The organism is Thermomicrobiales bacterium (assembly GCA_041390825.1).
Taxonomy (GTDB): Bacteria; Chloroflexota; Chloroflexia; order Thermomicrobiales; family UBA6265; genus JAMLHN01.
In genome coordinates this window covers 1-115,343 of sequence record JAWKPF010000015.1, presented here as the reverse complement: position 1 = coordinate 115,343, position 115,343 = coordinate 1, and the positions used below count along the sequence as shown (strand labels likewise).

The 115,343-nt window shown below is 62.2% G+C and carries 106 protein-coding genes and 1 pseudogene (1 of these 107 running past the window's edge); 73 read left to right on the top strand and 34 right to left on the bottom strand.

All coding sequences use genetic code 11. From position 1 onward, the window contains the following. Both R2855_09885 and R2855_09880 read left to right on the top strand, forming a co-directional pair. A protein-coding gene (locus tag R2855_09885; protein ID MEZ4531329.1) for a hypothetical protein crosses the window boundary here: on the top strand, positions 1–297 show its 3' portion. 216 nt of this gene lie to the left of the window's left edge; only the last 297 of its 513 coding nucleotides appear in the window; its start codon lies off the left edge, out of view; it ends in the stop codon at positions 295–297. After that, on the top strand, positions 195–941 hold the full coding sequence (locus tag R2855_09880; GenBank protein ID MEZ4531328.1) for an ATP-binding cassette domain-containing protein: 747 nt from the start codon (positions 195–197) through the stop codon (positions 939–941). Before R2855_09885 ends, R2855_09880 begins: the two co-directional genes overlap by 103 nt. 23 nt (positions 942–964) lie before the next feature. On the opposite strand, the gene R2855_09875 is transcribed toward R2855_09880, so the two are convergent. Both R2855_09875 and R2855_09870 read right to left on the bottom strand, forming a co-directional pair. Then, a complete protein-coding gene (locus tag R2855_09875) occupies positions 965–1,321 on the bottom strand; it encodes a hypothetical protein (GenBank protein ID MEZ4531327.1) in 357 nt (118 codons plus the stop codon). Next, positions 1,318–1,446: a hypothetical protein gene (locus R2855_09870; protein MEZ4531326.1), complete on the bottom strand. Its 129-nt coding sequence runs from the start codon at positions 1,444–1,446 to the stop codon at positions 1,318–1,320. The genes R2855_09875 and R2855_09870 overlap by 4 nt, the downstream gene beginning before the upstream one ends. A 1,063-nt stretch (positions 1,447–2,509) precedes the next feature. Here R2855_09870 and R2855_09865 point away from each other — a divergent pair. From R2855_09865 to R2855_09805, 13 genes and pseudogenes are all read left to right on the top strand, one after another. Further along, on the top strand, positions 2,510–2,755 hold the full coding sequence (locus R2855_09865) for a hypothetical protein (protein ID MEZ4531325.1): 246 nt from the start codon (positions 2,510–2,512) through the stop codon (positions 2,753–2,755). A gap of 1,995 nt (positions 2,756–4,750) precedes the next feature. Then, the gene (locus R2855_09860; protein ID MEZ4531324.1) at positions 4,751–6,031 is read left to right on the top strand and encodes a hypothetical protein; all 1,281 of its coding nucleotides are present in this window, start codon (positions 4,751–4,753) and stop codon (positions 6,029–6,031) included. Between the two features lie 296 nt (positions 6,032–6,327). Then, positions 6,328–6,453, top strand: coding sequence for a hypothetical protein (locus R2855_09855; protein ID MEZ4531323.1), 126 nt, complete (start codon positions 6,328–6,330; stop codon positions 6,451–6,453). A 198-nt stretch (positions 6,454–6,651) separates the two neighbouring features. Beyond that, positions 6,652–6,852 carry a hypothetical protein gene (locus R2855_09850; protein ID MEZ4531322.1) on the top strand — a complete coding sequence of 67 codons (201 nt, stop codon included), beginning with the start codon at positions 6,652–6,654 and terminating at the stop codon, positions 6,850–6,852. Between the two features lie 225 nt (positions 6,853–7,077). After that, positions 7,078–7,380 carry a hypothetical protein gene (locus R2855_09845; protein MEZ4531321.1) on the top strand — a complete coding sequence of 101 codons (303 nt, stop codon included), beginning with the start codon at positions 7,078–7,080 and terminating at the stop codon, positions 7,378–7,380. A 165-nt stretch (positions 7,381–7,545) separates the two neighbouring features. Continuing rightward, the gene (locus R2855_09840) at positions 7,546–7,680 is read left to right on the top strand and encodes a hypothetical protein (protein ID MEZ4531320.1); all 135 of its coding nucleotides are present in this window, start codon (positions 7,546–7,548) and stop codon (positions 7,678–7,680) included. 1,559 nt (positions 7,681–9,239) lie between these two features. Then, positions 9,240–9,566, top strand: a complete 327-nt coding sequence (locus R2855_09835; protein MEZ4531319.1) for an endo alpha-1,4 polygalactosaminidase — start codon at positions 9,240–9,242, stop codon at positions 9,564–9,566. A 452-nt stretch (positions 9,567–10,018) separates the two neighbouring features. Continuing rightward, a pseudogene (locus tag R2855_09830) lies at positions 10,019–11,140 on the top strand (aminotransferase class III-fold pyridoxal phosphate-dependent enzyme). A gap of 567 nt (positions 11,141–11,707) precedes the next feature. After that, positions 11,708–12,133, top strand: a complete 426-nt coding sequence (locus tag R2855_09825; GenBank protein MEZ4531318.1) for a hypothetical protein — start codon at positions 11,708–11,710, stop codon at positions 12,131–12,133. Between the two features lie 345 nt (positions 12,134–12,478). Next, positions 12,479–12,976: a hypothetical protein gene (locus R2855_09820; protein MEZ4531317.1), complete on the top strand. Its 498-nt coding sequence runs from the start codon at positions 12,479–12,481 to the stop codon at positions 12,974–12,976. 10 nt (positions 12,977–12,986) lie between these two features. Beyond that, the gene (locus R2855_09815) at positions 12,987–13,382 is read left to right on the top strand and encodes a hypothetical protein (GenBank protein MEZ4531316.1); all 396 of its coding nucleotides are present in this window, start codon (positions 12,987–12,989) and stop codon (positions 13,380–13,382) included. 606 nt (positions 13,383–13,988) lie between these two features. Continuing rightward, positions 13,989–14,495, top strand: coding sequence for an LLM class flavin-dependent oxidoreductase (locus R2855_09810; protein ID MEZ4531315.1), 507 nt, complete (start codon positions 13,989–13,991; stop codon positions 14,493–14,495). A gap of 5 nt (positions 14,496–14,500) precedes the next feature. Next, the gene (locus tag R2855_09805) at positions 14,501–14,716 is read left to right on the top strand and encodes a hypothetical protein (GenBank protein MEZ4531314.1); all 216 of its coding nucleotides are present in this window, start codon (positions 14,501–14,503) and stop codon (positions 14,714–14,716) included. Between the two features lie 786 nt (positions 14,717–15,502). On the opposite strand, the gene R2855_09800 is transcribed toward R2855_09805, so the two are convergent. Together R2855_09800 and R2855_09795 are read right to left on the bottom strand one after the other, a co-directional pair. After that, a complete protein-coding gene (locus tag R2855_09800) occupies positions 15,503–15,976 on the bottom strand; it encodes a hypothetical protein (GenBank protein ID MEZ4531313.1) in 474 nt (157 codons plus the stop codon). 579 nt (positions 15,977–16,555) lie between these two features. Next, positions 16,556–17,500: an META domain-containing protein gene (locus tag R2855_09795; protein ID MEZ4531312.1), complete on the bottom strand. Its 945-nt coding sequence runs from the start codon at positions 17,498–17,500 to the stop codon at positions 16,556–16,558. Positions 17,501–18,155: 655 nt separating this feature from the next. Here R2855_09795 and R2855_09790 point away from each other — a divergent pair. The 3 genes from R2855_09790 (at position 18,156) to R2855_09780 (ending at position 20,260) form a co-directional block, all read left to right on the top strand. Continuing rightward, positions 18,156–18,530, top strand: coding sequence for a glutamate--tRNA ligase family protein (locus tag R2855_09790; protein ID MEZ4531311.1), 375 nt, complete (start codon positions 18,156–18,158; stop codon positions 18,528–18,530). Between the two features lie 237 nt (positions 18,531–18,767). Continuing rightward, a complete protein-coding gene (locus R2855_09785) occupies positions 18,768–19,181 on the top strand; it encodes a glutamate--tRNA ligase family protein (GenBank protein ID MEZ4531310.1) in 414 nt (137 codons plus the stop codon). An 842-nt stretch (positions 19,182–20,023) separates the two neighbouring features. Further along, entirely contained in the window at positions 20,024–20,260 is a 237-nt protein-coding gene (locus tag R2855_09780) for a hypothetical protein (GenBank protein MEZ4531309.1), read from the top strand. Between the two features lie 349 nt (positions 20,261–20,609). Here R2855_09780 and R2855_09775 read toward each other — a convergent pair whose 3' ends face one another. Both R2855_09775 and R2855_09770 read right to left on the bottom strand, forming a co-directional pair. Next, entirely contained in the window at positions 20,610–20,936 is a 327-nt protein-coding gene (locus R2855_09775) for a hypothetical protein (GenBank protein ID MEZ4531308.1), read from the bottom strand. A 932-nt stretch (positions 20,937–21,868) separates the two neighbouring features. Beyond that, positions 21,869–22,309, bottom strand: coding sequence for an amino acid permease (locus R2855_09770; GenBank protein ID MEZ4531307.1), 441 nt, complete (start codon positions 22,307–22,309; stop codon positions 21,869–21,871). 840 nt (positions 22,310–23,149) lie between these two features. On the opposite strand from R2855_09770, the gene R2855_09765 reads away from it, so the two are divergent. The 4 genes from R2855_09765 (at position 23,150) to R2855_09750 (ending at position 28,618) form a co-directional block, all read left to right on the top strand. Beyond that, positions 23,150–23,383 carry a hypothetical protein gene (locus R2855_09765; protein ID MEZ4531306.1) on the top strand — a complete coding sequence of 78 codons (234 nt, stop codon included), beginning with the start codon at positions 23,150–23,152 and terminating at the stop codon, positions 23,381–23,383. Between the two features lie 673 nt (positions 23,384–24,056). Further along, positions 24,057–24,683: a hypothetical protein gene (locus R2855_09760; GenBank protein MEZ4531305.1), complete on the top strand. Its 627-nt coding sequence runs from the start codon at positions 24,057–24,059 to the stop codon at positions 24,681–24,683. Between the two features lie 2,666 nt (positions 24,684–27,349). Beyond that, positions 27,350–27,562 (top strand): hypothetical protein, encoded by a 213-nt coding sequence (locus R2855_09755; GenBank protein MEZ4531304.1) that lies wholly within the window; start codon positions 27,350–27,352, stop codon positions 27,560–27,562. An 855-nt stretch (positions 27,563–28,417) separates the two neighbouring features. Further along, positions 28,418–28,618 carry a hypothetical protein gene (locus tag R2855_09750; protein MEZ4531303.1) on the top strand — a complete coding sequence of 67 codons (201 nt, stop codon included), beginning with the start codon at positions 28,418–28,420 and terminating at the stop codon, positions 28,616–28,618. A 471-nt stretch (positions 28,619–29,089) separates the two neighbouring features. On the opposite strand, the gene R2855_09745 is transcribed toward R2855_09750, so the two are convergent. Continuing rightward, complete coding sequence (locus tag R2855_09745; protein ID MEZ4531302.1) at positions 29,090–29,353, bottom strand: hypothetical protein; 264 nt, start codon at positions 29,351–29,353, stop codon at positions 29,090–29,092. Between R2855_09745 and R2855_09740 the strand changes: the two genes are divergently transcribed. The 3 genes from R2855_09740 (at position 29,352) to R2855_09730 (ending at position 30,822) form a co-directional block, all read left to right on the top strand. Beyond that, positions 29,352–29,666 carry a hypothetical protein gene (locus tag R2855_09740; protein MEZ4531301.1) on the top strand — a complete coding sequence of 105 codons (315 nt, stop codon included), beginning with the start codon at positions 29,352–29,354 and terminating at the stop codon, positions 29,664–29,666. The genes R2855_09745 and R2855_09740 overlap by 2 nt on opposite strands. Positions 29,667–30,115: 449 nt before the next feature. Next, a complete protein-coding gene (locus tag R2855_09735) occupies positions 30,116–30,352 on the top strand; it encodes a hypothetical protein (protein MEZ4531300.1) in 237 nt (78 codons plus the stop codon). 188 nt (positions 30,353–30,540) lie between these two features. Next, entirely contained in the window at positions 30,541–30,822 is a 282-nt protein-coding gene (locus tag R2855_09730) for a hypothetical protein (GenBank protein ID MEZ4531299.1), read from the top strand. A gap of 46 nt (positions 30,823–30,868) precedes the next feature. Here the strand turns inward: R2855_09730 and R2855_09725 are convergent, their stop codons facing one another. Then, positions 30,869–31,186, bottom strand: coding sequence for a hypothetical protein (locus tag R2855_09725; GenBank protein MEZ4531298.1), 318 nt, complete (start codon positions 31,184–31,186; stop codon positions 30,869–30,871). A gap of 39 nt (positions 31,187–31,225) precedes the next feature. Here R2855_09725 and smc point away from each other — a divergent pair, with 39 nt between their 5' ends. Further along, positions 31,226–34,111, top strand: a complete 2,886-nt coding sequence (gene smc / locus R2855_09720; protein MEZ4531297.1) for a chromosome segregation protein SMC — start codon at positions 31,226–31,228, stop codon at positions 34,109–34,111. Between the two features lie 129 nt (positions 34,112–34,240). Here smc and R2855_09715 read toward each other — a convergent pair whose 3' ends face one another. Further along, entirely contained in the window at positions 34,241–34,417 is a 177-nt protein-coding gene (locus R2855_09715) for a YtxH domain-containing protein (GenBank protein MEZ4531296.1), read from the bottom strand. After that, positions 34,414–34,650 carry a YtxH domain-containing protein gene (locus tag R2855_09710; protein MEZ4531295.1) on the bottom strand — a complete coding sequence of 79 codons (237 nt, stop codon included), beginning with the start codon at positions 34,648–34,650 and terminating at the stop codon, positions 34,414–34,416. The genes R2855_09715 and R2855_09710 overlap by 4 nt, the downstream gene beginning before the upstream one ends. Before the next feature lie 173 nt (positions 34,651–34,823). Here R2855_09710 and R2855_09705 point away from each other — a divergent pair, with 173 nt between their 5' ends. Next, on the top strand, positions 34,824–35,948 hold the full coding sequence (locus R2855_09705) for a LuxR C-terminal-related transcriptional regulator (protein ID MEZ4531294.1): 1,125 nt from the start codon (positions 34,824–34,826) through the stop codon (positions 35,946–35,948). A 58-nt stretch (positions 35,949–36,006) separates the two neighbouring features. Here the strand turns inward: R2855_09705 and R2855_09700 are convergent, their stop codons facing one another. Next, positions 36,007–36,915 (bottom strand): hypothetical protein, encoded by a 909-nt coding sequence (locus R2855_09700; protein MEZ4531293.1) that lies wholly within the window; start codon positions 36,913–36,915, stop codon positions 36,007–36,009. A gap of 190 nt (positions 36,916–37,105) precedes the next feature. Here R2855_09700 and R2855_09695 point away from each other — a divergent pair, with 190 nt between their 5' ends. Then, complete coding sequence (locus R2855_09695; protein ID MEZ4531292.1) at positions 37,106–38,230, top strand: mandelate racemase/muconate lactonizing enzyme family protein; 1,125 nt, start codon at positions 37,106–37,108, stop codon at positions 38,228–38,230. Between the two features lie 11 nt (positions 38,231–38,241). Here the strand turns inward: R2855_09695 and R2855_09690 are convergent, their stop codons facing one another. After that, positions 38,242–39,084, bottom strand: coding sequence for a maleylpyruvate isomerase family mycothiol-dependent enzyme (locus tag R2855_09690; GenBank protein ID MEZ4531291.1), 843 nt, complete (start codon positions 39,082–39,084; stop codon positions 38,242–38,244). Between the two features lie 6 nt (positions 39,085–39,090). Then, positions 39,091–40,284, bottom strand: coding sequence for a CoA transferase (locus R2855_09685; protein MEZ4531290.1), 1,194 nt, complete (start codon positions 40,282–40,284; stop codon positions 39,091–39,093). Positions 40,285–40,506: 222 nt separating this feature from the next. Here R2855_09685 and R2855_09680 point away from each other — a divergent pair, with 222 nt between their 5' ends. Next, the gene (locus tag R2855_09680; protein MEZ4531289.1) at positions 40,507–41,079 is read left to right on the top strand and encodes a MerR family transcriptional regulator; all 573 of its coding nucleotides are present in this window, start codon (positions 40,507–40,509) and stop codon (positions 41,077–41,079) included. 158 nt (positions 41,080–41,237) lie between these two features. Beyond that, positions 41,238–42,521 (top strand): VWA domain-containing protein, encoded by a 1,284-nt coding sequence (locus R2855_09675; protein ID MEZ4531288.1) that lies wholly within the window; start codon positions 41,238–41,240, stop codon positions 42,519–42,521. Positions 42,522–42,602: 81 nt separating this feature from the next. Here R2855_09675 and R2855_09670 read toward each other — a convergent pair whose 3' ends face one another. From R2855_09670 to R2855_09660, 3 genes are all read right to left on the bottom strand, one after another. Next, positions 42,603–44,996: a hypothetical protein gene (locus tag R2855_09670; protein ID MEZ4531287.1), complete on the bottom strand. Its 2,394-nt coding sequence runs from the start codon at positions 44,994–44,996 to the stop codon at positions 42,603–42,605. A 66-nt stretch (positions 44,997–45,062) separates the two neighbouring features. Beyond that, positions 45,063–45,497: a hypothetical protein gene (locus R2855_09665; GenBank protein ID MEZ4531286.1), complete on the bottom strand. Its 435-nt coding sequence runs from the start codon at positions 45,495–45,497 to the stop codon at positions 45,063–45,065. Between the two features lie 36 nt (positions 45,498–45,533). After that, positions 45,534–46,676: an SAM-dependent methyltransferase gene (locus tag R2855_09660; GenBank protein MEZ4531285.1), complete on the bottom strand. Its 1,143-nt coding sequence runs from the start codon at positions 46,674–46,676 to the stop codon at positions 45,534–45,536. Between the two features lie 223 nt (positions 46,677–46,899). Between R2855_09660 and R2855_09655 the strand changes: the two genes are divergently transcribed. Then, positions 46,900–48,912, top strand: coding sequence for a PT domain-containing protein (locus R2855_09655; protein MEZ4531284.1), 2,013 nt, complete (start codon positions 46,900–46,902; stop codon positions 48,910–48,912). Positions 48,913–48,933: 21 nt separating this feature from the next. Further along, complete coding sequence (locus R2855_09650) at positions 48,934–50,097, top strand: mandelate racemase/muconate lactonizing enzyme family protein (protein MEZ4531283.1); 1,164 nt, start codon at positions 48,934–48,936, stop codon at positions 50,095–50,097. 55 nt (positions 50,098–50,152) lie between these two features. Here the strand turns inward: R2855_09650 and R2855_09645 are convergent, their stop codons facing one another. Further along, positions 50,153–51,313, bottom strand: coding sequence for an FAD-dependent oxidoreductase (locus tag R2855_09645; GenBank protein MEZ4531282.1), 1,161 nt, complete (start codon positions 51,311–51,313; stop codon positions 50,153–50,155). 17 nt (positions 51,314–51,330) lie between these two features. Next, positions 51,331–52,140 carry a methyltransferase domain-containing protein gene (locus R2855_09640; GenBank protein ID MEZ4531281.1) on the bottom strand — a complete coding sequence of 270 codons (810 nt, stop codon included), beginning with the start codon at positions 52,138–52,140 and terminating at the stop codon, positions 51,331–51,333. Between the two features lie 132 nt (positions 52,141–52,272). On the opposite strand from R2855_09640, the gene R2855_09635 reads away from it, so the two are divergent. Then, on the top strand, positions 52,273–52,641 hold the full coding sequence (locus R2855_09635; protein MEZ4531280.1) for a VOC family protein: 369 nt from the start codon (positions 52,273–52,275) through the stop codon (positions 52,639–52,641). On the opposite strand, the gene R2855_09630 is transcribed toward R2855_09635, so the two are convergent. Then, a complete protein-coding gene (locus R2855_09630) occupies positions 52,638–54,275 on the bottom strand; it encodes a hypothetical protein (GenBank protein MEZ4531279.1) in 1,638 nt (545 codons plus the stop codon). The genes R2855_09635 and R2855_09630 overlap by 4 nt on opposite strands. A gap of 44 nt (positions 54,276–54,319) precedes the next feature. Between R2855_09630 and R2855_09625 the strand changes: the two genes are divergently transcribed. Next, positions 54,320–54,589 carry a hypothetical protein gene (locus R2855_09625; protein MEZ4531278.1) on the top strand — a complete coding sequence of 90 codons (270 nt, stop codon included), beginning with the start codon at positions 54,320–54,322 and terminating at the stop codon, positions 54,587–54,589. Here R2855_09625 and R2855_09620 read toward each other — a convergent pair. From R2855_09620 to R2855_09610, 3 genes are all read right to left on the bottom strand, one after another. Further along, positions 54,555–56,999 (bottom strand): LuxR C-terminal-related transcriptional regulator, encoded by a 2,445-nt coding sequence (locus tag R2855_09620; GenBank protein MEZ4531277.1) that lies wholly within the window; start codon positions 56,997–56,999, stop codon positions 54,555–54,557. The genes R2855_09625 and R2855_09620 overlap by 35 nt on opposite strands. A 99-nt stretch (positions 57,000–57,098) precedes the next feature. Further along, on the bottom strand, positions 57,099–59,528 hold the full coding sequence (locus R2855_09615; protein MEZ4531276.1) for a LuxR C-terminal-related transcriptional regulator: 2,430 nt from the start codon (positions 59,526–59,528) through the stop codon (positions 57,099–57,101). A 78-nt stretch (positions 59,529–59,606) separates the two neighbouring features. Next, positions 59,607–60,122: a response regulator transcription factor gene (locus tag R2855_09610; GenBank protein MEZ4531275.1), complete on the bottom strand. Its 516-nt coding sequence runs from the start codon at positions 60,120–60,122 to the stop codon at positions 59,607–59,609. A 402-nt stretch (positions 60,123–60,524) separates the two neighbouring features. On the opposite strand from R2855_09610, the gene R2855_09605 reads away from it, so the two are divergent. After that, positions 60,525–61,253 carry an NAD(P)H-hydrate epimerase gene (locus R2855_09605; GenBank protein MEZ4531274.1) on the top strand — a complete coding sequence of 243 codons (729 nt, stop codon included), beginning with the start codon at positions 60,525–60,527 and terminating at the stop codon, positions 61,251–61,253. On the opposite strand, the gene R2855_09600 is transcribed toward R2855_09605, so the two are convergent. The 3 genes from R2855_09600 to R2855_09590 all read right to left on the bottom strand — a co-directional run bounded on the left by R2855_09600 (position 61,250) and on the right by R2855_09590 (position 64,838). Next, on the bottom strand, positions 61,250–62,104 hold the full coding sequence (locus R2855_09600; GenBank protein ID MEZ4531273.1) for a hypothetical protein: 855 nt from the start codon (positions 62,102–62,104) through the stop codon (positions 61,250–61,252). The two genes, R2855_09605 and R2855_09600, sit on opposite strands and share 4 nt — an antisense overlap. Before the next feature lie 172 nt (positions 62,105–62,276). Next, the gene (argS, locus tag R2855_09595; GenBank protein ID MEZ4531272.1) at positions 62,277–64,493 is read right to left on the bottom strand and encodes an arginine--tRNA ligase; all 2,217 of its coding nucleotides are present in this window, start codon (positions 64,491–64,493) and stop codon (positions 62,277–62,279) included. Positions 64,494–64,607: 114 nt separating this feature from the next. Continuing rightward, positions 64,608–64,838, bottom strand: coding sequence for a hypothetical protein (locus R2855_09590; protein ID MEZ4531271.1), 231 nt, complete (start codon positions 64,836–64,838; stop codon positions 64,608–64,610). 453 nt (positions 64,839–65,291) lie between these two features. Here R2855_09590 and coxB point away from each other — a divergent pair, with 453 nt between their 5' ends. The 9 genes from coxB to R2855_09545 all read left to right on the top strand — a co-directional run bounded on the left by coxB (position 65,292) and on the right by R2855_09545 (position 74,450). After that, the gene (gene coxB, locus R2855_09585) at positions 65,292–66,449 is read left to right on the top strand and encodes a cytochrome c oxidase subunit II (GenBank protein MEZ4531270.1); all 1,158 of its coding nucleotides are present in this window, start codon (positions 65,292–65,294) and stop codon (positions 66,447–66,449) included. A 75-nt stretch (positions 66,450–66,524) separates the two neighbouring features. Further along, positions 66,525–68,423, top strand: a complete 1,899-nt coding sequence (gene ctaD / locus R2855_09580; GenBank protein MEZ4531269.1) for a cytochrome c oxidase subunit I — start codon at positions 66,525–66,527, stop codon at positions 68,421–68,423. 71 nt (positions 68,424–68,494) lie between these two features. Further along, positions 68,495–69,220 (top strand): heme-copper oxidase subunit III, encoded by a 726-nt coding sequence (locus R2855_09575; GenBank protein ID MEZ4531268.1) that lies wholly within the window; start codon positions 68,495–68,497, stop codon positions 69,218–69,220. 12 nt (positions 69,221–69,232) lie between these two features. After that, positions 69,233–69,595 (top strand): cytochrome C oxidase subunit IV family protein, encoded by a 363-nt coding sequence (locus tag R2855_09570; GenBank protein ID MEZ4531267.1) that lies wholly within the window; start codon positions 69,233–69,235, stop codon positions 69,593–69,595. A gap of 133 nt (positions 69,596–69,728) precedes the next feature. Continuing rightward, the gene (locus R2855_09565) at positions 69,729–70,541 is read left to right on the top strand and encodes a cytochrome c oxidase assembly protein (protein MEZ4531266.1); all 813 of its coding nucleotides are present in this window, start codon (positions 69,729–69,731) and stop codon (positions 70,539–70,541) included. A gap of 7 nt (positions 70,542–70,548) precedes the next feature. Then, on the top strand, positions 70,549–70,926 hold the full coding sequence (locus tag R2855_09560; GenBank protein MEZ4531265.1) for a hypothetical protein: 378 nt from the start codon (positions 70,549–70,551) through the stop codon (positions 70,924–70,926). Positions 70,927–70,942: 16 nt separating this feature from the next. Beyond that, on the top strand, positions 70,943–71,575 hold the full coding sequence (locus R2855_09555; protein MEZ4531264.1) for a hypothetical protein: 633 nt from the start codon (positions 70,943–70,945) through the stop codon (positions 71,573–71,575). 89 nt (positions 71,576–71,664) lie between these two features. Further along, positions 71,665–73,371: a GMC family oxidoreductase N-terminal domain-containing protein gene (locus tag R2855_09550; protein MEZ4531263.1), complete on the top strand. Its 1,707-nt coding sequence runs from the start codon at positions 71,665–71,667 to the stop codon at positions 73,369–73,371. 14 nt (positions 73,372–73,385) lie between these two features. Next, entirely contained in the window at positions 73,386–74,450 is a 1,065-nt protein-coding gene (locus R2855_09545; protein MEZ4531262.1) for a proline racemase family protein, read from the top strand. Positions 74,451–74,486: 36 nt separating this feature from the next. On the opposite strand, the gene R2855_09540 is transcribed toward R2855_09545, so the two are convergent. Beyond that, positions 74,487–75,692 (bottom strand): MFS transporter, encoded by a 1,206-nt coding sequence (locus tag R2855_09540; protein ID MEZ4531261.1) that lies wholly within the window; start codon positions 75,690–75,692, stop codon positions 74,487–74,489. A 141-nt stretch (positions 75,693–75,833) separates the two neighbouring features. Here R2855_09540 and R2855_09535 point away from each other — a divergent pair, with 141 nt between their 5' ends. From R2855_09535 to odhB, 7 genes are all read left to right on the top strand, one after another. Then, positions 75,834–77,483, top strand: a complete 1,650-nt coding sequence (locus R2855_09535) for a M28 family metallopeptidase (GenBank protein ID MEZ4531260.1) — start codon at positions 75,834–75,836, stop codon at positions 77,481–77,483. A gap of 2 nt (positions 77,484–77,485) precedes the next feature. After that, complete coding sequence (locus R2855_09530; protein ID MEZ4531259.1) at positions 77,486–78,115, top strand: 3'-5' exonuclease; 630 nt, start codon at positions 77,486–77,488, stop codon at positions 78,113–78,115. 114 nt (positions 78,116–78,229) lie between these two features. Beyond that, a complete protein-coding gene (locus tag R2855_09525) occupies positions 78,230–79,330 on the top strand; it encodes an imelysin family protein (protein ID MEZ4531258.1) in 1,101 nt (366 codons plus the stop codon). A gap of 97 nt (positions 79,331–79,427) precedes the next feature. Further along, the gene (locus R2855_09520) at positions 79,428–81,809 is read left to right on the top strand and encodes an FTR1 family protein (GenBank protein MEZ4531257.1); all 2,382 of its coding nucleotides are present in this window, start codon (positions 79,428–79,430) and stop codon (positions 81,807–81,809) included. A 225-nt stretch (positions 81,810–82,034) separates the two neighbouring features. After that, positions 82,035–82,565 carry a hypothetical protein gene (locus R2855_09515; protein ID MEZ4531256.1) on the top strand — a complete coding sequence of 177 codons (531 nt, stop codon included), beginning with the start codon at positions 82,035–82,037 and terminating at the stop codon, positions 82,563–82,565. Between the two features lie 361 nt (positions 82,566–82,926). Then, positions 82,927–85,821, top strand: a complete 2,895-nt coding sequence (locus R2855_09510; protein MEZ4531255.1) for a 2-oxoglutarate dehydrogenase E1 component — start codon at positions 82,927–82,929, stop codon at positions 85,819–85,821. Between the two features lie 3 nt (positions 85,822–85,824). After that, on the top strand, positions 85,825–87,138 hold the full coding sequence (gene odhB / locus R2855_09505; GenBank protein MEZ4531254.1) for a 2-oxoglutarate dehydrogenase complex dihydrolipoyllysine-residue succinyltransferase: 1,314 nt from the start codon (positions 85,825–85,827) through the stop codon (positions 87,136–87,138). A 148-nt stretch (positions 87,139–87,286) separates the two neighbouring features. Here odhB and R2855_09500 read toward each other — a convergent pair whose 3' ends face one another. The 3 genes from R2855_09500 to R2855_09490 are packed head-to-tail and all read right to left on the bottom strand — an operon-like array spanning position 87,287 to position 89,869. Continuing rightward, complete coding sequence (locus tag R2855_09500) at positions 87,287–88,708, bottom strand: MATE family efflux transporter (GenBank protein ID MEZ4531253.1); 1,422 nt, start codon at positions 88,706–88,708, stop codon at positions 87,287–87,289. Beyond that, positions 88,705–89,103: a DUF3037 domain-containing protein gene (locus R2855_09495; protein ID MEZ4531252.1), complete on the bottom strand. Its 399-nt coding sequence runs from the start codon at positions 89,101–89,103 to the stop codon at positions 88,705–88,707. The genes R2855_09500 and R2855_09495 overlap by 4 nt, the downstream gene beginning before the upstream one ends. Beyond that, positions 89,081–89,869: a HipA family kinase gene (locus R2855_09490; GenBank protein MEZ4531251.1), complete on the bottom strand. Its 789-nt coding sequence runs from the start codon at positions 89,867–89,869 to the stop codon at positions 89,081–89,083. Before R2855_09490 ends, R2855_09495 begins: the two co-directional genes overlap by 23 nt. A gap of 126 nt (positions 89,870–89,995) precedes the next feature. Between R2855_09490 and R2855_09485 the strand changes: the two genes are divergently transcribed. Further along, the gene (locus tag R2855_09485) at positions 89,996–90,997 is read left to right on the top strand and encodes a heme A synthase (GenBank protein MEZ4531250.1); all 1,002 of its coding nucleotides are present in this window, start codon (positions 89,996–89,998) and stop codon (positions 90,995–90,997) included. A gap of 199 nt (positions 90,998–91,196) precedes the next feature. On the opposite strand, the gene R2855_09480 is transcribed toward R2855_09485, so the two are convergent. Continuing rightward, entirely contained in the window at positions 91,197–92,003 is an 807-nt protein-coding gene (locus R2855_09480; protein MEZ4531249.1) for a cupredoxin family copper-binding protein, read from the bottom strand. A gap of 189 nt (positions 92,004–92,192) precedes the next feature. Here R2855_09480 and R2855_09475 point away from each other — a divergent pair, with 189 nt between their 5' ends. The 8 genes from R2855_09475 to R2855_09440 all read left to right on the top strand — a co-directional run bounded on the left by R2855_09475 (position 92,193) and on the right by R2855_09440 (position 99,704). Further along, entirely contained in the window at positions 92,193–93,842 is a 1,650-nt protein-coding gene (locus tag R2855_09475; protein MEZ4531248.1) for an ABC transporter substrate-binding protein, read from the top strand. A 72-nt stretch (positions 93,843–93,914) separates the two neighbouring features. Continuing rightward, complete coding sequence (locus R2855_09470; protein ID MEZ4531247.1) at positions 93,915–94,880, top strand: ABC transporter permease; 966 nt, start codon at positions 93,915–93,917, stop codon at positions 94,878–94,880. Next, positions 94,877–95,797, top strand: coding sequence for an ABC transporter permease (locus R2855_09465; protein MEZ4531246.1), 921 nt, complete (start codon positions 94,877–94,879; stop codon positions 95,795–95,797). The genes R2855_09470 and R2855_09465 overlap by 4 nt, the downstream gene beginning before the upstream one ends. A 136-nt stretch (positions 95,798–95,933) precedes the next feature. Next, positions 95,934–96,179: a DUF542 domain-containing protein gene (locus R2855_09460; GenBank protein ID MEZ4531245.1), complete on the top strand. Its 246-nt coding sequence runs from the start codon at positions 95,934–95,936 to the stop codon at positions 96,177–96,179. 24 nt (positions 96,180–96,203) lie between these two features. Continuing rightward, a complete protein-coding gene (locus tag R2855_09455) occupies positions 96,204–96,632 on the top strand; it encodes a hypothetical protein (GenBank protein MEZ4531244.1) in 429 nt (142 codons plus the stop codon). A gap of 12 nt (positions 96,633–96,644) precedes the next feature. Continuing rightward, a complete protein-coding gene (locus R2855_09450) occupies positions 96,645–97,883 on the top strand; it encodes a hypothetical protein (protein MEZ4531243.1) in 1,239 nt (412 codons plus the stop codon). Between the two features lie 70 nt (positions 97,884–97,953). After that, positions 97,954–99,219 carry a Xaa-Pro peptidase family protein gene (locus R2855_09445; protein MEZ4531242.1) on the top strand — a complete coding sequence of 422 codons (1,266 nt, stop codon included), beginning with the start codon at positions 97,954–97,956 and terminating at the stop codon, positions 99,217–99,219. Positions 99,220–99,236: 17 nt separating this feature from the next. Beyond that, positions 99,237–99,704 (top strand): HPF/RaiA family ribosome-associated protein, encoded by a 468-nt coding sequence (locus R2855_09440; GenBank protein ID MEZ4531241.1) that lies wholly within the window; start codon positions 99,237–99,239, stop codon positions 99,702–99,704. 57 nt (positions 99,705–99,761) lie between these two features. Here R2855_09440 and R2855_09435 read toward each other — a convergent pair whose 3' ends face one another. After that, the gene (locus R2855_09435; GenBank protein ID MEZ4531240.1) at positions 99,762–100,016 is read right to left on the bottom strand and encodes a helix-turn-helix transcriptional regulator; all 255 of its coding nucleotides are present in this window, start codon (positions 100,014–100,016) and stop codon (positions 99,762–99,764) included. A 117-nt stretch (positions 100,017–100,133) separates the two neighbouring features. Between R2855_09435 and R2855_09430 the strand changes: the two genes are divergently transcribed. Continuing rightward, positions 100,134–101,003, top strand: a complete 870-nt coding sequence (locus R2855_09430) for an aromatic ring-opening dioxygenase subunit LigB (protein ID MEZ4531239.1) — start codon at positions 100,134–100,136, stop codon at positions 101,001–101,003. Here the strand turns inward: R2855_09430 and R2855_09425 are convergent. After that, positions 100,989–101,933 (bottom strand): universal stress protein, encoded by a 945-nt coding sequence (locus R2855_09425; protein ID MEZ4531238.1) that lies wholly within the window; start codon positions 101,931–101,933, stop codon positions 100,989–100,991. The two genes, R2855_09430 and R2855_09425, sit on opposite strands and share 15 nt — an antisense overlap. A 396-nt stretch (positions 101,934–102,329) precedes the next feature. Between R2855_09425 and R2855_09420 the strand changes: the two genes are divergently transcribed. The 5 genes from R2855_09420 (at position 102,330) to R2855_09400 (ending at position 106,743) form a co-directional block, all read left to right on the top strand. Beyond that, on the top strand, positions 102,330–103,610 hold the full coding sequence (locus R2855_09420; protein MEZ4531237.1) for an extracellular solute-binding protein: 1,281 nt from the start codon (positions 102,330–102,332) through the stop codon (positions 103,608–103,610). 152 nt (positions 103,611–103,762) lie between these two features. Next, positions 103,763–104,086, top strand: a complete 324-nt coding sequence (locus R2855_09415) for a hypothetical protein (protein ID MEZ4531236.1) — start codon at positions 103,763–103,765, stop codon at positions 104,084–104,086. Next, on the top strand, positions 104,083–104,733 hold the full coding sequence (locus R2855_09410; GenBank protein MEZ4531235.1) for a sugar ABC transporter permease: 651 nt from the start codon (positions 104,083–104,085) through the stop codon (positions 104,731–104,733). The genes R2855_09415 and R2855_09410 overlap by 4 nt, the downstream gene beginning before the upstream one ends. An 11-nt stretch (positions 104,734–104,744) precedes the next feature. Continuing rightward, positions 104,745–105,668: a carbohydrate ABC transporter permease gene (locus R2855_09405; protein ID MEZ4531234.1), complete on the top strand. Its 924-nt coding sequence runs from the start codon at positions 104,745–104,747 to the stop codon at positions 105,666–105,668. 163 nt (positions 105,669–105,831) lie between these two features. Continuing rightward, positions 105,832–106,743: a carbohydrate ABC transporter permease gene (locus tag R2855_09400; protein MEZ4531233.1), complete on the top strand. Its 912-nt coding sequence runs from the start codon at positions 105,832–105,834 to the stop codon at positions 106,741–106,743. Between the two features lie 44 nt (positions 106,744–106,787). Here the strand turns inward: R2855_09400 and R2855_09395 are convergent, their stop codons facing one another. Next, positions 106,788–107,537, bottom strand: coding sequence for a twin-arginine translocation signal domain-containing protein (locus R2855_09395; GenBank protein ID MEZ4531232.1), 750 nt, complete (start codon positions 107,535–107,537; stop codon positions 106,788–106,790). A gap of 269 nt (positions 107,538–107,806) precedes the next feature. Here R2855_09395 and R2855_09390 point away from each other — a divergent pair, with 269 nt between their 5' ends. After that, positions 107,807–108,607: a glucose 1-dehydrogenase gene (locus tag R2855_09390; GenBank protein MEZ4531231.1), complete on the top strand. Its 801-nt coding sequence runs from the start codon at positions 107,807–107,809 to the stop codon at positions 108,605–108,607. A gap of 499 nt (positions 108,608–109,106) precedes the next feature. Continuing rightward, the gene (locus tag R2855_09385) at positions 109,107–110,387 is read left to right on the top strand and encodes an FAD-binding oxidoreductase (protein MEZ4531230.1); all 1,281 of its coding nucleotides are present in this window, start codon (positions 109,107–109,109) and stop codon (positions 110,385–110,387) included. A 77-nt stretch (positions 110,388–110,464) separates the two neighbouring features. Here the strand turns inward: R2855_09385 and R2855_09380 are convergent, their stop codons facing one another. Next, the gene (locus tag R2855_09380; GenBank protein MEZ4531229.1) at positions 110,465–110,716 is read right to left on the bottom strand and encodes a hypothetical protein; all 252 of its coding nucleotides are present in this window, start codon (positions 110,714–110,716) and stop codon (positions 110,465–110,467) included. Between the two features lie 230 nt (positions 110,717–110,946). Between R2855_09380 and R2855_09375 the strand changes: the two genes are divergently transcribed. The 5 genes from R2855_09375 to R2855_09355 form a co-directional block, all read left to right on the top strand. Continuing rightward, the gene (locus R2855_09375; protein ID MEZ4531228.1) at positions 110,947–111,822 is read left to right on the top strand and encodes an ATP-binding cassette domain-containing protein; all 876 of its coding nucleotides are present in this window, start codon (positions 110,947–110,949) and stop codon (positions 111,820–111,822) included. Between the two features lie 5 nt (positions 111,823–111,827). Next, the gene (locus R2855_09370) at positions 111,828–112,682 is read left to right on the top strand and encodes an ABC transporter permease (protein ID MEZ4531227.1); all 855 of its coding nucleotides are present in this window, start codon (positions 111,828–111,830) and stop codon (positions 112,680–112,682) included. Between the two features lie 117 nt (positions 112,683–112,799). Then, entirely contained in the window at positions 112,800–114,005 is a 1,206-nt protein-coding gene (locus R2855_09365; protein ID MEZ4531226.1) for an ABC transporter substrate-binding protein, read from the top strand. Positions 114,006–114,129: 124 nt separating this feature from the next. Further along, on the top strand, positions 114,130–114,516 hold the full coding sequence (locus R2855_09360) for a hypothetical protein (protein MEZ4531225.1): 387 nt from the start codon (positions 114,130–114,132) through the stop codon (positions 114,514–114,516). A 30-nt stretch (positions 114,517–114,546) separates the two neighbouring features. After that, the coding region (locus tag R2855_09355) for a sugar phosphate isomerase/epimerase family protein (protein ID MEZ4531224.1) at positions 114,547–115,343 on the top strand (797 nt) is incomplete at its 3' end.

Genomic DNA, 115,343 nt, shown 5'->3' with positions numbered 1-115,343 from the left:
AACCGCATCTTCGAGCTTGCCCACGGCAAGATCACCGTCTATCACGGGAACTACAGCTACTACCGGGACGAGCGGCAATCTCGTCATGAGCGGGCCACCGAGCTGCGCGAGCTCAGGAACGCGAGTTCAAGAAACTCAAAGCCAGCGCCGAGCAGCTCACCCAATGGGCACGCCAGAACCCGAGTTCGCCCCGCGTGCGAAAACATGCGGCGCAAGCTCGAAGAGGAACGCGAAAAGCTGGTGACCCGAATACCCAATCCTCGATCGTCGCCCGGCCAACTTTTCGTTCTCGACTGAGCGCGGCGCGACCGTCGTCTGGATGCCCACGCGCCTCGTTCGCCTACCCGCATCGCGACATCGTCAAGCCGTTCGATCTGGAGATCCGCATTGGCGAGCGCATTGGTTTGGTGGGTCCGAATGGAGCGGGAAAAGCGTCCCTCTTGCGTGTTCTGGCAGGTCAGGTTGCGCCGACGAGTGGTACCGTGCGGCTGGGGCCGGCGGTCGTGCTCGGTTGTATGCCCAGGAACAGGGAGAATCTGCCCGCCAAACTCACCGCGATCAGTACATCCGACGATTGCAGCCGTACAACGAGCAACAGGCAATCAGTTTCCTTGGTTCGTTGCATTCGATCGGGGGAAGTCGGCATGACGCAGATCGGACGGCTTTCCGGCGGTGAGAAAGCACGCCTGCAGATTGCTGGTCTCATCCTGGGCGGCGCGAACTTCCTCGTGCTGGACGAACCGACGAACAATCTCGACCTCCAGGCGATCGAGGCGCTGGAAACCGCGCTCAGCGACTTTCCAGGAACCATCCTGTCGGTCTCGCGACCATACTTTCTCGAACGCATCTGCACACGAACGCTCGAGTTGCGGGATGGCATCACAGACTACCCGAGCAACGCTTCGCCTGGTATGACGAGCACCGGAACGGTGTGGTTTTGACGACCGCAGCCGCGGTTCGATAGCTATTCAGAAGCGACCGCTCGCTGGCGGTACGCCTCCCGCGATCGGCGAATTTGATCCAGGTGGTCGTGCGCGTGGTCGGCGTAATACTCCAGCCAGCCGATCACGGTGAACGGTCCAGGGAACTCCGAGTGGGTCCCGAATCGCTCCCAGTCGCTCTCCTGAAACTCGGCAAGAGTCGGCAGTCGACATGCGGGCGCCCGCGAGCGCCAGAAGCAGACGATCCGGCGCCCGTAGTAAAGCCTGCGGGCGAATTCCTCCTGATCGTACCCAACGATCAGCGGCTCCTTTTCGGCAATCAGCCGGCGGATGCGGATAGCCGACGTCATCTCGCTGTCGCAGGTGATGCACGACTTCACGCGGGGTCCATTCCCCGTCGGCGATGCGGAAATCCGAGCTCGTCCTCGGTGATTCCGGCAAGCGCGCGGTCGACCTCGGCAGGGCCCTCCCGGTAGCGGTCGATCAATTGATTACGTAGCACCAATCCATGTGCTCCTGTCTTGCGTGTGTTCCCGCTTCGAATTTTCATAGTTGAGTAGTTTCCATGCGAACCCCATGATGGAGACAAAGGATGTCGTTCGCATCACTTGTCCAGTGCTTCGTGGCTCGACGTGGGAGAGCATACGTGACGTGTCGCCTGACGGCACGGTTGCGTGAGCCGTGTCAGCACGTACGGGGTACGTGGAAAGGAGGGATGTCAATCTCGTACGGCCGAAAACGGAGCGTATTCGATACCCGTGTAGGCCGATTCAGTGGACCTTGGAGGTGTCCGCTCGTAGTGGCATCGGGGACGGTCGATCCGGTGTGTGGTCTTCCCAGTCTTCCCGAATTCGGGCCAGCGGACGTGAACAACCGTACCGAACGGGCGTTGCGGAAACATGTGCAAACGTGTGGAAATCCAGCGTAGGTGGTTGATTTCTCACGAAAGAGGAATAAAGATGATTGGAGCTACCTAACAAACTGGACGTTCTCCCCAGACCCAATTGCGTGCTTATTTCGGAGGATGGACATCATGTCATCGGCACATCGACTTCTTGCGCGGTCTGTCGTGCTCATACTTTTCTTTGGCATGCTCCCCGCGCTTCAATCGACGCAGGTGGTTGCGCAGGACACCGGTTCCTATACCGCTGTCAAGTATGACTGCCCTCGGAGTTACGACCCGGGCAGCGGAGATGCCAACGCGGCATTCAGCAACTGTACGACTCCGAGGTGGAGTCTCCTTTCCTACAGTCTGGTGACGGCTCGTACGGGGGAGGAACGCAGCAGACCAATGGCAGTGGTTCCGTTTCCTGGAACGGCATCCCCCTGGGTGTTGGCTATGCTGTCTCGGAAACGGTTCCCCAGGGCTATGGAACCCCCCTGGGTTTATTGCGAAGTCTCCGGTGATCCCAACAACCCCGGTGACGTGCAACGCAGCTACTTTGCCGCCAACGGCGGCAACATAGATGTTGGCTATACCGCCCCTCAGCTAACCTCCTACACCCAAACCACATGCTACTGGTTCAATTCTCCTCCGGCCCAAGACGGCCAAACCCAGCAGTATCAGGGTGGCGGCACGGCCAATCATCAAGATCCAGAAGTTCCTCTGCGATGACACGAGCTACGACTACGATTCGTTCACGGTCTTCAGAAGCTATTTCGACAACTGCCCAGATTTCCACAACGGTGTGAAGTTCTCCGTCAACGGAGGAACGCAGACTGCCACTGGCAATGGCAATGGGACGGTCAAGATTCGGATCATTGGCCGCTGGACCAGGTCGATATCCTTACATGAGGTGAGCGGTTATCAATGAGCGGTGTACTGCGTCGAAGGTTCCCCAATGGCAGTACCGAGGCAAACATCGACGAATCGAACAAGCAGCAGCTCGCCGACGAAGGCAACGGCACGCATCATCGCCTTTCGCCACCATGGTGGATGGCTGGCACACCTGCTAAATGCTACTGGTTCGACTACGTCGAAGCACACCCAACGTCCACATCTACAAGTACTACCCGATCAAGTTTCGACTGGCAGAGCGGCGGGTACGACTATCTCCTTTCCGGCTGCACCACTCCGCAGTCCGAGAGTCTGCGCGAGGTTCACAGCAATGACCATTTCCCAGGGCAGTCACCGATAGCAGTGGGCATGCGTGGTGGTCCGATGTGCCATCAGGCAACCTGGGGATGGTCGAACAACCCCAAGCGAGTCATCAGGTTGGCGCAGCATCTTCTGCGGCGTCGCGGCGCAAACGACGCCACCCTGCCTGGCTCATGGCAGGGTACAGCTATTCCGATGGCTGGTACGTCGACCTGCCGGACAGGCAGTATCTGCATGCTACATCTTCGACGTTCCGTCTGACTACAGAGACAGATGCCGCACCTCTACAAGTTCTACCCGTCCAAGTTACGACTGGCAGAGCGGCGGGTACGACTACCTGCTCTCCGGGTGCACGACTCCGCATGAGGGCGTCTATTTCAGAGTCACAATGCAGACTACTCCGAAGGGCAGACCACGGATAGCGGAGGGACGGCCGCCTGGTCCAACGTGCCAGGAGGCACGCTCGACATCGTCGAGCAAACGCCTTCGGGCTACACCGTGGGACGAGTCTTCTGCGGTTATTCGTCCGATGGAAGCACGCTGCCCAGCTCGTGGGACGAATACAGCTACAACCAGGGGATCCAGGTCGATCTGCAGAGCGGCCAGTATCTCTCTGCGTCTACTTCAACATCCCCTCAGTACGGCACCGTCTACACCTGTGCAAGTACTACTGCGATCCGAGTTCGACTGTAGAGCGGTGGGTACGACTATCTCGCTCTCACTCCGGGTGCGCGAATCCGCAACCTGGCGTCCCGTTCCAGGTAGCATCGGGTAGCTATTCTGGGACCAATCAACCGATAGCTCCGGAGCCGCCTGGACCGGGGTTCCATCCGGAGATCTCGGGTTCTTCGAAGAGCCGCCAGACGGGTACACGGTCCGGCCCGCTTCTTCTGCGGCTACTCCGACACGCAGGGAACGCCACCATCCTCGTGGGACGAGTACAGCTACTCGGGCGGCTGGAGCGTTCCGTACGATTCCGGCCAATACCTGTACTGCTACGTCTTCGGCGTTGCCGTACTACAGGGCACCGTTTATCTCTACAAGTACTATTGCGAACCCGGTTTCGACTGGCAGAGCAATGGCTACGACTACCTGCTCTCGGAATGCGCGACCCCGCAGCAGGATGTCGCTATCGAGCTCTACAGCGGAAGCTATGTCGACTGGCGCCCTACAGACACGTCCGGGGCCATCACCTGGACCGATGTTCCGTGGGAGCGTCTGTCGTTCTGGGAAGACGTTCCGGATGGCTATCAGGTCGGCCGTATCTTCTGCGGCTACTCCGACACAGTTGGTGTGCCGCCGACATCGTGGGACGAGTACGGCTACTCGGATGGCTGGAACGTGCCGACCCCGCCGGGCAAGTACCTGTACTGCTACGTCTTCGACGTGCCGTACAACTACGGAACCGTCTACTTCTACAAGTACTACTGCGATCCAGACTTCGACGCTGGCAGAGCAACGGGTACGACTATCTGCTCTCGAGCTGCACGACCCCGCATGAGGGCGTCTACTTCGAGACGTACAGCGGCAGCTACACCCAGGGACAGACGACCGATAGCAGCGGCATGAGCCACCTGGACCGATGTTCCGTGGGGCGATCTGTCGTTCTGGAAAGACGTTCCGGATGGCTATCAGGTCGGCCGTATCTTCTGCGGCTATTCCGACACGGACGGGACACTACCCACGTCATGGGACGAGTACAGCTACTCGGATGGCTGGAACGTGCCGACCCCGCCGGGCAGAGGTACCTGTACTGCGCTACATCTTCGACGTGCCGTACGACTATGGCACGGTGTACATCTACAAGTACTACTGCGAGCCTGGCTACGAATGGTCGAGCAGCAGCTACGACGATTTGTACGCCGAATGCACCTCATGGCAGCCGGATGTCTACTTCGAGATCCACAACGGCGGCTATTCGCAGGGACAAACCACTGACAGCTCAGGAGCCGCCACCTGGGAGGATGTTCCTGGCGGAAGTCTCGAAATCGTCGAGACGGCGCCTGATGGCTACAAGGTTGGCAAGGTTTTCTGCGGCGTCACCGCCCAGAACAGTGGCACGCTGCCATCGAGCTGGACCGAATGCCCTATTCGGACAGCTGGCATGTCGACATGCCCGAAGGCGAGTACGTCCACTGCTTTGTCTTCGACGTGCCGTACGACTACGGGAAGATCTACTTCTACAAGTACTATTGCGCTCCCAATTCGATTGGGAAAGCAATGGGTACGACACTATCTGCTCTCGAACTGCACCACCCCGCACGAGAACGTCTATTTCGAGACGTACAGCGGCAGCTACACCAGGGGCAGACAACCGATAGCAGCGGCATGGCAACCTGGACCGATGTCCCGTGGGGTCACTCTCGTTCTACGAGGAGGTACCAGACGGGTATCCAGGTCGGCCGCATCTTCTGCGGCTACTCCGACACCGACGGGGACACTACCCACGTCATGGGACGAGTACAGCTACTCCGGATGGCTGGGACGTGCCCACGCCACCAGGGAAGTACCTCTACTGCTACGCATCTTCGACGTGCCGTATGAGTACGGAACGGTCTATTTCTACAAGTACTACTGCGCTCCCGAGTTCGATTGGGAGAATGGCGGGTACGACTATCTGCTCTCCGGCTGCACGACTCCGCACGAGAACGTCTACTTCGAGACGTACAGCGGCAGCTACGCAGGGCAGACGACCGACACTTCCGGCGCGGCAACGTGGACCAGTGTTCCGTGGGGCGACCTGTCGTTCTGGGAGGATGTCCCGGATGTGGCTATCAGTCCGGCCGCATCTTCTGCGGCTATTCCGACACGGATGGTGTGCCGCCGACGTCATGGGATGAGAATGCAGCTACGCCGACGGTTGGGATGTGCCAAGCCGCCAGGCAAGTACCTGTACTGCTACATCTTCGATGTGCCGACCGCGACTATGGCACGATCTACATCTACAAGTACTACTGCGAAGCCGGACTTCGACTGGCAGGGTGGCGGGTAGCGACTACCTGTATGCCGAGTGCACCTCGCCGCACGAGAACATCACACCGAAGTCACAACAGCGACATATTGCAGGATGTAAGACCACCGACTGACTCAGGCGTGACTGGCGGATGGTGCCGCTGAGCGATCTGCGATAAGTGGGATATTTCTGACGGCTATCTTTGATCCAGTCAGGGCCTGCGGCACTCGAATCAGGCGCATGTTCTCCCACCTCATGGGGATGAGTACGACTACTTCAACGGGTACAACGTCTCGATCGAGGAGGGCGAGTACCTCTACTGCTACATCTTCGATGTGCCGTACGACTACGGGACGGTGTACATCTACAAGTACTACTGCGAACCAGGTTTCGACTGGTATGACGGTAGCTACGACTACCCGTACTCCGAATGCACGTCGTGGCAGCCGGACGTCTACTGAGATCCAATCGGGCGGCTATTCCAGCGGGAAGACGACCGGACAGCTCTGGAGCCGCGTCCTGGGAGGATGTCCCGGCAGGATCGCTCACGATGAGCAGCCGCCTGACGGATATCAGGTCGGCAAGATCTTCTGCGGCGTGGTTCAGAACGCGGAACGCTCCCGAGCTCTGGGACGAGTACGACTACACCGATGGCTGGCATGTCGATCTGCCGGAAGGCCAGCATCTCCATTGCTTCGTCTTCGATGTGCCGACCGGAGTATGGTTGGGTAACGATCTGGAAGTACACTGCCCGCAGGACTTTCGACTACGGATCGTCCGATCTGTCGTACTACGAGTCGAGCTGCACTGAGCGCCCGGAGGGCGTGGAATTCGACCTCTACAACCAGCCGTATGGTTGAGGAATCGCAGTCGACCGATGCAAGCGGAGAAGCGAGCTGGAGCGACGTGCCTTCCGGAGGTGGATCTCTACTTCTGGGAGGTTCCCAACGGGTATTACCCCGATTGCCGTCTACTGTGGTTTCTCGTCCGATGGCTCCGAACCCAGCACCTGGGACGAGTACTTCCTGGATAGCGACGGCGAAGAGCGGACCTGGCTCGAACCTGAACCAGTATCTCTACTGCAAGTGGTTCAACAAGCCGCACGACTACCCGCAGGTCTGATCTACAAGTACAACTGCGATCAGACCGCGCACTGGAACTGGTCTTACCACCAGCTTCTGGCGCAATGCACCACGCCGGGTCCAGGCGTCGAATACGGCTGGGGTCCGCAAGGCGAATCGCCGTCGTCGTCCACCATGGACGATCAGGGCAAGGGTTTCTATGAGGATCTCCAACCGGCGTCTGGTATTGGACGGAAACCTACCCGAGTTGTACAGGGTTCCGGCGCAGTGGTCTACTGCCAATGGGTTGGCCCCTATCTTTGGTGATCACCAGAAGGCTTGACCGACGGCTCCACCCTCTGGCTGGAGGTCGACTGGGGCCAGGTCATTACCTGCTACTGGTTCGACTTCTGACTGGTTAGTGAACCGCTGAGCTCGGGTGGATCGAGCGATCCGGCGGCTCGGGTTCGTCTGGCGGTTCAGGTACGTCCGGTGGAACGTCTGGCGGCGGGACTGCTGGCAGGCGTGAAACGTCTGGTGGCGGAACTGCGGGCGTGGAACGGTCTGAAGGCGGTGGAGCCGGTGGTGGAGCTGCTGGTGGCGGGACCGGTGGTCCTCCGCCGCTGAGAGATCCATTGCTCCGCAACTGGTATCCGGGCCGGCGAACAAGCTGATGGCGGAACGACTTCGCAGCAGGGAAGCCCGAACGCTCCAGTCATGGCTGGATCATCACACACCTGCCCTGAAGATTCTGACTTCAGCTACAGGGATGCCGATATGAGCAGGATTGCAACGATTTGACCGGTGAGATCGATGTTTCTGACCGACCTCTCCACCGCGGATGCGGATCCGTCGATCAGACCACCCGGCGACGATGGCAAGGCGACCTGACCAACCTGAAGGCAGGACCGTACCTGATCGTCGAATCGTCGGATGACACGTACTTGGCGCCCATTCCGGACGCAAGAGCGACAAGCGGCAGTTCCAGCTTCAGTACCCGTTCACACCGTTCTCCTCTATGCAGGACCGAACGGCGAGATCGGCATCACGTTGATTGCGGGCGAGAAGCTGAATGCGCCTTGGTATGACGTTCGGCGCCGGTCGAGGTAACGGCTCTGGAAGCTGAATGCCCGTCCTCACCGGTCATCGTCGCGCAGTACTTGGCCGGAGCTGGTGTGAATTTCAATCTGACGCCGGCCAGGTGCTGGCGCGATCATCCAAATGACGACTGATGCCAACGGTTCAGCAACTGGCTCGGGAGTGGGGCCTACACCTGGCCGAGCAAGGGGGAACCCCTGCCTGATCGATTCAGAATCGCTCGACCAGCAAGGGCACGTCGTACTCGAGCCGGGAGATCCGACGGAAATCAGGGTCTACAACTGTGTGGAGGTGGCGGAAGCTGATTCATGTGGAAACGCCACGCCCGGCAACGGAGCGGCGTTTTCCATGCAATTCACGTTTTGACCGCCGTGGCCGAGCGTTGGCTGAGAATCGGCGCATCCCTCTTATAAGAGTTCCAGTTCGACCCGCACCATCCTGTCGGTGATGTGAATGTCCACCTGTTTCAGGGGCACATCTCCCTGGCTGACGAACTTGTGCGGCGTATTCGCTGGCACGACGGCCATTGATGTCGCCAGCCCGCACCACCTGCTGCTCGTCCCCATGCGTCATCAATGCCTCACCTTCGAAGCGTGATAAAGACTGGGATGGGTGTGCAAACCTGGTCCGGTGCCTGGTTGCAGGTAGTGGATGATGAAGAACGATGCATCCAACCTCCGTGCTGATATCCCTCGAAGCGGAAACGAGCGTGGATCTCCCTCGAGCAAGATGTCGAAAATCGATCGTGTCAGGTATTGGCATGCTCCAGTCGAATGGTGGCGAATCGTCACGACAGTGAAACGCGTTCGGCGCGGAGATGATAGACAGTTTCGATGCTGCTCGGCGAGCCGCAAGGGAAGGATGAACGATGCTGCCTCGGTGGATGAACGGAATGGCCATCGTTGCCATTGTTCGCGGGCTGGCACCGGCGAGGACAGAGGCGCGGATGCTGTTTGGGAACCGAGTGCCGGGGCGATACGGCAGATCCAGCTCAGCGAACCGTTGCAGGGCGATCCGCTCGCGGTGCAGGTCTACGATCTGGACGGTTTCGAGACGAGCGCGGGCGGCCTTGCACGCGAGGAATTCGCGTGTTGTGCTACATGAGCATGGGGACGTGGGAAGATTGGCGCCCTGACGCCGGCGCCTATCCCGCGGGAAGTGCTCGGCAATGCCTGGGACGAATGGCCGCGAACGTTTCGTGGAGTTCGCCGCATCGATCTGGCTGGCTCCGATTCTCTCATTGCGGCTCGATCTCTGCGCGGAGAAAGGATTCGATGCGGTCGAGCCGACAACATCGATACCATGGCAACGACGCCGAGGTCACCGGGTTTCCCTTGACCGAGCAGGACCAGCTTGCATTCAATCGCTGGTTGGCCGATGCGGCCCATGCGCGTGGTCTTGGCAAGATCGGCTGAAGAAGTCCTGAATCACTGACCGGTTGGTCGGAAGCTATGACTTTGCCGTGACCGAGGATTGTCTGGCCGACGACGGCGCGATGAGGTCATTCCCCTACTGGAGGCAGGCAAGCCGGTTCTTGCCATCGAGTACACCGATCGCCTGGCGGCCGACGAATTCTGGCGGCCTGCATGCGATCACGCAACCCTACTCTGTTCATCCTCAGCATCGCGAACCTCGATGCCTGGCGCCTCGACTGCGGGTAGCGGTACGACGTCAGGTTGTTCGCTATCTGTTTCGGGTCGTGCAGACAACGGCGGTTCCGGTGATCGTGGCACAATCCAATCAGCAACTTGGCAATAAATGGCAAAGGAGCAGAGCTGGGCAATGACTGCAACACAAACCTGGAACACCACCGAGCTGGTTGCGATTGGGGCGCGTACCTGCTGCACCCGTTTCCAACCTCAAGGACATGCGAGAGCATGGGCCGCTGATTCTCGCCCAGGGTGAGGGTGTCTATCTCTGGGACACGGATGGCAAGCAATACATCGACGCCTTCGCCGGCCTGTGGAATGTCAACGTCGGGCACGGGCGCAAGGTGCTGGCCGATGTTGCCGCGGAACAGATCATGACGGCCGATTTCGTGCCCAATTTCTTTGGTTCGGCTTCGCCGCCGTCGATCGAGCTGGCCGCGAAGCTGGCCGAGATCTTCCTGGCATCTGAATCACTTCCAGTTCACCTCTGGCGGCGCGGAATCGAACGAACGTTTCCGCTCAAGATCGCCCGCTACTACTGGTGGTCACGGGGCGCTTCGAGAAGACCAAGATCATCGCTCGCCGGTACTATCACGGATCGCCATGGGCGCGCGCTTGCGGCCACCGGTATCCCGACGTATCACGAAGGCTTTGGGCCCGATGGTGCCCGGTTACGTGCATGTCAGCCCGCCCTACGCGTATCGGCTGGCGAAGGACTCTCGGAGGAGTTCGTCGCCAAGCTGGTCAAGGAGCTGAAGACATGATCGCCGCCGAAGGGGCGGACACGATCGCGGCCATGATTGCCGAGCCTGTGCAAGGCGCCGGCGGTGACGGTTCCGCCAGACGGCTATTGGCCGGCGGTTCGAAAGACCCTCGACAAGCACGGCATTCTGCTCATCGCCGATGAGGTCATCAACGGGTTCGGCCGGACGGCGATGTTTGGCCAGGAGACGTTCGGGCTCGTAGGCTATTGCCTCGTTCGCCAAGGGCATCACCTCGGGCTACATCCTGAGGGTCGGCGGTTTCGACGAGATCTTCGACACCATGTCCAGCGGATCGCATGTTCATGCATGGATTCACGTACTTCCGGACACCCGCTGCGTGCAGTCGCGCTGCGCAACATCCAGATCCTCGAAGAGGCGAAGATCTCGCCACTAGCCGCCAAGGTCGGTAGCGACGCGTTGCGCGCCGAACTGCATCGGTTGCTCGACGACCACGCGCATGTTGGCGATATTCGTGGTATTGGCCAGATGACGCTGGTCGAAATGGTCGTCGAGAACAAGGAGACCAAAGCCAAGTACGACCTGGCGCTGAAGATGGGCGACAAGCTGACGCTTTGAAACGCGCAAGAACGGGATCGTGCGTTGCACCAATGACGGTCGCCGCGCCGCCGCTGACCCTGTCGACGAGGCAGGCGAAGACCGTCGCAGAGGCGGTTGCTGCGTCGATCGAGACGATCCTGGTCTAGCGGGAACGTCACCCGAAGTCGGAGGAAGGACGCTGGTGTACGCCGCCAGCGTCCATTTTTCTCAGGTTTCGTTGTCACTCTGGCAAATCTGATCGGGTCGCTTTGAGTCGTCGATGGCTGCGACGCTAACGCAACGATTTCGATGCGAATGTTCGCAATAATTGGGTCGATCGGCAGGTTTTGCGCCGGAGTTTCGCGAACCGTCTGGATTGACTGAAAGTCCGCCTCGCTTTGGACGGCGAAAGGGATTCTCAGGCGTACGGTTGCGTACGCCGCCAACGAACGGTAGTCTGTTGCCAGACATACCAGCCCGCTCGCGCGACTCGCACCGCGCGGTATGCTGTTCCGCTCATTGCAGTGACGGAAACGGCTAAATCGAAGAGGGGAAGCCCGATGCTCCGCTCCCTGCTCTGGGCCAGTCGTTGGCTCACGACCACTGGTGCTCTGCCTGGTTTCCAGCGCCATCAACAAACTGCACGCGAGAGCGGCCACTGACCTGGAGTTGGGCGCAGATGCCGAAGTGGCCGAAGTGCGGCACGTCAACCTGCGGGATTCTCCGTCCTTTACCCCAATGTGCCGACCAGCGCCAGAGGGCTGGCTCGTGAACGTGCTCGACGGGCCGTTCACCGACGACCTGGATGGCACCGTCTGGTATCAGGTCGTGGCGCGGGGGCAGACCGGATACATGCTGTCCGACTATCTGCGCACCCTGATGTTGTCGCCCCGCTGCGGCGGCGACTACGACCGCCGCCAATGTCAATCTGCGTTCTGGGCTGGGGCACGAGCTATGGCGTATTGCTTGTCATTCCCAATGGCGCCACTGTCAATACCACCGGTTCGGTTCAGAATGCTTTGGCGCAGCTGACCTACAACGGCGTCACCGGCTGTAATGGCGAGCCAATACATCTCCACTGGCAGCGGCAGCACAACCGCCACAGTGATCGACGGCGCTCAACCTCCGCTCCGGCCCTGGAACGAACTATTCGTCGACCGTCACATGGGCGGGGCTACGGCACCATTACCGGTTCGCTGACCAACGGCTCCTATCCGGTTCGCTATGGCACGTATACCGGCTACGCGTACGCGGCTTCCATAGATCGGCTCCAATCCGACCCCGGTTCCGACGACACCCCTCGGGTCAGACGGCAACGGTGATCGACGGAGCCCTCAATCTCCGATCAGGTCCAGGGACTGGTTACCGGTCATCCTGGTGATGCCCGGCGGATCGACGGTCACGATCACCGGCGCGCTGCAGAACGGCTTCTACCCGGTTCGCTACGGGTCGACCGCAATGGCTGTGCCTGCGACGAGTTTTCCGCAACCGGTGGCACGCCGCCGTCGCCATCGCCCGGCGATCGACACGCCACCGGGATCGATGGGTCGCTCGACCTGCGCTCAGGCCCACGGCACGAACTACTCCATCCTGACGGTCGCGCCGGACGGCGCCACGGTGAGCATCACCGGCAGCCTGGTGAACGGTTTCTACCCGGTTCGCTACAACGGCATCAATGGTTACGCCTCGGCGACCACCTGGGCGCCTGCCCGCAACCGACCGACCCCGGTCCTGAACACACCGACCCAACAGCCGACCGAGCCTGCTCGACGACTCACAATGTCAACTTGCGTTCCGTCCTGGTATGAACTACAAAGCGTCATCCAGTCAAAGGAGGGTTTCGCTTGTCACCGTCACCGGCAGTGCAATCAATAACTACTATCCGGTGACCTATTCCGGCGTGGCTGGGTACATCTCGGCAGACTACCTGACCTTCGATGAGCCCACGACGCCGGGTACCCCCGGTGGACTGCTGATCTGGCCGGTTTCCGGCGTAGCTGATCGATCATCCAGGGATACAACGGGGCACGCACAACGGTCAGACCTACATGTACTCTTCGACCCGCAGCGCACCCTGATGGAGAGGCAGGCAACGATCGGTCAGCCGGCCTGGCGCCCCGGCCTCCGGCACCGTGCTCTGGACCAGCGGTTAGGTCTCCTGATCGGTATGGGGAATGGCTACGGCATCGCCCTCTTCCATATCACCCTGAGTACGATCACGTCGGGGACGGTCGTCACGTGCAGGGGGCAGCAGGTCGGCACCGACTGGTCCGGGCGGTAACCGGCCACCAGGTCACGCCGCATGTCGATATGACCCTCTGGGAACTTCCGAACGGCGGTGGCACCGCGCATCTCCACCCCATACACCGGTCAGTTCGCAACTTCCGGGCGAGAGTTCCCACCGGGCGCGCTCGAATTAACACCTGCACGGCTTAACCGTAACGAGCCGATGTCAGTCGTCAGTTTCCAGTCGTGAGAACGAGGCGGTCCAGCTGCCGCTCCTCGCGGTTTCCTTCGTTTCCGGCCCAATGTCCCGTTTCTGACGACCATCGACTGACGTCTGAATGCTGAACCCCCGGCTGGACATCGAACGACGTCTCGGTCATTCTGCCGAGAGTGATGTAGCGAGGATCGAGAAGGAAAGAGGTTGCAATGGCTCGACATCCATGGCTGCCAAAGCTGCAAAGACGACGGGGTCCATGGTATGCAAGTGGTGGTGCCTGCACGGAGGGATGCGTTGCTGCATGATGGACGTTGCCCGGCAAAATGGAAGCGTTGTCTGATTTCCGTTTTTCATCATGATCACCCCGCGCTGCATGCCGGATCCGTACATTGCGCCTTGCGGCGCGGCCGCGGTAACTGAACGGCTCTATCCGGGCAGCTCGTGATGGCCGCCACCCATCGCCATCCCGCGTTCGTTGCCCGCATGCAGGCCGACCTGGATTGGGCCATGGGCGCTTTGATCCTCGGCGTGGGGTCTGGCTGGTTCCAGGCCGAGTACGCCATGATGAACCTCGACTTTCCCGGAATCGGTCGTCGCCAGAAAGACCTGGATGAGCTGATCGAGGTCGTCGATGGGCTGTGGCTGGGCGCTCCGTACACGCATCATGGCGAGACGTTCGATATCGACGGCATGCAGATCACCCGCGCGACGGCCGCCTGTGCTGGTTGGCGGCAGCGGAAAGAAAGGCACGTTGCGTCAGGTTGCTACCTGGGGCGATGCCTGCAATGTCAACGAGGCGGCGAAGGACGCCGGCGCAACGATGCCGAGCGGTTCGCCCAGGCAGGAAACGCCGCAGCGCTCGACGGGCATCTCGACGATCTGGGACGCCCGCGCAACGAGGTGCTGAAATCGCACTTCACGTCCATGCTGTGCTTGCGCCCACACAGGTGAAGCCGATGCGCGCCGATGCCATCGATACGTCGAAATCGACCTCTGCCGGCGCACGCAGCAATGGGCGCTCATTTCTGGCGTCGGCTTCGGTCGACCGCGCCGTTGCCTACTATCAGGGGCTGCGGAACGCCGGCGCGCAGTACTTCGTCGTCCAGGTCGAGCAAGACGACACCGAAACCATGTTCCTCCTCGCCAACGCGGTCATGCCAAACGTAAGTTAGGAACCACCCAACAGTCAGCAAGAACGAATCGACCACTGTTGCTCGGCTGGCTCGGAACCGTACAATTTGCCAGTTGCCAGTTGCCAGTTGCCAGTTGCCAGTTGCCAGCCGCTGGTTGCCAGTTACCCGTTGCAAAAATCGAGCGGCCGCAATTGCAACCGCTCGTCATGCATTCGATACCCTGGCCATGTCGACTACTCGTACGACACGTCTGGCCAGCTTTCTTCGACCGATCTTGCCCGGTCCAGCAGGGGCGTGATCCCCAAAAGAATTGCAATCAGCATCAACACCAGTATCAGTTCCATTATCTCCGTCCTCTCACGCTACCGGCGGTTTAGCCGCGGGCCTCGGTCATGCGTCGCTGTGCGAACCCTGCGCGAACCGCATCGGACAGGAAACGCCGTTGCCTTGATGCCACCGAACCAGCCCAGTTCGCTGATCTGGCCGGTTGCTCCCGAGCCATCATGCGGTGATGATGGCATCATCTTGCGCTCCCCGCTCGAGACCGATCTCCCGCGCCACCATCGACGCCCGCAACATCGTGACCACCATTTTCTGTTTCTTCCTATCTCCTTTGCGCCGGTTTCAAATACCGGCGCTCACCTTAGGTTTGGAGTTGGGACCCGGCGTCTCGCGTCACCTAGTGGATTCAGCTCCGGCCTGCCTTATCTGCCGCCCTGTTTCCGTGCGAGCCCCGTGTCCTGCTCACACCACCATCATCCGCCATTTCCAGCGTGATGACATCGGCAGAATTGCGGATTCCTTGCGTAGATCCGTATGTACGACCTACGTAGATTGGCGTGAGAGCCCACGCAGAATGGTGTAGGTACTGCTTCTGGCGCTATCGCTCCCGATACCAGAACGACCCCGCAGAATCGGGACGAACCCCAATCGTTCGTAGACGGAGCGGCCTTCGTCGCTGGAGAACAGCACCGCGGGCCATCCCAGCTCTGGCCGCGCCGCTGGGTGACGGTCAGCCCGAGCCTCCTTGCGCCGTGCCTGGGGCAGCGCGTCGCTGATCACATCGACCAACCCCTCATTGGCCATACGCTCCCGGCCTCCCGGCCACTGCCTGCCGTCGAGGTAGCCAAGCCAGGCCCGGAAAACGGGAGTCATCGATGATCTCTGGGGAAAGAGCGAACGGTCCGGCATCCTGCGCATGTCGTCCATGTCGAAACCTTCGATCATGACGCGCTCGAACTGGATCAATTGCTCGATCGACGAAACCTGGTTCCATCGAAGATGCCCGGTGTCGATCAATAAAGGGGCTCCGCAGCTGTGGGCGGGGATGGCTAGGAAAGCGTCCAACCGGACTCAGGTCAGCCGTCGGCAGCGGGGAATAGACCACGGCATAGCCAGTCGCCCCGGCGTGCCAAAGACCGCTGCTTCCAGCTCATCCATGGTCTTGGCAAGCTCCGGTGCCGAAGAGCGGTTTCCGCAACAGCGCAAGATTCACGAACGGCTGGCCGGCCGGTATCGACTGCCAGAAAGGATCGGTAGCAACGATTTGGCGCCGTGTGCACCGCCGAGGAGCTGCTGAAACGCGCTTTGGAACGCAAGAACTGTCGGAGAATGGTGTCGTGCGGAAGGGGCGTCGGCTTTCCCATCCGGTGAGCGGACCCAGGAAGCACTGGTGGATTCGGACATCGAGGCGGCTCCTGTCGATGCTGCTGACGTGACGAGTTGCGCTTGCCAACATCCTAGCGTGTTCTGCTGTAATTGAGAGCGGGCGTACGGTCGAAGCGGGCCGCGCCGGAGGAATCTATGCGCATTCGTTGTTGGTTGATGACGTTGACTGTGCTTGCCGCGCTGTTGGCTGTCCCATGGGCAGGAGCACACCTACCGTTGCCGTTCTCGACCCTGCAACACCCTAAACCCGCTCACGCCTGCGGACTTGCAGCGCATCGAGGACGCCGAGCTTCGACCGTTTCCAACGATACAATCACGGGAAACATCACGTTGCCTGATGGCGAGGAGCTCTTTCTTCCTGGAACGGAAGTCGAGAAGGATCCTCGGGCGATTGCCTGCGTCAACACCGGTGAGCCGCCGAAGGCGCTGGCCGCCTACCGATACCTGGATTGCAGCGTTCTTGCTCCAATGGACTCGACGATGAGTTGATCGCCGGGTTGCAGGTCGATCGATCGCTGCAACCCGAGAACTATCTCCAGATCCAGTTCTTCGGCGCGATGCAGTTGCCCGGCGATGGCCGGGTACATCGTGGTCGTGGGCGAAGATCTGACCGGACGGCGCCAAGCCCGAGGCCACGCGCTCTTCATCACGCGTTCCGAAGTGCCGGGACGATTCCTGATCGACGAAGTGGTTCCAATCGAAGTCCAGGGGAACGCGGGCGGCCAGAACGCCGCCCACGCTCAAGGTCGATACGATTTGGCGCCGTCGGCTAGTCGAGAACCGGGCTCGTAGATACCGATACCAGCGTCCATCGGCATCGCCAGCGCCAGCTTGCCATCGCGGATCACAAAGCTGGTGACCTGGGGCGAGATTCAGGGCATACGCCGTGTCCTGGGAATCGTCGCCACAGTGCATGCGCGTGGTTGCCAGCATCATGGTGATCTGGCTGCCATCGGTGGTGTAGCTGCCGAACGCGCGTGGTTGCAATGATCTGCCCAACAACGGAGCCGTCCGGTGAAAAGCGAGGTAGTAGTCCTCCGGATTGTTCGGCGTGACGACCGTGTCATCGCTCATCTGGGTTTCAGACCACTGCCACACGACACCGGTGACCGCGGCATCGAAGGTCAGATTCGTTCCATCAGCCGTGGTCAGCACCAGCATATCGCTCGCGCCGCTCTGGCTTCCCAACTGGTGGCCTGATGTCAGCGCGCGTCGATGAATCCCGCCGCCCCGGCCACCGTCCGGGCAGGAGCATGAGCGGTGGTCCCGAGCGGGCCGAGCGCGTCACGCTGGAGCCATCCATTTCATAGCTGCCGAAGCCACCATTGCAATCCGCGCGGAAACTGAAGCCGCCGTCCGGAAGGAACTGCACCCAATATTCGCTTCCCAGCGTGATCGCATCTGCCCGGGTGTGCCGGAACTGACCGTGGGCAGGAAGTCGTTCGACTCCCACACGATCGGCGGACTCCACCGGCTGCCGCGGGCGATGCGACCGGCGATGCATCTTGCGCCATCGCGCCACCGAATGTGCTCACCGCGGCCATCAGGGCCAACCCGAGCGTTGCAACCAATCGTTTCATGCAATGAACCCCTTGTGTCACCTATCCAGTTTCGAGAGCGCGGGCATCTGCCGTGTCTCCGCGCTCATCTGATAGAACGCCAGAACGGATCGACGGTTCTCTCCAGTATGACGGGTTCGCATCCGCGCGGCAGCTTGGCTCAGAACGTTCCGCTCGTGCGGTCGCTACAATTCGCGATTGTGTTTGTTCGGACCGGACGATCTGTTCGGCTGCCCTGTTCTCGAGGCCCCATGACCAATCCGACCATTGCCATCGACCGCCTCGTTCGCGTGCGCTACGCCTCCCACCCGACCGGCTTGTCGGCGGCGTGCCTGCACCACACTCTTCAATTGCCTTCGCCAAGGTTACGCAGAGCGGCCTTTGCCTATGGAACCATGATCCTCCGTATCGAGGATACCGATCGCAACCGGCTGGTCGAGGGCGCCACCGAAGGCATTCTGGAAATCCTGCACTGGTTCGGCGCGTCGATTGGGACGAAGGCCTCGATGTCGGCGGCCCACACGGACCCTATGTACAGAGCGAGCGGTTGGCGCTCACCAGCAGGGCTACGCAGAAGATCGATTCGGGAAACGCGGTATCGGTGCTTTCCAGCACGGAGCGACTGAACAGCTGCGCGACGTGAGCAACGCGAGAGCGCTTCCGCCTGGGCACACGATCGCCATTGCCGCCACCTTTCCCAGGCGGAGATCGACGAGAACCGCCGCGGGCGCGATCTTGCTGTCCGCTTTGCCGCGCGAGCACCACCCAGGTCTACGACCTGATCCGGCGAATCGGGATCTTTCAGACCGTCAACTGGAAGACCTGGGGTGCTGCTCAAGTCCGACGGCTAATCGACCTATCACCTGGCCAACGTCATCGACGATCATGACATGGAGATCACCCACATCATGCGCGGCGAGGAGTGGATTCCGACCGCGCCCGTGCACATTCGCCTCTATGCCGCCTTTGGGTGGGACCCGCCGGCGATCGCGCACATGCCGCTGATCCTGGCGCCTGGCGGCGGCAAGCTGTCGAAACGGCATGGCTCGACCGCCATGGAGGAGTTCCGCTCCCAGGGATATCTGCCCGAAGCGCTGATGAACTACCTGGCGCTGCTCGGTTGGAGTCTCGACGGCACGACCGAGATTTTCTCGCGGGACGAACTGCTCGAGAAATGGTCGCTGGAGCGAGTCAGCCCGTCACCTGCGACGCGTTCGACTATGACAAGCTCCAAGGCTGGTTCAACCAGCAGTACATCAACCATGTTCTCGATCTGACGATCTGACCGCGCGGGTCGTTCCATTCCCTCATCGAGGCCGGGTGACCGACACCGCGCTCGATCCGGCCAGCGGCGAGTATGCCCGGTGCGCGAGGTGACCGGTTGCGCTGGCGACCGTGCTGTTGAGCGACGCGGCCAGAACTCATGTCGTTCTTCGTCAGGGATGAAACCTGACCCCTACGGACCCTGCGCTGCTGATTCCCAAGAAGACCGATGCCGCGCAGGCGCTGGCCGCGTTGCGGGATCGCTGGCGGTGTTCGACGCTGGCACGGTAACGGACGAAGCTGCCATCGAATCGTCGCTCCGCAAGGCGCGTTGGCCGACCAGCTTGGGCTCAAGGCCGGGCAGCTCTTCATGCCGATCCGCGTTGCGAAGGTCACCGGCACCGAATCGCCAGGACTGTTCGAGACATTGCGTCATCGGCGATGATCGTTGCTCGCAGGCGCGCTATCGCTGCCCTCGAAGCAAGCCAGGCCCTGGAAATGGAGGCGTTGGTGAATCGACGTGCATTCTTGCTGGCGCACTGACCGTTGGATTTGCTTCGCGCATGACTGTGGCGGTGGCGTGCTTACCGCCAGTCGCCACTCCAAGCGGATGGCGCGCATGCGGGAATGGCTGGCGGATCCCGCCTGGCTTGCCGCCCATCTCGGTGAGTCGCTGGCGAGTCATTGCGTTGCTCCACCGGACGAGTTCGAGCAGGGCACATTCCGGGCGCGGTGCAGGTCGATTGGCCTGACCTCGCATTGACCGAATCCTGCGCGAATCGACGATTGGCGCGACCAGATGGAAATGCTCGTGACGAAACTCGATCGAGCGTTCCGGACACGGTGGTCATCTACGATGGCGGAACGATCTACGCCTCGACTTTGGTGGATTCTGTATCAGTTGGGCCATGCGGACATCCGCATCCTGAACGGCGGTCTGCCTGCCTGGACGGCGTTTGGTGGAGGAAACTGGGAGACTGGCGCCACGACGCCAACTGCCGCGCCAGGCCTTACGTCGGGCAGCCAAATGACGCGGCGATTGCCACGGTCGATCAAGTGGTTGCCGCCCTCGACGACCCTGACACTGTGCTAATCGATGCTCGGAACGGACAAGTACGCCGCGGAACTGACCGGCGCGGTCCTCTTTCCCTTTACCGATGTTGTCGTGGACAAGCAACCACCTCTATGGAAACCGGCCGAGGAGTTGCGCGCCGCGTTTGCGGCGCTCGACGTTACGCCGGACAAGCGCGTAATTCCGTATTGCTCGACCGGTGTTCGCTCCGCCGCGCTGTATTTCACGCTGCGCCTCATCGGATACGAGGAGGTCGCTCTTCTTCGGGTCCTACGCCGAGTGGACCGCCGACCCGACACGTCCTGTGGAGCAAGGCGCGGGAAGCTAGCTCTCGGGACGAGGGAGCGGGAACGTCCACTGACCCAACGGGTCACTCTACCACCGCAACATCGCTATCGAGATGGTATGGCACGCTGGTGACGACCGTGCCAGGGCGGAAGAGGAGCGCGGCTTTCAAGCGCAGCGCCGTCTGATTGTCCAGGATGTGCTCCCAGAGGTGATGAGCCACAAACTCCGGCAAGACCGTGATGGTGTCTCCCGGGCGTTGCCGTTCGACTTCGTCCAGATAGCTCATGAGTGGACCGATCAGCGCACGATAGGGCGATTCGATCAAGGATGAGCGGAATATCGGTGCGATCTGTTCCCACTTCTTCTTCTGGAACTCGTCCAGTTCCTCGCTGTTGTCGCTGACATGCACCGCCGTCACGTTGTCCGAGATCGAACGGGCGTAGGCAGAGTGTTTGCCGCGCCACGCGGTTGAGCTGTGAAACTGGCACGATAACGGTGTGGTGGATGTCCAGCCGGATCAACGGAGTGGAAACGGCGAGCTCGGCCGCAGCCCGGTTGTAGTGCTTGTGGATCCCCCGCATCAGCAGAATGAGCATGGGGATGATGATGCAGATAATCGAAACCCGTGGGTGAACTTCGTGAAGACAACGATCACGGCCACGATACCGGTGACGGTTGCTCCGACCATGTTCACAGCCAGACCCATTTGCCAGCCTGGCTCCTTCTTGCGCACCCAGCGGACGCACATACCTGTTTGTGAAATCGTGAAGGAGTGAGGAAGACGCCGAGCGCATAGAGCGGAATCAACCGCTCGGTTTCGCCGCCGAAGATCGAGAGCACCAGACTCGCCATCAGGCCATACCGATGCCGGTGGTGTACGCCAGGCGGTCGCCACGATATATGTGTACTGGCGCGGATGTACGAATCGCGCGCCAGGAAGTACGCCAACCGGGAAAGTCGGAATAGGCCGTGTTTGCCAGCACCAGAACTGCCATCGGTGAACTGAAGATAGTGGTACGCGGCGTTCGTGCCTTGGCACCGAAGACCTGCCGGAGCAATCTGGGAAACGACCGTTTGCAGTTCGGTTCGGCTTTGGATCTGGGAGCTGGCACCGCGCCATATTGATGGGCCAGAAACGTGATGTGCGGCAGCTGCGATCGCCAAATGGCGATCATGACGGTCAGGGTCTTTGCGTGCGTTGACATATTCGGGTTTGCGGAAGGCGGGCGACCCTGGTCCGAGATGGCTCTACGCCAGTCAGCGCGGCGCTCCCGGAGGCGAATGCGCGCAACAGTACCAATGCGCCCACAGCGCCTTGAAGCCCAGCGCCTTCGGCTTCCGTCAGGACGGGGTCGTGTACGGGAACCCCGCCGCGGCGTTCCGCACGAACCCGATGCCGAGCATGGCAAAGATGCCCAAGAGGAAGAGATACGTAGGAATCGAGAAGATGGTGCCCGATTCGCTCAGGCCGCGCAGATTCACCGTCGTGACGAACAGGATCAGCAGGACACCAATCAGCACCTGATGCTCGTTGAGTTCGGGCAGCGCGGAGGACATGGCTGCGACTGTGGCCGCGATGCTCACGGCAACGGTGAGGACGTAGTCCGTGAGCAGTGCCGCTCCCGCCGTGAGCGATGGAAGCTCGCCCAGGTTGTCCTTCGCGACGATGCATGCGCCGCCGCCTTGTGGATATGCCTTGATCGTCTGTCGGCACGAGATGCCCACGACGATCAGCAACGCGACGATGGCCGCGCCGATGGGAAGACTCTTCGAGAGCGCCATAGCAAGCCACCGGCGACGAAAAGCACGCGCAGGATTTCTCGGTGGCGTAGGCGACGGACGAGAGCGCGTCCGACGAGGACGGCCAGTGCTGGCATTGACAGCCGCTGCGCCTCTACCGAGGCGGTCGTCATCGGCGCGCTGATCAGGACGCGCTTGATGCGACGCCAGCCGCGCACCCACCGGGCCGCGCGCTTCGGGACGCACCCTCGGTGGCGACCAGGTGCCCTGGACCTGCTCGGATCGAAATCTTCCCGTCTTCGCCGGACGACGCGCACATAACGGTCGCCGATGTGGGAGCCGAGCACCTGTTGTTTGCCGCGAAATCGCCCTGGAGGCGCGATTCTGGCTTGCGGAACGCCGGTTCTGGCCGGTACGATCCGCAGGAAGGTTCAACCCGGCTGGTTCTCGTCCGGGATTCCCTGAGGGCGACTGTCGCTTTGGTTTGTAGACGGTTAAGGGTCTCTGGGTGGCTGCTTGCCGTCCGTGGCGTCGGAACCCGCCGGTGATGAGTTGGGGAAAGTCGGATCGGCGCCCGACGGCATAGTTCGTTCCTTCGGCGCGCGGATAATGAAGCGTTCAGCTTCGGCGCCGGTGCGGAATGATAGGGGATAGCCCGGCTGGACGTGGTATGCTCGGGATGCCCTGCGCGATTTACTCCCGTTCGCGGCCCGCCACGCCCGGCCTCTGGCACTCCCGGACTGCGTTGCGAAACGATCCGCGCGCTGCGGCGTTCATACAAAGAGAGGTCGGTTTCCCGGTTGCAGCCGGGTTACTGAATGGACGGCACGCGAGCTGGCGCTAGCTCGACTTCCCCTCGACCAAACCCCCGGGAGGTTCCATATGAGGCTGGTTGCGTTCGGACAAGCGCGCATGCTTCGATTGCTCATTGTGCTGGTGGCCGTGCCGGCGACGCTGCCATCAAGCACGAACGCCCCTCCCGCGTCTGCGCAAGGCACCGCCACCATCGAAATCACCAATACCGACGCCGGTGACCGACTTCCTGCGCCCTTCACCTGTTTCCAGGTCACGGCAAGTGACAGCGGCGTGATCTACGGCCCTTTGAAACCGACCTGAACGGCTATGTCGCCTTTTCCGTTGACGTCGACCCGCAAGGCAGCAGCTTCACGGTGATCGAAGAAACTCCGCCTGCCTGCGCCACCGTCCCTGAACCGCAAACTACCGATCCACTTGGCTGGCGAGACGGTCTCGCTCTCCTTCAGCACGCAGGACAATCCAGATCAGGGCTCGGGGCCATTGCGCTCTACGCCATGTCCTGCCCCGACGGATTCACTGGCCCGGCTGATGACTACGGTCCCTGGCGGACGGCTGTAATCTCTGGCGTCGATGACGGCACTGGTTTCACGATCACCTCGATCGCTACTGGCCAATCGTGGAATCCTGTCGCCAGCATATGGCATCCTTGACGCGCCCCGGTGGTCGGGTTGCGCTACTGGGGATCACACCATTCAACAAGACGACAACGCCGCATCGTCGGTGTTCTGCCCGTGTACGACACCGCCAACTACCCGACCAGCCCGGAACCGTCGTCGGTCGTTCCAATAACACTGTCGAATGGCGTCGGGACGATTTCGCTCAACGGAAACCGCGTTTCAGGTGATTTCTTCACCGCGCCGGGCGGCCCTGTCCAAGCGGAGCCGACTATGGAAGCGGTGGAACCCGTACACTTCGACCCTGGATATCCATTGCCGAGTGTCCCGCCGGGTATGTGCCGGCTTCGAGACGATCTATGACGATTGCCATGGCAATGGCGTGGTGGGCATCCGGTCCAGCTCAGCTCGACCAACGGATTCAGCGGCACGATTGCAACGTCGCTGCCGGTCTTGCCAGACCAGGCGTCGCCAGCTTCACCAGCTTGGCGAACGGGGCCTACACTGTCGGCGCTAGTCTTGCCGATCGCCCATCGATCAGCGCCTATTGCTCCGACGATGCTTTCGTCGAGGTTCCTTCCGCGTTCGATGACGCGACCGGCACGCTGGCGCTCGATCTGACTGGCGGCTGTGTGGTGACGTGCGATTGGTACGTCACGCCGATTCCCGTAGAGCCGGCGTACTCGACGACGCTTCCATCGAAGTCCACACGCTCTTCTGCCTGCCCGGTTCCAATCTCGACGCGCTTCCATGACACCTGCCACGGTGACGGGATCGGAGGATCGCGGTGCAGATCCGGTCCGAAGGCGGTCTTGCCGGCGAAGGGCAACAGTGGTGCCCCAGGTTCCTGGCCCCGGGGTGATCGATTTTTCAGACCTGGCCGCGGGGAAGCTGGCCTGATCGTGGAGGCGTTCTATTCGCCGGTGGCCGATCTGTCGAGCGCTGCGGTGGTGGCTCCGGTTGCTCGATGGCCGGATTCTGGATGAACCCGCCCGGTGAGTTTGCAAGACAACGTCATTGCCTACGTCGAGCTTGCCGCGGGATGGGCATCGTCTGCGATTGGTACGTCGTTCCACAACCGATGCGTCCACCACGTTGCAGGTCACCAGCTACCAGTGCGCGTTCAACATGGTCGCGGACGAAACGGACTCCGAGAAACGCGTTCCTGAACGCCTGCGTGCCCAGCACCGGACGACACAATTATCGCCTGACGCTTACCGGCGTGGAGAGCGTGACCCCACGACAGGATCTACCGGGGTTGGGACTGTGCTCTTCGAGTCGTTGCCGAGCAATACCTACGGTCTCGTCTCCAGCATTCCGGACACTTCAACGATGCCTACGTCTTTTGCGGTGTCGAAGGTGGCGAGCTGTTCTACGCCGGTCACAACAGCGTGCAGCTTGCCATCGATGCGAATCAGCTCCTCGTACCTCTGTCAGTGGTTCAACGTTCTCTACAATGCCAGTGGGTATTCGACACCTCACGGTGACGAACTACCTTTGCCCCCGGAACGACAACCAACTACACCGCTCGTTGCGGCAACGCTCCCTTGGCGGGGCGACCGTGCTGGTCGATCGCAACGGTTGGGACGAACTGGATGCGTTGACCGATGCGCAGGGATTCGCGTTCGAAGGGCTGATTCCGGGAACCTACACGATCACCACCCTTCCTCCTCCGGGACCAATGTGGCTGTCTACGTCGTTTCCTTCGCGTAGCCGGGGGACAAGCCTTCGCTTTCGCCTATCAGGACCAGCAGAGTATGAGCGTCGCTCGAGTTGCCGGTGGCGTCGATGTCGATTGCGCTCTGTACAACATTCCCCAGGGTCCCCGACGGTAACGCCCGACCAGAACTCCGGCTCGATCACGGTGCACAAGTTCTCTGCCAGGGCAAATCGATCTCCCAATACAACTGGGAAACAGACTGCGTGGCGGAATCCGCGCCGGTCGGGCTCGCTGGCGACGTGCAGCGTCCGGAGCGCCGATCGTGTGGGATCGACCAACGCCAGCGGCGTACCGACCTTTACCCATTCGCCAATGGCGCGTACAACCTGGACGAAACGACCGGTGACTGGTGTCATGCCGAAGCGGACCGTCGATTCGGCTGGCAATGTACTGGTCCAGAGCGGTGGCGAGAACCACGTCTACATTTACAACTGTTCGTTGCAGAGCGTCGACAATTTGCCCAGCACCGGGACAGGGCAGACAGGCGTTGCTTCGCGCGTGCCGTTCGACGACAAGGCGTGGCAACTGCTCTTTGCCGCGATTGCGACATTGGGTATTGCGCTGGTCGTGCGGCATGGGCTGCATCAGGCGGCTGTTCAGCACAGAGAGGCCACGGACGACGCAGCCAGATCACGCAGGGACGAGCCTGCGTTGACCGGCCTGGCTGGTCGCAGGCGGACGCGGGCAGCAGAGCCGTTTCGATGGGCCGGTTCAGTCGAGAATGCGAATGCGAGCTGGATCATCCCAGCTCGTTTCTTTTCGGTTGGGGAACTGAGCCCTGGCTGCAGACGATCGGTGACCTCCGAAGAGTGGGTTCGCCGCAGATGGTGTGGTACTCGAGGATTCTGACCGGAAATCCGGTGTTGTAACAACTGCGCCTCGGCGTAAAGCGCGCATGCGGCTATTGCGCGGCCAGAACGTACATGCCAAGCAATACGCAATGTGGCGGAAAACATTGCAAAGGTCATTTCGCTGCAGGTAGATGGTTGATGGTGGCTGAGTCGCCGGTAATTCGGTAACCAATATCGAATTTTCGGATTTGCATAACTGCTGTACCGCGTAGAGCCTGCCAGCGCGCAGCAAGCCGAGAATTTGCCACTGGTCCGTACCAGTGGCTGAGAGCAGCATACCGCCTCCTGCGTGATTTTCCGGAATGACGCGGGGTGGCCGGACCGGCCTGCTTGTGCCGCGTGGCTGGAAGTTGCAAATTGAACGACTGCCGGGAAGCATGTGTATGGAAGACGCCGAAACTCACATTCACAAGAGTCATCTCTCTTGTTCGTTCATTGCGCTCGCGGCTCCCGCCGCTGGGCCGGTGATCACGAGGACGGGCCGGCAGCACGAGCGATGCTCGCTCAGGACACGCAGGATCGCGATGGGGACACGATCGTCGACAAGGACGATCTCTGTCCCGACGACGCGTCCAATCAATGCGAAGCTGCGCTGGCGAGTCAGCAAACGGCAAACTCGCAGATTCCAGGTTCAGGAAGACGAGCCCCAGGTGATCGATTCCGATGGAGACGGCATTGCCGACGAAGATCGACGGAATGCCCCAACGATCCGACCAATCAGTGCACTGTGCCGGGCTCCGCCGGCCCGATTACCGATGGCGACAGGTGCTGACGATATCTTCGAATGCCTCAATGATCCGACGAATCAGTGCAACGTGCCGCCTCACCGGTCGACTCCGATGCAGACGGGATAGCCGACATCGATGACAACTGCCCGGCCGTGGCAAATCCGGACCAGGCCGATTCGAACAGCAATGGCGCTGGCGACGCCTGCGATACTCCGGATCCGACAGCTGTTCCAAACGATTCCGACCACCGACTCTGTTCCGGACGATATCGACAACTGCCCCAATATCTCGAATATCGACCAGGCCGACTCCGATGGGGACGGTGTGGGCGATCTCTGTTCAGAAGAGCCGCAGTGGGCACGTCGACCTCGGGCGATCTGAATACGACGACGCCAACCGCCACCTCCACCCCGACTCCGGATGAGATCGTGCAGGCCGACACTGCGCCGCCGCCGGCGGGCTCCGTGCAGATCGGATGCGCAGTGAGCCTGTCGGATCCGGACAGTCGCCGCGTCTCCGCACTCGTGCAACCGGCGGCCGGATGGACGGTCGATCGCATCAGGTAACCGTCTATGCGCTCGACAACGTGACTGTGGTCGATACCGTCCTCATGACCGCGCCTCCGCCCATTCCATTGCCCTATTCGCAGGCCTGGGGATATGGCGCGTATGGCGGCATCGAGGTGTCGGCTCGCTATGTGGCTAACGATGGCACCACACCGAGCGTGACCTTCTATCTGCGAGGCACCTGTGCTCGGAGCCGACCGCGACGCCAACCGCCTCGGCTACCAGGACGGCTACCAGCACGCCGACGAATACCCGCACGGCAACGCGCACGGCAACTGCCACGCCGACGGCGTCGAACACACGGACCTGCGCCGACCCCGTCGATTACCAATACGCCGACGGCCTCCAATACCAGGACAGCGACTCGAACGAGGACCGCGACGAGACCATCACGCCGACCCGTCGATCACGCAGACGCGCACCATCACGCCGACCCCGTCGATTACGAACACCCCGACCCCATCGCGCACGCATACCGCGACACGCACCGGGACGGCAACGCGCGCACCATCGCATAGACGCGGTTGATTACGCTGACACGCACCATCACGCCGACCCCGTCGATCACGCAGACGCGCACGCGCTTACGCCGACCCCGTCGATTACAAACACCCCGACCCCATCGCGCACGCATACCGCGACGCGCACCGCGACGCGGCAACGCGCACCATCACGCCGACTCGATTACGAATACCCGACCCCCTCGAACACACGGACCGCCACCGCGACGGCAACGTCGACCGCGACAACGCCGACCAAGACCTTTACGCCAACGGTGACGCCGACGCCGCATCACTGCCAGATGGCACCCTGGAAATCTTCTGCGGCACTGATGTCGGTGGGTTCAACTACAACGTGATCGCGCAGGTGGTTGGGTCGACAAGCGCGCCAGACATCTATGTGACCAAGCTCACCTTCGACGGTAACTACGAGTACTCGTTCCTGAACGATACATACCTGTATCAGTTCAGCGGACCGTACGAGACCGTTTGGGCGCTAACATACTACGACAACCAGGGTCAAATTTTCGGCACCGCCAGGGCTGCTCATCTGTAACGCGACACCGGGTCCGACCTGGACGCCGACGAACACGCCAACGGTGACGAATACGCCGTCTCCGACAAGTACACCTTCGAACACGCCGACGAATACACGGCCGACGAATACGCCGACCAACACGCCGACCAACACGCCGGACGAATACGTTCCGACCAACACGCCGTTGACGAATACGCCGACGAATCGCGCACGGCCACCAAGACACCGGTCGTTCACAAGTCGCCGACTCCGTGGAAGACCCACACACCGGGTCCGCGACCGACAGGTACGGTCTCGCCAACGTTGCCAGGCACCGGTTCTGGAGGTGGCATGTTCGGCGGAACCAGCGCTGCTCCTCGTCATCCTCACCAGTGCGATCGCGCTCTTCGGACTGCACCTCCGCAAGATGCCGAAGCGCCGGAACTAACCGGCCACAGCATGACCTTCGAGAAGGGCCGTTCCGACTATCGGGACTATTTTCGTTTACTTCTAGCGCGCGGGTTCGATGTGGCGTCGTGGAATGTGTTGCGCAGCGGTTGGCTGCTGGCCGTCAATTGAATCGAGGAAAACGAGAACGAGTGGAGATGGAGACTTGGTTGCCAGTCGGCGCTCGATATCTGTGAGCAGCGCGGCACTGGCATCCCAGAGCGCCTGTGTATCGATTCCCATGCAGGCCGGCAGGAATCGTCCGAGCTTGTCCAGCCCATCCGTGAGCAAGAGGGCGGGCGCCACGAAGGTTGCCATTACTGGCATGGTGGAACCCCACACCGATCTGCAAGATACCCTGGTAGAGATCGTCGCGGATGGGGCCGGTCTCCGCGTGCCACTCGTGCTCGATCTCTTCATGGCACTCGTAATAGAGACCCTCGTTGAAGAGCCGAATACCCTCAGCACTCCCGGCGGGGGCTGGATGCGCAGGAAGCGAGTACACGTCGATCTGGGCGATGAGCGGATCGAGCAGCGCATGACTCGCGCCACGCTTTTTGTGCGGGATCTGGCTGCAAGGCCGACTCCAGAATCAAAGGACCGTCGAACCCGGCTCCCTCACCGCGCGCAGGATTGCTGACCAGGGTAGCGTGCCATCACCCGGCAGGAGATTGCCCGGGACGTTTACCGTCCTCATCGATGTCCCGCAGGTGAACGTCGAAGAGCCGTCCCTGCCATCTGACGCAGCAGCAGCATCGGTTTTGCATGACTGGCAGCCGCGGGTGCGGATCGAATGCAACCACGGACGGCGGCAACCGCGGACCGATTTCGATGAAGTCGCGCACCGTCGAGAGCACACAGGCTCGGCATTTTCCAGCGCCAACCGCAATCCGGCTGACTGACAGCGCCGGTCGAGCTCGAACACCACCTCCAGCATCGGCTCGACCCCGGATTCAGTGGTCCTCTCGCGGATCGGACCCTGCCAGACGATCGTCACTGCGCACCAAGCGTCACTGCGCCGTCGATATAGCTGTGTCGGGGGTGCGCCGAGGCGTCTGATACGACTGCTGGCTCGGGATCGAACGGAAGATGCATATCGGGTTCGAGATGGAGCGCCACGATCTCCACACCGGCGTCGCGGGCCGCCTGCCTGTAGGCGCGAAACGCAGCGTCCGTGTATTGCCACTGGTAGAGCATGACTTCAGCGTGGGTGAAGCCGAGCGCGCCGATCTCTGCCAGCGCCGCGGCGGCCACGAGCTGTGGATAAAACTGGAATTCGTGGAACAGCCAATGAACATCCGGCTCATCCTGCCCATTCCGCCGTGACCGCAACCCAGCCGCGCAGACCCGAGTTTGGCCAACGTGACCCCGTGTCGCCGAGGCGATTCGTGGAGGTTGCCGCAAAATGCTACACATTGTGACGCACAGGCAATGGATGTACCATCGCCTCTTCGACTGTTCGACCTGCTGACCCGTACCCGAGCGCCCTGGAAGATGACAAGTAGACGAAGGCATTGCCGCGCCTCACTCGGCCTGATATTGAACGGGTTCAAGAGCTTCGCCAACCGCACATCGACATTTCTTTCGAACCTGATCACCGCGGTCATCGACCAAACGGCAGCGGGAAGTCGAATATTTCGGACGGTGTTCGCTGGGTGCTGGCGAGCAAAGTCACTCGCTGGTTGCGCAGCAAGAAGACCGAAGATATCTTCGCCGTGGGCAATGGACGCGCTCCGGGTGGATTCGCTGAAGTCACGGTGACATTCGACAGCACTGGCTGGTTGCCGATCGAGTGAGTTCAGAAGTTACCGTCACGCGCCGCTCGTTGCGCTCAGGCGAGAATCAGTTTCTCATTAACGGCCAGGTGTCCGGCTGAAAGACATCCATCAACTCACTGCATCGCTCGGGCAGTCCTATACCGTCGTTGGCCAGGGCTCCTACCATGCGGCAAGCCCAGCCAGCGAGCCGGAAGAATGGCGCGGGCTCTTCGAGCATGCGGCCGATTTGGCTGGTCTTCAGATGAAAGCCAACGAGGCAGAGCGCAACCTCAACGATGCCCGAAACAACGCCGACCGCATCGTCGACCTGCTGGCCGAGGTCGAGCCCCGCTTGCGCACTCTGAGCGCAGCGAAACAGGCGCGTGAATGGCAAGGCGTCCATGACCGCTGAAATCGACGGAGCGAGCGCAATTTCCAGGGCCTGCTGATCGAGATCGGAGAGCGCCTGGAGCGTGCCGAAACGGCTACCCAGATGGAGTCGACTCGTCTGGACACGGCACAAGCGAACGTCGATACCGCGCTCGAGCAGCTCGAAGATGCCCGCGAGTGCGCCCGTGTGGCCCAGGCCGCTTTCTCGCGCCAGAGCGCGCACCTACGATCTGTCTCCGAGCAAGCCCAGCAACTCGCGCATGAGCGCGACCTGGCCGCAGAGCGGATCGCCGCTATCGATCGACGCCGGGAGGACCTGATCGAGGGCCAGCGCAATCTCGAAGAACGCGCCGCTGAGATCGAGCAAGAGATCATCGCGGTCCAGGAAGTCCTCGACGCGCTCACCGCGACCGGCGCCGAAACGCAATCGACAATTCCGGAGCTCGAGCGAGAGGTCCAGAAAGCCCGTGAGGGGCGTGAAGCGCGCGAGCGGCAGCGGCAACAACTCGCCAGGGCGTTGGCGGATCTCGAGCAGCGTGTCGCCGACTGTGATCGTGCGCTGCAGATTGGCGCCGAACGCCTCGAATCACTCTCCGCGGAGCGCGAACGTTACGAAGTCCAGTCGAGCGAACAAGGCGAACGGCTGGCGCAACTTCGTGCCGAATTGGCATCAGTCGAAGCGGAAAGCCAGCTGGCGGCCGCAGAGCTGGAGAGCTTCCGGCAGGCCCATACCGCGTTGGCCGAACGTGTCGCTGCCGCCCAGAGTGCCGAGCAAGCAGCGCGAGCGCTCCTTTCACAGTTGCAGGAGCAACGGGGACAGGCCCGTGCCCAGCTGGATGCGCTCAAGCGGATCCAGGAGAGCGGCGCTGGTCTTTATGCCGGTGTGCGTGAGGTCCTGACCGCTGCGCAAGCAGGCAAGCTCTCCGGCATCGAGGGAACTGTCGCCGAACTGATCGATCTCCCGGCCCGCTACGAAACTGCGGTCGAGGTCGCGCTCGGGGCCCACCTGCAGGACATCGTCGTAGCCCGCTGGGCCGATGCCGAGACGGCGATTGGGCATCTCAAAGCCAAGCGGGCGGGACGCGCCACGTTTCAGCCACTCGATACCCTACGGGCGAATACGACCAACCGGCCGCGTGATCTCGACGGGCTGCCTGGGGTTCATGGCGTTGCCGCTGACCTGGTTTCGGTCTCTCCGGCGCATCGGATCGTTGCCGACGCGTTGCTGGGCCGCACGGTCGTGGTCGAGGATCTGCCAGCCGCGCGCGCTGTGCTGGGACGGCTTCCCGGCGGGTGGAGCACGGTCACCCTGGCAGGGGAGATTGCGCGATCGGGCGGATCGGTCACCGGCGGATCGGCGGTGCGCGAGAACGGCATGCTCACGCGCGAGCGCGAGCTACGTGAGCTACCAGAAACCATTCGTACCGTAGAGCAGCAGATCACCGAAGCTCGCCAGACCCTCGAATCGGCCACTGCCGCGCTTGCTGAGGCACAGACCGAATCCCGTGAGACGGATCGCAACCGCATGGCGCTCGAAGCGCGAATCCGGGAGTTGGGCGCACGACAACACCGGCTGGGTGGTTGGGTTCAGGAGCACGAAACTCGGCAAGGGAGCGAGGCGTCTCGTCACGGCGAATCGTCGTCCCGCATTGCCGCGCTCGAATCCGCCCGCGACGCCAGCGAGCAGGAGCGCCGGGCGCTCGAACCGGCATTGGAACAGGCACGGCAAGGCTATCAGCGCACCGTCGATGAATTGGAGCGCGATGCCAGCCGGTTGCGGGAACTCGAGCAACGGCTTGCAGCCGCGCTTCAGGAGCGCGCGGTGCTCGACGAGCGCTTCCGCGCCGAGCGGCGCCAACTGGCATCGCTGCTCGCACAACAGGCCACCCTGTCCGAGCAACTGACCCAACGGCTCGAACGGTCTTCGTCGTTCGATGGCGAGCGGGCCGAGATCGCTCGCCAGCTAACGCAGCTCGAGGCGGATGCTGCCGCCGGCGAAGCCGAGCGGACGCGCCTCCTGGCGGAGCAGACACCGGCCGAACAAGCGCAGCGTGATGCAGTCGCCCGAGTCGCGGAGCTCGAGCAAGCGCTGGAGAGCGCGCGGCAGCGATTCATGCAGATCGACCGTGAGCGTGGCAGCGCCACTGTGGTGTTGGAACGGGTCCGGGGGGAGATGGCGACGGTGCGCCAGCGCATCATCGACGATCTCGAACTCGAGGAGCCAGCGGAGTTGCTGGACGAGCCGGTGGATGAGCTCGACATCGACATGATCGAGGCCGAGCGCGAGATTGGCCGATTGAAGGAACGCTTGCGCCGGGTTGGCTATATCGGCGACGAGGCTGTGCAGGAGTTCGAGCGCGAATCGGAGCGTCACGCGTTCCTCACCGCGCAACTGGACGATGTGCTGACCGCCTCGGCCTCGTTGCGTGAGTTGCTGGACGATCTGCGCAGCACCATGCAGCAGCGGTTCGAGGAAACATTCACCCGTGTGGCCGAGGAGTTTTCGGCCGCGTTCACCACGCTCTTTGGTGGCGGCTCCGCCCGGCTCGTGCTGATCGACAACGACGATGGCGGTCCGGCCGGAGTCGATATCGTCGCCCAACCTCCGGGCAAACGGCTGCAATCGCTCGCATTGCTTTCTGGCGGCGAGCGCGCTCTGACCGCGGCCGCGTTGCTGTTCGCCATCCTGAGAGTCAACCCGTCGCCCTTCGTCCTGCTGGACGAGGTCGACGCCGCGCTGGACGAAGCCAACGTCGTTCGCTTTCGCGAGCGGCTGCAGGAGCTGGCCGCGGAAACTCAGGCGATCATCATCACGCACAACCGCGGCACGATCGAAGTCGCCGATTCGCTTTATGGGGTGAGCATGCGCGAAGACGGTGTTTCCACCGTTCTCTCCATGCGCATGGCTTCAGAAATGGCCGGCCGAACGGCGGACTAGCGAGGGCAGTCAGTCGTCAGTTGCTGGTCGTCAGTAGTCAGTAGTCAGCGGGCGGTTGTGGGTTGCTGGCGCGGGAGTATCTTGCGGCGCCGGGCTCGGTCTGGCGAATGTCGACTGTAGGCGAATGGCTCAGGATTGTCGGCTGTCCGCGGCTTTCCAGATGCTGCCGACGATGGAAAAAACCATATCCTTGATCGGTCCGAGGAGTTTCGCCCGGGTTTCCTTGCCGCTACCTGGCGCGAAGAGAATGCCAATCACCATTCCCCAGAAGAAGTACTTCAGTCCAACGCGCGTCTTGCCGATCATGATCCAGCCTCGCCGTTCCAGTCTGCCGGGTTGCCCACCGTTGCATACCACTCAGGTGGCAACGGCCGCTCTTGTTCGGGGCGCCAAACTTCCATGCCCGTCAGGCGAAAGAGCGAATCCTCGACTGCTTCCTCGATGCGCGCGCGGGTTGCCTTGCCCGAACGCGGAGCGGTCCAGATGCCATAGGCCGCGCCGGCGGCTATGCCGATCACCGCTCCCTTCCAAAACGCCATGCCCAGCTATCCTCTCGTGCAGGATCAAGTTCTTCGGGTTGCAAGTCTAGCAAACGCCACATTTCACCGGGTTGGACGGGCTTCTCGCGGTATGCTGATCAGGTTGGCGCCGATGCCACCATCGACCGATTGCATTCCCGCCCGCTCGCGGCCGACCTGGACCCTATCTCCGTATGCCACGACTCAGCAAGGACCATCTGCAGGCGCTCGCTGCGGTGCGCGCCATCGCCGCGCGGCCGCTCATGCCCGAACGTCTCGCGCGCGAGGTGCTGATTCCGCTGAAAGACGCAATCGGTTGGGACGGCTACCGGCTGTTCGGGGTCGACTCCGGCACCCTGCTCATCAATCGGCTGCTCTCGGCCAGTGACAACGACCGCGCCGCTCGGCGGGAATGGCTGGAGGAGGTCTACCTCGATGAGCGAACGCTGCCCTATCTTCGCTTGCCGGAAATCTTGCGGGCGCGCCTGAAAGCGGCGGCCTACCAACCGCGGCAGGAACACTCGTGGGGGTATCCCGCGGCCATGCTGGAAGGGGTCGATCCCCGATATCACTGGACGTACTACTTCGAGTCAGAGAGCCCGGTCGGTGGCACGCTCCATGCAGCGTTCGAATCGGGTGGCCGGCAGCTTGCCGTGCTGCAGGCGTATCGACGCGATCCCAATCGCTCCTTTCGTCCGAAGGATGTCTCGCTGATGCAGGCGGCGTCGCCGGTGATTGGGCAAGCGCTCGGATCCGCCTTCGCTCGAGAGCAGGCATTCGCCGCAGCGAGCGAATCGCCGGCCAGCGGCATCATCTTTCTGACATCAGACCATTCCATTTCCTTTGCGACTCCCGCTGGCCGCGAGTGGTTGCGCCATCTCGGATCGAGGGAGCTGGATGAACTGCTCCCGACCGCGCTCTGGTCGGCCACCAAGGGACTGGCCGAGCAGCAAGGTCCGGCGCTGCGTGTGCGGACCATGTCTGCGATCGGACCCGTGACGATCGAAGCGTCGGAAGGAGGGGACGGCGCGACCGCCATTGTCGTCATGCCCGAGCGTCCAGAGGCCGCGCTGGAGCCGCCCGAACACTGGGGGTTGACTCCCCAGCAGAACCAGATTGCGCTCCAGATCATCAGTGGCGCCAGCAACCGCGAGACTGCCGAGCGGCTTTTCCTGAGCGAGCACACGGTCGAATGGCACCTGCGGCAGATCTATCGTGCCCTCAATCTGTCGTCCCGCACCCAGCTCCAGGCGCGGTTTTTCCGCGATGTCGGTCTGGCGAGATTCCAGGATCCCGATCCGCCGGAAGGTCAGGAATGACCGCGCGCGGGATCGGACGAACCGAACCCGCGCGACGGCAGAGGAGTGGGGGAAGAAGTTATTCGACGGTAAAGCTCGCAACCATGCCCAGGAGAAGTGCGGGCATCTGGGTTTCCGGGTCGATCACCCAGCTGGTTGCGGTGTAGGTCCCTGGCTCCAGATCGAGCTCGAGGTAGGTCCCATATCCCGGTGAAGCCACCGCGGTGTATCCGACCCAGACCATCGACAAGAAGTCAGGTGACGGCGTGCCGGACTGCATGTCCGCGAAGAAGGCCGCAAAGTCGTCCGGCGTGAACGCGCGCGGTGTCTTGAAGAGCACCATCTGCCGCGGTTGCTCACCGCTGTTGGTCACGTGCCAGATCTGGGGCCCGGTTGCGACGGTTTCGGACGACATGCCGAACGCCACATCCTGCAGTTCGAGTGTGACATCGACCGGGATGTCGGTCGCTGCTGCAGAAGTCGCCTCGTGCACGGTAAACGGTGTGAGGGTCATCACCTCTTCCGCGCCGGCATCGGCCGAATCCGGCATATACGACGCGGCAAGTTGCCACTCACCGGGTGTCAGGTCGACGATGAACTCGACCGACTCTCCGCCGAAGGCGTACGAGCCGCCGCCATAGACCCATCCCTCGCTCGGCACGTCGTCCCGCGCCATCAGGAGGGCTTGTTCGGTTGCCGTGGCCTCGTCGAGACCGGCCGGGACCTGCATGAAGTCGAGATAGACGGCCACGCCTTCCTCACTGCTGAGGATGACGTGCAGCTTCCCGGCATCGGCTTCGGTCGCAGAGAAGGTGAAGCCTTCGAAGCTGCCGGACGCTTCCAGGGTGGGGAGACCGTAGGCGCCGATCTCGGTGTTCGAGAATGCAGGCTGAACCTGCTCGATCTGCGCGGAGGCCAAACGCAGTCCTGGACCGAACGCGATCAGGCCAAGAAGCAGCGCCCCGAGGAGCGAAAGTACCCGTTTCATTGCTGGAACACCCTTTCATCGATTAAGGCAGATCCAGCCAGGTGCTTCTTAGTCCCGGCCGGCGCCCCTGCTTATCCACGATGCGGCATCCGCGCATCGAACGATGCCAACCGTACGCGGCCGCCTTCCCCCAGCGCACCACGGAAATCCGGGGTTTTCCGGTACTGTTCCGTGCGAAGGAGATGTGTGCATGCGCATTCGCGAAATCGACGTTCTTGGTCTGATCGGAGCCACCCCGGAGGGTGGCTGGAGCAACGAGCTGAAGCCGGAAGATTCGGTGCATACCCTGATCGTGGTGCGCACTGACGAGGGGATCGATGGCGTCGGCGGGGCGTTTACCAATGCCGACCTGGTGCGTGCCGCCATTCAGGTCATGGAACCGTTGTGGCGGGGCGAATCGGCGATCGAGCCAGAACGGGTGAGTGAGAAACTGCACCAGAACACGTTCTGGCTCGGGCGTGGCGGTTCCCTGACCCATGCCATCAGCGCCATCGATATCGCGCTCTGGGACATCTTCGGGAAAGCCACGGGCCAACCCGTGGGGCGCTTGCTTGGAGGGCGCCACCGCGATCGGGTAAAACCGTACGCGTCGGTGCTCATGGATCATCCGGCGCCGCTGCGCGAACTGATGAGCCGCTTGCGGGACGAAGGGTACAAGGCGGTCAAGATGGGCTGGGGTCCGTTCGGTCGCGTGAGCCATGCGCTCGACGAAGAGATCGTGCGCGCTGCCCGGGAAGCGCTTGGGCCGGATGTCGATCTCATGGTGGATGCCGGCGCCAGCGACGCCTTCTGGCCAAACGGCTATGCGTGGGCGCTTCGCACCTCAAAAATGCTGGCCGACTACGACGTCGTCTGGTTCGAGGAGGCGCTTCGTCCCGATGCGCTGGAGGATTTCGTGGCGTTGCGTCGCCACTCCGCCGTTCCCATCAGCGGAGGCGAGGTGCTGACACGGCGGCAGACGTTCGTTCCCTGGCTTTCAGCAGGCGCGTTCGATATCGTGCAGCCGGATGTCTGCAAGGTTGGCGGGATCAGCGAAGAGCGCCGTATCGCCTGGTACGCAGAGGAGTTCGGCGTCAAGATGATCCCGCATGGCTGGAACACCGCGGTTGGGTTGGCGGCCGATCTCCAGCTCGCCTCTGCCATCCCCGGCACCGACCGGGTCGAGTACTTGCAGGGCTCACCGTACATCGACGCAATCATCACCACACCCTGGCGACTCGATGCCGAAGGGTATCTGCCGATTCCCGAAAAACCGGGACTGGGCATCGACATCGATTGGGAGGTGTTGCCGAAGTATTGCGATCGCCCGCTGTAGCCGACTCGGCGTCACGCAAGGACGGTCACCATGCTCACCATCGCCTCGATCGTGGAGGGATCGCCTGAGCGCTCGATGCGTGGCAGCGCGTCCTCCCGCGCAATCCCTTTGGTGTAGAGCCGCCATGCGGTGTCTTCATCGAGCGACACGGTGGCAAACGGTTCGGCCCCACGATCGCTGTCGAACTCCCAGCCGCCATCCCCCTTGCGTACGATCCAGGTGCAGCCCGCTTCGCCCCGGATGGTGAGGCGGGCATGCGCGCCGACTGGGGCATCGACCTCTCGCAGCGCATTGGGCAATGCCAGCATGAAGGTGTCGAAGACGGGATAAAGCGCCCATCGGTCGTTCAGGAGGGGGCGTCCGGCGGCGTCGCGAATCTGCTGTTGGTGGATCCAGCGTTCGGTGAACTCGCGCGCGACATCCATCCAGATCGGCGCAGGGCCGGGCTGGATCCAGTCGACGGGAATCCCGGACGCATCCATATCGAGCGCGGCCATCGTTGCGGAGTATTCAGCGCCGCTCCGTTCGAGTTGATCGATGAGCTGGCGCGGACTCATCCAGCGCGCCCCGTCGACCCACGCGTTGTTGAGCCGATCGACCAGCGCGGTCACTTCCGCACGGCCATAGGGCGGTTGCACGCGTGGACCATGCGGCGACTGATAGCCATCGCGGCGACCGGCGATGAAACGCATGTCTCCATTGAGCAGATGCAGCGCCACGTCGTGAATCGACCATCCTGCGCAGACCGTCGGCAGTTGCCATTCGTCCGGGCTGAGCGAGCGCAGCAGATCCAGCAAAGCCGCGCGCTCGCGCGGAAAGAGTGGCCGCAGATCGGTCGGGGTGAAAACCGCCATGCCTGGCTATGATCCGGTCATGGCGGCAATCTCATCCTCGGTGAACCCGAGCTCGCCCAGAATCTCCTGATTCTGCTCGCCGAGCATGGGCGCCGCATGCCGCACCGGGAGTTGTTGCCCGCCCACCTTGTATGGAAACCCGGGGATGTCGACCCCGCCGACTTTGCTGTGGTCCATGGTGCGGCGCATCCCGGCGAATTCCGCCTGGGGATCGGCAAAGACCTGATCGACCTCGTAGATCGGTCCACACGGCACGCCTGCCTTGTCGAGCAGACCAACCACCTCAGCGGTCGATCGACGTCCCAGCGCGTCATCCAGCACCGCGTAGACGGCGTCCTTGTTGGCATTCCGGTCGGCATTGGTGGCAAAGTCTGGATTCGCCGCTGCGTCGGCAAGTCCCAGCGCATCGCAGAACTTTTGCCAGAGCCGGTCGTTGCCAACGGCGATGTTGACGAACCCGTCGCTGGTGGCGAAGGTGTCGTATGGAACGATGATCGCGTGCGCGTTGCCCTGGGCGGTGGGAACCTTGCCGGTCAGGAAATAGCCGGTGGCGTGGTAGGTGAGCAACGCCACCTGACCGCCCAGCATCGAGACATCGATGGAGGTGCCTTCTCCGCTCTGCTCGCGCCCATAGAGCGCTGCTGCGATCGCGTAGGCCGCGAACATGCCCGCGGTGATGTCGGCAATCGGGGGACCGGTCTTCGTTGGCCGGCCCCCTTTCTCGCCGGTGATGCTCATCATGCCGCCCATGCCCTGCACGATCAGATCGTAGGCCGTGCGGTTCGCCGAAGGTCCCTCCTGGCCGAATCCAGAAATGGATGCGAAGACCAGGCGCGGATTGCGCGCGTGCACCGCGTCATGGCCAAAGCCAAGCCGCGCGATGGTGCCGGGAGAGAAGTTCTCCACCAGCACATCGGACGAATCGATCAGCCGCCAAAGCGCTTCCTTGCCAAGATCCGACTTGAGATCGAGCGTAACCGAGCGCTTGTTGCGATTGACCGATAGGAAGTAACCGGCTTCGCCATCGATGAATGGCGGACCCCAGGCGCGCGTATCGTCCCCTGTGCCGGGCATCTCCACCTTGATCACATCGGCGCCCATATCGCCCAACATCATGGTGCAATATGGACCGGTCATGACGCGGGTCAAATCGACGACGCGGATTCCGTCCAGGGGGAGCTTCGCTGCTCGTTCAGTCACGCGGATGAGTTCCTTCCATTCGGCGAGCAAAGGGTGCCAGATGGGAGCCGAGTGTAGCACCGGGAAACACGTGCGAGACACGCGGATCGAAGCACCGATCATCGCAGTGGAGCTTCGAACCGGGTCGGCGAAGCTGCGCTCACATGAACCAGCGAAGCTATCTTGACAGTGGTACGTCGCACTGTTATAATTCGTACTGCGAGAAAGGTCTGCGTGGCAGGAATGGATACCGGCGAGCGCCAATACACCTTGCAGGAGCTGGCCACTTCGGCAGGTGTCTCGATCCGGACCATTCGTTACTACATTGGCGAAGGGCTGCTGCCCGCTCCAGTTGGGGCCGGGCCGCAGAGCCACTACACCCAATCGCATCTGAACCGGTTGCGCGCCATCGGGCTGCTGAAAGACCGCTACCTGCCGCTAAAGGAGATCCGGAAGGCGCTTTCCGGACTCGACGACGCGGAGATCGAGCGGATGATCGCTGCCGAGGAGGGCGCTGCTCTGCACGAAGCGGCGGACGCGTCGCCTGCGGCCGCAGCGTTCGCCTTCGAGGAACCGGCAGCGTCCTACGACGCGCTTTCGTACATCGACGCCGCGCTGGAGCGGGGTCAGTCTCGCGCGAGTTTCAGGCGCGGAGCCATTCGCGAGGATCACGCAACGCGGCGCGTGGATGCCGCGCGCTGGCGCAAGATCGACATTGCCGACGGAGTCGAACTGCTCGTGCGGGACGACCTCTACGATCGGCGCAGGGAACAAGTCGACTGGCTCGTCGACTGGGCCAGGAAAGTCGTCGACTAGCAGATTCACCGTTTGCGATCGAGCAAACCGAGAGCATCTCCCCGGCCGCCGGGAAACGAACTATCGACCAACAATCCGCGGGAACCGTCCCATTCGCCCGGTGTCATCCATGCGCCCGGCCAGGCTTGCCCATCCCCGCATTCGAACAGGAGGTGACAGTGACCGAATCGACTCTTCAAATCGAGACATGCTGGGATCGCCCGGCGCTCACCGCGTGTGATGGAACCGCGACCCTGATGATCCGCATCGTTGCGCCAGGAGCAGCGCGTTCAGGGGCTTTGCGGCCGCCGATCGATCTTGCGTTCGTCATCGACCGTTCTGGATCGATGGCGGGACGACCGATCGAGCTCGCCAAACAAGCGGTCAGCCAGGCCGTCGGGATGCTCGATCAGCGCGATCGCGCCGCACTGGTGGTGTTCGACGATCACATCGATCTCCTGCACCGGCTTGGCGATGTGGACGCACGGCAGCGCAACAACTTGCGGCAATCGCTTGGCCGCGTGACGGCACGCGGCTCGACCGATCTTTGCGGTGGCTGGCTCATGGGGTGCCGCGAGCTTGCCCGGTACGAATCGGCGAACGCGCCCGATCGCGTGCGCCGCGCTATCGTGCTGACCGATGGACTGGCGAATCAGGGGGAGACCTCCGTTTCCGCGTTCGTCCGGCATGCCTCCGAGCTTCGCAAACGCGGTATCACGACCACCGCGCTCGGCATGGGACACAACTTCGACGAAGGGCTCCTTTCGGCCATGTCCGAAGCGGGCGGCGGCAACTTCGCGTACGTCGAATCGGCGTCCCAGCTTGCGCGCACCTTCGAGCGCGAGCTCGACCGGTTGACCGCAATCACCGCCACTCGCATCAATCTGCGGCTCCAGCTCCCTGAGGGGACGCATGGCGAGCTCTTGAGCCCCTTCCCGGTCGAGCGAAACGGCCATCGCTTCGACATCGCGGTCGATGACCTCTCTGCGAATGACGAAGTGGTGCTCATGTTCGAGGTGACTGGAGGCGATCTACGCCTCGACACGCGGCTGCCGTTCGAGCTGTCGGTGCGCTGGACCGATGCGTCCCGGCATCAACGGCGCACAGACGTTGGCGCTGTCTCGTCGCTGACGGTGGTCGACGATCGGGTCTGGAGCGCAATGCCAGTTGCCGATGAAGTCGTTGCACAGAGCGCGGTGTTGCGATCCGCGCGCGACCAGCGTCGCGCGATGGAACTCGACCGGTCCGGCCACTACGCCGAGTCCCGCGAGCTGTTGCAAGACGCCTTTTCCCGGCTCATGAGCGCGCCGGCAACCGAGGAAGTACTCCGCCTGCGCGATGAGGCGCGGGACTATGCAGCTTTCGATGCCGCGGCTCCTCTTTCCGAACCAACGCGCAAGCAGGCGGTCCACAACGCGCTCTTCCGCTCGCGCCGTCGCCAGCAGGTCGATCAGATCCCGTAGGACGGCCGCTCTGAACGTGGCGGCACACAGGCCGCCACGTTCCGGGTCAAGATGAATGCCGAGTCGTGGAAGCGAGGTTGGTCAGCGCTCGTGTGACGTGCCAGACGTGCGACGCGCGGTTACCGCCAGAGCAGACAGGATGACCCCGAGCGCCGCAAGCAGCACCAGGTATTGGCGCATCGATGCTCCGGGCCAGACGCCGACGCCCGGGAGACTCTTGGCGTCGGTCACACTGGCCACCGCCTTGGCATCGACATCCTCGACGACGAGCGATGTGTACGACACCGCGGAGTAGGAGCTGCCAAAGAATCCTCCCTCGTCGCCGATGAGCTCGTCGGTGACGAGGTCGCCGGTCGTCGATCCGGTCCCGCCCGTTCCTGTGCCGCCCGAGCCGCTTCCGTTCGGACCTCCCGAAGTCGATGTCACCCCTTCCTCGACCATGGAGGTGCCGGCGCCGTATTTCACAATCACGCGTGTGACGGTATTCGGTTCGATCGCAAAGGCGGCGCCCTGGCCAGTCAGTTGCTCGGTCAACGTGTGCAGTGAGCCCGACGCGGCCGGAATGTTCTGAATCGATTCGACGCCGTCCCGGCCGAGCTTGAAGGCGGGCACCGATTCGCCACTGGCATAGGTGATTTGCACGGACGCGTCACCGGCAAAGCAACTCGAACCGCCCAGATCGGATGCCGTGGCCGACGCCCCCGGCGCGAGTGCGACCACCGATGTTCCGCTGGAGGTCAGGCAGTAGAGCGCCACAACAGTCAACGTGCCACTTCCGGTGGTCGATCCCGACTGTTCCGTGGCGGTTGCGCTCGGCGGGACCGATGTTGCGGTAGATGTGCTGGGTCCAGTCGTGGCCGTTGCGGTATGCGTCCGGGTCGGTGTGCTGGTCGAGGCCGGCGTCGTCGCGGTGCGTGTCGCCGTGGCTGAGGGCGGAACAGGGGTAGTGGTGCGCGTGGGCGAGGCGGTATTGGTCGGGACCGCTGTCGAGGTCGAAATCGAGGTCGAGGTCGACGTCGGCTCCGGCGCCTGGGGAATTGCAAAGAGGTGGACCGTCACATCGCCATCGTAGGTCGTGTCGAGCGAAACCGTGGCCGTCGCCAGGTCGATGGCAGAGATGACACCACCTTCCTGACTGTTCGCCCCGCCGAAGGTGTAGCCAGCGGGCACCCAGTTCAGCGTGACAGCGACATATCCGAGCGCGGTTTGGTCGAATCGGTAGGTGGGGGCATCGACACAGGCGTTGTTGCCGCCATCACCGTCCCAATCGCCAATATCCGATTCGCAGGTTGCCGTCCATTCGAGCCAAGCCCCGTAGAGATCGCGCGCGCCCCAATTGCCATCGGCGACGGTCACGCTGAAGTCGGCGCTGCCCCCATCCTCCGCGCGCGCCACCGCAGGGCACGTCAGGAGTTGCGCCGCCAGGCTCCCGAGCGCGTTCAGACCGTCACTCGAGCCGATTTCGGCGCCACAGAGATGCATGACCACGTTCACGCGGGGTGGATTCAGGTAGTAGAGATGGACGACTGGCTGTTCGGTCCCGCGCAGGCTGGTATCGAGGCTCAGATGCCAGCTCGAGGGGTCGGAGGCAGTGATGATGCCAGCGTCCGCTTCGCTTCCTGTCTCAGCCGCCACATAGCTCATCAAATCGGGAACCGATGTCAGATCGAGCGCGATCGGCCCTTCGGGCAATTGGAAGGCAAAGCCGGACGTGCTGACGCAGCGATCGTTCGTCGGGTCGTTGTCGAGCGGGCCGACCGTGCTTTCGCAGAACGCGTCGGATACAAATGAACCGTTTCCAGTCAGAGACTGCGCATCCCCAACTGCAGGAGTGAGCGTGAAGTCGAAATACTGCTCGCCGCCGTTCACGGTTCCGCCAGGAGAAGGGAACCCGGGCAGCGTCATTGCCGGGCAGGCGTTCATGCGGTCGGTGACGTTGCCCAGCGCCCAAAGTTGGTCGACGTACTGGATGTCTGGCTTGCAAGAGTGCGCCACGACCGTCAACCCGCTGGTGATTGCGTCCGCGGCGGGCTCGACGGTTGGTTCGACTGTTGGCTCGGCGGCGGAGAACGCGATGACGATGACCTGCGTCGCGCCATCCGCAAAGACTTCGACATCTCGTGAGGCGCCGGAAACCGGATCGTAGAGATTGTGAATGCCCGCGTCGAGCTGAAGCTCGAGATAGGGCGCCGCCGGCCCGTAGTCGATGCCGTCGATCAGCAGCGCCTGATACCCGTCGATGCACTCGCCGGATGGCACATATTCCGCCGCCAGCAGGATCGAAACGACGCCGGGGTCGCCTCCACCGGTGCAGCTCAGCGCCGAGACCTGCAACCATCCAGTCAGTGGCGCCTGTTCTTCGACGGGCGGAGTTCCCTCTCCATCCTGGGCCGTTGCCGGCATGGCGTGCCCACCGGCCAGCAGCGCGCTCAACAGGGCGACAAGCAACATTGTTGGAAATGCACGACGAGGCATGAACACCAGGCTCCAGGCGCCGGTAATGCACCGGACGTGAGCGAATTGTACTGGCCCGTTTGCGAACTACTCGTCCTCACCCGAGGCGACCACCGCGTCGTCACGCGGATCCTCGTCCAAAATCTCGATTCCGGTTGCTGCGGCCGCGTCCCGCAACGCCCCAACATAGCGCCAGGGGAGCTCCCAGTATTTGGCGGCTGCCACCACACCTTCCGGATCGCCCGCCAGGAGCTCGCCGGCGTCGAACTGGGCCATGACCGTTTCACCCTGATCGGTGATGGTCGCGATCGACTCGCCGTAGCGTGCCTCGAGCGGCGCTGCGACGAGCACTCCCCAAATTGCTGGTGAATCGAGGGTCGCAAAGGCTTCTGGCCGGGAGGCGTCCCCGGCATCGAATCGTGCCCGTGCTTTGAACTGGACCCCTGGCCAGCGGGCATTGACTCGGTCGGGCCACATTGCCTCGCCGGTAAGGATCAGTACCGTTCCACCCTGCTCGCTCATGCCTGCTCCGTCTGGATCGAATCTCAGGTGGCCAGTTTACTGTCGAAACCCGGTCAACGGCGGGTCGAGATCGAGACCGCGCGTCATCCCCATCACTCCGAATCGTCCCAGTCCACCTGGTTCGATCAAGCGAAAGATCGCCGCCTTGGCCGAGAGATAGTCTTCGGTGGTGACGCCAGGTTCGTGTTGGAGATCGACGAGGAACATCCCCATTCCCAGATGCGACAGAAAGTCTCCCTGGTTCGTGAACCCAGCCGGCTCCAAACCGGCGCGCATTCCCGCGCGTTCCAGCGCAGAAAAATCGACATGGGTGGTGAGGTCGACCTCCCCGGGAGAGCGGAAGGGATCGTCGCTTACCTGCTGTCCGCGATAGGAACGCAGCGTCCCGTCCAACCGGTGCGCCGCATAAAGGGTTTCCGCTTTGTACCCGTAGTCGATGATGAGCGCCAACCCACGTTCGAGCAGGGTTGCCGCCCGCTCGAACCACATCATCGCGGCGGGACTGACTTCCAGGATCGATCCATTTGGCAACGTGCCAGCGAGCGCCTCGACCTCGGGCAAGCTCGCGACGCTCTCCGAACGCGATCCTTCGACCCAGTCGAAACCGTTGCCGGTCTGTGTCACGAAACACTCTTGCAACTCGCCGTCCCTGACCACCAACCGGTGCGCGGGAAACGCGTCGGCCACTTCGTTGCCGAGCAACACACCGGTGAACGACGGCAACGGATCGTCCGGCTCAGAGATCGAGACACGATCGCCCAGTCCAGCGTCGGTCATCGCCGCCATCGCTTCGGCGCGGCGAAAAGGATTCGACTCCACCAACCGATAGCCCAGTCCGTCCATGGCTTCGGGCGCGTCATGCGCAATCCCGGCCAGAATGTCGTAGGCAAGCACGCCAGTGCCGGCGCCGTACTCGCGGATCTCCCAGGTCTTCGGTTGCCCGAGCCGGTCCCACACCTCGATGAGTTGCCGGGCCACCGTCAACCCGAAATAGGGAGAAGCTTCCGGAGACGTCAGGAAGTCTCCCGTGCGGCCCGGAGCCAACCGCTCTCGTTGGTAGTACCCGTATTCCGGGTGATACAGCGCCAGCGACATGTACTGGGCGAGCGTGATTGCGCCATTCGGCGAAGCCTCGATAGCGCCATGGATGATGGAAGAGAGGAGAGACGATTCGGTCATGAATATCAGTGTCCAGTGTCGAGTGCCCGGTGTCCAGCCAACACCTTGCCGAACCGCAGCCAATCGTTCTCCGGACTCCGGCCTCAGAAATCCGGACCGCAATCCCGGCGGACCCCAACCTTTCTCCCAGCTCTTGCTCAGGAACGCGCCGCAGGCTAAGGTCAGTAGTGACTGGGAGTCCCCGCGGCTCCCCGCGACGTTCTCGCCGTAAGGAGCGTTTTTCATGCCAACGAGATTGCTGATTCGGCTGTTGGTCGCCGCGATCATGCTGGTCCCGGCGCTTCCCGCCGTTGCGTTTGCCCAGCCCGAGGGAGAGGTTGTTGTCATCGAGGACAACTTCGACGATCCCTCTGCCGGGGTGTTGCAAGAGGGTTCGGACGATCCGGATCTTCGGTTCGATTATGACGATGGCGGATACGAGATCGATGCGTTCGCCGATGACTTTGCCGGCGATCTCACCGTGCCAGTGCCGGGTGAGTTTTCCAATGGAACGATTGCCATCGATGCGTCGCTGACCGGTTCTGAGGATTCCAACGGGCACTATCTCTTCCTCGCTTGTCGCGTGCGCGACGAGACTGGCTACAAACTGGAGATTCGCCCGCTGGCGCAAGTCGCGGCCGTCTGGTTGTTGAGCCCGGACGGGAACACGCGCATTGCGAATGTCGGGCTCGAAGGCGATCCCAGCGCAGGTCCGTTCCGCATCGAGTTCAGCTGCAATGGCGATCAATTGACCGGCCGCATGGACGGGCAAGAAATCGTCTCTGTCACCGATGCGACCTACGATCAGGGGAGCTTCGCGTTTGGCGCCGGGGTCTATCAGCTCAGCGCTGGGCCAGTCTCCGCGGACTTCGAGAATCTGATTGTTTCGGTTCCGGAGAGCGATATCTCGGTCACGCCAGAGGCGACGCCAGAACCGGTCGAGGAGCCCACCGAAGAGCCCTCGGCCGATGCCACCGCCGAAGCCAGCGAGGAAGCCACGGAGGAGCCAACCGAGGCGCCGACCGAAGCTCCGACCGAAGCGCCAACGCAGGAACCGACCGCCGAGCCGACCGAAGCGCCTGCTTCGCAGGCGGCTATTTTTGACCGCACGGGACTTGCCGCTGCCGCCGACCAGTTGCGCGGCCAGGCAAGCGCCAATGATCCGATCTATGGACCGGAAAGCGGAACGACCGACCTGACGGCGAGCGAGGACGTGCTCGATTTCGTGGCTGCATCGTCGTTCACGGTGCCCGAAGGCGATTGGGCGGCGGGCTATGCCTTCCGGCAGATCGACGGGTTGGGTGGCATCCTGCTGATCTCGTCCGATGGCGCCTGGTTGCTCACACATGGCACCGAGCAGGTGCGCGCGGCCGGGCTGGTCGAGAACCTGAACACCGATCCGGGTTCGACAAACACCATCGAGCTGATCGCCGCTGGAGAAACGGGTTATCTCACGGTCAACGGCGAATTCGCGTCGCAGCTCGATCTTTCACTCTGGCCGGATGCTGGCCGCCTGTCGGTGATCGGCACGGCCTCCGGGGATGTCACCGTGTTGGATGTCACTGACGCGACGGTGTGGGCGCTTGGCGATGCCGCAGGGGAGCCCACCCAACCAGAAATGGCGCCCACTGCCACCGCGTCGCCGGTGCCAGAGGAAACCGACGTCGTCGAGGAGTCTCCGGTCGCAGAGGAAGCGACCGTGGAATCCACTGCCGATGAAGCGACAACGTTCGACGAGATCGTGGAGTCCACCGGGGGACAAGATCCGCTTTCCGGACCGGACTCCGGGACGCTGACGCAAGCAATTGGCTCGCTCGATATCGCCAGCGCCGGGGTGATCACCTCGAACTTCTATTCGACGGTTCGCTTCTCGAATCCGGCCAACGCCGAAGATCCGGACCACCCGTGGGATATCGTGATCGGCTTCTGGCACACCGGTGGAGACAACCAGATGCGGCTGGTCATCTCGTCGGACGGCACATGGTCGCTTGCCATCGGCACTGCCCGCCCGATCCTGACCGGCACGGTCGACAACCTCAATCTGGGTGAGGCGCGCGGCAACGATATCGGCCTCGCGGTGCTCGATGGCACGGGCTATCTCTCGATCAATGGCGAGTTCATCGATGCGTTCGTGATTCCATCGGAACCGAATGCGGGTGACCTCTGGCTGGCGAGCGGCACCTTCCCTGAAAATGCGCAGGAAGGCGTGGACACGCTCTACAGCGACTGGACGATCTGGTCGCTCGAGCGAGGGTAGGGCACTGGCGAGAGGGGCTCGATGAAGATCACGGCAGTAACGTCGTATCCGGTCAAGGTTGGATTTCGCAATCAGTTCGTCGTCAAGATCGACACCGATGAGGGGATCTCCGGTGTTGGCGAGGGTGGCATGTCCGGCCGCGAAAAAGGCATGGCCGGTATGGTGGAGCACCTTTCCCGCTGGTTGATCGGCGAAGACCCGGGCCGCATCGAGCACCTCTGGCAAACCTGCTATCGCACGGCGTATTTCGAAGGGGGCAACATCCTCACAGCTGCCCTGAGCGCGATCGATATCGCGCTTTGGGACATTCAGGGCAAGCGGCTGGGCGTTCCCGTTTACCAGTTGCTTGGGGGCGCCTGCCGTGACTATCTGCCGCTCTTCGCCACTCCCGGCGCGCTCGATGGCCCGGAGATCGTGGAGAAGGCGAAACAGATGCACGCCGAAGGTTGGAACGTCCAGCGCTTCGTGCCGGTGATGAAGTCGACACTGAAGGACGATGCGTCCAAAACGGAAGTGTTCGAGCCGCTGGAAGCCATCGATCTCGCCGCGCATTGGCTGCGCGAAATTCGCAAGGAGGCCGGTACCGGGCTCAATCTCGCGATCGACTTCCATCACCGACTGAATGTTGCCGAATCGGCGTTGTTTTGCCAGCGAATCGAGGATCTGCATCTCTACTTCGTGGAAGAGCCATTGCGTTCTGAGAATCCGCGTGCCTACCAGCAGCTACGGACCATGACGTCGGTTCCGTTCGCGATCGGGGAGGAGTTCGCAAGTCCGTTCGCGTTCGTTCCGTGGATCGAGGATGGCATCACGAACTTCGTGCGGGTCGATGTTTCCAATGTCGGCGGAATAACCGCCGCGCGCAAAGTGGCCGCTATGGCCGAGCATCACTACATGGATGTCATGCCGCACAATCCGCTCGGCCCAATCACCACTGCTGCGTCGATCCATTTCGGATTGGCGACCTCGAATTTCTCGTATCTCGAGTATCAGCACCGGTTGGCGGACGACTACGATCGAGACCTTTTCCCGGAGATGCCGAAGATCGACGGACCGCGGTTCCCTGTACCCACCGCGCCCGGTCTCGGCGTCACGTTCGATCACGAGGTCGCCGCCGAGCGCGCGTTCGAGTTCTGGGACGCTCCCCGCTGGCGGCGTCGAGACGGCTCCTATCAGAACTGGTAAGCGAGGCAACGGGCAACAGGCGCCGGTGATTCAGTAACCGGGATTTCGGTCGCGGTCAGCCATTGACGACTGTCGCCTGGACCTGAAATCGGTCGACCAGAAACGGGGTGATGTCGATGGCGGGCTGCTCGCCGAGCACCAGTCCGGCGACCAGCCGCCCCGAGTACGGGCCAAGCTGAAGACCCGACGGTCCATGACCGGTGCAGAGGAAGATGTTCGGATGGTCGGGAGCCGGTCCGAGGACGGGCAACCGATCGGGACTGAACGGGCGAAGACCGATCCTGATTTCGGCAATGGTGGCGATTCCCAGTCCGGGCGCGACCGCCAGTCCCTCGTCCAATACTGATTTCACACCCGCGGCCGTCAAGCGCACTTCATAACCGGAGTCGCTTTCACGGGTCGCTCCGCAGACCACCCGGTTGGGCCGGAAGGTGAGGATGTACTGGTCGTGATATCCGAGGATGATCGGCCAATCCCCGGTATAGGCGTCCGGCATGTCCAGATGCACGATTTGCCCGCGCTGTGGAAAAACCGGGAGCGCGAACCCGAGCTTCTCGGCCAGATAGCATGACCAGGCTCCGGCCGCGATGATCAGGCTGGTCCCTTCCACCAGCGTGGAACCGACTTTCACTTCCACCAGCGTATCGCTGGCGGAAACCAGTTCTGCCTCTCCCACGATCAGTTCGCACCCATTGCGCTGACATGCCGAGCGAATCGCATCGCGCAGAATGCGCCCATTGACCCGTGAGGCGTCTGACGCATGCACCGCGCCAAGAATGCCGCCCAGGGGAGGGAAGAGCGCGCGCGCCGCCTCTGGATCGAGGAGCGTCACCTCACCGACATTGCCAAGCCCATCCTCGCGCCTGCGGATCATGTCGCTTGCCAGGGCAGGAAGTGTCTCCGCTTCGGCTTCGCTGCGTGCGACGAAGAGCGCGCCCACGCGCTCGTAACCCGTATCTGGTTCGCCATCAGCCGTGAGTGAATCGACCAGCTCGGCGTAATAGGCAATGGCTGCCTTGCGCAACTCGTAGCCGGTTTCTGAATCGCGCACGTTCATTCCCGGCGCGATGATCCCAGCGCCCGCCTGGGTGGCGTGACCCTCGTCCATTCGGTCGATCAGGGCAACCCGCTGTCCGGCTTTGACCAGGGGATAGGCCGCGCTCCAGCCCAGCAATCCTCCGCCAATGACGATGGTATCGACCTCGAGGGTGGGCATAGTGGGTCTCTCCGTGCCTAGGAATCGAGCGGACGATTGGCGCGCATGTTGAGCCGCCAGTAGTCGAAGACGTAGGGCGGATCTTCCGCCGCCGCGCCCTCGACAAGCTGCGCAACGAACCGTTCACGCAGATCTTCGGGTATGCGAGTCAGATGTTCGCCCAGGATGACATTGGTGAGAAAGGTTCCGTACGCGCTGGCATCGTCCATCGGGGTAGGGGACTCGTAGAGCCAGGTAGTGATGTTCGTGAAACCGGAGTCTCGCAGGCGGCTCGCGGTCGTGACATCGTCCGCGAACTCCCAGGGACCATTCCAGCCGTCGAAATATTGGCCGAACTCGGACGAGCGCATCTGGCGCTCGACGCGCTGGAGCAACGATGCCAGATTCGGGCCGCCTCCGCATTGCGCGGAAAGCAGTCCACCAGGCTTCAGCACGCTGAGCAAACCGCGGAAGAGCGCGTCGTGATCACGGATCCAGTGAAACGTTGCTGTCGAGAAGATGAGATCGACCGGTGCATCGCCCACATCTGCGAGCGACAACCTTCCAACGTCCGCCTGCACGATCGTGACCCGGTTCCCGAACCGCGCCAGGTTCGCGCGCGCTTCGGCCACCATGTTCGCCGAACGGTCGATGGCGATCACATGCCCGTCGGGGAGGAGCTCGAGCAGCTCGGCCGTCAAGCGTCCCGACCCGCATCCCGCGTCGATCGCCGTCTCATCGCCCCGTAGCGTGAGATCGCTGAGCACCGTGCGTCCCCAGCCGACATGCGGGTTGGAAACCTGGTGATAGACGGAGGCGTTCCACTCCGCCGGTTGTCGAATGGACATTCCCTATCCCTTCCTCGTTGGTTGGAATCTAGCATGTCGACCTGTCCAACCGATCGCCACCTCAGCGTCTCGGGGTTGACTACAATGTGCCACCGATCGATCAGGCACGGCGAAACGAGCGAGGTCTTCAGCATGATGTCATTCCGCTATATCGTCTCGGATGTCGATGCCGCCGTGACGTTCTACACCACCATGCTCGAGTTCGAGCTGGAAGAGCAGTTCGGATCGGCAATGGCCATCGTGCGCCGGGGCGATGCTGTGCTCTGGCTGGCTGGTCCGCAAAGCTCGGCCGCGCGTCCAATGCCGGAAGGCGCTCGACCGGCGCCCGGCGGGTGGAACCGGATCGTCATCGAGGTGGACGACATCGCTACGACGGTCGAAGCGTTGCGTGCGACTGGAGCCCGCTTGCGCAGCGACATCGTCTCCGGTCCGGGCGGGAGGCAGGTGCTGGTGGAGGACCCATCCGGCAACCCAATCGAGCTTTTCCAGCCGTTGCGTTAGGGAACTGGCGTAGCGGGAAGCGGATCGTACAGGGCAGGGTCAGGAACGGTATAGGGCGCCCATTGAAAATCGGTGGCAGGCCAACCATCCTCGAAATGAAGCGCCAATAGCCGAACCGGTCCTAGCCGTTCGCCGACCGGAACGATCATCGACGGCTTGGTCAGGTCGAGCGCGGGAACGATGATCCCCTCACCGCCGGGGGCCCAGCTAATGCGGCCATGACCCTTGTTGGGCAGCTCGATCGCGCGTTCGCCGATGCCAGTGCGCAACCGGATATGCAATGTGCGCCCACGTTCGAGATAGGCAAAATGCACACCGTCTGGTGACCAAACCGGTCGAGAGGGGGCCTGCGTCTGCGAGGTCACGGGCGTCACTGTGCCGGTCGCCAGGTCGATCAGTGCAATGGCGCTATCTCGCACCGCATACCAATCCGAGTCGGCAGTTGTGCTCCAGAGCAAGAGGACGTCCGCGTTCGACGACCAACTGACCGCCCGTGCGTGTGGCGGTGTCGATGCGAGCAACGGAGTGGCTTCCAGCGAATCGACATCGATTCCGGTGACGATGTTCGCGCCGCGGGGATGGAGCTCGATCGCCGCCAGCCTTGTCCCATCGCCCGACCAGCTTGGCGACGTCATGCCAATTGCTCCCTCCGGGAGTGGCACGTCCCGTGCGGTGTCGGCAACGAAATCGAAGATGCGCAAGACCGCCGGGTTCCCAGACTCGTCAGCCGCTGTGACGAATGCGAGCCGAGTGCCATCCGGACTCCAGGCGGGAAGTGACGCGACCGCTGTGTCATCCACCAGCTGCAGGTTCGTTCCATCTGGATCGATGACGAACAACGCCGCGTACCGTTCCGCCCCGGGCAGTGACGAAAAGAATGCGATTCGGCTTCGGTCCGGACTCCAAACTGGAGCCGCGACCGGCACGCCGTCGAACACCAGCTCCTCGTCGCCGCTGTCCGGGCTGACCCGATAGAGCGCCCCGTTCCGAGCGAAGAGCACCGGTGTATGCGTCAGCCGGAGTTCGGTGAGCGCGTCCGGATCCGGCGGTTCACCGGTGAATGCGGCAAGCTCGAGCATCGCTCGCTCGGCCTCGAGCCAGGAGCGGTTGGTGGTTGCGATAGTGATTTCCCGTTGCAGATCGGTCTGGAACTGCTGCTCGGCGGATGCCAGGAGGGTGGCAGCTTCGGTGTTGTCCGGCATGGCGGCCACAACCGACCGCAACAGCTGTACCGCTCGCCCATTGTCGCCATGGTCGAGCGCGGCGCGCGCGTCGAGGTAGGCGGCCTGGTATGGCGCCAGAAGCTGTTGGGTGGTGATGCGTTGCTCGGGCGCGTCGCGATACCCGCCTGCTTCTCCGAACTGGGCGATCGCAACCGGTAGATTCCCCAACTCCAGCGCCGCCATCGCGCGGTCATATGCGGCGGATTGCGATTGCCGCACCTCCCACGTACGCCAGCCGACGACCGCCATCACACCCAGCGCCAGCATGAACGGCAGCAACAGAAACCAACCGCGGGCGCCGGCTCCCCGGCGATGCGAAGGCTCGGTGGTGGGCCATTGCAGCCGTGTGCCGCAGCTGGCGCACCGCGCGGTATCTGGTGGATTGAAGGTGGCGCAGCGCGTGCAGAACACCGGGACACTCCGCGTATGGGGTCGATCTTCGTATCCTACCCGCTATGAAACCGATTCGCGAACTCGATCGGCAACGGATCGTCGGATGCGCCTTCATCGTCGCGATGGTGGCCGCTCCGTTCATCGCTCTCATCTACGGGTTTGGTTTTGCCTTGCTCGTGTTGACGGTTGGGTTGGTCCTCACTGCCTTCCTTGCCTACGACGCGCGCGATCAGGTCGATCCGGGACGGCGCACCGTTGTGCTCTTGATGGCGGGAACCGCGTTGGTGCTTGCTCTGATCACGGGACTGGCGGCCCTTGGTCAGTTTCGGTAACCGTGATCAATCCTTCCCGCAAGACGACCGTGGTGGCGGCAGAACGAGACGGTACGTCCAGCTTCTGGAGAATGCTGCGAACTCTGGCACGAGCGGTCGCATGCGAGATGTCGAGCATCGCCGCGATCTCCCGGTCGGTATGGCCGAGCGCGATCAAGCGCATGGTCGCTCGCTCATTCGGCGTCAAGCCATACCGATCGTCCTGCTGTTCAAATGTCACGATCCTGTCGCCAGCCTGTTGCGCGCGGGAGAGCGCCGCATGCATTTGCATGAACGCAGCTTCGCGCGAGAGCGCTGTGCCTTCATCTCGATAGCGCTGGAAGTCGTCGGCGCCGAGCAGCCGCAGGGTGGCATCTCGCTGAGCGGCGTAGATTGTCCGTTCCGGTAGCGAAACCGGGCTGCCCGCCTGCTGGTGCAACCGATCTGCGATCCCGAACACCGTTGCCGCGAGTGGCAGATCTCCTGTTTGCGCAGCGATCGCCGCAATCGCATCGACTTCATCCGTCCAGGTGAACTCGATGCCGCATTGGGTCATGAAATCGAGGCCAGCGGCAATGTGGCGCGCGGCTGTGGCGGGTCGCCGCTCGGCAATGGCGATGAGCCCCATCGCATGATGCGCGTAGGCAATGTTCAGACCGGCGATGTCCGGGTCCGTTTCCAGCACAGATGTGGCGAGCATCCGCGCCCGCTCGAACGCTCCCAAACCGAAGTAGGCGAGCGCCTCGTGATACCGGAGGTTCGCGCCCGTCCACCCGGAATCGAGGTTCCCCAGCACGGTTCTCGCGTTCCGCAACGCATCGAGAGTGCGATCATGATCCCCGGCGCGCTCGGCCACGATGCCGCTGACTGCGATGGCGTAACCAATGGCCCATTGTGGGTTGGCGGGTTCTGCCGATGCTCCCAGGGTATCGAGCCGGTGAAGCGCGTCGTCGCGCGTTTCCGCGAAGAGCGCGAGCAGGGACCCGCGAGCGCACTCGATCCGGCAACGGGCCGCGAACGGCAACTGCTCTGGGGCATATCGACCCTCCGTGCGCTCGATCGCTCGTGCCCCTTCTTTCCATGCAAGCTGGTTGTAGAAGAACCAGAACAGTCCGGCAGCAAAGGACGCGCCTTCTGCAGGATCGTGCTGCTGGGTATAGTCGAGCGCCGCGCGGAAATTCTCCCGATCGGGCGCAAGGTGCATGAACCAGCCACTATCCGCGAGTGGCGCGCCCGTCGCGCCCCAGGTTGCCTCGGTCATCGCACGGAAGTACAGCGCATGCCGCATCGCGGTTTGCTCGCGTTCACCCCGCTCGATCAGCCGTGCCTCGGCGAACTGGCGGACGGTTTCGAAGAGCCGAAAACGAGGGCTTTCTGCGGCGCTCTCGACCCGCTGCACAAGGCTTTGCTCGACGAGCTGCTCCAGCGTCGGCAGGACTTCGGACGCCAGCAAGGGGGTGCGGTCGTCCTCGAGCGGAGCTGCGAGGGAAAAATATGCCGATGGTTGAAAATCTATCGGGCCGTCGGCCGCCACGCTCTCTGCTGCGTCGAGTGCAAACGATCCGGAAAAGACCGACAGCCGATCCAGCAGCAAAGCCTCACTGGGGCGGAGCAACTCGTAGCTCCAGGCGATTGTTTGTTCCAGAGACTGGTGGCGGGGAGCTGCATCTCGCGGGCCGTTTCGCAGCAGCGCCATCGAGGCCTGCAATCGCTGCAGGATGGCTTCCGGGGAGAGAACGCGACACCGTGCCGCTGTCAGCTCGATGGCGAGCGGCAAGCCGTCGAGCAATCGACAGATCTGCGCGGTCGGCTCGATGGTTGCTGATGTCAGCGCGAACGAGGGCCGAACGGCACGTGCCCGGGCGGCAAACAACTCGACGGCCGATGCGGAGGCCAGCGACTCGAGGTCGCAAGATGAGCCGAAGTCCGCGCTCGGCAGCGAGGGCACTGCCAACGGCGTTACCTCGTAGACGCGTTCACCGCTGACATTGAGTGGCGCGCGGCTGGTGACAATCGTGCGGACCGCTTGCGCGTGCGCCAAGGCATGATTGAGATCGGGCCCGGCTTCGAGCACTTGCTCGAAATTGTCGAGAATCAGGAGCAGCGAACGACGCTCCAGCGCGCGCGCCAGTTGAGCGGAGGGAACCGCCTCCTCTCGCAGACCGAGCATGTTCAGCACCGCAGGAATGACCTGCTCAGGATCGGTGATCGCCGTGAGGTCGAGAAATCGCACTCCGTCGGTGAACCGGTTTTCCAACATGGTTGCGACGGCGATCCCAAGGCGCGTCTTGCCAACACCACCTGGACCCGTGAGTGTGACGAGGTGTCTGCCTGGCGCTGCGACAAGCGCGGCAACCTCGGCGATGTCGTGTTCCCGTCCGATGAGTTCGGAGTGCGTGGCTGGAACGCGCCCGGCAAACGAAGTGCTCAACGGGATACTCCGCGATCGATGCTGAAACGTTGCTTGTTGGTTCGACGTCAGTATCGCATTGTCCGGCAGCGTGCGATGACGGGTGCGTTGGAGCGGACCCTAGCGATCGGGCCCGATCAGCCGTTCCCGGAGCGCGACACTGGTTGCGGCCGTGCGTGAATGGACTCCCAGTTTGCCGAGAATATTGCGTACGTGAGTACGGGCTGTGCCGTGACTGATGAAGAGCCGGTCACCAACCTCGCGATCGCTCAGACCCATTGCCACCAACCGCAAGACTTCGATCTCGCGGTTGGTCAAGCCAAGAGTGCTGACACTGGAGTGGTCCGGCTCGGCCACCATCTCCGCTTGGGAAGTGAGGGCGATTGCCTCCAGCGCGGTACGCGCCAAAGCGAATCCCTGGTCGAGCGACATCGCAGCTCCGGCCGCCTGCAGCTCGTTGAATCTGGCGACGGTCATGGTTTCCCGAACGTGATCTCTCGCGTTGCTGTAATAGATCGACTCTGGCAGTGTGATTGGATTGCCGGTTTCCCGATTGAGCCGGTCGGCCGCGCCGAAGAGCCGGGCGGAGAGCTCCAGATCGCCACTGGCGGCAGTGACGCTGGCGGCGGCGTCGATGAGCTCGGTTGCCGTGCCGACGATCTGGTGCTCCAGCGAGAAATCGAGTGCCGTCCGGAACTGCCGAGCCGCGGCGCCAATGTTGCTTTCCGCCAGTTCGATCATCCCGAGCAAGTGAGTGGCATAGGCAATGTTGATGCCGGCGTCCTGGATGGGGACGTCGGCGACCCCGCTCGCCAGCTCCCGGGCGCGATCCAGCTCCCCGAGCCCGAAAAGATTGACCGCCTGATGAAACCGTACGTTTGCCAGGGTGGGCGTATCGCCCACTGCGATCAGCAACGGCAGCGCTTCGTCGATGTATGCCAGCGCCTGCTGGTAGTTCCCTTCGTCCTCCGTCAGTGCCGCGAGCGAGAGCAACGTGTAGCCGGCGCCCCATTCATTGCCGAGCGTCCGCAACTGATCGAGCACTCGCTCCAGATAGGCGACTCCTTCCCGCTTCGTTTGCGGAAAGAGCGCCAGCAGGTTGCCCAGCGCAAAGTCGTTTCGGGCACGCGCCATGGGGAGCAACGTTGCTGGATCGAAACGCCCTAGCGGACGTTGCATCGCGCGGATTCCGTCCATGCGATGCCCGCGGATGTAGAAATACCAGACCAACGCGGCCGCAAAGGTGCTTCCGGTGGCCGGATCGGTGTCTGCCAGATAGTCGAGTGCTGACCGCAGATTCTCGTAGTCGCAATCGAGACGGTCGAGCCAGTCCTGTTCCAGCTCTGGAACGCCATTCGCCATCCAGGCGCTCTCCGCTTGCGCGTGGAACCAGGTGGCGTGGCGCAAGGCAGTGCGCTCGGTATCTTCCCGTTCGGCCAGTTTGGCCGCAGCGAACTGCCGGATCGTCTGGAAGAGCCGAAAGCGGGGTTCGTCGTCGTTCGACTCCACCCGCTGCACCAGACTGTGATCGACCAACCCATCGAGCAGATCGAAAACGTCGGACCAATCGAGGAGATCGTCTTCCGGTGGGGGCGGCTGATTGGGATCGACATAGATCGAAGGCGCGAAGGAGATCGGCGCGTTGCCGGCAATGGCTTCCGCGGCCGAGAGCGAGAACGACCCGGAAAAAACCGAAAGGCGATCGAGGAGCAGCGCCTCTTGCGGAGAGAGCAGCCCATACGTCCATTCGATCGCGGCATGGAGCGCCTGATGTCGATTCGGAGCATCGCGAGGACCGCCGCGCAGGAGTTGTAGCGAAGCGCCCAGGCGGTTCACCAGCGCTTCTGGCGAGAGCACATTGCTCCTCGCCGCGGCCAGTTCGATGGCCAGCGGCACACCGTCGAGGTATCGGCAGATGGCGGCGACCGCCGGCATGTTTCCCGCGGTAAGCGCGAAACCCGGACGGGCGACCTGCGCCCGCGCAACGAAGAGCTGCACAGCCGGAATGGCGCCAATCTCCGCCAGATCGGCTGTGGCCGCATCCTGGGCGGTGATCGTGGGAGGCAGGGAGAGCGGCTCGACAGTGAATGCATGCTCTCCGCGCACGCGGAGCGGCGCCTGGCTGGTGACCAGCGCGCGCACGCCCGGCGCGCCAGCCAAACAGGCATTCAGCGCGGATCCAGCATCGAGTACCTGTTCGAAGCCATCCAATACGAGCAGGATGTCACGATCGGACAGGTAGGAGGCGAGCTGGCTCGAGGCGCCGGCTTCTTCGGGCAGTCCGATCGTGCTTGCGACGGCGGGAATCACCTGTGACGCGTCGGTCATGGTGGAGAGGTCGATGTAGACGACGCCGTCCGGTAGTTCGTCGCGCATCCGCTCGGCAACCGCAATCGCAAGCCGCGTCTTGCCGACACCGGCTGGACCTACGAGCGTCAGAATCGAACTGTCTGCCGCGCGCAAGCGCGAGACGATGGCCGCGATGTCATGCTCTCGTCCAACCAGCGTGGTGAACGGAACCGGCAGGTTGGGCGAGGGGATCGAAATCATGAAACGGTGCAGTTTGCCCCTGGGGAACGGGTCGAACGAACGGCTGGGAAGTATCGCATCCGATACGGGAAGCAGACGCTAGCTCATATCGTCCAAACGAATCAGCCCCTCGCGGAGCGCCAGCGTAGTGGCGGCCGATCGACTCGGCACATCCAGTTTCTCCAGGATGTTGCTGACGTGGGTGCGGGCTGTTCGGTAGCTGATGAAGAGCCGGTCACCGATCTCCCGGTCTGTCAAGCCAACCGCCACCAGTTGCAGCACTTCCAGCTCGCGCGGGGTCAACGGACGCCGCGCGCGACCCTGCAGCGGGGCAGCATCGCCGTGTTCGATGGTTTCCAGATGGGTGCGGGTCAGGGCGAGCGCAGGTTCGAGGGCAAGAAGCTCTCCTTCGCGATGAAGTTCGAGATAGCGTTCTGTCCCGAGCGCGGTACGGGCAAGCGCGCGCGCAGCGTCATAGATTGGACGCTCGGGAAAGGTCGACGGATTGCCCGTTTCCTCATTCAGGCGCTCTGCTGCTCCGAAGAGCAGCGCCCCGGCTTCGTGGTCACCAAGCTCGGAGAGCAGGCTTGCAGTGGCATCGATCGCTTCGGTCACGACTCCGATCAGACGAAAGGACGAACAAAGGTCGAGATATTCGCGAATCCGGCGGGCAGCGACGTGAATGGCCGGGGAAGCGCCGAACGAGATGGAACAGTCATCGGAGGATGAGGAAACCTTGCCTGGACGAGGCCGAATGTGATGCCGAAGTATCGCATTCCTCATGTGCCCGGTCTCCGACACGTCGCATCGCGAACCTCCCGTGTTCTGCCCTTGACAACGCAATCATATCTGTATAAAGTTATGAGGAACTCAAGTACATCGGCTGCACCTCCGATGGAGTTCGCAGAAACGACATCTGCCCGGCCGGGCAGCGCCCTCTCCCCGGTCGAACCCAACGAGAAATGCCGTGGCCACCTGGTCGCGGCATTTCTTGTTGTCTCGGGGTAGGATCACCCTATGGAACGCTTGTCCACGTTGCCGCTCGTGACCGGATCGCAAATGGCCGCGGTCGACCACGCGATGGTCGAGGTATGCGGACTCGAATTGCTGCAGGTGATGGAGATCGCGGGCCGGGCCGTTGCGCGCGTCGCGAGAATCCTGCAGCCTGCTGGTCCGGTGGCCGTGCTCTGTGGCAGCGGAGGAAATGGCGGCGACGGATTAGTTTGCGCGCGCCACCTGGCCGGGTGGGGGTTCGATGTGCGTTGTTGGCTGGTCAAGCCCGCCGACGAGTATCGCGGACTCGCAGCGCACAATCTGCACGTCTGTCAGAAGCTCGGCATGCCGATTGCTGGTCCGGCTGACCGAATCGATCTCAGCGACGTCGATCTCGTCATCGATGGGCTGTTTGGGTTCGGGTTGAGTGCCGCGCCCTCGGGCCGGGCCGCGGATCTCATAGCGGCGGCCAACCGTTCCCGAGCGCGCGTTTTGGCGATCGACATGCCGTCGGGCGTCGATGCGACGACTGGAGTCGCTTTTCCTTCGTCGATCGTCGCGGACGTCACACTCACCCTCGGGCTGCCCAAAGTTGGGCTGCTGGTCGAGGGCGGTCCGATTCACGCAGGGAGCGTCGTCGTGGCGGATATTGGAATCCCGGCCGCTGCCTACGCTGCGGCCGGGATTCCCGTGACATCGATATTCGATGCTGCTGAGTTCGTCACGCTCGATGGCCAGCCCTGGCCGTCCTAGCGGCGCGGCGCTCGGTATCCGGACGCCTCCGCATCGACCTCGGAGGCAAAGCAGACATCGGGGATCGTGCGATCGTAGTGCCCACTCTCGGGAACGTAGTAGATCATCGAGCTGGCCTTCGCCTTGACCGGGTGCGATTCCGGGCAATTGTGCGAACCATCGCCCCGCACCCAATCCGGATCGATGACCGGCTCAGGCTTGGGTTTGCGCGTGGATCGCGATTTCTTTGGAGCGGCCTGCGCCGCTTCGGTCTCGGGTTCCGGGAGATCGGGCTCAGCAGCCTCGAGTGTGTCGAGAATCTCATCGATTGCCGCTTCGGTCTCGATTTCGGCCTCGACGATCTCGTCGATGAGCTGCTCTTGCTCAGTCGGCGGTGCTCCGAGGTTGGCGAGATCGAGATCTTCCGTGGTCGAACTGGTCACCACGGTTTCGGCATTCCCGGCGTCGTCGGCAATTTGCACGATCGTCTCGGTTTCCCCTTCCACGCTCACTTCATGGATAGTGATCGTTTCTTCAGTGCCATCGACTGAAACACCGGTGACTTCCGAGCGCGATTCGACAACCGGAGCGGTACGCTGCGGAGTCACTGGCGATTCGCTCGCTTGTGGAGCCGTGTACGCCACACCAGTGGCTGCTGAAGATGGGGTGTAACGCAGCGCTTCTGCCCAGGCGGAATCGACATCGGTCTTCGCGCTCTTGTCGAGTCCGATTGCTTTGCGCAGCTTCTTTGCGAGCCAGCCTGAGATTCCCAGGAAGACTATGAGCCGCCATACCCAACTCAGCCGCATCAACCACTTGATGCGGCCAAGCGTGAGCCAAAAGATGAAAAACCGGACCAATCGAAACATCATGTTCGGGCCGCCTTGCTTTGCTGGTGATCGGACGATCGTGAATCGTCCGATGATGCTAGCACAGGGGCGCGGCGGTCATGCGGTCAAGCAACATCGATCCACCGGCGGAATGCGTTTTTTCAGGGATGGGCAACTACTTCCCGGACTCCGGACACCGGACTCCGGACCCCATTCACATCGCGCTCGGTGCTTCGATGGCAAGCAATCCCAGGCCGTTCGCGAGCGCCTGACGGGTAGCGTCCACCAACGCGAGCCGCGCGCTGCGCACTGGCTCCTGCGAGTGGATCACCGGGCAGGCATGGTAGAAGTCGTTGAACGATTTGGCGAGTTCATAGACATAATTGGCGATCAACAACGGCCGATACTGATCTGCTGAACGCTGCACTTCCTCTGGCAACGCGGCGATCTGCTGCAGCAGCGCGAGTTCTGCCGGATGGATCTCACCGAAATCGAGCGACAGTTCGCCCAGCGCGGCCTTGCCGACCGCCGCGTCGTGATCCCATCTGGCGTTTTCCAGAATGCGACAGGCGCGCGCATGGGCGTATTGGATGTATGGCGCGGCATGCCCATCGAATGAGAGCGCCTCGTCGAGGTCGAAAACGACGACCTTGCTGTTATCGCGCGCCAGCATCGTGTATTTGATGGAACCAATGCCGACCTGCCAGGCGACCTCGGATTTCGAGGACTCCGGAAGCTCAGGATTCTTCTCGTCGATGATTTCCCGCGCCCGTTGCAGCACTGCTTCCTTCACATCGTCATAGAGGGGGGCGCGTCCCTTGCGGGAGGAGATGACACCTTCTGGCAACGTGACGATTTCGTAGGGAAGGTGATATGCCTGTTTGGCCTGCTCGAATCCCCAGAGTTCGAGGATCTTGAAGATCTGCTTGAAATAGAGCGATTGGCGCACGTCGACGACCCAGACTGCCCGGTCGATCCCAAACTCCTCGAACTTTCGTTTGGTCAGCGCCAGGTCCTTGGTCGAATAGAGCGATGTGCCATCCGAGCGAAGGATGGGCAGCGTGCGGTAGACCGGGTCGGTCAGCCCGAGTTTTTCGTCGATCTTGACGACCGTCAAGCCGTCGCTGATCTCCGCCAATCCGGTTTCGACCAACTCCTTGACGATTTCCTTGCCGGGTTCTTCTACTTCGCTTTCGAAGAACCAGACGTCGAAATGCGCATCCAGCTCATCGAAGATGCGGCGGAAATCGGTCAGGCTCCATTCCCGTGTTTCCTGCCAGAGCGCCACCAGAGCCGGTTCTTGCGCTTCCCAGCGGGCAAACGTCTGACGGACTTCTTCTCGCCATGCGGGCACATGGGGCCACCATGCGATGTTCCGGTTGAGCTCTTCCCACCGGTCGAGCCGCTCGCCCGGTGTCATTTCCGGAGGAGCGATACCCTCGACCTCGACGTAGGGTTTTTCGTTTTCCAACTCCAGCCGGAGCTGTTGCCCCACGATTGGCCAGAACTTGACGATGGTGGAATCGTCCCGGAAGTCGGTGTCTTTCAGCTCCTGTCCAAAGGAGAAGCGGCCAAGCAGATAGGCGATGTCTTCGTTGTTCGCTTCTTCCCGCCAGAGGAGCTTGAGCAACCGGTCGATGGCCTCGACGAAGACCGGGTCGTCCTTGATGATCGATTGCAGGAACCCGATGACGTCTTTGCGATATTCCAGTCGCGCGTCCGATTCGGCGTAGACCTGACCGATCCAGGCGCCCCGCGATTCGATGTCCTTTGGCTCCTGACCGAGGTGGAACCGCTCATAGCACCAGAGGCACTTGATGACGTGCATGCCGATATCGCCAGGATACGTTGCTTCCATGACCGGATATCCGGCAGCAGCCAGGATGCGGCTGACCGATACGCCAAGCACGGAATTGCGCAGGTGTCCCACGTGGAAGACCTTGTGGGTGTTGGGCTGGGAATGCTCCACCATCACCCGTTCGGTCCTGGGCGCTCCGCGGCCATACGCATCGCCGCGTGTGAGCACTTCGCTCACCAGTCCGGAGGCAACGACCATCGGGTCGAAGGAGATGTTCACGTAGCCGTTGGCTGCGTCGACCGCGCCAAACGCGCCGCTGGCCCGCAATTCAGCGGCGATCTGCTCGGCCAGTTCGAGCGAGATCGCTCGAGCGCGCTCGCTGGTCAGCTTCTTGGCTTCTTTCTTCGAGAGTCCTTCGAGAGCGCCGGATCGCTCCAGCTCCGCTGCGGCGGCTTCCCCGGCGAGCGCGTGGCTGATCGATGAGGCCACACCCCAGGTGCCGGTGAAGGGTACTGGTCGGAGGTCGATTGGCCCGCGTGGAGTCAATCCCAACCCGGCAACGGCGCTTGCGATCGCGGTGCGGGCGCGCTCCTCGTATTCCGCGATCACGCCATTGGTTGCGAGTTGACTCATAGACTGTTGGCTCCTGGCCGGGTTGCCCGGCCCGCTCATGGGCGCAAATTGCGCCGCCGGAAGCTCCAGCGGCGCGACCCCAGATGTCTCGATCGGACGGGAACCGCCCGTTGATCAGGCGTCCCTGGTTTCTCTGCTGCCCCGGAAGAGCGAACTGAGTCCCAACAACGCCACAGCGCCACCAAAGATGGCGCCGATGAGCTGTTTCCAGCCAAGTCCCTCACCACCACCGCTGACGCCGATCGAATCGGCCAGCAGTGAAACCGCAGCCATCACGACTCCGCCGATAAAGGCGATCAGCCCAAGGATGCGGCTGGTGAGCGGTGTGCGAGCATTCCTGGTCACGACGTCAACTCCGAGAGAAATGCGGAGCCCGCCGGAAACTTCGTTACAATTGCCTGAAATCGGATGCGTGGCAATCTCGGCGGGGCATCGATGTCATCGCCGGATTGTAGCATTTTTGCATTGGCCTCCTCTTAGAGGAAGCCGATCTGCAAACGTGCTATGCTGCGCCGTATCGATCATGCTGCACTCCGCAAACCGGCGCACAAGCGTCGCTGATACGGTGTAGGATGCTGCAGTGCACGCCAAATGAAGCGGCTCGGTTGGGGCGAGTTCCGCGTCTTGGCGTCGAAAATCGGTAACCAATTCGAACGAGATGCTGCAGCGCGGCGCGAGTTCGTCGGACGTCGAGTAACCAGAACATCCGCAGCAGCCATCGGGTCGATGCGGGAAGGCACGGGAGGAGCAATGCACCGGGGATCAACAGGCGGCCGCCGACGAACGTTGACGCGCTTGATGACGCTGCTCGTCCTTGTCGCCGTGGCAGTCGGCGTGCTCTTGCCCGCGGTTGGCGCGGAGAGTCCCTACACAACGCTGTCACCGAAGTCGTCACAAGCCGACGATATCCAGTGGTTGTACAAACTTGTCTTCTTCCTGGCGCTCATCGTCTTCGTGGGCGTGCAGATCGCGATCGTCTATACCGTGCTGCGCTATCGCCGACGCGCCAATGACGAGCGGCCAGAGCAGTTGCATGGCAACAAGACGCTGGAAGTCATCTGGACCATCATCCCGGCTATCGTGCTTCTCGCGATCTTCATACCGACCGTGCGCACCATCTATGCCCATGCCGATGAGGTGGAGGAAGGCAATTTCACCGTTCAGGTGTATGCCAAGCAGTGGTGGTGGGAAGTCCACTACACCGATGACACGGGCGAGGCCGCCGGTGTGATCACCGCCAACGATATCGTGGTGCCGCAAGGCAAGAAGGTCGTCTTCGAACTCTTCTCGAACAATGTCATCCACTCCTTCTGGGTTCCGCAGCTATCGGGCAAGCTCGATGTGATGCCCGGGCACGAGAACAAGCTGCCAATCGACACGGACAACGTCGGTCTGTACTTCGGCCAGTGCGCTGAGTTCTGCGGCGATTCGCACGCGCTCATGCGCTTCAAGGTCATCGTGCAGCCGCAGGACGTCTTCGACCAATGGGCCGCCGGTTGGAAAGCGGGTCCGTCCGAAGCGTCCCAAGCCTTCGTGCCCGATGGAGATCTGACCAAGGTTCCCGCCGCGTTCGGACTCTGCCTTGCCTGCCATCAGGTCGAGGGCACCAATGCCACGATTGCGCCAGAAGGTCTGGAGGAAGAGCCGCTCACCGATACCGGCGAGATGGGCCCGGCCAAGTACGCTGGTCCAAACCTCACGCTCATGGGATGCCGCACCACGATCGCTGCTGGCGTGTTGCCAAATACCCCGGAGAACATGGCCAAGTGGCTGGACGATCCCGGCGCCATCAAACCGGGTGTCTACATGGGCGAAGTGATCGAGGACGGGACGCTCGATGATGCGCAGATTCAGGAGCTTGTCGATTATCTCGAGAGCTTGAAGCCGGCCGAAGGATGCCCCGAGATTCCGGTGCAACCAGGTGTCACGGAGCAGGTGACTCCGTCCAATCCCTAATCGGTACGATCGAGGAAGACCAGGCGTGTCCGGGGCGCGGGCGCGCGAGCAGAACCAGGAGTCAGGAGCGGAATCATGGCGTCGATCGCTCAACCACATAGCGTGGCGCAGCCAATCACCAAGCCGAATACCGGTCTATGGAGTTGGATAACCACGATCGACCACAAGCGCATCGGATTGATGTACGGCGTTTCCGCCTTCATCTTCCTGCTGCTGGGTGGCCTGGAAGCGCTGGTCATTCGCGCGCAGTTGGCCAAGCCAGAGAACGATCTGGTAAGCGCGCAGCGCTACAACGAGCTCTTCACGATGCACGGCACCACGATGATCTTCCTCGCGCTGATGCCGATGACATCTGCTTTTTTCAACTACATCATGCCGTTGCAGATAGGCGCCCGCGACGTTGCGTTCCCGCGATTGAACGCGTTCAGCTTCTGGGTCTTCCTGGCCGGCGCGATTGTTATCAACATTTCCTGGTTCTTCAACGAAGCGCCGAACCAGGGATGGTACGGCTACGCGCCGCTGACCGAGAAAACGTGGAATCCGGGCCGCAATGTCGACTTCTGGATGCTCGGCTTGCAGATTCTTGGTGTCGCGTCGATGGCGGCCTCGTTCAACTTCATCGTTACGATCTTCAATCTGCGCTGCCCGGGCATGAAGATGATGCGCATGCCCATCTTCACCTGGACGACCCTGATCGTTTCCCTGCTGATCGTCTTCTCATTCCCGGCAATTACGGTTGCCCTGCTGCTGCTGACCTTCGACCGCTTCGCTGGCACCGGCTTCTATGAAGCTGCCGCCGGTGGCGACCCGCTCCTCTGGCAGCACCTCTTCTGGGTGTTCGGCCATCCGGAGGTGTACATCCTGGTCTTGCCGGCATTCGGCATCGTCTCGGAAATCATTCCGGTCTTCTCGCGCAAGCCGCTCTTTGGTTACTCGGTCATGGTGTATGCCACGTGCGCCATCGCCTTCCTTGGCTTCGGCGTCTGGGCGCACCACATGTTCACGGTCGGCCTTGGCCCGACCGCCAATGCGATCTTCGCCGGCGGCACCATGCTGATCGCGATTCCGACTGGCGTGAAGATCTTCAACTGGGTCGGGACCATGTTCAAAGGGTCGCTCCAGTTCACAACCGCCATGCTGTTCGCGGTGGGACTCGTCTCGCAGTTCGTGATCGGCGGCCTGTCCGGTGTCATGCACGCGGTGGTGCCGGTCGACGCGCAGCAAAACGACTCGTACTTCATCATTGCGCACTTCCACTATGTCCTCTTCGGCGGAACCATGTTCGGTCTGCTGGCGGGCATCTACTACTGGGGACCGAAGTTCTCTGGAAAGCTGCTCGACGAGCGTATCGGCAAGTGGCACTTCTGGCTGACGTTCATCGGTTTCAACCTGACCTTCTTCCCCATGCATTTCCTCGGGTTGGCCGGGATGCCGCGCCGCTACTTCACCTATGCGGAAGACAGTGGCTGGGGCATGTGGAACGCGGTCGTCTCCTTCGGAGCGTTGGTGCTCGGATTCTCGTTCCTGGTCTTCCTCTGGAACGTTCTGAGGACGATTCGCCATGGCGAGCGCGCTTCTGCTGATCCGTGGGATGCCGCCACGCTGGAATGGGCGATCCCATCGCCGCCGCCGGTCTACAACTTCGCTGCAATCCCGACGGTGACGCATCGAGATCAGCTCTGGTGGGACAAGTACGGCGACGAGCATGGTCACGCGCATGTGCCGACCAGCGAAACGCCAACCACGGCGGAGATCCAGGCGCGTGCGAACGCTGCGCATCCGCATGTGCACCTGCCGAGCCCGAGCTACTTCCCACTTCTGGCAGCGTTGGGACTCTTCATCTTCGCAGTCGGGCTGCTCTTCCACGACCCGGCGATCACGATTGGCTTGTTGCATCTGCCGATCGTCGCCGCCGCTGGAGCGGGGCTCTTGATCATCTCTGTCTACGCATGGGCGTTCGAGCCGGCAGGCTAAGTTCGAGGAGGCCGGCTGGCGCCGCGATCGGCTGATCGCCGCGCCACTGGGAGAACCTGGAGGAAATCGCGTTGGCTCAAGCAGTTGCCACCCTTGATCACGCACATGGGGCCGGAGACATCGGGCATGGCGAGCATGCCGATCACCCGCCTTCTTCGACCGGTCTGGACAGCCGAAAGCTGCTGATGTGGCTCTTCCTGGCGTCAGACTGCATGTTCTTCGGTTCGTTGATCGCGATGTACATGATCTATCGCGGCGACGCCGAGCGCATGTTCGAAGCCGGACAGGGTGTCGGCCCGGTACCGCATGAGATTCTCGACATCCCCTACACCTCTATCAGCGCATTCGTGCTGCTGATGAGCTCGCTGACCATGGTGCTTGCGCTGGCGTCGATTCAGCGTGGCAATCAGCGCGGTTTGCGTATCTGGCTCGGCGCCACTGCCGCGCTCGGGCTGGTCTTCCTTGGCGGTCAGTTCTTCGAGTTCACCTCGTTCTATCACGAGGGGCTCGGCCTGACGACCAACATCTTCAGCATGTCGTTCTTCACGCTCACCGGTTTCCATGGCGCCCACGTCACCATCGGGGTCATTTGGCTCATCTCGCTGGTGATCGTGTCGCTGCGTGGCGGCGTCCGGCAGGATCAGTCGATGAACGTGGAGATCGCTGGTCTCTATTGGCACTTCGTCGACATCGTCTGGATCGTCATTTTCACCCTGGTCTACTTGATCCCGTACGACAAGGTCGAAACGGTGACGCACGAAGCGGAACAAGGGTTCCGGCTGATCGGATTGGGATAGGGAGAGCGACTGATGGCCGATCACGCAATGGTGGTTCCCCACGAGGATGAGGGGCAGGAGCACCTGACCCAGGCAATGTATGTGAAGATCGCGCTCGTGCTGGTGGCGATCACCAGCGCCGAAGTGGCGATCTACTACATCCAGTGGTTCCATGACAGCGGCGCCCTGGTTCCGGCTCTGGCAATCATGTCGCTGGCGAAGTTCATCATCGTCATCAGCTACTACATGCATCTCAAGGTCGACGATCACCGGTACCGCTACATCTTCATCTGCGGATTGATTCTGGCGGCTGCCATTGTTGCGGCCCTGGTCGCGCTCATGCGCACGCACCAGATCGACTATGCCCTGCGCTTGATCGCCGGCGCCGATCACTGATGCGCTTCCCGCGCCGCGCGGGTAATTGCTCTCGCGGCGCGCCGTGTCTCACATGTCCAGCTTCGATTTCGTTCCATTGCACACAGGGGTTCCTCCGACCGGGTGGCTGCACAGCGACTGGTCGCCGGAACCCATGGTCGTTTTGAGCTCATTCGCGCTCGCGGCCCTCTATATCCTCTGGACCGGTCCGCTCAATCGGCGGCGCCCAGGGAGCGAAGAGCGCAAGACCACTGGCAGGCAGACCGCGTCGTTTCTGCTCGGATGCCTTGCCTATCTGATCGCCCTTAGCCCTCCGCTCGACGACTGGTCGGACTTCTATCTGCTAACGGCGCACATGTTTCAGCACATGATCATCATGTTCGTGGTGGCGCCGCTCTTCCTGGTCGGCATCCCGGCATGGGTGCTCCAGCCGCTTGCGAACAATCGCTTCACGAACAGGATCGGTTGGTCCCTCACACGGCCGATCGTTGCGGCGATCGTTTCGACGTTCATCGTGGTGGTCTGGCATTTCCCGGGGACCTATGATGCGGCCCTGAGGCATGAACCGATCCATATCGCGCAACATGCCTCGTTCCTCATTGCGGCTTTGCTCGCGTGGTGGCCCGTGTTGGGACCGTTGCCCGCCTGGCCGAAGATCCAGTCGCCTCCGTTGCAGTGCCTCTATCTCTTTCTCTATAGCCTGCCGGCTGGCTTGGTCGGCGCCTTTATCACGATGTCCGCCCCTGGCTTCTACGACTACTACGCCAGCGTCCCGCGCATCTTCGGCATCGATCTGGAAATGGATCAGCAACTTGCCGGACTGATGATGTGGGTCGGGGGCAGCATCATCTATCTGCTCTGGATCACCTATATCTTCCTCTCCTGGGCTGGTCGGGAGGAAGCCGCTGACAGAGAGCAGCGTCCCGGCCCTCCGCCGGGCGCGCCGGTCGGCGTCGAAGGAGCCTAGTTGCGCTATGTCGCTCTCCTGGCGCTCGGTCGCGGCGAAGTTCCCGGCATCGGAAGTGCGTACCAGCGAAACCCTCGCCAAGGACGAGAATTTCGATGGCTTGCCGGTGCGTGGCTTCCTCTGGACGCTGTTCGTCTTCAAGATGGCCACCGTGGCAGTCATCTTCTGGGCCGCGGGCGGTTCCGGCGAAGCCGGCATCTTGCTTTCCGCGACGACCTGGCCGTGGCTTATCATTCCCGGCATCGTGCTCTTTGGCTGGCTTGCATTCCATTTCCGACTTCGTCGCGTTCGTGCCCGGCGGCATGTGTATCAGCAGGCAGAATGGATGGTCGGCGAACGTGAGACAATGGGCGTAAGCGCAGGCCCAGGCGATTGGGACGTGTGAGAAGGGGAGTTGACGGTTGGGACACTATGTAGCAGTACGCTGGATCCGTCCGGCGATCGTCGGCATCATCGCCGCTTCGATCACCGGTGTGCTCATCTATTCGATTGGGCATCTCCTGCTTCACTTCGCCGATCACTCGATCACCGATGAGCTTCAGCGAAAAGAGCTCTGGATCGGTCTGATCCTCACGGTCGGAATCCTGGCGGTCGCGGCATTCCTGGCCACGCGTCCGGCTGGCGCCCTCGGTCCGCTGGACAAGCCGGTCGCGATTGGCAAGACGCCAATGGCCGGCGAGCTTAGCCTCGCGCCCGTGCCCCTGAGCGCCAAGTACGGTCCGGAAGGCACCGTCGCCGATCTCGCTCCTGGCTACACGCTCTATGCCCGCAACGGCGCTTTCGCCGACACGATCGACGTCATGAAGAGCGTCGAGGATGTCGGTGGCATCCAGCGTACGCTCATCTATGCCAAGGGGCTGTATGGCGGGCAGGACGAGCTCTGGATTCCCATCGAGGCCGTTTCGGGAGTCTATCCAGAGAGTAAGTCGGCGTTCCTGGCAATTGCTGGGGACGAAGCAGAGACCTTCGGCTGGAACCGTCCTCCAGTCAGCTTCTCGCGCCTCGACCGACCGAAGGAAAAACCGCTCTACTAGGAGTTGGCAGCGCTCGCGCAATGGCACGCTGACCGAAGCAGTCGATCAGGCGTTCGCGCGCAGCAAACAACGATCCGGGATCAGCGAGCGTGACCGATCGGAGCAACGCAACATTCGACTACATCGTCGTTGGCGGTGGGACGGCTGGCTGCATCATTGCCAGCCGTCTTTCGTCTCGTCCCGGCGTGCGTGTCGCGCTGGTCGAAGCTGGTGAAGACACGCCGCCCGGGCACACCGACGACGTCATTTGGGACAGCTATCCCATCGTGGCCTATTTCGATCCACGGCATCACTGGCGGGATCTGCGCGTTTTCTATGGCGAGGCCCCCGACGGCGACCGGGAAACGCGTGGTGTCTTCCGCTACGAACAGGCCAAGGTGATGGGCGGCGGCTCGTCCATCAACGGCATGATGGCCAACCAGGGCGCGCCAGGTGACTACGACGAGTGGGCAGCCGCCGGAGCAACCGGCTGGGATTGGGAAGGCGTGCTTCCCTATTTCCGCAAGCTCGAACGCGATCTCGACTTTCCAACCGAACGACATGGCGCCAGGGGGCCGATCCCGATTCGACGCGTACCGGAATCCGAATGGCCGGAATTCAGCCGTGTTGCGGGTCGGGCGCTTGCGCGTGCCGGTTTCGCCCGAATCGATGACCAGAACGACGAGTTCGAACCGGGCTATTTCCCGATAACTATCAACAACGAGCATGATCGCCGGGTTTCGACCGCTGCTGGTTACCTCGACGCCGATGTTCGCCAGCGCCCCAATCTCACCATTTTCGACAACACGGAAGCGCGCCGGGTCTGTTTCGATGGCGTGCGGGTAACCGGTGTCGAAGTGCAGCGCGCGGATGGAGCGATCGAAATCCTCCCGGCCAACGAGGTTGTTCTTGCTGCGGGAGCGTTGCACACTCCGGCACTGATGCTCCGATCGGGCGTCGGGCCGGCTGGTGAGCTGACCGCGCTTGGCATACCGGTCGTGGCCGACCGCCCTGGCGTGGGCCGCAATCTGCAAGAGCATCCCCAGATTGCCGTGACCGCCCTGTTGGAGCCCCATGCGCGCCAGCACTGGGAGCAGCGCCGGCATATCTTCGCGGGATTCCGCTATTCGTCCGAAGTCGACGGATGTGACGACGTCGACATGTACGGTGTCGTCGTGAACCGAGGAGCCTGGCATTCGCTTGGGCAGAAACTGGGCGGTTTCCTGATCTGGGTCAACAAAGCGTATTCCAAGGGTCGGGTGACCCTCGTCTCCGCCGACCCTGCCGTCGAACCGCGCGTTGAGTTCGCCTTCCTCAGCGATGAGCGGGACGCGCTGCGCTTGTGCGACGGCTTGCGGCGACTCGCCGCCCTCTACCGCGATCCGGAGATGGAGCGGGCAACGTTTGCTCCATTCGCAACCAGCTACACCGAGCGCTCGCGCGATCTTGCCATCGTCTCCGATGAGACCGAGACTCGCCTGCGGCCGATTGCGGATCGACTGGACGATCCGTCCTCCGACCGATTGTCAGTGATGACGAGTTCGGTCGCGACTGGCCCCGATCTCTTCGCGCTGGTCGAAGACCCTGCTGCGCTCGAGGCGTTTGTGCGTGAGCGGGCGCATGGCACCTGGCATTGTTGCGGCACTGCCCGCATGGGCGCGGTTGACGACCCGCTGGCTGTGACCGATCCCGCCGGACGTGTCTACGGTGTGACGGGACTGCGGGTCGGAGACGCGTCTTTGATGCCATCCGTTCCACGCGCAAACACCAACCTGCCGGTCATGATGATCGGGGAGAAAATCGCCGACGCCATCTGAATGGAGCGAGTTCGATGCGATTCGACCGCATGATCACTGCCGTGGAAGCGCATGCCGGTGGAGAGCCGGGGCGGGTCATCACCGGTGGGATCATCGATGTCCCGGGCGCAACCATGTTCGCCAAGATGCAGCATCTGCAGCAGCATCGGGACGAGATCCGCAAGCTGATGCTGCGCGAGCCGCGTGGCTACCCGGGACTCTGCTGCAACATCCTGTTGCCACCTACGGAACCCAGCGCTGACGCCGGGTTCGTGATCATGGAGCAGGTCGAGTATCCGCCCATGTCGGGCTCGAACACCATTTGCGTGACCACCGTGCTGCTGGAAGCGGGCATTCTTCCAATGCACGAACCCGAAACCCGTCTCACACTGGAAGCCCCGGCTGGATTGATCGACGTGGTGGCGACCTGCGCGAACGGCAAGGTCACCGGAGTCACGTTTCAGAATCGGCCGGCATTTGCCGCGTATCTGGATACCGAGATCGACGTCCCCACGCTCGGCCGGATCGTGGTGGATGTGGCCTATGGAGGCATGTGGTACGTCATCGTCGATGCCTCACAGGTTGGCCTGGAGATCGTTCCTGCAAAGGGCGCCGACATCGTGCGGCTCGGAGAGTTGATCAAGGGAGCTGCCCGCGAACAGCTCCCGGCCGTCCATCCGGAGAACCCGGATATTGCCGGAATCAGCATTCTCGAGTTCACCGCTCCCCCGACGTTGCCAGGCGCCGATGCAAAGAACACGGTCGTCATTTCGACTGGCTCGTTCGATTGGGACGATCCTTCGACCTGGACCGGCGTGCTCGACCGGTCCGCTTGCGGCACGGGCACGTGCGCGCGCATGGCGGTCATGCACGCCAAGGGCCAACTCTCGCTCGATCAGGACTTCGTCCACGAGAGCATCATGGGCACTACGTTCACCGGCCGCCTGATCGAAGAGTGCACGGTTGGCCCATACTCCGCGGTCGTCCCGACCATCACGGGGCAGGCCTGGATCTATGGCCTTTCGACCTACCTGGTCGACCCCTCCGATCCGTTCCAGGAGGGATTCACGATTGGTGATCTTTGGGGCGGTGTCGATTAGTGAGGAGATGCTTCCCGGAATCGCGGTTGCGCGCGCCTAACTGGCCGGCAGTTCGTCGTTTTCCTGCCTTCGGGATTCGAATGGGCGCGGCGCGAAGAGGCTGACGACAATCATTCCAATCGCAAGCACCGGGAGCAAGAGCAGCGCTCGTTCGAACGACCCAGTCGCGTCCTTGATTGCCCCGCCAATCACCGGGCCAGCTGCCGAGGCAAGGTACCCCACGCACAGCACCATCCCGGCGGCGAGTCCGGTCTTGCCAGGTGGCGCAACGTCCACCGGCATCAGCAGTCCCATTCCAAAGAGCCCGGCGACACCGAATCCGCTCAGCACTGGCCAGATCCACATGACGCCGGACGCCGTCGGGGCCATAGCGAGTCCGGCCGTCCCGAGCAGCAGCGTCACCGATGCCAGCATCGTGGGGATCTTGCGCGAGCCGATCCGGTCCGAGAGGAGCGGCAAGCCCACCATCGCAGGGAAGGTCGAAATGTTGTAAAGCGCGAAGAGGATTCCAGCGGTATCCCCGGAGAGACCGTCGTCCTGGTAGACCGAGGGGAGCCACGCAAGCAACAGGTAATACGCGAGTCCCTGCCCTGAGAAGATGAGGGTCACGATCCAGACCTTGCGGTCGCGCCAGGGGCTCCAGCGAGCCAATGCGCCGACCGATGGAGAGGGCGCCCCGGACGCAGTTGCCTGGGTCGCGGGAACCGACCAGTAACGCAACCCAACGACCCATATGGCGAGGCCAATTCCGGCCACGCCGCCCCAGACCGCAAGCGGAATACGCCAGCGCGATGCATCGTCGGAGAAGTCCATCAGCACCGGGGTGAGGAACGATGCCACCACCGAACCAAGAAAGAAGCCGCCCGCATAGACCCCGGTGGCGAGCCCGGCATTCCGGGGATAGAGGGCCAAACCCAGCCGAGGAAGGCCCGGTTGTGCTATACCGATTCCGATTCCGAAGAAAGCGGTGAACAGCACGAGCATCGGAAATGCGTTTGCTGCCGCCCGGAGTCCGCCGGCAAGCGCCACCAACGCCAACCCGGTCGTCAAAATGGCGCGCGCGCCGAACCGATCGACCAGTCGCCCGCCTGGCAACGCGGCAAGCCCCATCAACGCGGTGGGCAATGCGACCAGCAGGCTGCTTTCGGTGTGAGAGAGATGCAGGTTTTCGGTCACGTCGGGCAGGAGCGGCCCGACGCCTATCAATCCGGTTCGCAGATTGAACGCGACCAGGCTCAACAACCCGAGCGCCAGTGTGGCGTGACGCGCGGCGCCCTCGGGCGCGCGCGCCTCGGTTCGACTGCGGAGATTCGACGGTAGTGCTACGACGGGCTCCTGCCACTTCGGACAACGTACCGCATTCTAGGCGCGCGGAGGGATCGCGTGTCTGAACGCATCCCGCCGGGGAAAACGCCGCCCCCCGGCAAAGTCCCTCCGCGCAAGAAATCGCCGAGCGGGTCGAATGCGACCAGGCGGCCGGCAAACACGCCAGCACCCGGGAAAGTTCCGCCGTCGGTCGCTCGTCGCGGCCAGCGATCACGCCCGTCCGGAGTGCTGCTGGCTGGCATCGCCGGTATCTTTGGCATTCTCCTGGTCGCCATCGCGGTTTGGGTGACAAGGGGCGGCGCCGAACCGCCGCCCGAAGTGGCGCAAAGCCTGAAGGAGACGCCATCGGGCGTCGTCGATGTCGATGCGACCACCGTGCCGCCTACGCCAATCCCATCGCCCACGTTTCCACCGGAGGACACTCCCACGGTTGGCCCCACGCAGCCCGAGGGCGTCTGCAATCCGCTCTGCCTGGCGCGCATGCCGGCTGGACCGGAGACCGACGCGTTCCTGGCCGAGTTCGGAGCCAAACCGACCTACGAGCACGATGCCCATACCTGGTTGAGTCTCGACAACCGCATGCTCGCCCAACTGGAGCAGGAAGGGCGGGAGTTCACGTTGGTCGAAGGGGTTGCTGACACCGCGCGGCTGTACGTCATGCGTTTGCCCGAGGGCGTCGATCGTTCGTGGGTGGACGATATGGGCACCGTGGTCGACGGGGCGGACAATCAGTTCATTGTCGATATTCCCGGGCCGCCGCCGTATGTCCGCGATTTGATCGACATGGGCATCTCCATCGAGAAGCTGCCGCCACTCTTGCCAGTCATTTCACCGAAGACCGACAAACCGGAGATTTCCGATCCGGGGGCGCCCGCCGAGAGTGTGAGCGTGCAGCAGCTCAAGCAGCGCATCATCGATTTGCAGGCGATGGGGTCGGCAGACGGCGAGCTCGGAAGCCGGGAGTACTCCCAGCCGGGCAATGTCCAAACCGCGGAGTACATCTATCGTCGCCTCGCCAGCTATGGACTGAATGTCTGGTATGAGGATTTCATCGGCGACAACGGGCGCCTGCTGCTCAATGTGGTGGGGGAGATTCCCGGCGCAGATCCCAGCAAGATCTATCTCATGACCGCGCATTTCGACACTGTCGCCGATGACACGAAGAACCCCGTGCTCGCTCCGGGCGCGCTCGACAATGGCACGGGAGTGGCCGTCTTGCTGGAAACAGCGCGGGCGCTCTCGGACTATCAGTTGCAGCATCCGGTGCATTTCGCGTTCTTCAACGCCGAGGAATACGCCATGCAGGGTGCGCATGCTTTTGCTCTGCACGCCACCACGGTCGAATCCCGCCAGTATGCGGGCGCGTTCAATGTCGATTCGGTTGGCGCGTCGTTGCAGCAGAACCAGCTCTATGTGAATGCCGCCAACACCGCCTCAGCCTATCTCTCGAGTCTGCTCGCCGATGTCAACGACCGTTGGGGGCTTGGGGTCGCCGTTTGGCCATCGACCAGCGACAAGATCAAAGCCGACGAACAAGAGCTCAACAACTTTGGCATTCCGGCGGTGATGGTGGGCGCCGTGCTGTACGGCGATCCGATGATCAACAAGTCGACCGATACCATCGAGCAGATCGACATGTGGTACCTGCAAGCAGTGGGGCAACTGATGACTATTGCCATGTCCACGCTCGTCATGCAGGGAACCTGATCGTGCCGACCTCCGCTCAGCGCCGGGTCCGTGCCGAGGTGACTGCCTGGGCGCGACAGCGCGTATCCGATCCCGGCACTGTCTTTCTCGATACGGAAACTACCGGACTCGGGGCTGGTGCAGAGATCATCGATCTGGCAGTGGTCGATGTGGCCGGCAATGTGCTGATCGACACGCTCATTGCGCCATCGGCGCCAGTGCCGCCGGAAACGACGCGCGTGCATGGGTTGGTCGATGCCGACCTGGCCGGCGCCCCGAGCTGGATCGAGATCTATCCAGTTGTCTCGGAGTTGATCCGGGAGCGGCCAATCGTGGTTTACAACGCCGCATTCGATCGGCGCATGATCGCCGGGTGCTGCGCTGCGGCCGGGTTTCCCGACGAGGAGCGCGATTGGCATTGCGCCATGTTGCACTATGCGCGCTTTGCCGGAGTGCGCTCAAGCGACCATCGGAATCGATACCGGTTCCACAAGCTTTCCGATGCGCTCGCCAGTTTCGACTTGCCTGCCGGTGGGCACCGGGCTCGGTCGGACGCCATGGCGTGCCGCAATCTGGTAGTGGCGCTGGCGCATATCGACGTTCCCGCCCAGAGCGATCCCGCTTTCGCCTCCTCGTTGCTCGGTCCAATGTGAGCTTCCGCGGAAGCAGACGGCGTCTATTCCGAGTGATATACTCGGAATTGTTCGTTTCTTCGTGGCCGCCGTCAACCGTGCCCGGCGGTCGAATGAATTCACAAGGAGCGCAGGATGTCGAGGTTTCGCCGGCTTGGCGCCGGGATCGCGTTGACGCTGGTCACTACGTTGTCGTTCGTGCCCATCGTCTCCGCGCAGGAGGCAACTCCGGATGTGGCGCCGGTCGCCGTCGAGGACCTGGAGCTTTCCGGTATCAAGACCTACCTGACCGAGCATGTCGACGCCGTGGTTGCCGGCAATGCGATTCTGCTGGAAATGGCGCAGAGGTACTACGAACTAGCCGAGGCCAGCAACTTCGACTACCAGGCCATGTGGGACCAATCTGGCAGCGCGCTTGCGGCCGATATCGAGCAGGCGCGGGAAGTCTGGATCACCCAATCGAGCGGCAACTATGAACTCTCGGAAGGGATCGTTGCCGGAGTCCCGTCGCTGACGTATTACGACCTCTTGCTCGATGCCGGTCCGAGCGGGGAAGAAGACCCCGCCAACGCGCTCGACAACGAAGTCACCCTGCCCGACGGCACGGTGCTCTCCCGGCCCGGCAGCTTCTACCATCACCTGACCGAGCCGGCCCTGTGGGGCACCGATCCCGAGCATGTCGGGCTCGCGGTCGATTTCGATGGCAATGGCACGATCGAAATCGGCGAAGCGTTGCCGGACGCGAACTTCCTGCTCGGCACCATGCAGGGTCTCAACCAGGCGGGGCTCGACCTGCAAGCAGCCGTCTCCGAGTGGACCCCGAACCCGCAGGACGCGTTCACCGCGCTGCTCACCATGGTTCCGACCATGAATGGCTATTTCGATGACTGGAAGAACTCGCCGTTCATCCTGGGGCAGGACTCCACCGCCGAATCTTTCGTCGCGGTCAGCCGTCTGGTGGACGTCGCGGGAATCCTGAACGGTCTGCTCGTCACGTACGACAATGTGAAGCCGGCGGTGGTGACCGTGAATCCTGAGCTGGCCGCGCAGATCGACACCGGTCTCGACGAGATGATGGCATTCGTCACCGATATCCATGCGCAGGAAGACTCCGGCACGCGCTTCACGCCAGAGCAGGCCGATATCTTCGCAGGACAGATCGAAGAGATGTCCGCCGCGGTTGCCGGTCAGGTCACCCAGGCAATGGCGTTGCTCGGCATCGAGCCAGCGAGCTGATTCGCGCGGTCCTGGAGGCACAACCTCGTCTTGCACAAATGTGCGTGTGAGACGAGGTTCCTGGCTCACGACGTTCAGAGGCACTGAAATGAACCGCATGGCACGCGTGATCAGCGCATTCGGAATCCTCGGTCTGGTCGTTCTGACCGTTCTTTCCGCATGCATTCCAGCCGCCGCTCAGGAACCGGGTGCGACCCCGTCGCTCCTGGCGCACGACCTGAACAGCGGTGTTTTTACCGCCCAATCGCAGCTGCTCCTTGGCAATCAGGACGCTGCGTATGCTGGTCTCGACGAAGCAGACGCGGCTCTGGCTGCGCTTGCCCCGATGATTGCCAACGACCCGGAGATCCAGGCAGAACTTAGCGGCTATCTCTCCGATGCGCGTACCGCGGTAGGGGACGAGGACAATGTGGCCCTGGCGGTCGCCAAAGGAAGCATTTCCACTGGCTTGCTGCGCGCCGCCTATCAGGAGACCATCCTGGCGGTCCAGGGCGGCGATCTCGACACGGCCGCCGCGTGGCTGCTGGTGCGCGAGTACCGTCCGACGACCAAGTTCTCTCGACCCAACGCCAAGGCCACCACAGCCCTGGAGGAACTGCGTTCTGGCAACATCACCACCGAGGACGCCGTCGTTGCGATCTCTGCCGACTTGCTCGACGCCTATCAGGGACAGCTCGACGCGTTCGTAGCCGACGCCGTCCAGGCCGAGAAGAGCGGCTATGCGGTCAGTCAGGCCGAATCAGCCGCGCGTGCGAATGGCTATTGGCAGATTGTCGCTCCCGCGTACGAAACACAGAATGGCGCCGAGGCTCGCGCCGCGGTCGACCAGACCTTCGCTGCTCTGGTTGCCACTTCGATCTCCGGAGAAACCGAAGCCTTCGAGAAGAGCGTCGCCGATGCGCAAACGGTGCTCGCCCAGTTTCGCGCCGCGCCGATGACGGACGCCGAGCAATCCGAGCGTGCCCACCAGCTCATCCAGTTCCTGGGACTCATTCCGGTCGAATACAAGCGAGGCGTGAGCGGCACCGAGGTCAAGATCCCACTGGAGATCGAAGAGGCCAAGGCATTCTCGGAGGCCGCGACGGCCGCATTCGCCGATATCCGTCCGGCGCTCAACCAGCTCGACCCGGTGGCCACGAGCCGGATTGCCGAGGCGCTGCGTACCCTCGACGAGCAGGTGTCCGAGGCACGAGCCAAGACGAATGTCGTCGAAGCGGGCGTGATCGAAGATGCGGTGAAGTCGCTCGAAGAGCAATTGCGCCAGATCTACCCGACCGAATGGAATGAATCGTCCAGTACGGCCGATTTCGACGTCGTCTCCACGTTGCTCGAGCAGGTGCTGGCCGCGACGGCGGCTGGGCAGTACCAGCAGGCCGAGTCGGCTCGGCTGCAGGCGTATGCCGTATTCGAGACCGGGCCGGAAAAGCACCTGCTCGGATTCGCTCCCCGGCTGGCGCAGGAAACCGAGGCGCTCTTCTGGACTGGCAACGGTGACACGCGGGGATTGCAAGTCGCGATCGACGACCATGCGCCGGTTGCCGAGATTCAAACCATCCTGGCCGAGTTGCAGAAGACACTCGAGGAAGGGAAACAACGCCTCGGCGCGGACCGTCCCGGCGACGCCTCGATCATCTTCAATTCCGCCACTATCGTGTTCCGGGAAGGACTGGAAGGCATCCTGATCCTTGCATCGCTTCTGGCGAGCATGATCGGCGCGAACCGCATCTACAAGAAACCGCTCGTGGTAGGGGCGTTTGGCGCGTTTGTCGCAACGGCGGTTCTCTTCTTCCTGGCCCGAACCGTGCTCGTTTCGCTTGGACAGTACGGGGAAAAGCTGGAAGCGATCGTTTCCTTGATCGCCATTGCGGTCTTGCTCATCGTGATGAACTGGTTTTTCCACAAGGTCTACTGGACCAAGTGGATCGCGCATCACCACCAGAAACGGCGCATGCTCATTGGCGGCGCGGCTGGTCAGTTCCTTGGATTGGCGCTGCTTGGATTCACCAGTGTCTTCCGGGAAGGGGCGGAAACAGTGCTCTTCCTGCAAGCGATGGTGCTCGATGCCGGCACCTGGACGGTCTTGAAGGGCGTGGCGCTCGGGCTGGCAGGCGTGGCTGTGGTTGGCGCGTTGGTCTTCTTCATGCAGGCCAAGTTGCCGCACAAGAAGATGCTCATCGTGACTGGTTTCATGATCGCCTTCGTGCTGGTCACCATGGTGGGCAATACGGTGCACGTTCTGCAGGTCGTCGGTTGGATGCCGATCACGCCCATCGAGAATCTGGTGCTGCCGTACTGGACCGGTGTCTGGCTTGGGCTGTATGCGACCTGGGAAGGGATCATCGCCCAGCTCATCGCGATCATCTTCGTCTTCGGTTCCTATTTCGCCGCTGAGTGGTCGCACGATCGCTCGCAGCGCGCCAGGCTGGAAGCGTCCATGTCGGCCCAGGCCGGGTCCGGAGTCCTGAGCCCGGAGACCTGAGACAGAGCGAACCCAACGAGATGCTCGAGAGGGCCGCGCGACCTGCCGCGCGGCCCTCTTTGCGTTCTGTTGCCGAGCGCTTTCTCGGGCAGGGCGGTCCATTCTCGATCTGGTTCGCACCGCCCGATGATCCAACCGCAGGCGATCTGCGTACCCATTCCAACGCGACGGGAGGGCCGCCGCAGGAAGGTATCGCCGGGAAAGCCCGGCAGGAGATGAACCCGAATGCTCACCGTTTCTCGTTCGATCCGTGCATGGTCGGTTCTCACCGCAGCGCTGCTGCTATCGCTTGGCATTGTGTTCTTGCCAGGCAATGCTGCTGCGCAGGACATGGCCATGGCTTCTCACCCGGCCCATATCCATTCCGGCACCTGTGCCGAACTGGGCGATGTCGTCTTCCCGCTCAGCGACGTGAGCAGCACCATGATGATGGATGGCACTCCCATGGCCATGGGCGACATGATGGGCGCGACGGACGCCATTCCGGTCGAGGCGAGCGTTACCACCGTCGCGGCAGCGCTTGCTGATATCGTCTCCGGTGGCCATGCCATCAACATTCACGAATCCGCCGAGAACATCGGCAACTACATCGCCTGCGGCAACATTGGTGGCACCATGATGGGCGCGTCCGATCTCGCCATCGGTCTCGCCACGCTCAACGATTCGGGCTACTCCGGCGTTGCCACGTTGCACGACAACGGCGATGGCACCACGACGGTCACGGTCTATCTCACGCACGCCGGCGGTATGATGTAGGTTCACCTGTCGCAATCGAAGTCACGCTGCGGAGGATCGGGGATAACCCGATCCTCCGTTTGTTTTCAGCCCATCTCATTCTCAGGAATGCCCAAATGCCGAAGATACTTCGGAATCCTTTGCATTCTGCCGGGTATCCGCTCTGCAACCTCTCCATCTCGCACAACATTTGGTCGAATTGCCCGAAATTCCTCACCGATCCGCGCCTGTTCAGGTGTAGAATGCTCCCGTGCACGCAACACCGGCGTTCTGTGCTTTGCACCTTGTGTTCTGGTAGGCGCGTGCGGAATGAGCTTTCCCGATGTGGCGCGACAAACCGGAGCCAGCAACTCCACGCGTCAAACACTCAGGTGGTACGAGGATGTCCGACATCGCAGCGTTTTACGGGCCGAACGCCGGCTACGTGTTGGAGCTCTACGAGCAGTACCTCGAGGATCCCGATTCGGTCGGCCCTCGCTGGCAGACCTACTTTGCTGAGTTCAAACCTGAACTTCCTGTTTCGGCCAATGGCCATGCTGTCGTGGCAACCGCGCCAGTTGCGCCCGCTGCCAATCTGGAGAAGGTGGTGGCCGCGGCAGCGCTTGCCCAGGCGATTCGCGAGTATGGCCATCTCGACGCCAATATCGATCCGCTCGGGCGTCCTGTCGCGGAGAACCTCGATCTCGAGCTTTCGACGTACGACCTGACCGAGGCCGATTTGCGCGCGCTGCCGGCCATGGTCGTCGGTGGCGACGTGGCGATCGACAGCGCGAATGCCGCTGATGCCCTGCAGAAACTGCGTGACATCTACACCGGCTCGACCGGATTCGATTTCGACCATGTTCATTTGCCGGCCGAGCGCGCCTGGCTGACCGAAGCGGTCGAGTCGCAACGTTTCGCCCAACCGATGGAGCGTTCGGCGCGCCGGGCGCTTCTGCGCCGGCTGACGGATGTCGAGGCCTTCGAGCGCTTCCTGCACCAGACCTATCTGGGGCAGAAGCGCTTTTCTATCGAAGGAACCGACATGCTGGTGCCCATGCTGGACGAAATCGTCCTGGCAGCCGCGGGCGACGGCGTGCGGGAAGTCATCTTCGGCATGGCCCATCGTGGCCGCCTGAACGTGATGACCCACGTGCTCGGGAAGCCGTATCAGGCCATCATCGCGGCGTTCGAAGGCGCCAAGTGGCGTCCGAAGCAGGACGAGAACGACCCCGCCCAGCAGTTCTCTGGCGATGTGAAATACCACCTCGGCGCGCGCTTGCTTCGCGGCGAACAGGGCCACATGGTCGAGGTGCCGCTGGCGCTCGCCCCGAACCCCAGTCATCTCGAAGCGGTCAACCCCGTGGTCGAGGGCATGGTCCGCGCGTTGCAGGATGTCACCGACAAGCCAGGCAAACCGGTGCGGGACAACAAAGCGGGCATGGCCATTCTCATCCATGGCGATGCGGCCTTCCCCGGACAGGGTGTGGTGGCGGAAACGCTCAATCTCTCGGCGCTGCCTGGATACACCACCGGTGGCACGATTCACATCATCGCCAACAACCAGGTCGGGTTCACGACATCGCCCAGCGACTCCCGTTCCACCCGATACGCAGGCGACCTCGCCAAAGGCTTCGAGATTCCGGTGTTGCATGTCAATGCCGATGATCCGGAAGCCTGCCTGGCGGCTGTCCGCATGGCGATCGAGTATCGAGACACATTCGGCAAGGACTTCCTGGTCGATCTGGTCGGCTACCGCCGTTGGGGTCACAACGAAGGCGATGAGCCATCGTTCACCCAGCCGGAGATGTACAAGATCATCGACAAGCATCCAACGGTGCGTGAGCTCTTCGCGCGCCAATTGGCGGAGGAGGGTGCGGTCGCTGCGGGCGAAGCCGACACCATGCTCCAGAGCGCGCTCGATCACCTGGCCGGCATTCGCCGCTCGGTTACCGACGGCACCGCGAACCTGAACGAGGATGTGCCACCGCCCCCGCCACGCCGCGGCGTCGACACCGGCGTTCCGGAAGAGACGCTGCTCGAATACCATCGCGATCTTCATGCCGTGCCAGCGGGCTTTGCGATCACACCGAAGCTTGCCCGCCAGTGGGAGCGCCGCGCGCGAATCCTGGACACCCCGGACGGCAAGATCGACTGGGCGCATGCCGAGGCGCTCGCGTTTGCGGCCATCCTTGCGGACGGAACGCCCATTCGCCTGACTGGCCAGGACTCCGAGCGAGGAACGTTCAGTCAGCGCCATCTCGTGCTGCACGGCGTCGACGGGTCGACCTTTACTCCTCTGACCGCGCTTCCCGCGGCGAACGCGTCCTTTGCGGTCTATAACAGCCCGCTTTCGGAAGAAGCGTGCGTCGGTTTCGAGTACGGCTATAGCGTGCAGGCTCCGGGACGGCTGGTGCTGTGGGAGGGTCAGTTTGGCGATTTCGCCAACGGCGCCCAGGTGATGCTCGATCAGTTCATCAGCGCCGCCCGCACCAAGTGGCGGGTCGAACCCTCGCTGGTGATGCTCCTTCCGCATGGCTATGAAGGTCAGGGGCCGGAACACTCCAGCGCCCGGCTCGAGCGTTACTTGCAGCTCTTCGCACAAGACAACATCCGCGTGGTGAACGCGACCACCTCGGCGCAGTACTTCCACCTGCTGAGGCGACAGGCGGCGCTGCTCATTTCCGATCCACGCCCGCTTATCGTGATGACGCCGAAGAGCCTCTTGCGCAATCCGGCGGCGGCATCGGAGTTGTCGCAACTTATCACCGGTACGTTCCGCACCGTGCTCGATGATCCCATCAACACGGAAACCGATTCGGTGACCCGGCTGGTGCTCTGCTCCGGCAAGGTCGGCGTCGATCTCGATGCCAGCCCCCTCCGCGCCGAGACCAGAAACGTGGCCGTTGCGCGGGTCGAGCAGCTTGCTCCCTTCCCGAAGACGTATCTGGGCAAGACGTTGGCGCTCTACCCGAACCTGCAAGAGATCGTTTGGCTCCAGGAAGAACCGAAGAACATGGGCGCCTGGACCTATATCAACGACAAGCTGCGTGAGATCAGCAACGGCGTGCCGGTGAGCTACATCGGCCGTCCGGAGCGTGCCAGCCCAGCCGAAGGCGCGGCTGATCTGCACGCGGCCGAGCAGAAGCGCGTGGTCGAAGCGGCCTTTACGGGAGCGCCGACTGCCAAGACGAGCAAGAGCATCGGCAGCAGCCGCAAGACCGCTGCCAACGGACATTCGGAAAACGGCGAATCGGTGAAACCCGCCGAGAAGAAGCCAGCCAGAAGCAGGAGTTAAGCAATGCCGGTCGAAATCCGGGTTCCACCCCTGGGCGAATCGCTCGTGGACGCGGTGGTCGGGCAGTGGTTGAAGGCGGAGGGTGATGCCGTTACGCGCGGCGAGACGATCCTCGAGCTCGAAACCGACAAGGTCAATCTCGATGTCACCGCCGATGAGGACGGTGTCCTCTCGTCCATCGCGCATAGCGAGGGCGATGTGGTGACGGTGGGAGAAGTGCTCGGCACCATCACCGCGGGAGCGGTGGCCGGCAATGGCGCGTCTGCTCAGGCGGTCGAAGAAGCGCCGGCCCCGGCGCCCGAACCCGTGGTCGCTACGGCTGCGGCTGCCGCGACCCCGGTTCCGACTCCGGCTCAGGTGGAAGCGGCTCCAGCGGCGGATGGCCCGGGCCGCGCCGCTCCCGCGGTGCGCCGCCTAGCCGAAGAGCACAATATCGACCTGAATGAAGTTCCCGGCACTGGTCCCGGCGGCCGCGTGACGCGCGAGGACATCCTCTCGCTGGCGGCGGCGCGGCAGGTTCCGGCGACGGCGCCCGTTCCCGCCGCGCCGGCTGCTCCGCCTCCTGCTCCGGTTGCGGCGAAACCGGCCGTTCCCGCCGCGCCACACGTGGAGGACGCCCGAGGCGAAGAGCGCATCCGCATGAACCGCCGCCGCAAGACCATTGCCAACCGGCTGGTCGAAGCGCAGCAGACCGCGGCCATGCTGACCACCTTCAACGAGATCGACATGTCAGCCGTCATGGCGCTTCGTGCCGAGCGCAAGGACGCCTTCAAGGAAAAGTTCGGCGTCAACCTAGGGTTCATGTCCTTCTTCACCAAGGCAAGTGTCGGAGCGCTCAAGGCGTTTCCGTATGTGAATGCCGAGATCCAGGGTGACGAGATCGTCCTCAAGAGGTATTACGACATCGGTATTGCCGTTGGCATCGACGAGGGGCTGGTCGTTCCGGTGGTGCGCGATGCGGACCGGAAGTCGTTCGCCGAGATCGAAAAGAGCATTGTCGATCTCGCCACGCGCGCCCGTTCGGGTGATCTCGAGCTCTCGGAACTGATGGGCGGCACGTTCACCATCACGAACGGCGGCATTTACGGATCGCTCATGTCGACGCCCATCCTCAACACACCGCAGGTCGGCATTCTTGGTATGCATGCGATTCAGAAGCGCGCGGTGGTGGTCGGCGACGAGATCGTGATTCGCCCGATGATGTACGTGGCGCTTTCCTACGATCACCGGATCGTCGATGGCAGCACCGCCGTTCGGTTCCTGGTCAAGATCAAGGAGTTGATCGAGGATCCGACGAGCCTGCTCCTCGAAGGGTAGCCACGGCCAACGATTGCAACGATGGCGGGAGCGCGCTCATGCGCGTGCTCCCGCCATTTACGTTTCCGTCGGCGGGTGAAGTGGCTCCGCCACGCGCTCCGGCATCGATTGGAGCGCATGGCCTACCAGCTCGCGATGACGAACTTGCTCAGGCGGCGGGGGCCGTTTGCTCGAGCCGGAATTCGCGCCTCAGGTGGTCGGATCGCTTGCGGAATGCTCGCCAATTCCCGATTGCTGGCAGCAAACCGGTCAGGATAAAGGTGCCCCAGATCCAGGCAACGCTCTGGTCGAGAAAGTGCACGCCAAGCCAGGCAATCGCAACGGCGGCCCATACCGCCACCACGCCCCGGACCATGGGGGAGCGGGTATCACCACTGCCGCGCACCGCTCCGGCCGAGGAGAGCCAGAGTCCCCAGATAGGCAGGCTGAGGCCGATCGAGCGCATGGCGACCGTGCCGATGTCGATGACCTCCGGGTCGCTCGAAAACGCGCGGACGATCTGTTCGGCGAACGCGATCATGAACAGGCAACCGGCGCTGGTCACGATGAGCGCCCAACGGCGTGAGATGGAGGCTGCCTTGACTCCTTCGTCCATGCGGCGCGCTCCGACGCTCTGACCAACGAATGCGGTCGACGTCGTCGCAAAGGCAATCGAGGGCAGGAATGCGATCGACATCGCCGTAAACGAGATCTGCTGCGCAGCCAGGGCAGCAGTGCCGATCGAAGCGGCAATCGCCACCAGCGAGATGAAGCCAAATTGCATCACGACCTGCTCGAACGCGGCTGGAAGCCCCAGCTTGAAGAGGTCTCGGCCGATGGTCAGATTTGGGGCCCATCCGGCGCGTCCGCGAATGTTCAGGGGCACCCGGCCAGACCAAAGCATGATCAACATGAACGCCGCGCCGACTGCTCGCCCGATCGCCGCAGCCCAGGCCGATCCGCCGACACCCAATTCGGGAAACCCAAAATGCCCGAAAATGAGCAGATACGCCAGCACCACATTGACCACATTGGCCAACACTGCCGCTTTCAATGGCGTCTTGCTGTCGCCTGCCCCGCGCAAGACCGCGCCACAGAGATAGGAGAGCAGCAGCGCCACGCTGCAAGCCGCTGTGATCTGCAGGTAGGTCACCGCGTTTTCGGCGACATCCGGTTCGACATGGAAGATCGAAATCGCTTGCGGCGCGAAGACGTAACCGAGGACGGAAAGCGGGATGGCCAGCACCACACCCCAGGAAATCGCTTGCCTGGCCAACTCGTTTGCACGGGCATGGTCACTTGCGCCAATCGCTTGCGAGACCAGCACGGTCGCGCCAATCGTCACTGCGCTCAAGATCGCGATGATGAGGAACACCGTCTCGAATGCGACACCGACACCGGCGATCGCATCCGCTCCCAGGCGACCCACCAGCAAGGTATCGACCGCGCCAACGGCCACCTGCAAGAGGTTCTCGCCGATGATTGGCAGCGCGAGCAAGAGCACCCGGCGCTGGGTCATTGGCTCCCAGGCAGTTCCTGGTGCAGGCTGAAGCGCTTCCTCCGCGGCCAGTTCGAATGCGGGCTCGGTCATGACACGCGCACCAGCTCATCGAAGAGCTTGTCCAATTGCTGCGCGGGATCGGTACAGAATCCGGTGTGCGCCGGCGATGCCTGGATCACTGTGCTGGCGGGAGCTGCCAACCAGTGAAACCGTTCTCGAAAGTCGAGATTGGCGATTGGCCCGGCTGTCTTGTCCCCTGCGGCGATGCGCGGAATCAACAGGAGTTGCGCTTCGATGGCATCGAGGATTTCCGGTTCGAGGTTCGGCGCCAGGCAGGCGAGCCGCGCGCGATCGAACTCCACCCGTGCGGCCAGGAAGCGGCTCGCGCGGCAAATGAGCACCACTCCCGCGTTCAGGAACTCAGCGCGCTCGACCCGGGGAACGATTCGGATGACGGCGTACTCAAACGCGAGCCGTTCGGGCACGCTCCGCCTCCTCTTCGAATATCGAGGCATGCGCCAGGCGGTCGAGCATCAGATCGAGATAAGCGGCGCGCACATCGTCTGGCGAGCGGTCGAGGGGATCGTCCGTTAGCCAGATATCGGGAATGCCGGCCAGAATGCCTTCGAGCGCCGCTGGCGTGACCAATGGCCGCAATGCCTCCCCAGCCGCCGGAATCGACCCAGCGAACGGGAGCAGAATGTGTTCCCGGCTGAGTTGGAACGGCGAGCGCGCCACGCGCGCCGCATCTGGCCAGTTGTGATGAAAGTAGAGTGACGCTCCGTGGTCGATCAACCAGAGTTTGCCGTTCCAGTTGAGCAGGTTCGGATTGCGCGGGGTTCGGTCGACATTCAACGTGTACGCATCGAACCAGACGATCTGGGCCGCAAGTTCCGGCGAGAGCTCTGGCGGGGCGGCGGAAGCGAAGGCGAGCGACCCTGGCAGGAAATCGAGACCCAGATTGAGGCCGCCGCTTTTTCGGATGAGTTCCTGAATCTCGGGATCGGGTTCGGCGTTCGCCAGAATCGGATCGAGCTCGACGAACACGATTTCGGGCGCTGGCAAGCCGAGCACGCGGCCAAGTTCGCCACTGATCTGTTCGGCCACCAACGACTTTGGCCCTTGTCCGGCGCCATGGAACTTGACGACATACATGCCGTCGTCGCTTGCTTCCACGATCGCCGGCAACGAACCACCCTCCCGGAGGGGGGTGACATAGCGCGTTGCTTCGACCGTTCTGATTTCCATCATGCGCCTCGATCGCCCTCCGTGTCGTGGGGCAGCAGCACAGTATAGGGGGCGCGCATGTCGGGTGGATGGCGAAATGTCGCCGATCGATCCGCGATGGTACGCTCTCGATCGAGAAGGATTCGATGCATGAGCACCCCGTCCGCCGCTCCGGTACCCCAGCGCCCCAGACTCGAAAAATGGATCAAGCGCATTTCGTTTGTCGCGATGATCGGCATGTTCATCGTGCTGATGATGGGTTCCACCGTGACCAATACCGGCTCGGGAGAAGGGTGCGGGCGTTCGTGGCCACTCTGTCAGGGGAAGTTCATCCCTGAGTACGCGGTCGAAACCGCGATCGAATTCAGCCACCGTATCGTGACGGCCGTCGAAGGCGTCCTGATCGCCATTGTTGCGGTGGGAGCGTTGTTGATCCGCCGTGGGAACCGGCAGGTGAAGGTGCTGGTGGCGGTGTTGGTCGGCACGCTGCTTTTCCAATCGGGACTCGGAGCGGCAGCGGTCATGTGGCCGCAGTCGCCCGCAATCATGGCGAGCCATTTCGGGGTCTCGATGACCTGCTTCGCCGCCATCTTTCTGCTGACGCGCTATCTCTATGAACCGCAATCGCTCGATGGGGAAACCACCTCCCGCACACCGCCTCCGCCACTCTGGTTTCGCCGCGGGGTTTGGGCTTCGCTGGTGCTGTCGGTATTGGTGGCATACGTTGGCGCCTATATGCGCCACTCAGGTAACGAGCTCGGTTGCTCGACGTGGCCGTTGTGCAATGGAAAGGTCTTCCCGGGATTCACCGGGTCGGAAGGCATTGCCTTTACACATCGCCTGCTGGCAGTCTTGCTGATGGCGCTCATCTTCGGACTTGCCTGGTGGGCGCGGACGTTCAAGACCGACTATCTGCAGATCTCCCAGGTGCTCGATGTCGCTGCGGTCACGATCGTGCTGCAGGCGCTGGCGGGCGCATTCGTGATCGAAAGCCTGCTCGATCTCTGGGCTACCTTACTGCACGCCGCCCTGATGGCCATTCTCTTTGTCATGATCTGTGACGCCTGCCGAATGGTGTGGAGCGCGCGACCTCGCTCGAATGAGCGTTCCGCGTCGGCGACGAGGGAAGTGGCCCTGCCGGTAGGCGACTGAACCGAACCGGCTGTACCTGCCAACGAGAAAGCACCCGGGGCGAACCACCCCGGGTGCTTTGCAGTTGTTTCGATCTTCGAAACCGGCTCGAGCAGTTGCGCAAAGTTGTGTCCCTGGACCGACGTGCCCGCGTAGTTGCAGCCCTCCGTGGCTGCTCAAACCGGTACCCATCGGACGGGTACATCTTCTCAGCGCAGCCCTAGCTCACGATGATCTGTCCGGTCATGCCCGAATGGAACTCGCAGTAGTAGTCGTAGGTTCCTGCGGTCTCGAACGTGTAGCTGAACGAGTCGCCCGGCTGCAGTGTGCCCGACTGGAAACCGCTGCCGGATGGCTTCTGCGTGGCCGTATGCGGAGTGGAGTCGTTGTTCGTCCAGGTGACGGTGTCGCCAACCTTGACCTCGGTGGTGGCGGGATTGAACTGGAAGCCCTTGATGTCGACTGCCGCCGCTCCGGTGGACACTGCTGCCGTGTCAGTCGTTGTCTCGGCCGCACCTGCGCTGGCGGTGCCTTCGGTCAGATAGACCGTCACGGTGGTCGTTCCGTCGCCATTGTCATGCAGGGTCGCGACACCCGAGTAGCCGGATCCGTTCAGTTCGCCGAGACCGATGGCCAGATCGGACGCGCCCATCATGACCCCACCGATGTTGCCGCACGCGATGTAGTTCCCGATGTTCTCGGCGGATTCATGAATGTTGATGGCATGGCCACCGGAAACGATGTCGGCCAGCGGGGCGGCCACGGTGGTGACGCTCCACTCCACCGCATTGTCACTCGGCCCCATGGCCTCTCCTGCCATTGGCGTGCCGTCCATCATGATCTCATCGCTGACGTTGCTGAGCGGGAAGACCACGTCTCCCAGTTCGGTGCACGTCCCCGAATGGATGTGAGCCGGATGCGATTCACTGTCCTGCGCGAGCGTTCCTCGCTGTGTGACGACCGCGCCGGTGACAAGCACCAACAGGGCAAACGCTGAAATGACGGTCAGGATTCGTTTCGTTCGCATATCCACTTCTCCAACTATCCAATTCCCCTCGGCCCATGCCGATGGATGAGATACGCAGGAGCGGTCGCCCTGGATCACTGACTACGCAACGGATTCCCGAATCTGTACACTGGAACTCTCGAACTCATCGGTTCATCGGCAATCTGTCCGGCAATTGCGTCGGACCAGGCAAGCACACAGGAGAAAAGGATGACCCGCAAAGCAGCGAATAGTCCGTTCGAGCTCGATCGACGATCGTTTCTGGCCGGCGCTGCCGCCACCGGCGCGGCAGTGGCCGTTGGCCTCCATGGCGCCAGCGCAGCGCCGGGTGCGGCCACCGGTCGCTCACTCAGAATGCAGGATGGAGAGCCGACGATCATCATCGGCACGCTCGGCGAGGCGCAAACGATCAACCCATTCCTGAGCGCTAACGAGTCGGAATCCGACTGGCGTTGCAAGATGCTCTACGACGAGTTCGTGCACATCAACCCGGCCACCTATGCGCCCGAGCCCGGCATCGCCGAGAGCTGGACGATCGACAATCTGACGTTCACGTTCAAGATTCGCGACAACGCGACCTTCTCGGACGGTTCCGATCTGACCGCGGACGATGTCGCCTTCACATACGAGCAATATCTGAATCCCGCGAATGCCTCCCCGCGCGCGGGCAAGTACATGATCATCAAGGGGGCGCAGGAATATGTCGATGGCACGGCCGACACCGTGTCTGGGATCACCGTAGTCGATCCAAAGACCATCTCGGTCGAGCTCAGCGAGCCAAACGCAGCGTTCCTTTACAACCAGCGGTACATCTTCGTCGTGCCCAAGGCGTTGGTTGGAGATCAGACGGGACCGGACGCCGAGTTCTACAACGCTCCGGTCGGTGCGGGTCCCTATGTCTTCCAAAGCTGGGCAGTCGGGTCTGATTTCGTCGCCACGGCGAATCCGAACTACTGGCAGGAAGGCAAACCGGCCATCAAGTCGTTCACCCATCGCGTTATTGCTGACGCGAACTCGCTGGTGCTTGCGCTCGAATCCGGCGATATCGACGGATCGAACTATCCCGCGCCCACCTCGCGCGATCAGCTGCAGGCCAACGCTGATCTCCAGGTGCTCATCCCGCCGTTTTCCTCGCCGAACGGTTGGCTTTTCAACACGACCGTCGAAGCGCTCTCCACCCCGCAAGCACGGCTGGCGATTGCCATGGCGCTCGACACGGCCACCTTCGCGGCCGATTCACTGCTTGGCATGGGCGAGCCCGGCAACGGGCCGATTGCCCCAGACAGCTGGGCGTACTACAAGGACCTCACCCCCATCCCATTCGATGTCGAGCAAGCCAAGGCGCTCATTGCCGAAGCAGGCGTGGCCGAAGGAACCAAGATCCGCTTCAACGTGAATCAGGGCAATGTGCTGCGCGAGGACTGGCTCACGTACTCGCAGCAGGCGCTCAAGGAAATTGGCATTGAGGTCGTCCCGGAGCTGCTCGAATACGCCACGCTGAGCGATCAGGTAACTGTCCAGGGCGCCTACGAAGTCACCGGTGTCGATTTCTGCGGTGTCACCGCCGAGCCGAGCGAACTCTACGATCAGTTCCACTCGACCTCGCCGGGCAACTATTCGAAGATCAACGACCCGGAACTGGACGATCTGCTGACGCAGGCACGCCGCGAGCTCGATCTCGACGCCGCCAAGGAGATCTACCAGCAGATCCAGGTCAAGATGCTCGAGCTGGTTCCCATGTACTTCGCCTGGTACCGGCCGTTCCTGCACGTCGTTCGCCAGGGCTACGACGGCTATACCGACAGTGCCGCCTACGGGCTCTTCCACACCCTCGAGGAGTGGACTTACACCGCGTCGTAATCGCTCTGGAGCGCAACCGCACCGGCGGGAGGTCGACCGACCTCCCGCCAATTGCAACGAGGTGAACCGGTCATGCCGGCAGGCGTCTGGTCCTACCTAATTCGGCGCACGTTGATCCTGATCCCGTTGCTGATCGGGCTCAGCATCATCATGTTCGTGTTGATCCACGCCGCTCCGGGAGATCCGGTCGTTGCCATGATGGGCCCGACTGCGGCAGGGAACCCGCAGTATGTCGAGCAAGCCCGCGCCAATCTGGGGCTGGACGAGCCGCTGCCGGTGCAATACGTCACCTGGGCCAAGAATCTGCTCAAGGGCGACTTCGGAACTGCCTACACCTTCGGCAACAAACCGGTGATCGACCTGATCAAGGACCGCTTCTGGGCCACTGTCATGCTGCAGGGGATCGCCTTGCTGCTCGGAATTCTCATCGCCATCCCGGTCGGCATCGTCTCCGCCACGCGGCAGTATTCCAAGACCGACAACGCCGTCACGATCTTCTCCTTTATCGGGTTGGCGCTACCGAACTTCTGGCTGGCGCTCATGCTGCAGATCTGGATCGCGGTCAAACTCGGCTGGCTGCCCGTCATCAGCACGGGTCAGGCAAATGCCGAGTTCCCCGAACGAGTGAAATACTTCATCTTGCCGGTGTTGGTGCTGGTTCTCCCGAACATCGCCTATTTCGCGCGGTTCATGCGTTCTTCGATGCTGGAAGTCAAGAACCAGGACTACGTCACCGTCGCGCGCGCCAAGGGGTTGCCGCATAAGGCGGTGCTCTACCGGCATTCCCTGCGGAACGCACTTATTCCGATGATCACCGTCATTGGCCTGCAGATCCCGACCATCATCGGTGGCGCAGTCATCATCGAGCAGATCTTTGCGTGGCCTGGACTCGGCGACCTCGCCGTCAAGGCCATCAGTCAGCGTGACTATCCGGTCATTCTTGCCATCACGCTGCTGAGTGGCGTCTGTGTCATGGTGGTCAATCTGCTGGTAGACGTCTTCTATGCGATTGCCGACCCACGGGTGTCGCTGTCATGAGCCAGGCATATGTCGGGCAGGCGGCAGAGCTCGCGGGGTCGACCGCTGGTGGCGTTTACGAGCCCGTGCCTCGATCACGCGGTTGGCGCACGGCGCGCCGCTTCGCGCGCAACAAGCTGGCCGTGGCAGGGCTGGTCGTGATCATCCTGCTCTATCTGTCCGCGATTTTCGCGCCCGTGTTGATACGGTATCCGTACGACGAACTGCACTCGGGTGTGCGCAACACCCCACCCTCGGCCACCTATTGGCTCGGTACCGATCGCAACGGCCGCGATGTCTATTCCCGTCTCATTTGGGGTGGCCGCATTTCGATGGCTGCTGGCTTTGCGTCGGTGCTCATCATCATGACGATCGGTGTCGTGCTCGGGGCCCTGGCCGGGTTCTTTGGCGGGATCATCGATCAGGCGCTGATGCGCTTTACCGACATCCTGCTTTCGATTCCGCTGATCCTGCTGCTCATCACCGCGGCGTCGCTCTTCCAACCCGGGTTGCGCACCACCATCATCGTGATTGGTCTGGCCTCCTGGCCGGGGACCGCGCGTCTGGTGCGCGGGCAATTCATGGCGTTGAAAGAGCAGGAATATGTCACCGCCGCACGCTCGGTCGGGGCCAGTTCGTCCAGGATCATGTTCAGGCATCTCTTTCCGAACACGTTGCCCATCATCATCGTGCAGGCCACCATCTGGCTCTCCTACGCCATCTTGCTGGAAGCCAGTCTGAGCTATCTCGGTCTTGGGGTCGTCATTCCGACACCGTCGTGGGGGAACATGTTGCAGGACGGTCAGCGCGAGCTGCTCGCCGGGGCCTGGTGGCTCACGTTTTTCCCTGGCATGGCGATCTTCCTGACCGTGTTGTCGTTCAATCTCGTGGGTGACGGGTTGCGGGACGCGCTCGATCCTCGGCACGGGCATCGCTGATCGAACCCAGAATTGACACGATTTTGTAACGCCCGTTCATGCCCTGACCCGCATCTGCGACCACGCTCAGACCAAAATAGGTCTATCGTCGTCGGTGGGCGACGTACGATCGTTTCCAGCAAAGTGAGCATGTGCCATGACCACGAATCCTACCTATGTCCCAGCAATCACGGACGAAGAACTTGCGGCAGTTGCCAGCCGCACCATTGCGGATTTGTCCGAGCACGCGCCGGGCACAATGACCGTGTTCACGGCTTGCGGGCTCGATCTTTGCTGCGGCGGTGGATTGCCGTTGGGCGAGGCGTTGGCGCGCCATGGCATCGAAGCAGAACCGATTTTGCGAGAGGTCGCGATCATCGTCGCGGAATCCCAGGACTGGTAGCGCTGCGTGGATCCGCTCAGCTCTGTGATGGTGCGACTGTCACTTTTGTGGCTGCTGGGCGGATTTATCCTCGGTGGATTGATGCTGGTGGACCGGGAGATTCCCGGTAACTGGCGCTTGTGGGTGCAGCCGACGCATGGGCATATGCTTTTCGTCGGCTGGTTTCTGCAATTTGCGCTTGGAATTGCCTATTGGCTGTTGCCGCGCAAGCGGTCGCCAGAACGACCCGTTGGCTACAACCTGCGCCTTGCCCAGGTCGCTGTGGCTGCGCTCAATATCGGACTCCTTTGCCGCGTGATTGCCGAGCCGATCGAACGATCGGGACATGCCGGTGACAGCACGCTGGCGTTGCTCGCGCTGTCGGCTGCTCTGCAGGTGGCGGCTGCGGTCATTTTCGTAACGCAGATCTGGCCGCGCGTGGCGCCACGAGCCCCGCGCTCCCCGGCAACCTGAAAGGAACAGACGATGGGACATCGGATGCTCGGCGCGACCATGGCGCTGGCGCTGGCCGCACTTGCGGTAGCCGTGGCGGTCGCAGGATTCACCCGCACGCATCCGACCTGGTGGGAAGCCGCGATCTCGCTCGCGGTGCTGGCCGGCATCTTCCCGATGATTCTGGCCGTCAACACCCGCATCGTGCCGGTCTTCTCGCGTCGAGACTGGGCGTCGGAGTCGATGGTGCGATCGATGGTCGTGCTGGCGTTGGTCGGTGGATGGACCGTCTTTGCCGGCCGCATGATGGAGCAAGACGCGGTAGTCACACTCGGCAGCGGTATCTCCCTGGTGGCGGGACTGCTCTTCCTGTTCAATATTGGCCAGTTGTTCAAGCAGAAGACTCCCGTGCGGCCGGCGCCCCCGTTGCCCTACCCGGCGCAGGCTGATGCCGACCGCATTGCCACCAATTTCACGCGGCTCTCGGCCGTCTGGTTGTTGATCGGGTTGACGATCGGGTTCGTAACTTCGATTCACACGCCAGAGATCGGCCGGTGGGAACTGGTTTGGGCGCACTCGATGTTGGTGGGCTTCGCGTTCTCGATGGCCACTGGCGTCACCTATCACGTTCTTCCACGCTGGACCACCGGCCGCTGGAAGACCATCACCGCGCTCCGCATTCACTGGTACGTCACGGTTGTCGCTTTGCCGTTGATGGTGTTGGCGCTGGCCATCGATTCGGAGCTTCTGTTCCACATGGCGGCAACGTTGCAGGCGATGGTGATCATTCTTTGGATCGCCAACTGCCTTCCGTTCGTTCGCAAGCTTCCTCGCACCACCGAAATTGGCTTCGGCGCCGCGCTCGGCGCGCTGATCATTGGCATCGCGCTCGGGATGAGCTTCGCGGTAACACCTGCCAATGGCGCGCTCCTTCGGCCGGTGCATGCCGAGCTGAACCTCTTCGGATGGGCCGCTCTCCTGATCTGTGGCGTCACCTACTATCTGGCGCCACGCTTTGCCGGGAGTCCGTTGCGCTGGCCGCGCTTGGCGCTGGTGCAGCTTGCCCTGACGATTGGCAGTCTGGCGCTGGGCATCGCATTGCTCTGGCTGCGTATCGAGGGTCATGACACCGGTAGCGCCGTGCAGATTTCTCATCTGGGAAGCGCAGTTGGCATCGGTCTCCTTGGTGTCATGGTGGCGGCTACCTTCGCCGCGCCGAAGCGTCACCCAGTTGGCACGATTCAGATGATGCCGAGACCTGGTCTTCGCTGATGGCGATCTGATCCTCGGCTATCCTGACATCAGCGAAATGCTGTTGGACCATGGATAGGTGAAGGACAAGATGGCGAAATCGTCAAAGAAGAATGCACAGGCCACTCCTCCGGCCCGCGCCACCCCGACGCTGCAGTGGAAGATCGGCGCGGATGAGTACGTGCAACGCGGCGAACGGATTCGGGCGGTGCTCGCTGAGCGGAAGCTCGATGGTCTCGTGCTGTTTCACCCCATTCGGATGGCGTACGCCTCGGGATTCTTTCACGTCAGCACCGAGCGGCCTATGGCCATCGTGGTCGGCGGTGATGGCAAGCTGGGCGCGATGGTGCCGATGCTGGAGCGCGAGAACATCCAGCAGTACCCGGTCAGCAATGTTGCCGTCTATCCCGAATATCCCACGGGCGGCGTCAAGCACCCGATGGAGTTCCTGGCCGATCTGCTGACCGAGATGAAGCTCAACAAGAAGGGCGTTCGACTCGGGTTCGACAATAGCGGAGGGCTCGACGTCAACGGGTACGAGGGCCCGCTCCTGGCCGAGGTCGTCACGAATGGGGTCGAGCTGGTCTTCGCGCGCGACATCGTCGACAAACTGCGCGCGATCAAGAGTCCAGCGGAACTGCAGTTCACCATCGAAAGCTGTGTATGGGGCAACTACGCGCACCAGGTCATGCAAGATCTGATCGCCGTCGGGAAGACCCCGCTCGATATCTCGTATGAGGCCTCGGCCGCTGCCTCGCGCGCCATGTTGAAAGCGCTCGGACCAGGTTATCAGCCGCTCACCGCGGTCTGGGGTTACCCGGCTGGCGCCGGCTTCTCGGCGGGGCGCGCAACCTCGATGCCGCACGGGCTCTACAACGCGGTCGGTCTCATGCCGGGCGACGTGCTCGTCACCGGCGCGGGCGCCGATGTTGGCGGCTACAATTCCGAACTCGAACGAACCATGATCATTGGGGAACCGAACGCTGAGTTCGTCAAGTATTTCGACATGATGATGCAGTTGCAGCAAGCGGGTTTCGATGCCCTCCGGCCCGGGCGGACCTTCGCCGATGCCGAGAAGGATGTGAGCCAGCTTTTCGTGGAACTCGGCATCGCCGATCTGCAACGGCACCACACTGGCCACGGACTCGGTCTCGAAGGGCACGAATGGCCCTTCATCGACAAGGGCAGCGGGGATACCGTGATCGAAGAGAACATGGTGCTTTCGGTCGAGCCAGGTATTTACGTGCCAGGTCTTGCGGGATTCCGTCATTCCGACACGGTCGTCATCCGTTCCTATGGCGCCGAGCGGTTGACGTTCTATCCCCGGGAATTGGACGCGCTCATCATTCCGGTGTAGTCGAAAGGAGCATTTCGATGGCAGTGACGCCAACCATCGTCAATCGCGCCGGTGCGCTCAGCGACGTCGAGCAGAAGCGGATCGACCGCTCGCTGGAGGGCATCGCCAAGCGGCTGGCAAGCTTCACCAATCCCTCAATCGATGTCACGATCTCGCCATCCAAGCAACCCGCGTCGGTCGACGCGTCGATGCGCGTGGTGTTGGGCGTGCGCGATACCGTGCTACGTTCCTCCGAGACATCGCGCACGGCAGACCATGCGGTCAAGCTGGCCTGTGACGATATCAAGCGGCAGCTGGAAAAGACGATGGCCGATCTGCGTGGAGCCGACACGTACGGAACCCCAAGCCGTCGGAACCCGGAGCACCTGAGACCGGCAAACCAGACGGATGATTCTGGCGAAGACGCCGAGTTCTATGTGGATGAGACGTTCGACGAAGGGGACGAGCGAAACACCGACGCATGGGCAATGACCCCGTCGTCATGACCTGACGCCGGGACGAGCGCGAAATGGAACCGCTGTGTTCTGCGATCGCGTAACGATCTACCGAGGGCCGACCCGCGGACCGAGCAGCGGGTCGGCGCCCCCTCCCAGCACGCCCGTCATCTGCGGCGCGAGCTCGATGATCTCGGTTGTCGCTTTCCCCAGCGCCTTCGAGAGTTTGAGCCCAGTAACAACCGATGCTCGCGCGGACCCGTCCTCGATGGAGGCGATTGTTTCCGCCGATACCAGGGAGGCGGCCGCCAAATCATCGACGGTCCAGTTCTTCTGCTCGCGAGCTTCCTTGAGGCTGATCATATCGATCCCTTCTGGATGGCGCACTCTTCGCGGATTTCACTCTACACTGCGAAGGCGTGGGCTGTATACGCGGTCATCGAATTCTGTTGATCCTGTGGTTCGTTCGAGGAGTGACGCATGGGTATCGTTTTCGCGGGTATTGCACCGCATGGATTCCCTGTTGTTCCTGCGCTCAGCGACGACGCGGAAGGCGCGCTTGCCACACGTGCCGCTCTGATCGAGTTGGGCCAGCGGGCCAGCGCTGCTGGCGTCGAGGCGATCGTGATTGCCGGACCGCACGGTGTACGGGTGGATGGACAGGTCGCGCTCGCGAACACCGGCAGCACGGCCGGAACGCTTTCATGGAAAGAGCGCACGGTTGAGATGCATGTCCCCATCGATCTCGCGCTCACCGACGCCATCGCAGGCGCTGCGCGCGCCGCGGGAATTCCGGTGGCGATGGTCGGGTTCGCCGGCAACCGGCGCGATCAATCTGTCCTGCCGCTCGATTGGGGCGTGCTCGTGCCGCTCTGGTTTCTGGGACACGACCAGAATGAGCCCGGCTCGGGCAACGTGCTTGCCCCGATTCCCGACGTCAATGCCGGGCCGCCAGTTGTGATCGTTTCTCCTTCACGATTCATGCCGCGAGAGTCGCTCGTTTCCATGGGGCGCGCGATTGCCGACGCCGCCAGTGCCGACGGCCGCCGCATCGCCTTCATTGCGTCGTGCGATTGGGCGCACACGCATACTCCCGACGGTCCCTACGGCTACCATCCTTCTGCCGAGACAGTCGATCAACTGGTTGTCGACGCGGTTCGCCGAAACGCAATTGCCGAAATCGGGCGCATCAGCGATGTGCTGGCCGCCACCGCGGCCATCGACGGTCTTTGGCAGACGCTGATCCTCGAAGGAGTTCTCGAACGTGTTCCGCTCGAAGCCGAGCTTCTCAGCTACGAGGCTCCCACGTACTACGGCATGCTCGTTGCCAGCTTCTCAGTCCCCGCGTGACCGTTCGATCGACTCGCGGGTGACGATCACGACTGGCGCCTCGCCGTTTCGTATGAGCTTCATCGAGGTGCTCCCCAGCACCCATCTGGCCAGGCCCTCCCGCTGATGACTGGAGAGGACCACCACGTCGCCCTGTTTCAACTGGGAGACAATGGCGCTGCCGGGGCTTCCGGTGAAGACGGTCCCTTGCGCGCCGACCCCGCGATCCTTCAGCCGTGCGATGGCGGTTTCCACCAGTGAGTGACCCATTTCGATCTGCTGCGACAGGCTCGCGTCGACCGCAGACGGCGGGATCGTGCCGGCGGTGGCCGGGAACGTCACGAGATAGTCGTCCGCTGGTGTCACGACGTGAATGACGAACACGGGCACGTTCGTTGCCGCGGCGAGCTGCGCTGCTGTCGGGAGCGACGCGAGTGAGAGTTCCGAATTGTCGACTGGAGCTACGATTCGGTCGATCGTTGCATTCTCACTCAGATCGCCTTCCGGACCGACTACCATCACTGGCACAGCCGCGTGCCGCACGACCCGGTCAGCGACCGAGCCGCTCACGAACCGGCCAATCGCTCCTCGACCGTGGCTCGACATGACGATGAGATCAGCATCTTCCGCTTCAGCGACCGCCAGGATCTGCTCGCCCGGATCGCCCTTGGCAACGGCGGTGCGTACCGCATCGCCCGGCGAGAACCATTTCTCGATTGCGGCCGCCAACTGCGATTCGGCCATTTGTTGGTAGCCAGTCTGGATCGTCTCCGCGCTGCCAATGATCTGCCCACCGATCGAGCGCACGGCGGTTGCCACCGGCACGACCACCAACAGAATCACCTCGCTTGTTGATCCGGCAACCGCTTTCGCCCAGGGGATGGCTCGTTCGGCCACCTCCGACGTATCGATCGGAACCAGGACTCGCTTCAGCGTTGCGTCGTCTGTCATCGAATTCGCTCCTTTGCGATAGTTCGCCTCGAATCGGCGCGCACGAGGTCGCGCCGCCACCTGACAGGAATGCTACCGAAGAAGTCCAATCGGCGGTCACGCGAAACTCATTTCCATGACGATCTGTGCCATCGGACCAAAAACCTCAGCATTTTCTCAGTTTGGTCATCTTGACATTGCCTTTCTTACGTTCTTACAATCCCAGCGCCCAAACAGCTGAGTTGCGCAACTGGTGCGTGACCCACAAACTGGACCGTTACCTGACGGCACAGGAGGATCGTAAGCATGGTGGAAAAGACCCCAACGCAGCGACTCTGGCAGGACGCGCTCACTGGCAAGATCAGCCGGCGTGACGTTCTGATCTGAGGCGCGGCGCTCGGAATTAGCGCCCCGGTTTTGGCAGCGCTGGCGCAGGAGACCATTCGTGGCACCCTCGCCGCGGAAGAAGGAAAGCCCGTTGCCACGTTCTACGACTGGGAGCTCAATCTGCATCCCGGCATCTATGCCGTGGGTGATGCGCAGGGTGTCGCGGTCGAAGTCGCGCCGACCGAAAACTTCGGCAACGACCGGTTCATCGCCGAAGCCAACGACCAGTCCAGCACCTGGGACATGTACGGTGGTGTGACCCCGTTCCTGGAGATGCTGCAGCTGGTTGCCACTGGCACCATCGAGCCGTGGGATGCCTATGTGACCGATGAGATCAAGGCAGACCTCTTCCCGGCCACCCTCGAGGAAGGCTCGGTCGACGGCAGCTGGTACGTTTGGCCGCTTCTGCTCGACATCTGCGTGCAGGCGTCCAACGGCGCCGTTCTGGAGAAGGCCGGCATCGATCCGACCGTTGCTCCGGCCACGTGGGACGAGTTCATCGCCAACGCCCAGAAGGTGCAGGAAAGCGGCGCCGCGCCGTACGGCCTCACGTTCGACAACCGTGACTGGCGCTCGCTGATCCCGGTCACCCACTCGATCAGCACCGATGTCTATTCCCGGACGGTCTCTTCCTTACAACAGCGATGCTGCGGTAGAGGCGCTCGAAATCATGAAGCGAATGATGGAGTGGACCAGCGCGGACATTCTGGCCGCTGCCGGTGTGGACAACACCGTTCTCGTCGACCAGGCCACCTGGGCCTCGGAGCAAGCTGGGTACTACTTCAAGTACCAGAATGCCCCGTTGACCTACTCCGCAACCTGGCTGACCCGTCCAAGCTGACCCTGGCCCGTCTGCCGAAGACCGAAGCCGGCGTGGGCGGCACCGTCTTCTGGGACACCGGCGCGGTGCTCTTCAAGTACGGCGCCAACAAGGCGAAGATGGTCGAGTTCATTCAGGCCATTCAGCAGGATCAGGCCATCTGGGAAAACTCCGTGCAGGGCAACCCGGACGAAGGCACCACCCCGGTCGGTCAGATGCCGGTCACGCAGTCGACCTGGGCGAACTGGGAGGCCGAGACTCCGGAGTTCATTTCGAGCAATCCGTGGGTCTTCGACATCCGCGACGCGCTCGCCGATGCCCGCGCGATCGCGCCGTCGCTGCTGTCCATCAAGCAGTTCGACGTTGCTCGCCCGCTGTGGCACAAGTACCTCTCCGGTGAGACGGCTGATGCCCGCACCGCCGGCCAGGAGGCACTGGACGCCGTCGCAGCCGAGTACAAGGCGCAGACGGGCAACGATCCGCAGCTCTAGACGATTGCACATGGGAACCCGGCGGAGCAGAACGCTTCGCCGGGTTCTCCGCAACCGCGCGGCGTCGCAACCACGAGATCCACGCCCGCCGGCATCGTGCTCGCCCAGTGCGCGCTCGCCGAGACGAGAACGACCCCAGGAGTAAAGACGTAATGGGTGAAACCAGCGTAGCCCAAGCGAGTGCATCGACCGCGGCGCCAGTGGTCGAGCAAACGCGTTCCGGCGTGTGGCAGACCGTCAAGCATGTCTTGACCAGCTATCCCTATCTGATCCTTGCGCTCTTCTTTTTCATCGGCTGGCAGGTGTTGCCGATCTTCGATGCGTTGTCGATCAGTTTCACCGACGACAAATTTCTCGACGATCAAGAAGCCAATTTCATCGGTCTACAGAACTATCGTGATGTCCTTTCGGACCATCTCTTTTGGCAGGGCATCCAGCGCGCGCTCATCTTTACATTGATCTTCCTGCCGGGATGATCTTCATTCCCATGGTGACGGCGATCTTTATCGATCGCATCAAGAACGAGCGGGTTGCCACAGCCTATCGCATCATCCTGCTCATCCCCGCGATGATCCCCTCGCCATTGATCTTTGTTCTCTGGCTTTGGATGTACAACAACTACATCGGCCCCATCAACTACCTGCTCGTCGACAAATTGCATCTCTTCGAGCTGGCCACTCAGCCGCAATGGCTGAACGATCCCAAACTCATCTTCTTTTCGATCGCCGCCATGGAGTGGTGGTGGGGGCTTGGCTACCACACCATGTTCTTCCTGGCGGGATTGGCGACGATACCGAAGGACCTACCCGACGCCGCACGTGTCGATGGCGCGGGCGAATGGCGCATGTTCTGGGGTATCACCATCTGGCGGTTGCTGCCCATCATCCTGGTGCTGATGGTTGTCCGCTTCGGCAGCGCGATGGCAGTCATCACCGAGTACATCATCATGGGCGGCTATGACCGCACGAAGAACACCTATACCTGGACGGTCTACATGTACGACACCGCCTTCGGAGGCGGCATGCAGTTCCGCGGGTACGCCGCCGCGATCGGCTGGGTTGGCGCAATCATCATGCTCATGGTGGTTGCGGTGATGTTCTACGTCTTCCGGCCACGGGACTAGGGAGGGTTCGAATGAGCACCGCGCAAGCATCGATTTCGACCGCCTCCTCGAAGGCCCGCGCTGACGTCTACGTCGCGCCGAAAAAGGGCCCGAACTGGAAAGCCTATGGACGGCACCTCTTCCTGATCATCATGTGCCTCTGGGTGCTTCTCCCGCTCCTGTGGGTAGTGCTCCTTTCGTTCAAGACGTTGCAGGATGGGTCGCAGCGCTACATCTGGCCGCAGAACGGATTCATCGATCCGATCTTGACCAACTACGAGTTCGTGCTCACCAAACCGCGCGTGGTGGGACCCGTCTGGGTCAACTTCAAGAACAGCGTCCTGGTGACCACGCTCACGGTCGTGGCGGCAACCGTCACCTCGGTGCTGGCCGGATACGCTCTGGTGCATCTCAAGACACCGGGCGCGCGCATCATCACCGCGTTGCTGGTGGCTTCGATGTTCTTCCCCACGCAAGTCACCGCTATCATCGGCATCTTCAACATCCAGAAGCGTCTCGGGCTCATCAACGAGACGTGGAGCCTCATGCTCCCCTATACCGCGCTCAGCGTGGCAATCTCGATCTTTATCATGCGGGGGGTGTTTCAGACGGTCCCGAAAGACCTGACCGACTCCGCCAAGATCGACGGCGCCAACTCGATCCGTACGTTGTTTGGCATCGTCTTCCCACTGGTGAAGAACGGTGTGGTCGTGGTCATCATCGTCAACTTCGTGGCCGCCTGGGGTGAATACCTGCTGGCGCTGACGTTGATGAACGATGCCAGCAGACGCACGCTTCCGGTCTTCCTCGGATCGGCGAGCGCCGGCGTGGGCGGTCTTCTCTGGCCGCGCATGGCCGCGCTGTATATCCTCGCCATCCTTCCGGCGTTGATTACGTTCGCGATCGCGCAGCGCTGGTATATGAAGGGCCTTCAAGAAGGCGCGCTCAAGACTTGAGTTCGTCGATGGCGGAGCATTCGGAGCGCGCTCACGTTCCGAATGTTCCGTGTCCATTTCCGCACTGTCGAGTTTGTGCCAGGGTCAGACGGCCCATGGCGCGTTTCCGACGTACCATCGGTCCCACGACAACCTTCTTCGAAGCACCGTCACGAGTGACCACATGAGCACGCGCCCGGCCCATGTGGGAACGCTCCTCCCCGGTGTCTCCAACAATGCGCGCGTGACCGCAGGAGACCACCGTCCCCGCGTCACCTGGCGCGCGGTTGGCCGGCATGCCTTCTTGCTGCTGATGTGCGCCTGGGTTCTCTTTCCGCTCTTCATCGTGGTGGTCAATTCGATGAAGTCCCGCGTCGACAGCGTCCAGCGCAACATCCTGCCGAATGAGTACGTTTCTCCCCTTTGGGCCCGCTATACCTGGGTTTGGGAGAACTTCACCCTGGACAATATCTTCTTCCGGGTCTACTGGAACAGCATCTTCGTCACCGCGCTCACGATCCTGTTTGGAACGGTCGCAGCGGTGATGGCGGGGTACGCGCTTTCACACCTATCGACCCCAGGCCGGTCGGTCATCCTGCTGGTGCTCACGGCATCGCTCTTCTTTCCCATGCAGATCACCTCGATGCTCGGCATCTTCCGGCTGCATTGGGATCTTGGACTCATCGACGAAACCTGGGCGCTAATGCTTCCCTATGTAGCGGCCAGCCTGGCCGTGTCCATTCTCGTCATGCGGGCGGTCTTCCAGATGGTGTCCCACGAGTTGCCGGACTCCGCCCGCATCGATGGCGCCTCTTCGCTGCGCATTCTTTTTGGGATCATGTTGCCGCAGGTGCGCAATGGCATCGTGGTGGTGATCGTCATCAACTTCATGTTTGCCTGGAGCGAGTATGTCCTGTCGAGTGTGCTGATGAACGATCAGGTCTCTCGCACGCTTGCGGTCTTGATGGGTGGTGGCGCGATCGGTCCCGGCGCGTCGGCCCAGTTCATCGTGGCCATTATTCCTGGCATCGTGTTTCTCGGGATCGCGCAGCGTTGGTATGGCAAGGCGTTGCAGGACGGCGCCTTCAGAGGGTGAGCAGCGTGAAGGGAGCTGGCGCGCCCAACTCCCTCCGTGCTGATCTAGCACTGCAGGACTTCGGCGCAATATCCAACGCAGGCAGAGGCGCTGGGCGCGAGCCCGGAGGCTCCGCAGACCTCCACGCAGCTTTCCGCAGAGAGGGGATCGCAGCTTGTGATATCGGGAGGTAGCGGGCGGGTCGGTTCGGGCCGTTCCGGTGGCTCAGTTGGGCAGGGCTGACCCTGGATGCAAATGGGTTCGGGGAGCTCGAGCAGATTGACCCGGCCCTGCCGCCAGTCGCCAAGATCACCCGCTTTCGGTCCAACGGCAGAGCCGCCCATGTCGGTGATGTTGCACATGGCGAACTCGCCGAGCGACGAACCGGATCCGAACACGACATCCTCGCCACCGAGATCGAAGCGCAGCGCGACCGCCTGCCCAACGGCCTGACCGGTGACGGTCGCAACCTCGCCCTCCTTCCCCAGGAGAGCGCCGGTGACCGTGCCATCGTCGTCCAGCGAGAAGACGAGCATACCGCGCACTTCGGTACCCTCAGAGGGTCCCTGGCGGACCGCCAGCTCGAATGGAAGACCGCAGCGCCCGTCGCTCATGATGGCGCTGGGCATGATGATGGCCGTCGGTGTCGGCGAGGCATCCTGGGCGTCTGCCTGTTCAGCAGTACGGGACAATCCGTTGAATACCCCGGCCAGCGCCAGACTGCCAGCGCCAATCCCCGCAAGCCCGAGGAATCGGCGCCGGGTGGAAACGCCAGCAAGATCGCGGGTCAATCGGTCGAAACTCCGTTGGTTCATCTGCATCCTCCTGTCAACACGCTCGTCGTCGAGCGTTCTACGCATCAGCTACGGGAGTCAGCCGCCGGCGGATCATTGCGGGCTCAGGTCGAAGCTCCGCACTGACGCTGCTCGCGCATCCGAGGACCAATCGCGGCGGTCGCTTGAGATCGGTGGCCCGGAGTCACTTGATTTCCGGCATCATCAAGCAAACGATGTCTACCCAGTTCGAGGCGATGCGCTTCGATCCCAGTCGTTGCTGGCCTGGGCCAGGAAGAAGAGGACAAACAATGAAACTCGAAAACAAGGTGGCGTTCGTCACTGGTGGCGGATCTGGCATCGGTCGGGCCATTTGCCGGCGGTTTGCCAGTGAGGGGGCGATCGTCGTTGCCGCCGACCTCATTCCAGAGCGCGCGCTCGAAACCGCGAGCATCATCACTGCGGCAGGCGGCGTGGCGTTGGGCCTCGAAATCGACGTCGCAGACGCAACCAAGGTGAAGATCGGGATAGGCCAGGCGGTCGACGCCTATGGCCGGATCGATATCCTGGTGAACAATGCGGGGCTCTCGGTCGGCGATCGCATCACCGACTTCGACGAGGCGATGTGGGATCTCAATATCGATGTCGTCCTGAAGGGTGTCTATCTCTGCTCTCGCGAGGTCATCCCGGCGATGGCCGAACGTCGCTACGGTGTCATTCTCAACATCGGATCGGTCAATGGCTTGTTCGCCATTGGAGAATCGGCCTATTCCGCCGCCAAGGCGGGTATGGTCAACCTCACGCAGAACATGGCCATCCACTATGGCGATGACAACATCCGCGTCAATCTCATTGCCCCCGGCACCATCCGCACCCCGATCTGGGACAAACGCCTGGAGGCCGATCCTACCGCTTTCGACCAGCTCACCCCCTGGTATCCCCTTGGCCGGATCGGCGAACCAGATGATGTTGCCAAGGCTGCGCTCTTCCTCTGCTCCGACGACGCCTCATGGATCACCGGCGCCATCCTCCCAGTCGATGGCGGCATCTCCGCCGGCAACTACCGGTTGAACAAGGACCTGCAAGGCGTGCGGGAGAAGCCGGGGCGGTAGGAGCTGCGAGGTCCGAGTCCGGAGTCCGGGGTCCGGAGATTTGAGGTCAACATGTCGTTGACGTCACCTGATGAAGGCGGCTGGAGCGATCAGAAGATCTGCCAGAGAGGTTTCGGGTAGAGGAGTCTCGAAACGTCTATGTCTCTGGAGGTCGAGCGATCTCATCGCCTGGCGAAAAGCCATGGACTTGGCAAACGTACGTTTATCGGGTGACCAAGGCTTGGCCAGCCGACGAACGATATGGTCTGACCAGTCAGGTTCGCCGATCGGCGGTATCGGTTCCTGCGAACATCGCCGAGGGACACGGCCGGAGCGGCGACCGAGCGTTCTTGCACCACCTGTCTATTGCGAGTGGATCGCTCAGAGAACTGGAAACGCTGCTAGAAGTGGCCGACGATGCGGAGTACATTCGAGGTGACCAATTCGAAGAGTTGATGGTCATGTGCGAACAAGCCAGACGCCCGTTACGAGGGTTGATCGCCCATCTGCGAGGAAAGATATGACGACCGATGGAACCATCTCTTCTTCTCCGGACTCCGGACTCTGGACTCCGGACCCACTTCCCGAACACGCCGACGCGGTGGTCATCGGCGCGGGGGCGTTTGGGCTTGGGGTTGGTTTCGCGCTGGCGAACGAGGGGCTGAATAGTGTGTTGGTGCTCGATCAGTTCGAGCCGGGCACGCAAACGTCTGCCCGTGCGGCCGGACTGTTCAAGAACATTCAGGCCAACGAGACCAAGACGAAACTCACACAACGCTCCATCGAGATCGTCAAGGGATTCGAGAAGGCGACGGGCGTTGCCATTCCGTACTGGCAACCGGGAAGTCTTTTTGTCGCGCGGACAACCGCGCATGCCGCGATGGTCGAAGCGGAGATCGAAGATGCAGTCGGGTGGGGGACGAAGGTCGAGCGCCTCGATCGTGATGAGGCCCGCCGCCGTTGCCCCTATGTCGATTCGAGCGATTTTGTCAGCGCGTATTTCATTCAGGACGATCTCTACCTCGAAGAACCGCGTGCGTTGCTCGTCGCGCTGATGCAGGCGGGACGACGCGTTGGCATGGCGACAGCAGGGCATACCCCGGTCACCGGAATCGATGTCAAGCAAGGAGAGGTGCGCGGCGTTCGCACGCCACGAGGGTATGTATCGACTCCCGTGGTTGTCGATGCCGCAGGTGCGTGGGCCCGGATCGTTGGCCGGATGGCCGGCGTCGATGTCAAGATCGAACCGATGCGGCATCAGCTTGGCATCACGGCCACGCTCGACGGTGTCCTGCCCGACATGCCCATCGTACGCATCACCGACGGATCAGCCTATGTGCGCCCGGCCCGCGGCGGTCTCATGTACGGCATCTTCGAGCCTGATCCGCTCCCCTTTGGCCCTCGGCCGGGGCAGGCGATGACATTGGATATGGTGCCGGTCGATCGGGGCGTCTTGCACGAGGCACGTGAACGGATCGTTCGAACCGTGCCCGCCTTGCGAAATGCCACCGACCAGGAGCAACGGGCCGGACTCTTCACCATGACCGCAGACGGCAAGTTCGTTGCCGGACCGATGCCGGGGATTCATGGCTTCTGGGTGATCAGCGGGTGCAACGGGAGCGGATTCTCGATGTCGACCGGACTCGGGGCAACGATTGCGGAATGGATCGTCGGCGGAGCGCCCGAGATCGACCTTTCATTGCTCGACCCGGCCCGCTTCTTCGACCCGGAGATTAGTGACGCCGATCTGCTCGCGAAGTCGACCTGGCAATACGAGAACTACTACACGCCGTTGGGGTGAGAAGCAGGGGAGACACGCCACGACGAGCGTCTCAGGCCCCAGGCCTCAGGACGACAACCGGTCCCGAGTCCGTTGTCCTATCGCGGCGGCTGCATGCCGCGACGAAAGGTGCGCCATAGCCACGCCAGTCCGAGATAGCGGCCGACCCAGCTTGTGTTCCAAAAACGCAAGATCGTTGCGGTCGCCCGCAAGCTCATGGCGATCGGTCCACGGACCAGCGATTGGCGTCCCGCGGCCGCCCCGAGATCGAGCCGAAGCGCGGCTGCATCCAGCAACGCGCAGGTCATGGCCGTTCCTTTGGTCAACGGACGTCGGTTACGGAATGCCATGCTGACTCCTTGCGCGTTCCGCGGGCTGCCGCGGCCCGGGAACTGTGAACGAGGAACAAATTGCAAGATATGTCGTTGACAATCTCTCGCGACCGCCAATAGAATCCCGGCATCGAGCAGATTGTATACACAGTGACGCGACAATACGCACGAACGTTCGAGCGGCGCGTACAAGCGCAAATGAGATTCGTGCATTCAGATCGAGTTGGTGTTCGATTCGAGGAGCGCAGGTGGTTCAGGTAGCAACAGCTTCGAGTTCAGGCGTGCGGCCCGGAGTCGCGGGCACGGTCCAGGTCGAGCACGCAACCAAGTATTACAAGACGAACACCGGTAGCGTGCATGCGCTCGAGGACATCAATCTCGATATCAAGAAGGGTGAGTTCGTCGCGATCGTTGGCCCGTCCGGTTGTGGAAAGAGCACGCTGCTCTGGGCCATCTCGGGTCTGCACGATCTGACATCGGGCAAGATCGTGCTCGATGGCCGCCCGGTGGAAGGCCCCCGACCCGAGATTGGCATGATCTTTCAGGAGGCCAATCTCCTCCCGTGGCGCAACCTGCAAAAAAACATCGAGTTCCCGTTCGAGATCAAAAAGATCGATCCCAAACCCTATCAGAACCGGATCAAGGAGTTGCTCTCCGAGGTTGGGCTCGAAGGATTCGAAACCAAGTACCCGCGTGAGCTCTCAGGCGGTATGCAGCAACGCGCGAGCATCGTGCGTTGCCTGGCGTTCGATCCTGAAATCATCCTCATGGACGAACCGTTTGGCGCGCTCGATGCGTTCACCCGCGACGAGATGAACCTGCTCATCCAGAAGCTCTGGATGGAAACCGGCAAGACGATCATCTTCGTCACGCACAACGTGAGTGAAGCGATTCTCCTGGCCGACCGAGTGGTCGTGCTGACCCCGAGACCGGGGCGCATCGCCCACATCTTCGATATCGATCTTCCCCGCCCGCGCACCATCGAGGAGACGTATTCGCCGCCGTTTATCGAGAAGATTTTCGAGATCAAGGACACCATTATCGAGGGCGAGTACCGGCCCGAGCATGTGGCCGAGCTGACGCGGCGAGTCGCGCGCGTTTCAGCCAGCAAGGTGGGAGAGTAGGTTCGATGTCTGACGTTCTTGGCGACAATATCCCAACGTTTGGAGACAGCAGCGCAGAGAACCAGGAGGTTGGGCTCTCGAACATGTCCGCGCTGGCGGAGACTGGTTTCGCCAGCAATTGGAAGGAAGTCGTGATCCTCTTGCTGGTCGCTTGCGGGGTGATCGGCGGTCTCGAAATCATCGTGCGCGTCTTCGATGTGCCTGCGTACACCTTTCCGGCGCCCAGCGAAATCGGCCGTTCACTGTGGGAGAACTTCCGCTCCCTCTACTGGCCGCATCTGCTGGTGACGCTCAAGGTGCTCTTCATCGGCTACTTCATCGGCGCCTCGATCGGCATCATCCTGGCGGCCGTGATCACCCAGTTCCCCTTCGCCGAGAAGATCGTCACACCCTATATCCTGTTGCTGGTCACGACGCCGATGATCGCGTTGGTGCCGCTGTTGGTGCAGAAGCTCGGTTTTGGCATCCAGCCTCGTGTCATCGCCGTTGCGCTTGCCACTGGTCCGATGGTCATGATCAATTCGGCCACTGGGTTCCGACGGACGGATCTGGCCAAACTCGCCCTTGCCCGCTCGTACGGCGCGAGTACGTTCCAGATTTTCACCAAGGTGCGGTTCCCGCTGGCCTTGCCCATGATCATCGTTGGTCTGATGGTCGGCGCCATCTTCGGGTTGCTGACGGCAGTGGGCGCGGAGATTGTCGGGTCCGGTGAAGGGCTTGGCAACCGCTTGATGTACTACTCGTCGCGCATCCAGATGGCCAACTTCTGGGCGATTATCGTCATTCTCGCAACGCTGGGCATCCTGATCTATGTCATCTTTTATTGGATCGGCAAGCGCTGGGCCAGTTGGCAGGCCTAATCTTCATTTGAATTGAACCGGCGCATCGACGCCGTTCAAGATACGGTTCGACGATGAACCGAGGACACCACGGAATCCGGCGAGCCAGGTGGGCCCGCCAGACGAACAGGAGGTCAAATGAGCCGTTTCGATGAACTCGTACTGGGCGCCTCGCAGCGCCGCTCGTCCCGCCGCCGCTTTATGGCGACGGCTGCCGCCGCTGGCGTCGCAGGCGCGGCGTTGCCGATGTTCGGAGGCCTTGGGCGCTTGAGCGCTTCGGCCCAGGATGCGCGCAACTCGGTTGTCTGGGTTTCTCCTCGCGGAACGCTGGAAGTGCTCGACGACTATCCCTATTGGGTGGGCAAGCAGTTCGGCTACTTCGGTGACATCGATACCCAGCTGCTCCCGGCGATCATGGAGTCGACCTCTTCCGCGAAGAATGTCGCGGACGGTGACGCCGATATGTCGTATGTCTCGCCGGGCGTCTTCACGGACGCGATCACCAACGGCGGTCTCGATCTGGTGTCGGTATTCCAGATGGGCGCCTATGACGTCTTCGACATCGCGCTCCCGAAGGGCAACCCGGAAGGGATCGCCACGCTGAAGGATCTCGAGGGCAAGACGGTTGTGCTCGGAGACATCGGCTGGGCGGCCATCGTCGACCCAATGGTCGTCCAGGCCGGTGGCGATCCGTCGAAGATCAACTATGTGGCAGCTGGTTCCGGTTGGGCGCAGACGCTTCAGGCCGGCCAGGCCGACGCCGCGCTCTCCTGGGAAGGCCTGCGCGCCCAGTGGCTCGCCACCGGGCTCGATTTCGATTATATCCTCGGGTACGAGTGGTCGGTCTTCCCGGCGAACTCGTTCCAGATTCGCCGCAGTGACTTCGAGGATGCCAGCCTGGCAGAGCTCTACACCAACTACCTCAAGGGTTGGGCGATGGGCCTCCAGTTTGGCTATCTGAATCCGGTTGCCGCGACGCAGATCACCATGGCGGCGCCTGAGATTTCGGCGGCGCTCAACGAGACCTTCCAGGACAAGAACGTTGCCGTCCAGTCGCTCATGCAATTGGCCAACGTCTTCCGAGGCGACTGGGACGCCCGCAACGGCGGACAGTGGGGCTGGGCCAGCGTCGAGGGTTGGCAAACCTTCTTCGATGACAGCGCCCAGGCGAGCGGTGGCGATGCCGTCGACGCCACCACGGTCATCTTCAACGATTACGTCGATGGCGCGAATGCCTTCGACGCCGCACAGGTCGAGGCAGACGCTTCCGGCTTCGTGCTCGATCCCGAATTCCAGGCGGTCGCCGACTCGATGGCCGGCGCGGAAGCCACCCCAGCCGGCTGATCGGCTGACGGCCCGGCGTTGCTGACGAAGCGCCGATGAGATGAGCCGGGCGGATTGCCGAACGTGGCTAGTCCGCCCGGCTCTTGCTTGATCAGGACGCCGGGGTGTCGTTACGAGGAGAATCATGGCAACACGAACTTTTCATCACGTTGGACTGCGCGCTTTCGATCCGCAGCCGAACGAGAACTTCGTCGAGGCTACCCGCGTGTGGGTGACCAAGCCGGACGACGACCCACGCAAGATCGAGTGGCTCCGCTATGAGCCGGATAGCTATCTCAGCGAAGAATTCAAGAACTCTCCCCACGTCGCCTACGTGGTCGATGAAATCGAACCCTGGATCGAGGGCAAGGAGATTGCCATCGCACCTTTCGAGGTCGGCGATCCCGCATTCGTGCGGGTTGCCTTTGTCTGGGAAGACGGATGGATTTCAGAGTACATGGCGTTCAAGCCAGGAGTTGCCTGGTTCGATCCCAACGATCAGGGCACTGCTCGGGCCGCAAGCGAGAGCTAGAACCGATTCCACTCGGGAGGAAGGAACCACATGGCCGATCGATTGACTTTTTGCACCAATAGCTACCACACCTACACGCTGGAGGAATGCCTGGCGGGCGCCGCCGCCGCGGGCTACACCAGCATCGAGCTCACCTCGGTGCCCGGCTGGACGGAGCACGTCCGCCGCAATGCCACCGCGGAAGAGCTCGCCTACGTCAAGGATCTCCTGAAGAAGCATGGGCAGACTGCAGTCAGCTTCGCGGGGCACTCCGATCTGGCGTCCGATGCCGGTGTCGAAGAGTTCCGCAAGGCGCTCGATATCGCCCACAAGCTTGGCATCCCCTATGTCACCACCAGCACCGGCGGCCACGACGCCTCATCGCATGGTTCGCTCGACGAGCAGCGCGAGGCATTTCTCGCCCGCATTCGCCCGCTTTGCGACGAAGCCGCGGAGAAGGGCATCACCATCTGCCTGGAAACGCATGGCGGGTTGGTCGCCAACGGCGCCATCTCGGCTGAACTGGTCAAACTGATCGACAAACCGAACATTGGCATCAACTACGATCCCGGCAATGTCATTTTCTACGGTGACACCGATCCCACCGTAGACATCAAGGCGGCGGCGCCCTACGTCAAGCATGTCCACGCCAAGGATCAAATCGGTGGCGCTGGCAAGTGGAACTTCCCTCCGGCCGGTTCGGGCGAAGTCGACTTCTCCAAGATCTTCGCCGCGCTCGACGCCGTCGGCTTCGATGGCCCGGTCTCGGTCGAGATCGAGTTCACCGGCGAGCCCTGGCCGCCCCTGAACGAGGTCGAAGCCGCCGCCAAATCCGCCTACGAGTTCCT

Excerpts from the sequence above, each read along its gene's own strand:
- R2855_09860 (MEZ4531324.1), top strand. The coding sequence starts at position 4,751 with ATGGCTGGAACGTGCCGACCCCGCCGGGCAGAGGTACCTGTACTGCGC.
- R2855_09850 (MEZ4531322.1), top strand. The coding sequence starts at position 6,652 with ATGTCGATCTGCCGGAAGGCCAGCATCTCCATTGCTTCGTCTTCGATG.
- R2855_09810 (MEZ4531315.1), top strand. The coding sequence starts at position 13,989 with ATGGCCGCCACCCATCGCCATCCCGCGTTCGTTGCCCGCATGCAGGCC.
- R2855_09805 (MEZ4531314.1), top strand. The coding sequence starts at position 14,501 with ATGCGCGCCGATGCCATCGATACGTCGAAATCGACCTCTGCCGGCGCA.
- R2855_09790 (MEZ4531311.1), top strand. The coding sequence starts at position 18,156 with ATGACCAATCCGACCATTGCCATCGACCGCCTCGTTCGCGTGCGCTAC.
- R2855_09780 (MEZ4531309.1), top strand. The coding sequence starts at position 20,024 with ATGGCGGAACGATCTACGCCTCGACTTTGGTGGATTCTGTATCAGTTG.
- R2855_09770 (MEZ4531307.1), bottom strand. The coding sequence starts at position 22,309 with ATGGCGCTCTCGAAGAGTCTTCCCATCGGCGCGGCCATCGTCGCGTTG.
- R2855_09765 (MEZ4531306.1), top strand. The coding sequence starts at position 23,150 with ATGAGGCTGGTTGCGTTCGGACAAGCGCGCATGCTTCGATTGCTCATT.
- R2855_09760 (MEZ4531305.1), top strand. The coding sequence starts at position 24,057 with ATGACGATTGCCATGGCAATGGCGTGGTGGGCATCCGGTCCAGCTCAG.
- R2855_09740 (MEZ4531301.1), top strand. The coding sequence starts at position 29,352 with ATGGTGGAACCCCACACCGATCTGCAAGATACCCTGGTAGAGATCGTC.
- R2855_09745 (MEZ4531302.1), bottom strand. The coding sequence starts at position 29,353 with ATGCCAGTAATGGCAACCTTCGTGGCGCCCGCCCTCTTGCTCACGGAT.
- R2855_09735 (MEZ4531300.1), top strand. The coding sequence starts at position 30,116 with ATGCATATCGGGTTCGAGATGGAGCGCCACGATCTCCACACCGGCGTC.
- R2855_09725 (MEZ4531298.1), bottom strand. The coding sequence starts at position 31,186 with ATGGACGCCTTGCCATTCACGCGCCTGTTTCGCTGCGCTCAGAGTGCG.
- R2855_09715 (MEZ4531296.1), bottom strand. The coding sequence starts at position 34,417 with ATGATCGGCAAGACGCGCGTTGGACTGAAGTACTTCTTCTGGGGAATG.
- R2855_09710 (MEZ4531295.1), bottom strand. The coding sequence starts at position 34,650 with ATGGCGTTTTGGAAGGGAGCGGTGATCGGCATAGCCGCCGGCGCGGCC.
- R2855_09705 (MEZ4531294.1), top strand. The coding sequence starts at position 34,824 with ATGCCACGACTCAGCAAGGACCATCTGCAGGCGCTCGCTGCGGTGCGC.
- R2855_09700 (MEZ4531293.1), bottom strand. The coding sequence starts at position 36,915 with ATGAAACGGGTACTTTCGCTCCTCGGGGCGCTGCTTCTTGGCCTGATC.
- R2855_09695 (MEZ4531292.1), top strand. The coding sequence starts at position 37,106 with ATGCGCATTCGCGAAATCGACGTTCTTGGTCTGATCGGAGCCACCCCG.
- R2855_09690 (MEZ4531291.1), bottom strand. The coding sequence starts at position 39,084 with ATGGCGGTTTTCACCCCGACCGATCTGCGGCCACTCTTTCCGCGCGAG.
- R2855_09680 (MEZ4531289.1), top strand. The coding sequence starts at position 40,507 with ATGGATACCGGCGAGCGCCAATACACCTTGCAGGAGCTGGCCACTTCG.
- R2855_09670 (MEZ4531287.1), bottom strand. The coding sequence starts at position 44,996 with ATGCCTCGTCGTGCATTTCCAACAATGTTGCTTGTCGCCCTGTTGAGC.
- R2855_09665 (MEZ4531286.1), bottom strand. The coding sequence starts at position 45,497 with ATGAGCGAGCAGGGTGGAACGGTACTGATCCTTACCGGCGAGGCAATG.
- R2855_09660 (MEZ4531285.1), bottom strand. The coding sequence starts at position 46,676 with ATGACCGAATCGTCTCTCCTCTCTTCCATCATCCATGGCGCTATCGAG.
- R2855_09655 (MEZ4531284.1), top strand. The coding sequence starts at position 46,900 with ATGCCAACGAGATTGCTGATTCGGCTGTTGGTCGCCGCGATCATGCTG.
- R2855_09650 (MEZ4531283.1), top strand. The coding sequence starts at position 48,934 with ATGAAGATCACGGCAGTAACGTCGTATCCGGTCAAGGTTGGATTTCGC.
- R2855_09645 (MEZ4531282.1), bottom strand. The coding sequence starts at position 51,313 with ATGCCCACCCTCGAGGTCGATACCATCGTCATTGGCGGAGGATTGCTG.
- R2855_09640 (MEZ4531281.1), bottom strand. The coding sequence starts at position 52,140 with ATGTCCATTCGACAACCGGCGGAGTGGAACGCCTCCGTCTATCACCAG.
- R2855_09635 (MEZ4531280.1), top strand. The coding sequence starts at position 52,273 with ATGATGTCATTCCGCTATATCGTCTCGGATGTCGATGCCGCCGTGACG.
- R2855_09625 (MEZ4531278.1), top strand. The coding sequence starts at position 54,320 with ATGAAACCGATTCGCGAACTCGATCGGCAACGGATCGTCGGATGCGCC.
- R2855_09615 (MEZ4531276.1), bottom strand. The coding sequence starts at position 59,528 with ATGATTTCGATCCCCTCGCCCAACCTGCCGGTTCCGTTCACCACGCTG.
- R2855_09605 (MEZ4531274.1), top strand. The coding sequence starts at position 60,525 with ATGGAACGCTTGTCCACGTTGCCGCTCGTGACCGGATCGCAAATGGCC.
- R2855_09600 (MEZ4531273.1), bottom strand. The coding sequence starts at position 62,104 with ATGATGTTTCGATTGGTCCGGTTTTTCATCTTTTGGCTCACGCTTGGC.
- argS (MEZ4531272.1), bottom strand. The coding sequence starts at position 64,493 with ATGAGTCAACTCGCAACCAATGGCGTGATCGCGGAATACGAGGAGCGC.
- coxB (MEZ4531270.1), top strand. The coding sequence starts at position 65,292 with ATGACGCTGCTCGTCCTTGTCGCCGTGGCAGTCGGCGTGCTCTTGCCC.
- ctaD (MEZ4531269.1), top strand. The coding sequence starts at position 66,525 with ATGGCGTCGATCGCTCAACCACATAGCGTGGCGCAGCCAATCACCAAG.
- R2855_09570 (MEZ4531267.1), top strand. The coding sequence starts at position 69,233 with ATGGCCGATCACGCAATGGTGGTTCCCCACGAGGATGAGGGGCAGGAG.
- R2855_09565 (MEZ4531266.1), top strand. The coding sequence starts at position 69,729 with ATGGTCGTTTTGAGCTCATTCGCGCTCGCGGCCCTCTATATCCTCTGG.
- R2855_09560 (MEZ4531265.1), top strand. The coding sequence starts at position 70,549 with ATGTCGCTCTCCTGGCGCTCGGTCGCGGCGAAGTTCCCGGCATCGGAA.
- R2855_09545 (MEZ4531262.1), top strand. The coding sequence starts at position 73,386 with ATGCGATTCGACCGCATGATCACTGCCGTGGAAGCGCATGCCGGTGGA.
- R2855_09525 (MEZ4531258.1), top strand. The coding sequence starts at position 78,230 with ATGTCGAGGTTTCGCCGGCTTGGCGCCGGGATCGCGTTGACGCTGGTC.
- R2855_09520 (MEZ4531257.1), top strand. The coding sequence starts at position 79,428 with ATGGCACGCGTGATCAGCGCATTCGGAATCCTCGGTCTGGTCGTTCTG.
- R2855_09515 (MEZ4531256.1), top strand. The coding sequence starts at position 82,035 with ATGCTCACCGTTTCTCGTTCGATCCGTGCATGGTCGGTTCTCACCGCA.
- R2855_09510 (MEZ4531255.1), top strand. The coding sequence starts at position 82,927 with ATGTCCGACATCGCAGCGTTTTACGGGCCGAACGCCGGCTACGTGTTG.
- odhB (MEZ4531254.1), top strand. The coding sequence starts at position 85,825 with ATGCCGGTCGAAATCCGGGTTCCACCCCTGGGCGAATCGCTCGTGGAC.
- R2855_09500 (MEZ4531253.1), bottom strand. The coding sequence starts at position 88,708 with ATGACCGAGCCCGCATTCGAACTGGCCGCGGAGGAAGCGCTTCAGCCT.
- R2855_09490 (MEZ4531251.1), bottom strand. The coding sequence starts at position 89,869 with ATGATGGAAATCAGAACGGTCGAAGCAACGCGCTATGTCACCCCCCTC.
- R2855_09485 (MEZ4531250.1), top strand. The coding sequence starts at position 89,996 with ATGAGCACCCCGTCCGCCGCTCCGGTACCCCAGCGCCCCAGACTCGAA.
- R2855_09480 (MEZ4531249.1), bottom strand. The coding sequence starts at position 92,003 with ATGCGAACGAAACGAATCCTGACCGTCATTTCAGCGTTTGCCCTGTTG.
- R2855_09475 (MEZ4531248.1), top strand. The coding sequence starts at position 92,193 with ATGACCCGCAAAGCAGCGAATAGTCCGTTCGAGCTCGATCGACGATCG.
- R2855_09470 (MEZ4531247.1), top strand. The coding sequence starts at position 93,915 with ATGCCGGCAGGCGTCTGGTCCTACCTAATTCGGCGCACGTTGATCCTG.
- R2855_09465 (MEZ4531246.1), top strand. The coding sequence starts at position 94,877 with ATGAGCCAGGCATATGTCGGGCAGGCGGCAGAGCTCGCGGGGTCGACC.
- R2855_09460 (MEZ4531245.1), top strand. The coding sequence starts at position 95,934 with ATGACCACGAATCCTACCTATGTCCCAGCAATCACGGACGAAGAACTT.
- R2855_09450 (MEZ4531243.1), top strand. The coding sequence starts at position 96,645 with ATGGGACATCGGATGCTCGGCGCGACCATGGCGCTGGCGCTGGCCGCA.
- R2855_09445 (MEZ4531242.1), top strand. The coding sequence starts at position 97,954 with ATGGCGAAATCGTCAAAGAAGAATGCACAGGCCACTCCTCCGGCCCGC.
- R2855_09440 (MEZ4531241.1), top strand. The coding sequence starts at position 99,237 with ATGGCAGTGACGCCAACCATCGTCAATCGCGCCGGTGCGCTCAGCGAC.
- R2855_09435 (MEZ4531240.1), bottom strand. The coding sequence starts at position 100,016 with ATGATCAGCCTCAAGGAAGCTCGCGAGCAGAAGAACTGGACCGTCGAT.
- R2855_09430 (MEZ4531239.1), top strand. The coding sequence starts at position 100,134 with ATGGGTATCGTTTTCGCGGGTATTGCACCGCATGGATTCCCTGTTGTT.
- R2855_09425 (MEZ4531238.1), bottom strand. The coding sequence starts at position 101,933 with ATGACAGACGACGCAACGCTGAAGCGAGTCCTGGTTCCGATCGATACG.
- R2855_09415 (MEZ4531236.1), top strand. The coding sequence starts at position 103,763 with ATGGGTGAAACCAGCGTAGCCCAAGCGAGTGCATCGACCGCGGCGCCA.
- R2855_09410 (MEZ4531235.1), top strand. The coding sequence starts at position 104,083 with ATGATCTTCATTCCCATGGTGACGGCGATCTTTATCGATCGCATCAAG.
- R2855_09405 (MEZ4531234.1), top strand. The coding sequence starts at position 104,745 with ATGAGCACCGCGCAAGCATCGATTTCGACCGCCTCCTCGAAGGCCCGC.
- R2855_09400 (MEZ4531233.1), top strand. The coding sequence starts at position 105,832 with ATGAGCACGCGCCCGGCCCATGTGGGAACGCTCCTCCCCGGTGTCTCC.
- R2855_09395 (MEZ4531232.1), bottom strand. The coding sequence starts at position 107,537 with ATGAACCAACGGAGTTTCGACCGATTGACCCGCGATCTTGCTGGCGTT.
- R2855_09390 (MEZ4531231.1), top strand. The coding sequence starts at position 107,807 with ATGAAACTCGAAAACAAGGTGGCGTTCGTCACTGGTGGCGGATCTGGC.
- R2855_09385 (MEZ4531230.1), top strand. The coding sequence starts at position 109,107 with ATGACGACCGATGGAACCATCTCTTCTTCTCCGGACTCCGGACTCTGG.
- R2855_09380 (MEZ4531229.1), bottom strand. The coding sequence starts at position 110,716 with ATGGCATTCCGTAACCGACGTCCGTTGACCAAAGGAACGGCCATGACC.
- R2855_09370 (MEZ4531227.1), top strand. The coding sequence starts at position 111,828 with ATGTCTGACGTTCTTGGCGACAATATCCCAACGTTTGGAGACAGCAGC.
- R2855_09365 (MEZ4531226.1), top strand. The coding sequence starts at position 112,800 with ATGAGCCGTTTCGATGAACTCGTACTGGGCGCCTCGCAGCGCCGCTCG.
- R2855_09360 (MEZ4531225.1), top strand. The coding sequence starts at position 114,130 with ATGGCAACACGAACTTTTCATCACGTTGGACTGCGCGCTTTCGATCCG.